The 109180-nt window shown below is 66.4% G+C and carries 119 protein-coding genes, 1 pseudogene and 1 riboswitch (2 of these 121 only partly in view); of the genes and pseudogenes, 43 read left to right on the top strand and 77 right to left on the bottom strand.

Features of this window, described 5'->3' with window-relative positions:
- Positions 1-140: the 3' end of an adenine phosphoribosyltransferase gene (locus AAFM92_00900; GenBank protein ID MEL7298916.1), read on the top strand. The gene continues 391 nt to the left of window position 1, outside the view; only the last 140 of its 531 coding nucleotides appear in the window; its start codon lies off the left edge, out of view; the stop codon is at positions 138-140.
- 146 nt (positions 141-286) lie between these two features.
- Here AAFM92_00900 and AAFM92_00895 read toward each other — a convergent pair whose 3' ends face one another.
- From AAFM92_00895 to coxB, 11 genes are all read right to left on the bottom strand, one after another.
- Positions 287-1696, bottom strand: coding sequence for an FAD-binding oxidoreductase (locus tag AAFM92_00895; GenBank protein MEL7298915.1), 1410 nt, complete (start codon positions 1694-1696; stop codon positions 287-289).
- 31 nt (positions 1697-1727) lie between these two features.
- Complete coding sequence (locus tag AAFM92_00890; protein MEL7298914.1) at positions 1728-2561, bottom strand: MBL fold metallo-hydrolase; 834 nt, start codon at positions 2559-2561, stop codon at positions 1728-1730.
- Between the two features lie 35 nt (positions 2562-2596).
- Entirely contained in the window at positions 2597-3184 is a 588-nt protein-coding gene (locus AAFM92_00885; GenBank protein MEL7298913.1) for a GNAT family protein, read from the bottom strand.
- Positions 3181-4443 (bottom strand): pitrilysin family protein, encoded by a 1263-nt coding sequence (locus AAFM92_00880; protein ID MEL7298912.1) that lies wholly within the window; start codon positions 4441-4443, stop codon positions 3181-3183. The genes AAFM92_00885 and AAFM92_00880 overlap by 4 nt, the downstream gene beginning before the upstream one ends.
- A complete protein-coding gene (gene thrC, locus AAFM92_00875) occupies positions 4440-5834 on the bottom strand; it encodes a threonine synthase (protein ID MEL7298911.1) in 1395 nt (464 codons plus the stop codon). The genes AAFM92_00880 and thrC overlap by 4 nt, the downstream gene beginning before the upstream one ends.
- A 12-nt stretch (positions 5835-5846) precedes the next feature.
- A complete protein-coding gene (locus AAFM92_00870) occupies positions 5847-6515 on the bottom strand; it encodes an SURF1 family protein (GenBank protein MEL7298910.1) in 669 nt (222 codons plus the stop codon).
- Between the two features lie 118 nt (positions 6516-6633).
- Positions 6634-7440, bottom strand: a complete 807-nt coding sequence (locus AAFM92_00865; GenBank protein MEL7298909.1) for a cytochrome c oxidase subunit 3 — start codon at positions 7438-7440, stop codon at positions 6634-6636.
- 26 nt (positions 7441-7466) lie between these two features.
- A complete protein-coding gene (locus tag AAFM92_00860) occupies positions 7467-8054 on the bottom strand; it encodes a cytochrome c oxidase assembly protein (GenBank protein MEL7298908.1) in 588 nt (195 codons plus the stop codon).
- The gene (locus tag AAFM92_00855) at positions 8051-8242 is read right to left on the bottom strand and encodes a hypothetical protein (protein ID MEL7298907.1); all 192 of its coding nucleotides are present in this window, start codon (positions 8240-8242) and stop codon (positions 8051-8053) included. The genes AAFM92_00860 and AAFM92_00855 overlap by 4 nt, the downstream gene beginning before the upstream one ends.
- Positions 8242-9201, bottom strand: coding sequence for a heme o synthase (locus tag AAFM92_00850; GenBank protein MEL7298906.1), 960 nt, complete (start codon positions 9199-9201; stop codon positions 8242-8244). The genes AAFM92_00855 and AAFM92_00850 overlap by 1 nt, the downstream gene beginning before the upstream one ends.
- Entirely contained in the window at positions 9198-10100 is a 903-nt protein-coding gene (coxB, locus tag AAFM92_00845; protein ID MEL7298905.1) for a cytochrome c oxidase subunit II, read from the bottom strand. The genes AAFM92_00850 and coxB overlap by 4 nt, the downstream gene beginning before the upstream one ends.
- A gap of 181 nt (positions 10101-10281) precedes the next feature.
- Here coxB and tldD point away from each other — a divergent pair, with 181 nt between their 5' ends.
- The 9 genes from tldD (at position 10282) to AAFM92_00800 (ending at position 19921) form a co-directional block, all read left to right on the top strand.
- A complete protein-coding gene (gene tldD, locus AAFM92_00840) occupies positions 10282-11703 on the top strand; it encodes a metalloprotease TldD (protein MEL7298904.1) in 1422 nt (473 codons plus the stop codon).
- Positions 11700-12605: a hypothetical protein gene (locus tag AAFM92_00835; GenBank protein MEL7298903.1), complete on the top strand. Its 906-nt coding sequence runs from the start codon at positions 11700-11702 to the stop codon at positions 12603-12605. The genes tldD and AAFM92_00835 overlap by 4 nt, the downstream gene beginning before the upstream one ends.
- Positions 12606-12649: 44 nt before the next feature.
- A complete protein-coding gene (gene dprA, locus AAFM92_00830; protein ID MEL7298902.1) occupies positions 12650-13783 on the top strand; it encodes a DNA-processing protein DprA in 1134 nt (377 codons plus the stop codon).
- A gap of 92 nt (positions 13784-13875) precedes the next feature.
- Positions 13876-16560 (top strand): type I DNA topoisomerase, encoded by a 2685-nt coding sequence (gene topA, locus AAFM92_00825; GenBank protein ID MEL7298901.1) that lies wholly within the window; start codon positions 13876-13878, stop codon positions 16558-16560.
- Positions 16557-16772, top strand: coding sequence for a hypothetical protein (locus tag AAFM92_00820; GenBank protein ID MEL7298900.1), 216 nt, complete (start codon positions 16557-16559; stop codon positions 16770-16772). The genes topA and AAFM92_00820 overlap by 4 nt, the downstream gene beginning before the upstream one ends.
- Before the next feature lie 52 nt (positions 16773-16824).
- Positions 16825-18180, top strand: a complete 1356-nt coding sequence (locus AAFM92_00815) for a potassium transporter TrkG (GenBank protein ID MEL7298899.1) — start codon at positions 16825-16827, stop codon at positions 18178-18180.
- A gap of 10 nt (positions 18181-18190) precedes the next feature.
- Positions 18191-18505 carry an antibiotic biosynthesis monooxygenase gene (locus tag AAFM92_00810; GenBank protein MEL7298898.1) on the top strand — a complete coding sequence of 105 codons (315 nt, stop codon included), beginning with the start codon at positions 18191-18193 and terminating at the stop codon, positions 18503-18505.
- A gap of 73 nt (positions 18506-18578) precedes the next feature.
- Entirely contained in the window at positions 18579-19298 is a 720-nt protein-coding gene (locus AAFM92_00805; protein ID MEL7298897.1) for a CoA transferase subunit A, read from the top strand.
- Complete coding sequence (locus AAFM92_00800) at positions 19298-19921, top strand: 3-oxoacid CoA-transferase subunit B (GenBank protein MEL7298896.1); 624 nt, start codon at positions 19298-19300, stop codon at positions 19919-19921. The genes AAFM92_00805 and AAFM92_00800 overlap by 1 nt, the downstream gene beginning before the upstream one ends.
- A 15-nt stretch (positions 19922-19936) precedes the next feature.
- On the opposite strand, the gene AAFM92_00795 is transcribed toward AAFM92_00800, so the two are convergent.
- Both AAFM92_00795 and AAFM92_00790 read right to left on the bottom strand, forming a co-directional pair.
- On the bottom strand, positions 19937-20113 hold the full coding sequence (locus AAFM92_00795) for a hypothetical protein (GenBank protein ID MEL7298895.1): 177 nt from the start codon (positions 20111-20113) through the stop codon (positions 19937-19939).
- Positions 20114-20135: 22 nt separating this feature from the next.
- Positions 20136-20327 (bottom strand): hypothetical protein, encoded by a 192-nt coding sequence (locus AAFM92_00790; GenBank protein ID MEL7298894.1) that lies wholly within the window; start codon positions 20325-20327, stop codon positions 20136-20138.
- A 101-nt stretch (positions 20328-20428) separates the two neighbouring features.
- On the opposite strand from AAFM92_00790, the gene AAFM92_00785 reads away from it, so the two are divergent.
- The 4 genes from AAFM92_00785 to AAFM92_00770 all read left to right on the top strand — a co-directional run bounded on the left by AAFM92_00785 (position 20429) and on the right by AAFM92_00770 (position 23898).
- On the top strand, positions 20429-20707 hold the full coding sequence (locus AAFM92_00785) for a GNAT family N-acetyltransferase (protein ID MEL7298893.1): 279 nt from the start codon (positions 20429-20431) through the stop codon (positions 20705-20707).
- Positions 20708-20943: 236 nt separating this feature from the next.
- A complete protein-coding gene (locus AAFM92_00780) occupies positions 20944-21879 on the top strand; it encodes a lysylphosphatidylglycerol synthase transmembrane domain-containing protein (protein MEL7298892.1) in 936 nt (311 codons plus the stop codon).
- Positions 21863-23161 (top strand): FAD-binding oxidoreductase, encoded by a 1299-nt coding sequence (locus tag AAFM92_00775; protein MEL7298891.1) that lies wholly within the window; start codon positions 21863-21865, stop codon positions 23159-23161. Before AAFM92_00780 ends, AAFM92_00775 begins: the two co-directional genes overlap by 17 nt.
- Complete coding sequence (locus AAFM92_00770; protein ID MEL7298890.1) at positions 23158-23898, top strand: SDR family NAD(P)-dependent oxidoreductase; 741 nt, start codon at positions 23158-23160, stop codon at positions 23896-23898. The genes AAFM92_00775 and AAFM92_00770 overlap by 4 nt, the downstream gene beginning before the upstream one ends.
- A 32-nt stretch (positions 23899-23930) precedes the next feature.
- Here AAFM92_00770 and AAFM92_00765 read toward each other — a convergent pair whose 3' ends face one another.
- Entirely contained in the window at positions 23931-25361 is a 1431-nt protein-coding gene (locus AAFM92_00765; GenBank protein MEL7298889.1) for a UbiA family prenyltransferase, read from the bottom strand.
- A gap of 1 nt (position 25362) precedes the next feature.
- Positions 25363-26232 carry a lytic transglycosylase domain-containing protein gene (locus AAFM92_00760; protein MEL7298888.1) on the bottom strand — a complete coding sequence of 290 codons (870 nt, stop codon included), beginning with the start codon at positions 26230-26232 and terminating at the stop codon, positions 25363-25365.
- A gap of 367 nt (positions 26233-26599) precedes the next feature.
- Between AAFM92_00760 and AAFM92_00755 the strand changes: the two genes are divergently transcribed.
- From AAFM92_00755 to AAFM92_00685, 15 genes are all read left to right on the top strand, one after another.
- The gene (locus AAFM92_00755) at positions 26600-26791 is read left to right on the top strand and encodes a hypothetical protein (GenBank protein MEL7298887.1); all 192 of its coding nucleotides are present in this window, start codon (positions 26600-26602) and stop codon (positions 26789-26791) included.
- Positions 26792-26817: 26 nt separating this feature from the next.
- Positions 26818-27009: a hypothetical protein gene (locus AAFM92_00750; protein MEL7298886.1), complete on the top strand. Its 192-nt coding sequence runs from the start codon at positions 26818-26820 to the stop codon at positions 27007-27009.
- 66 nt (positions 27010-27075) lie between these two features.
- Positions 27076-27219 carry a hypothetical protein gene (locus AAFM92_00745; protein MEL7298885.1) on the top strand — a complete coding sequence of 48 codons (144 nt, stop codon included), beginning with the start codon at positions 27076-27078 and terminating at the stop codon, positions 27217-27219.
- 81 nt (positions 27220-27300) lie between these two features.
- Positions 27301-27516, top strand: a complete 216-nt coding sequence (locus tag AAFM92_00740; protein ID MEL7298884.1) for a hypothetical protein — start codon at positions 27301-27303, stop codon at positions 27514-27516.
- Between the two features lie 199 nt (positions 27517-27715).
- Complete coding sequence (locus tag AAFM92_00735) at positions 27716-27910, top strand: hypothetical protein (protein ID MEL7298883.1); 195 nt, start codon at positions 27716-27718, stop codon at positions 27908-27910.
- Between the two features lie 131 nt (positions 27911-28041).
- Positions 28042-28887: a Flp pilus assembly protein CpaB gene (cpaB, locus tag AAFM92_00730; GenBank protein MEL7298882.1), complete on the top strand. Its 846-nt coding sequence runs from the start codon at positions 28042-28044 to the stop codon at positions 28885-28887.
- Between the two features lie 174 nt (positions 28888-29061).
- On the top strand, positions 29062-30468 hold the full coding sequence (locus tag AAFM92_00725; protein ID MEL7298881.1) for a type II and III secretion system protein family protein: 1407 nt from the start codon (positions 29062-29064) through the stop codon (positions 30466-30468).
- Positions 30469-30498: 30 nt separating this feature from the next.
- The gene (locus tag AAFM92_00720; GenBank protein MEL7298880.1) at positions 30499-31143 is read left to right on the top strand and encodes an OmpA family protein; all 645 of its coding nucleotides are present in this window, start codon (positions 30499-30501) and stop codon (positions 31141-31143) included.
- 266 nt (positions 31144-31409) lie between these two features.
- Positions 31410-32648: an AAA family ATPase gene (locus AAFM92_00715; GenBank protein ID MEL7298879.1), complete on the top strand. Its 1239-nt coding sequence runs from the start codon at positions 31410-31412 to the stop codon at positions 32646-32648.
- A gap of 19 nt (positions 32649-32667) precedes the next feature.
- Positions 32668-34131, top strand: a complete 1464-nt coding sequence (locus AAFM92_00710) for a CpaF family protein (GenBank protein MEL7298878.1) — start codon at positions 32668-32670, stop codon at positions 34129-34131.
- Between the two features lie 5 nt (positions 34132-34136).
- Positions 34137-35105: a type II secretion system F family protein gene (locus tag AAFM92_00705; GenBank protein MEL7298877.1), complete on the top strand. Its 969-nt coding sequence runs from the start codon at positions 34137-34139 to the stop codon at positions 35103-35105.
- A 15-nt stretch (positions 35106-35120) separates the two neighbouring features.
- Positions 35121-36104 carry a type II secretion system F family protein gene (locus AAFM92_00700; protein MEL7298876.1) on the top strand — a complete coding sequence of 328 codons (984 nt, stop codon included), beginning with the start codon at positions 35121-35123 and terminating at the stop codon, positions 36102-36104.
- Positions 36105-36114: 10 nt separating this feature from the next.
- Positions 36115-36672 carry a tetratricopeptide repeat protein gene (locus AAFM92_00695; protein MEL7298875.1) on the top strand — a complete coding sequence of 186 codons (558 nt, stop codon included), beginning with the start codon at positions 36115-36117 and terminating at the stop codon, positions 36670-36672.
- Between the two features lie 91 nt (positions 36673-36763).
- Positions 36764-37618: a tetratricopeptide repeat protein gene (locus AAFM92_00690; protein MEL7298874.1), complete on the top strand. Its 855-nt coding sequence runs from the start codon at positions 36764-36766 to the stop codon at positions 37616-37618.
- A gap of 2 nt (positions 37619-37620) precedes the next feature.
- Positions 37621-38145 (top strand): prepilin peptidase, encoded by a 525-nt coding sequence (locus AAFM92_00685; GenBank protein MEL7298873.1) that lies wholly within the window; start codon positions 37621-37623, stop codon positions 38143-38145.
- On the opposite strand, the gene AAFM92_00680 is transcribed toward AAFM92_00685, so the two are convergent.
- Positions 38142-39737 (bottom strand): hypothetical protein, encoded by a 1596-nt coding sequence (locus AAFM92_00680; GenBank protein MEL7298872.1) that lies wholly within the window; start codon positions 39735-39737, stop codon positions 38142-38144. The genes AAFM92_00685 and AAFM92_00680 overlap by 4 nt on opposite strands.
- A 119-nt stretch (positions 39738-39856) precedes the next feature.
- Between AAFM92_00680 and AAFM92_00675 the strand changes: the two genes are divergently transcribed.
- Positions 39857-41167, top strand: coding sequence for an ATPase (locus AAFM92_00675; protein MEL7298871.1), 1311 nt, complete (start codon positions 39857-39859; stop codon positions 41165-41167).
- Between the two features lie 137 nt (positions 41168-41304).
- Complete coding sequence (locus tag AAFM92_00670) at positions 41305-42045, top strand: LytTR family DNA-binding domain-containing protein (GenBank protein MEL7298870.1); 741 nt, start codon at positions 41305-41307, stop codon at positions 42043-42045.
- Positions 42046-42056: 11 nt separating this feature from the next.
- Here AAFM92_00670 and pdeM read toward each other — a convergent pair whose 3' ends face one another.
- The 20 genes and pseudogenes from pdeM to ruvC form a co-directional block, all read right to left on the bottom strand.
- Positions 42057-42719 carry a ligase-associated DNA damage response endonuclease PdeM gene (gene pdeM, locus AAFM92_00665; GenBank protein ID MEL7298869.1) on the bottom strand — a complete coding sequence of 221 codons (663 nt, stop codon included), beginning with the start codon at positions 42717-42719 and terminating at the stop codon, positions 42057-42059.
- A gap of 170 nt (positions 42720-42889) precedes the next feature.
- Positions 42890-45346, bottom strand: a complete 2457-nt coding sequence (locus AAFM92_00660; GenBank protein ID MEL7298868.1) for a ligase-associated DNA damage response DEXH box helicase — start codon at positions 45344-45346, stop codon at positions 42890-42892.
- A gap of 62 nt (positions 45347-45408) precedes the next feature.
- The gene (gene folD / locus AAFM92_00655; protein ID MEL7298867.1) at positions 45409-46302 is read right to left on the bottom strand and encodes a bifunctional methylenetetrahydrofolate dehydrogenase/methenyltetrahydrofolate cyclohydrolase FolD; all 894 of its coding nucleotides are present in this window, start codon (positions 46300-46302) and stop codon (positions 45409-45411) included.
- Complete coding sequence (locus tag AAFM92_00650; protein MEL7298866.1) at positions 46299-46775, bottom strand: OsmC family protein; 477 nt, start codon at positions 46773-46775, stop codon at positions 46299-46301. Before AAFM92_00650 ends, folD begins: the two co-directional genes overlap by 4 nt.
- A 90-nt stretch (positions 46776-46865) precedes the next feature.
- Positions 46866-48542 (bottom strand): formate--tetrahydrofolate ligase, encoded by a 1677-nt coding sequence (locus AAFM92_00645; GenBank protein MEL7298865.1) that lies wholly within the window; start codon positions 48540-48542, stop codon positions 46866-46868.
- A gap of 165 nt (positions 48543-48707) precedes the next feature.
- The gene (locus AAFM92_00640; protein MEL7298864.1) at positions 48708-49355 is read right to left on the bottom strand and encodes a hypothetical protein; all 648 of its coding nucleotides are present in this window, start codon (positions 49353-49355) and stop codon (positions 48708-48710) included.
- Between the two features lie 109 nt (positions 49356-49464).
- A pseudogene (locus AAFM92_00635) lies at positions 49465-50061 on the bottom strand (MOSC domain-containing protein).
- 166 nt (positions 50062-50227) lie between these two features.
- Positions 50228-52150, bottom strand: coding sequence for an ATP-dependent zinc metalloprotease FtsH (ftsH, locus tag AAFM92_00630; protein ID MEL7298863.1), 1923 nt, complete (start codon positions 52148-52150; stop codon positions 50228-50230).
- A 78-nt stretch (positions 52151-52228) separates the two neighbouring features.
- Positions 52229-53551 (bottom strand): tRNA lysidine(34) synthetase TilS, encoded by a 1323-nt coding sequence (tilS, locus tag AAFM92_00625; protein ID MEL7298862.1) that lies wholly within the window; start codon positions 53549-53551, stop codon positions 52229-52231.
- Positions 53541-54338: a tol-pal system protein YbgF gene (ybgF, locus tag AAFM92_00620; GenBank protein MEL7298861.1), complete on the bottom strand. Its 798-nt coding sequence runs from the start codon at positions 54336-54338 to the stop codon at positions 53541-53543. Before ybgF ends, tilS begins: the two co-directional genes overlap by 11 nt.
- On the bottom strand, positions 54338-54853 hold the full coding sequence (gene pal / locus AAFM92_00615) for a peptidoglycan-associated lipoprotein Pal (GenBank protein ID MEL7298860.1): 516 nt from the start codon (positions 54851-54853) through the stop codon (positions 54338-54340). Before pal ends, ybgF begins: the two co-directional genes overlap by 1 nt.
- 78 nt (positions 54854-54931) lie before the next feature.
- Entirely contained in the window at positions 54932-56245 is a 1314-nt protein-coding gene (tolB, locus tag AAFM92_00610; GenBank protein ID MEL7298859.1) for a Tol-Pal system beta propeller repeat protein TolB, read from the bottom strand.
- Complete coding sequence (locus AAFM92_00605; GenBank protein MEL7298858.1) at positions 56245-57372, bottom strand: energy transducer TonB; 1128 nt, start codon at positions 57370-57372, stop codon at positions 56245-56247. Before AAFM92_00605 ends, tolB begins: the two co-directional genes overlap by 1 nt.
- 6 nt (positions 57373-57378) lie before the next feature.
- Complete coding sequence (tolR, locus tag AAFM92_00600) at positions 57379-57864, bottom strand: protein TolR (GenBank protein MEL7298857.1); 486 nt, start codon at positions 57862-57864, stop codon at positions 57379-57381.
- A gap of 1 nt (position 57865) precedes the next feature.
- Positions 57866-58540 (bottom strand): protein TolQ, encoded by a 675-nt coding sequence (gene tolQ, locus AAFM92_00595; GenBank protein ID MEL7298856.1) that lies wholly within the window; start codon positions 58538-58540, stop codon positions 57866-57868.
- A gap of 107 nt (positions 58541-58647) precedes the next feature.
- Positions 58648-59025: a YbgC/FadM family acyl-CoA thioesterase gene (locus AAFM92_00590; GenBank protein MEL7298855.1), complete on the bottom strand. Its 378-nt coding sequence runs from the start codon at positions 59023-59025 to the stop codon at positions 58648-58650.
- Positions 59022-59648, bottom strand: a complete 627-nt coding sequence (locus AAFM92_00585) for a hypothetical protein (GenBank protein ID MEL7298854.1) — start codon at positions 59646-59648, stop codon at positions 59022-59024. Before AAFM92_00585 ends, AAFM92_00590 begins: the two co-directional genes overlap by 4 nt.
- Before the next feature lie 125 nt (positions 59649-59773).
- Complete coding sequence (ruvB, locus tag AAFM92_00580; GenBank protein ID MEL7298853.1) at positions 59774-60793, bottom strand: Holliday junction branch migration DNA helicase RuvB; 1020 nt, start codon at positions 60791-60793, stop codon at positions 59774-59776.
- The gene (gene ruvA / locus AAFM92_00575) at positions 60790-61434 is read right to left on the bottom strand and encodes a Holliday junction branch migration protein RuvA (protein ID MEL7298852.1); all 645 of its coding nucleotides are present in this window, start codon (positions 61432-61434) and stop codon (positions 60790-60792) included. The genes ruvB and ruvA overlap by 4 nt, the downstream gene beginning before the upstream one ends.
- Positions 61431-61937 (bottom strand): crossover junction endodeoxyribonuclease RuvC, encoded by a 507-nt coding sequence (ruvC, locus tag AAFM92_00570; GenBank protein ID MEL7298851.1) that lies wholly within the window; start codon positions 61935-61937, stop codon positions 61431-61433. Before ruvC ends, ruvA begins: the two co-directional genes overlap by 4 nt.
- 311 nt (positions 61938-62248) lie before the next feature.
- Here ruvC and AAFM92_00565 point away from each other — a divergent pair, with 311 nt between their 5' ends.
- A complete protein-coding gene (locus tag AAFM92_00565) occupies positions 62249-62461 on the top strand; it encodes a DUF1127 domain-containing protein (GenBank protein ID MEL7298850.1) in 213 nt (70 codons plus the stop codon).
- A 145-nt stretch (positions 62462-62606) separates the two neighbouring features.
- Here AAFM92_00565 and AAFM92_00560 read toward each other — a convergent pair whose 3' ends face one another.
- The 9 genes from AAFM92_00560 to AAFM92_00520 all read right to left on the bottom strand — a co-directional run bounded on the left by AAFM92_00560 (position 62607) and on the right by AAFM92_00520 (position 70633).
- Complete coding sequence (locus AAFM92_00560; protein ID MEL7298849.1) at positions 62607-63014, bottom strand: hypothetical protein; 408 nt, start codon at positions 63012-63014, stop codon at positions 62607-62609.
- A 106-nt stretch (positions 63015-63120) separates the two neighbouring features.
- Positions 63121-63990: a 50S ribosomal protein L11 methyltransferase gene (locus tag AAFM92_00555; protein MEL7298848.1), complete on the bottom strand. Its 870-nt coding sequence runs from the start codon at positions 63988-63990 to the stop codon at positions 63121-63123.
- A 95-nt stretch (positions 63991-64085) separates the two neighbouring features.
- Entirely contained in the window at positions 64086-64736 is a 651-nt protein-coding gene (gene msrA / locus AAFM92_00550; GenBank protein ID MEL7298847.1) for a peptide-methionine (S)-S-oxide reductase MsrA, read from the bottom strand.
- A gap of 90 nt (positions 64737-64826) precedes the next feature.
- A complete protein-coding gene (locus AAFM92_00545) occupies positions 64827-65210 on the bottom strand; it encodes a DUF2237 domain-containing protein (GenBank protein MEL7298846.1) in 384 nt (127 codons plus the stop codon).
- A 200-nt stretch (positions 65211-65410) separates the two neighbouring features.
- Entirely contained in the window at positions 65411-66484 is a 1074-nt protein-coding gene (locus AAFM92_00540; GenBank protein MEL7298845.1) for a DUF2332 family protein, read from the bottom strand.
- Positions 66481-67194 carry an aminoacyl-tRNA hydrolase gene (pth, locus tag AAFM92_00535; protein ID MEL7298844.1) on the bottom strand — a complete coding sequence of 238 codons (714 nt, stop codon included), beginning with the start codon at positions 67192-67194 and terminating at the stop codon, positions 66481-66483. The genes AAFM92_00540 and pth overlap by 4 nt, the downstream gene beginning before the upstream one ends.
- A gap of 59 nt (positions 67195-67253) precedes the next feature.
- The gene (locus tag AAFM92_00530; GenBank protein ID MEL7298843.1) at positions 67254-68513 is read right to left on the bottom strand and encodes a malonyl-CoA decarboxylase family protein; all 1260 of its coding nucleotides are present in this window, start codon (positions 68511-68513) and stop codon (positions 67254-67256) included.
- A gap of 157 nt (positions 68514-68670) precedes the next feature.
- A complete protein-coding gene (locus AAFM92_00525; protein ID MEL7298842.1) occupies positions 68671-69342 on the bottom strand; it encodes a 50S ribosomal protein L25/general stress protein Ctc in 672 nt (223 codons plus the stop codon).
- Positions 69343-69439: 97 nt separating this feature from the next.
- On the bottom strand, positions 69440-70633 hold the full coding sequence (locus AAFM92_00520) for an MFS transporter (GenBank protein ID MEL7298841.1): 1194 nt from the start codon (positions 70631-70633) through the stop codon (positions 69440-69442).
- 107 nt (positions 70634-70740) lie between these two features.
- Between AAFM92_00520 and AAFM92_00515 the strand changes: the two genes are divergently transcribed.
- Positions 70741-71886: an MFS transporter gene (locus AAFM92_00515; GenBank protein MEL7298840.1), complete on the top strand. Its 1146-nt coding sequence runs from the start codon at positions 70741-70743 to the stop codon at positions 71884-71886.
- Here AAFM92_00515 and AAFM92_00510 read toward each other — a convergent pair.
- Positions 71867-72481 carry a sulfotransferase family 2 domain-containing protein gene (locus AAFM92_00510; protein MEL7298839.1) on the bottom strand — a complete coding sequence of 205 codons (615 nt, stop codon included), beginning with the start codon at positions 72479-72481 and terminating at the stop codon, positions 71867-71869. The genes AAFM92_00515 and AAFM92_00510 overlap by 20 nt on opposite strands.
- Positions 72482-73651, bottom strand: coding sequence for an alpha-hydroxy acid oxidase (locus AAFM92_00505; protein ID MEL7298838.1), 1170 nt, complete (start codon positions 73649-73651; stop codon positions 72482-72484).
- A gap of 143 nt (positions 73652-73794) precedes the next feature.
- Here AAFM92_00505 and AAFM92_00500 point away from each other — a divergent pair, with 143 nt between their 5' ends.
- On the top strand, positions 73795-74931 hold the full coding sequence (locus AAFM92_00500; GenBank protein MEL7298837.1) for a twin-arginine translocation pathway signal protein: 1137 nt from the start codon (positions 73795-73797) through the stop codon (positions 74929-74931).
- Positions 74924-75370: a MarR family transcriptional regulator gene (locus AAFM92_00495; protein MEL7298836.1), complete on the top strand. Its 447-nt coding sequence runs from the start codon at positions 74924-74926 to the stop codon at positions 75368-75370. Before AAFM92_00500 ends, AAFM92_00495 begins: the two co-directional genes overlap by 8 nt.
- A gap of 5 nt (positions 75371-75375) precedes the next feature.
- Here the strand turns inward: AAFM92_00495 and AAFM92_00490 are convergent, their stop codons facing one another.
- Positions 75376-76098, bottom strand: a complete 723-nt coding sequence (locus AAFM92_00490; GenBank protein ID MEL7298835.1) for a hypothetical protein — start codon at positions 76096-76098, stop codon at positions 75376-75378.
- Positions 76099-76419: 321 nt separating this feature from the next.
- Here AAFM92_00490 and AAFM92_00485 point away from each other — a divergent pair, with 321 nt between their 5' ends.
- Positions 76420-77646 carry an MFS transporter gene (locus AAFM92_00485; GenBank protein MEL7298834.1) on the top strand — a complete coding sequence of 409 codons (1227 nt, stop codon included), beginning with the start codon at positions 76420-76422 and terminating at the stop codon, positions 77644-77646.
- 15 nt (positions 77647-77661) lie between these two features.
- Here AAFM92_00485 and AAFM92_00480 read toward each other — a convergent pair whose 3' ends face one another.
- The 13 genes from AAFM92_00480 to AAFM92_00420 form a co-directional block, all read right to left on the bottom strand.
- Positions 77662-77856: a PLD nuclease N-terminal domain-containing protein gene (locus tag AAFM92_00480; protein ID MEL7298833.1), complete on the bottom strand. Its 195-nt coding sequence runs from the start codon at positions 77854-77856 to the stop codon at positions 77662-77664.
- A 24-nt stretch (positions 77857-77880) separates the two neighbouring features.
- A complete protein-coding gene (locus AAFM92_00475; protein ID MEL7298832.1) occupies positions 77881-78144 on the bottom strand; it encodes a Rho termination factor N-terminal domain-containing protein in 264 nt (87 codons plus the stop codon).
- An 86-nt stretch (positions 78145-78230) separates the two neighbouring features.
- Entirely contained in the window at positions 78231-78731 is a 501-nt protein-coding gene (locus AAFM92_00470) for a helix-turn-helix transcriptional regulator (GenBank protein MEL7298831.1), read from the bottom strand.
- A gap of 73 nt (positions 78732-78804) precedes the next feature.
- Complete coding sequence (locus AAFM92_00465) at positions 78805-79311, bottom strand: PepSY domain-containing protein (GenBank protein ID MEL7298830.1); 507 nt, start codon at positions 79309-79311, stop codon at positions 78805-78807.
- Positions 79312-79389: 78 nt separating this feature from the next.
- Entirely contained in the window at positions 79390-79782 is a 393-nt protein-coding gene (locus tag AAFM92_00460; protein ID MEL7298829.1) for a hypothetical protein, read from the bottom strand.
- A gap of 181 nt (positions 79783-79963) precedes the next feature.
- On the bottom strand, positions 79964-81211 hold the full coding sequence (trpB, locus tag AAFM92_00455; protein ID MEL7298828.1) for a tryptophan synthase subunit beta: 1248 nt from the start codon (positions 81209-81211) through the stop codon (positions 79964-79966).
- A 320-nt stretch (positions 81212-81531) separates the two neighbouring features.
- Positions 81532-81762, bottom strand: a complete 231-nt coding sequence (locus tag AAFM92_00450) for an N-(5'-phosphoribosyl)anthranilate isomerase (protein ID MEL7298827.1) — start codon at positions 81760-81762, stop codon at positions 81532-81534.
- Positions 81763-81785: 23 nt separating this feature from the next.
- Positions 81786-82427 carry a phosphoribosylanthranilate isomerase gene (locus AAFM92_00445; GenBank protein ID MEL7298826.1) on the bottom strand — a complete coding sequence of 214 codons (642 nt, stop codon included), beginning with the start codon at positions 82425-82427 and terminating at the stop codon, positions 81786-81788.
- 10 nt (positions 82428-82437) lie between these two features.
- The gene (locus AAFM92_00440) at positions 82438-82797 is read right to left on the bottom strand and encodes a LapA family protein (protein MEL7298825.1); all 360 of its coding nucleotides are present in this window, start codon (positions 82795-82797) and stop codon (positions 82438-82440) included.
- Entirely contained in the window at positions 82798-83079 is a 282-nt protein-coding gene (gene ihfB / locus AAFM92_00435; protein MEL7298824.1) for an integration host factor subunit beta, read from the bottom strand.
- Positions 83080-83357: 278 nt separating this feature from the next.
- Positions 83358-85034, bottom strand: coding sequence for a 30S ribosomal protein S1 (gene rpsA, locus AAFM92_00430; GenBank protein MEL7298823.1), 1677 nt, complete (start codon positions 85032-85034; stop codon positions 83358-83360).
- A 395-nt stretch (positions 85035-85429) separates the two neighbouring features.
- A complete protein-coding gene (locus AAFM92_00425; protein ID MEL7298822.1) occupies positions 85430-86653 on the bottom strand; it encodes a DUF2130 domain-containing protein in 1224 nt (407 codons plus the stop codon).
- A gap of 120 nt (positions 86654-86773) precedes the next feature.
- A complete protein-coding gene (locus AAFM92_00420; GenBank protein MEL7298821.1) occupies positions 86774-87760 on the bottom strand; it encodes an aldo/keto reductase in 987 nt (328 codons plus the stop codon).
- Positions 87761-87852: 92 nt separating this feature from the next.
- On the opposite strand from AAFM92_00420, the gene AAFM92_00415 reads away from it, so the two are divergent.
- Positions 87853-89262, top strand: coding sequence for a hypothetical protein (locus AAFM92_00415; protein ID MEL7298820.1), 1410 nt, complete (start codon positions 87853-87855; stop codon positions 89260-89262).
- A gap of 79 nt (positions 89263-89341) precedes the next feature.
- Here AAFM92_00415 and AAFM92_00410 read toward each other — a convergent pair whose 3' ends face one another.
- The 12 genes from AAFM92_00410 to miaB form a co-directional block, all read right to left on the bottom strand.
- Positions 89342-89962 carry a (d)CMP kinase gene (locus AAFM92_00410; protein MEL7298819.1) on the bottom strand — a complete coding sequence of 207 codons (621 nt, stop codon included), beginning with the start codon at positions 89960-89962 and terminating at the stop codon, positions 89342-89344.
- On the bottom strand, positions 89959-91305 hold the full coding sequence (gene aroA, locus AAFM92_00405; GenBank protein MEL7298818.1) for a 3-phosphoshikimate 1-carboxyvinyltransferase: 1347 nt from the start codon (positions 91303-91305) through the stop codon (positions 89959-89961). The genes AAFM92_00410 and aroA overlap by 4 nt, the downstream gene beginning before the upstream one ends.
- A 191-nt stretch (positions 91306-91496) precedes the next feature.
- A complete protein-coding gene (locus tag AAFM92_00400) occupies positions 91497-92207 on the bottom strand; it encodes a tRNA (guanine(46)-N(7))-methyltransferase TrmB (GenBank protein MEL7298817.1) in 711 nt (236 codons plus the stop codon).
- A gap of 45 nt (positions 92208-92252) precedes the next feature.
- Positions 92253-93434 (bottom strand): methionine adenosyltransferase, encoded by a 1182-nt coding sequence (gene metK / locus AAFM92_00395; protein ID MEL7298816.1) that lies wholly within the window; start codon positions 93432-93434, stop codon positions 92253-92255.
- A gap of 6 nt (positions 93435-93440) precedes the next feature.
- Positions 93441-93490, bottom strand: a riboswitch (SAM-SAH riboswitch).
- 34 nt (positions 93491-93524) lie between these two features.
- The gene (gene lnt, locus AAFM92_00390; GenBank protein ID MEL7298815.1) at positions 93525-95069 is read right to left on the bottom strand and encodes an apolipoprotein N-acyltransferase; all 1545 of its coding nucleotides are present in this window, start codon (positions 95067-95069) and stop codon (positions 93525-93527) included.
- Positions 95044-96024, bottom strand: coding sequence for a hemolysin family protein (locus tag AAFM92_00385; GenBank protein ID MEL7298814.1), 981 nt, complete (start codon positions 96022-96024; stop codon positions 95044-95046). The genes lnt and AAFM92_00385 overlap by 26 nt, the downstream gene beginning before the upstream one ends.
- A 20-nt stretch (positions 96025-96044) precedes the next feature.
- Positions 96045-96524 carry an rRNA maturation RNase YbeY gene (gene ybeY, locus AAFM92_00380; GenBank protein MEL7298813.1) on the bottom strand — a complete coding sequence of 160 codons (480 nt, stop codon included), beginning with the start codon at positions 96522-96524 and terminating at the stop codon, positions 96045-96047.
- Positions 96525-96557: 33 nt separating this feature from the next.
- Positions 96558-97307: a TauD/TfdA family dioxygenase gene (locus AAFM92_00375; protein MEL7298812.1), complete on the bottom strand. Its 750-nt coding sequence runs from the start codon at positions 97305-97307 to the stop codon at positions 96558-96560.
- 186 nt (positions 97308-97493) lie between these two features.
- The gene (locus tag AAFM92_00370) at positions 97494-98510 is read right to left on the bottom strand and encodes a PhoH family protein (protein ID MEL7298811.1); all 1017 of its coding nucleotides are present in this window, start codon (positions 98508-98510) and stop codon (positions 97494-97496) included.
- Between the two features lie 160 nt (positions 98511-98670).
- Entirely contained in the window at positions 98671-99033 is a 363-nt protein-coding gene (locus AAFM92_00365; GenBank protein MEL7298810.1) for a hypothetical protein, read from the bottom strand.
- Between the two features lie 18 nt (positions 99034-99051).
- Positions 99052-99627 carry an OmpA family protein gene (locus AAFM92_00360; protein MEL7298809.1) on the bottom strand — a complete coding sequence of 192 codons (576 nt, stop codon included), beginning with the start codon at positions 99625-99627 and terminating at the stop codon, positions 99052-99054.
- Between the two features lie 202 nt (positions 99628-99829).
- Complete coding sequence (gene miaB, locus AAFM92_00355; protein MEL7298808.1) at positions 99830-101137, bottom strand: tRNA (N6-isopentenyl adenosine(37)-C2)-methylthiotransferase MiaB; 1308 nt, start codon at positions 101135-101137, stop codon at positions 99830-99832.
- A gap of 87 nt (positions 101138-101224) precedes the next feature.
- On the opposite strand from miaB, the gene AAFM92_00350 reads away from it, so the two are divergent.
- Positions 101225-102091, top strand: coding sequence for a hypothetical protein (locus AAFM92_00350; protein MEL7298807.1), 867 nt, complete (start codon positions 101225-101227; stop codon positions 102089-102091).
- A 164-nt stretch (positions 102092-102255) separates the two neighbouring features.
- Here the strand turns inward: AAFM92_00350 and irr are convergent, their stop codons facing one another.
- On the bottom strand, positions 102256-102681 hold the full coding sequence (gene irr / locus AAFM92_00345) for a Fur family transcriptional regulator Irr (protein ID MEL7298806.1): 426 nt from the start codon (positions 102679-102681) through the stop codon (positions 102256-102258).
- 167 nt (positions 102682-102848) lie between these two features.
- Between irr and fabA the strand changes: the two genes are divergently transcribed.
- Positions 102849-103358 carry a bifunctional 3-hydroxydecanoyl-ACP dehydratase/trans-2-decenoyl-ACP isomerase gene (fabA, locus tag AAFM92_00340; GenBank protein MEL7298805.1) on the top strand — a complete coding sequence of 170 codons (510 nt, stop codon included), beginning with the start codon at positions 102849-102851 and terminating at the stop codon, positions 103356-103358.
- Positions 103359-103433: 75 nt separating this feature from the next.
- Here fabA and AAFM92_00335 read toward each other — a convergent pair whose 3' ends face one another.
- Genes AAFM92_00335 through AAFM92_00325 form a run of 3 tightly spaced genes read right to left on the bottom strand, consistent with a single transcriptional unit; the run spans position 103434 to position 105667 of the window.
- Positions 103434-103598 carry a hypothetical protein gene (locus tag AAFM92_00335; GenBank protein MEL7298804.1) on the bottom strand — a complete coding sequence of 55 codons (165 nt, stop codon included), beginning with the start codon at positions 103596-103598 and terminating at the stop codon, positions 103434-103436.
- Complete coding sequence (locus tag AAFM92_00330) at positions 103595-104722, bottom strand: YeeE/YedE family protein (protein MEL7298803.1); 1128 nt, start codon at positions 104720-104722, stop codon at positions 103595-103597. Before AAFM92_00330 ends, AAFM92_00335 begins: the two co-directional genes overlap by 4 nt.
- Before the next feature lie 24 nt (positions 104723-104746).
- Positions 104747-105667: a rhodanese-like domain-containing protein gene (locus tag AAFM92_00325; GenBank protein ID MEL7298802.1), complete on the bottom strand. Its 921-nt coding sequence runs from the start codon at positions 105665-105667 to the stop codon at positions 104747-104749.
- Positions 105668-106018: 351 nt separating this feature from the next.
- On the opposite strand from AAFM92_00325, the gene fabB reads away from it, so the two are divergent.
- The 4 genes from fabB to AAFM92_00305 form a co-directional block, all read left to right on the top strand.
- On the top strand, positions 106019-107245 hold the full coding sequence (gene fabB / locus AAFM92_00320) for a beta-ketoacyl-ACP synthase I (protein ID MEL7298801.1): 1227 nt from the start codon (positions 106019-106021) through the stop codon (positions 107243-107245).
- A 5-nt stretch (positions 107246-107250) separates the two neighbouring features.
- On the top strand, positions 107251-108039 hold the full coding sequence (locus AAFM92_00315; protein MEL7298800.1) for an enoyl-ACP reductase: 789 nt from the start codon (positions 107251-107253) through the stop codon (positions 108037-108039).
- 5 nt (positions 108040-108044) lie between these two features.
- Entirely contained in the window at positions 108045-108488 is a 444-nt protein-coding gene (locus AAFM92_00310) for a hypothetical protein (GenBank protein ID MEL7298799.1), read from the top strand.
- 192 nt (positions 108489-108680) lie between these two features.
- Positions 108681-109180, top strand: partial view of a haloacid dehalogenase type II gene (locus AAFM92_00305; GenBank protein ID MEL7298798.1) — the 5' portion only. It continues 169 nt past the right edge of the window; the window shows 500 of its 669 coding nt (coding positions 1-500); its start codon is at positions 108681-108683; its stop codon lies off the right edge, out of view.

The raw sequence follows: 109180 nt of genomic DNA, 5'->3' as shown, positions 1-109180 counted from the left end.
GCATCAAGCTCCTTGAGCGGCTCGGCGCGCAGGTGATCGGCTGCGCCTTCGTGATCGACCTGCCGGAGCTCGGCGGTCGGAAAAAGCTCGAAGCGCTCGGGATGGATGTCCATGCGCTGACCGAGTTCGAAGGGGCCTAAGGGTCTTAGGGGTCTTCCGTCGAGAGAGACTAATAGGCGTCCGTGCGCGGATTAATCTCCTTGCTGCGTCTCACGTGCGCCTGATGTGTAATCACGGTATGTGCCTGTCCACTGGCAGGGACACATCCGGCGAGCCGCGCCGTTCGCTAACGCAGCATCACGCCCGGATTGAGGATGCCGTTGGGGTCGAGTGCGCCCTTCACGGCGCGCATCATGTCGAGCAGCGCGGGGTCGCCGTAGCGCTCGAGATCCTCCACCTTCAGCCGCCCCACACCGTGCTCGGCGGCCACCGACCCGCCATGGGCATGGACGAGATCATGCACCGTCCGCTTGATCTCGGCGCGCTGGTTTTCATGGTCCGCGCGGCTTTTTCCGTGCATGGGGAAGACGTTGTAATGCAGGTTTCCGTCGCCCACATGGCCGAAGCAGTTGATGCGGAATTGGCCGATCTTGCCGAGGGCATCCGTGGCCTCGGGGATGAAGGCGGGGATTTCCGACAGCGGCATGGAGATGTCGTGGGAAGAGACCGATCCGATGCGGCGGTTGGCCTCCGGGATGTGCTCGCGCACCGCCCAGATCTCCTGCCGCTGCTGCTCGGATTGCGCGATGACGGCGTCTTCCGTCAGCCCAGCCTCGATCGCGGAGGCGAAGAGGGTCTCAAAGGCTTGCGGGGCTGAAAGGCCCCTCGGCAGGCCAAGATCGATGAGCGCGCACCACTCCGGCGGCGTGTCGAACGGCTGGCGGATTTCAGGGAGCGTCTCAGACAGGAAATCGAAGCCCTGCCGGTGGATAAGCTCGAAGGCGGAGACCGCCTCTCCCACCTGCGCGCGCGTCATCGCCAGAAGCTTCAGCGCCGCCTCGGCCGACGGCAGTGTGAAGATCGCCGTGCCCTGCTCGGCCGCCACGGGGAAGAGCTTGAGCGAGGCCGCGGTGATGATGCCCAGTGTCCCCTCCGAGCCGATCATCAGATTGCGCAGGTCAAAGCCCGCATTGTCTTTCCTTAGGCGCGAGAGCCCGTGCCAGATCGTGCCGTCCGCGCGCACCACTTCCAGCCCGAGGCAGAGATCGCGCGCATTGCCATAGCGCAGCACGCCAGTGCCGCCCGCATTGGTCGCCAGAAGCCCCCCGATCCGCGCCGAGCCCTCGGAAGCGAGCGACAATGGAAAGAGCCGGCCCACGTCGCCTGCCGCGTCCTGAACGTCCTTCAGAATCGCCCCCGCCTCGGCGACGAGCACGTTTTCATCGGCATGGACGGCGCGGATCTTCGTCATGCGTTCGAGGGTCAGAACGACCGGCGCGGGAAGGCTCTCGGCCACCTGTCCGCCGACGAGCCCCGTGCCGCCGCCATATGGGATGACAGGCACGCGTGCGGCATTGGCCTCGCGCAGGATGGTCGAGACATCTTGGACACTCGCAGGCGCGAGTACGAGGCCAGCGGACCCCGCGTAGCGCCCGCGCGGCTCCTCGAAATAGCGCGCTGCCGCCTCACGGAACGTGGCCTCTGGAAGTGCGGCGCGCAGGCGGCTTTCGAATGCGGTGTTAGCTTCGTTCAGCATGGCGGGGGTAAAGCAGATCCGGCCCGACGCGTCACTGCGGCTCGCGCAGGAACTGCGGGCGCAGGACCCGGATCGTGGGCCGGCTCGGCAAGTCGCGGAGCGAGACCGTCACGCTCGTCTCCTCGCTCCGCTCGATGACGAAATCGCCCTCCATCTCCGCAAGAAAACGCTCGAGGTTCTGCGGGGAGAACCAGTGCATCGGCAGCACGAGCGAGGACCGCAGCCGCCCCAGCATCTCCTTCACCTCGCCTGTGCTGAGCGTGAAGCCCCCATCCACCGGGACCATGACCACGTCGAGCCGCCCAAGGGCTGCGTATTGCGCATCGTCAGGGGCGTGGTGGAGATGCCCCACATGGCCGATGCAAAGGCCCTCCACTTCGAAGACGAAGATCGAGTTTGCGTCCTCGTCGACCTCGTCGGACCCGAAGGCGAAGGCCCCGGGCCGGGTGTCGGTGGTGACATTGCGCACGAGCATTTCGCCCACTTCGAGCCGGTGCGCGGCAGGCCGCCCCTCCTGCCACCAGCCTTCGAGCACGTGGGGGATCGCGGGGTCCGGCAGCGCCGTCCAATGCGTGTTGTGAGCGTTGTTCATCGTGACCACGTCGGGCACGAAATCCACCACGCCGATGAAGCCATTGTAATCCGTCACCGCCGAGGGGCCGGAGGCCGATTGGATCAGGAACATCGAGTGATCGATGTAGGAAATCCTGACGCTGAAGGGATCGAGTGCGTCGCGGAAGCTGGCCTTTTGCACGTATTCGAGGCCCGGCGCGGCGTCAGCGATGGCGATGCAGTGGCTGGGCCGCTCGGACTGGGCAAAAGCAGGCGTTGCAAGGAGGGCGAGAAACGGGAGAACAAGGCGCATACCCGAAGAATAGCGCGCCCGGCGAAGTGTCTAGGCTAACCCGCTTCCGTCTTGCCCCGGCGGTCGTGGCGGAGATTGGCGTAGAGCACATGGGTGCGCCAGCGCCCGGCGATCTGCAGGTAGCTCTGGGCCACCCCCTCGTACTTGAAGCCACTCCGCTCCAGGAGCCCGCGCGAGGCCTTGTTTTCCGGCAGGCAAGCCGCCTCGATCCGGCTGAGATCGAGCTCGGTGAAGGCGAAATGCACGAGCGCCGCGATCGCCTCGGACATGTAGCCCTCCCGGGCAAAGGGCTTGCCCACCCAGTAGCCCGTCGTGCCCGCCTGGGCGGGCCCGCGCCGGATATGATCGAGCGTGATCGCCCCCACGAGCCGCAGGTCGCTCCGCCGGATCATGAAGACGGGCACCGCCGTGCCCCCGGAGATGGAGCGATTGGCCCAGTAGACGCGGTTCGTAAAGCTCTTGCGGGTGAGGTGATCGGGCGCCCAGTGCGGCTCCCACGGTGCGAGGAATTCCCGGCTTTCCTCGCGCAGAGCGGACCAGGCGCGGTAGTCGCCATGCATGGGCGGGCGCAGCGTGAGCCGCTCGGTCTCGATCCGGACCTTGCTCGCCCGGTTGAATTTCAAGCAGCGAGCCTTTCCTGCAAGGTCTCGAGCGACGGCACGTTCTTCAGCGGGCCGTAGACGGCCATCGCCATCCGCTTCTCCTCGGCCATCTTGGTGGCGAAGTCGCGGATGTCGCCTGTGGTGACGCTGTCGATGGATTGGATCATCTCGTCGAGCGCGGGCACCCGGCCCCAGATGGCCATCATCCGCGCAAGGCGCTCGGCCCGGGACGAAGGGCTCTCGAGACCCATGAGCATCCCGGCCTTCATCTGTGCGCGGGCGCGGGCCACCTCGGCGGCGGTCATGTCATCGGCCGCGCGCTTGAGCTCGTCCATGGTGATCTCGGCCAGCCCTCCCAGTTGCTCGGCGCTCGTGCCGGCATAAAGCGTGGTCAGGCCGGTATCGGCATAGGCGCCCGCCTGGGCGAAGATCGTATAGCAGAGCCCGCGCTTTTCCCGCACCTCCTGGAAGAGACGCGAGGACATGCCGCCGCCAAAGGCCGTGGAAAAGATCTGCGACGTGTAGATCGCCGGGTCTCGGTAGTCGGGCCCCTCGAAGGCCAGCGTGAAATGCACCTGCTCGAGGCCCTTGTCCACGAACCGGGCACCGCCGCCAAAGCTCGCCTTCTCGATCTCGAGGGGCGCGCGGGCCTCGAGGTGGCCGAAGATCTTTTCAGCCTCCCGCACGATGGCCTCATGATCCACCGCGCCCGCGGCGGCGAGGATCATCTGGCCCGGCGCGTAGTGCTCGCGCACGAAGGTGCTGAGATCGGACCGTTCGAACGCGCGCACACGTTCGGAGGGGCCGAGGATGGTGCGCCCGATGGGCTGGTTTGGATAGGCCTCCTCCTGGAGCCAGTCGAAGATCACATCGTCAGGCGTGTCGAGCGCCTGCCCGATCTCCTGCAGGATCACGCCGCGTTCCACCTCGATCTCGCGATTATCGAAGACCGGATTGAGCACGATGTCGGAGATCACGTCGAGCGCCAGCGGCACGTCGTTTTCCAGGACGCGGGCGTAATAGGCCGTCGTCTCCCGGCTCGTATAGGCGTTGATGTAGCCGCCCACATCCTCGATGGCCTCGGCGATCTGGAGCGCGGTGCGCCGTTCCGTGCCCTTGAAGGCCATGTGCTCGAGGAAATGAGCGATACCGTTCTGCTCGGCGCGCTCGTGGCGCCCGCCCGCATTCACCCAGACGCCGATGGACGCGCTCTTGAGGCCCTCCATGTGCTCGGTGACGATGCGAAAGCCGTTGGGCAGGGTGTGGGTCTCAAGGGTCAAGCGCGGCGGTCCCTGATGAGTGTTTCCAGTGCGGTGAGGTCATTCTCGGCCTCGGTCACCCGCTCGGGCCGGTCATACAGGTCGGCCATGCGCGGGGGCAAGGGGGGGCGAAAACCGGTGGCGGCCTCCACGGCGTCCGGGAATTTCGCCGGGTGGGCCGTGGCGAGCGTGACCATGGGTCCACCGTCAAAGTCGGCGCCCAGTTGCTCCTCGGCCACCTTCACGCCCACCGCGGAATGGGGGCAGAGCAGCTCGCCCATCGTGTCCCGCGCCAGCGTGATCGTGGCCGCCGTTTCGTGCTCGTCGGAGCGTCCTGACGAAAAATGATCCCGCAGCCCTTCGAGGGCACCTTGCGAGATGTGGAAGCCGCCGCCTTTCAGCTCGGCCATGAGCTGCGCCACGGCGGCACCGTCCCGGTCATATGCATCAAAGAGCGCCCGCTCGAAATTGGAAGACACCTGGATATCCATCGACGGCGTGATCGTCGGGTGCACCTCGCCTGTGACGTAATCGCCCGTCGAGAGCGCCCGGTGGAGGATATCGTTGCGATTGGTGGCCACCACGAGACGCTTGATCGGGAGCCCCATGCGCTTGGCGATGTAGCCTGCGAAGATATCCCCGAAATTGCCGGTGGGGACGGTAAAGCTCACCTCGCGGTCCGGCGCGCCGAGCGCGGTCGCGGCGGTGAAATAGTAGACGACCTGCGCCAACACCCGCGCCCAGTTGATCGAGTTGACGCCCGCCAGCCGCACCTCGTCGCGGAAGGCGAAGTCGTTGAACATGTCCTTCAGCTTGGCCTGGCAATCGTCGAACGTGCCGTGGAGCGCGAGCGCGTGGACATTGGCCTCCGTGGGCGTCGTCATCTGCCGGCGCTGCACCTCGCTCACGCGTCCATGGGGGTAGAGGATGAAGACATCGGCCGCGTCGAGCCCGCGGAAGGCCTCGATGGCGGCAGAGCCGGTATCCCCGCTGGTCGCGCCCACGATCGTCACCTTCTCTCCTCGCCGAGAGAGCGCGATCTGGAAGAGCTGCCCGATAAGCTGCATGGCGAAATCCTTGAACGCCAGCGTAGGCCCGTGGAAGAGCTCCAGGAGGTGGTGGTTGGGCCCGAGCTGCACCAGGGGCGCGCGGGCAGCATGCCCGAAGCCCGCATAGGCGCGGTCGATCGCGCCGCGGAATTCGTCGTCTGAAAAGCTCTCGCCCACGAAAGGCCGCATCACGCGGTAGGCCACCTCCTCGTAGGGGAGGCCCGCCAGCGCGGCGATGTCGGGCTTGGACATCTGCGGGATTTTGGCGGGCACGTAGAGCCCCCCGTCGCGGGCCAGCCCGGTGAGCATGGCCTCCTCGAAGGTGAGCTCCGGCGCGTTGCCGCGGGTAGAGATGTAGCGCATGGGTGTCGGGCCTCAGGCAGTCTTGCGGCGTCCGCGGTAGAGGAAAAGCCCGCTCATTCCAACCCATACGGCAGCCATGCCGAACCATGTGACAGCATAGCCCAGGTGGTCGTTGGGGATACCGCTCGTATCGACGGGAAAGGGCCGCACGCCCTCGAGTGGCGGGGTCACGGATTGCGCGATGATGAGCACGGGCTCGGTGCCGAGCGCCGCGGCCATCTCGCCCACGTCGCGAGCAAACCAGATCCCAGCCGCGCGGTCGCGCTCGGGCGTGAAGCCGTCCACCTCGTCCGGCCAGTGCAGGTTGCCGGCCACCATGCGTGCCCCGCCCGGGCGGTGCGTGTCCTTGGCTTCGGTCGCGATGATCCCGAGATCGACCATCACCCGCCGCTCGCCGGTCTCCAGCGCCCGGATCACGCGGTACCCTGCCCCGAAGCCCTTTGCAGAAACGAGCACGTGCAGCTCCTCCTCCCCGAGGACGCCGGAGGACGCCACGGCGCGGTAGCGGTCTGTCTCGGGCACGGGCGCGGCTGGCAAGGCCACCGGGTCAGCCGCGATGCTCGCCTCGATCTCCGCAAGCACGCCCTCTTTCCAGGCCAGGCGCTCGACCTGCCACAGGCCGAGCCAGAGCAGCACGGCCGTTCCGCCGAGCCCGATGACTGCCAAGAAGATACTGCGCATCGCACGCTCCCAAAGGAAAAGGGGTGAGCCGGACCCACCCCTTCTTTGTGCCCCGTACCTCCCCCGGAGGGCCGCCGGAGGCACGCATTCTCTCAAGACTTCGATGGACGGGCTGAGGTCACGAGCCCCAGATGTAGATCGCCGCGAAGAGGAAGAGCCACACGACGTCGACAAAGTGCCAGTACCAGGCCGCCGCCTCGAACCCCATGTGGTTCTCTGGTGAGAAATGCCCCGCCCGCACCCGCAGGTAGCACACGAAGAGGAAGATCGTCCCGATCACCACGTGGATGCCGTGAAACATCGTCGGCAGGATGAAGTTCGAGCAGTAGACCTCGCAGCCCTTGCCGAACCCGAAGGAGGCATGGGTGTACTCATAGACCTGGAAGACCGTGAAGAGGAGCCCGAGGCCCACGGCGATGAGGAGCCCGTCCTTGATGTCCTTGCGCACGTTGCCGTGCACGAGCGCATGGTGCGCCCAGGTGGCCGCGCAGCCCGAGCAGAGCAGGATCAGCGTGTTGATGAGCGGCAGGTGCCAGGGGTCGAAGGTCTCGATGCCCACGGGCGGCCAGACGCCATCGACGGCGGGCGACAGTGGGCCCATCGGGTAGAGCGCGTTCTTGAAGAAGCCCCAGAACCATGCCGCGAAGAACATGATCTCGGACATGATGAACATGATGAAGCCGTAACGCAGCCCGATGAGGACCACCGGCGTGTGATCACCCACGTGGTTTTCGGCCACGGTCTCTGCCCACCACGCGTACATGGTGTAGAGCACGGCCACGAGGCCCATGAGGAACATCCAGGGCCCGCTGCCATGCATCCACAGCACCGCGCCGAAGAGCATGACAAAGGCACCCACCCCGCCAACGAAGGGCCAGATGGAGGGCGGCAGGATGTGATAGTCGTGGTTTTTTGCGTGGGCCATGTTTCCGTCCCTGGCTGGATCAGCCGTTAGTTGAGCGACGTTGCGCCTTGGTCATTGATCTCGAGCGCCGCCTGCTCCGCGTCCTCGGGCAGGTCGATCTCGTAGAAAGTGTAGCTGAGAGTGATCGTGTGAATGTACTGACCTTCGCGGTCATCCACGATCTCCGGGTCGACGTAGTAGGTCACCGGCATCATCACGGTCTCGCCGGGCATGAGCACCTGCTCTTCGAAGCAGAAGCAGTCGATCTTCGAAAAGAAGCCACCCGCCTGATAGGGCGTCACGTTGTAGGAAGCGGTGCCGGCGATGGGCCGGTTCGTGGGGTTATGCGCCTCGTAAAAGGCCAGCCCCGTCTCGCCGATCCGGATCTTCGTCGTGCGCACTTCGGGCTCGAAGGACCATGGCATGCCGGCCTCGGTGGAGGCATCGAAGCGGATCGTGATCTCCTGGTCGAGGATCTCGTCGGAGGCCACTTCGCTCACGCCCGTGGCGCCGCCAAAGCCCGTCACACGGCAGAACCAGTCGTAGAAGGGTACGGATGCATAGGCGAGGCCCAGCATCATGGCCGCCACGCCCGCGAGCTTCAGCGCCGTCTTTGCGGGATGCGCGGTGTTCATGAGCCGTCCACCGGAAGGAGTTCGGGCCGCAGCACGTGGTCAAAGCCCTGGCTGGCCCCGTTTTCCTGGATCTTCACCGCGGTGAGCGCGAAGAGAAGAACGATGAAGCCCACGAGGCAGGCGGCCACGCCGATGTTGCGGCTGCGGCGCTTGACGTGGACGTCGCTGGTGACGTGTTCGAAAGACATCAGAAGAACCCTCCCCAGGCTCCTTGGGGCAGCACGGCTTCGACCCAGATCGCTCCGAAATGGAGGAAGAGGTAAAGAAGCGAGAATCGGAAGAACGCCTTTTCCACCCGGAAGTTGTCAGCCTCCGCATCCGCCTCGTCGCGGCGCCAGATGCGCACGGCATCCCGCAGGAAGATCGCGTTGGCGATGACGGCTACCGCGAGGTAGACCGGCCCGCCGATGCCCGTGAAGGCCGCGACAATTGCGAGGACAGCAAGGAGGATCGTGTAGGCCAGGATATGCTGGCGCGTGGCGCGCCGCCCATGGGTCACCGTGAGCATCGGGACGCCCGCATCGTCGTAGTCAGAGCGCATGAAGAGGGCCAGCGCCCAGAAATGCGGCGGTGTCCACATGAAGATGAGCGCAAACATCAGCACCGCTTCCACGGAGACAGAGCCCGTCACAGCCACCCATCCGATCATCGGGGGGAAAGCCCCGGCCGCGCCACCGATCACGATGTTCTGCGGCGTGGAGCGCTTGAGCCACATGGAATAGACCACGGCGTAAAAGAAGATGGTGAACGCCAGGAGCGCGCCGGCCAGCCAGTTCGTCGTCAGCCAGAGCATCATGACACTGAGGAGCGACAGGCCCAGCCCGAGATGGAGCGCATCGCGCGGCGTCACGCGGCCCGAGGGGATCGGGCGCTTGGCGGTGCGGGTCATGACCCCGTCGATGTCGGCGTCCCACCACATGTTGAGCGCGCCCGAGGCGCCTGCCCCGATGGCGATGAAGAGGAGCGCCGCGAAGGCTTCTACCGGATGAAGGCCCGCAGAGGGCGCCGCGAGGATGCCCACCAGCGCCGTGAAGACGACCAGCGACATGACGCGGGGCTTCAGCAGCGCGAAATAGTCGCCAAAGGTCGGCTCGTAGTCCGGCGCGCCCGGTTCGGTCGTCGCGATATGGAGCGATGTGTCGGTCATTCGGCGGCGGCAACTTTCACGCTGGGCAGGGTCGTGGGATCACCGGCATATTCGTCGATCGCGCCCGCGAGCCACGCATTGTAGGCCTCTTCGCTCACGACTTTCACGGTGATGGGCATGTAGGCGTGGGCGAAGCCGCAAAGCTCCGAACACTGCCCGAAATAGACTCCCTCCTGCTCGGCCTTGAACCAGAGCTCGGCCAGGCGCCCCGGGACCGCGTCCTGCTTCACGCCGAAGGCAGGGATCGTCCAGGAGTGGATGACGTCGGCACCGGTGACCTGCATGACCACGGTCTTGTCCACGGGGACAACGACCGCGGTATCGGTGGCCAGGAGGAACTCGTCCTCACTGTATCCCGCGGCGAGGAGCTCGGCGCGCACGTCGTCGGTCAGCTTATATTCGCCCGTACCGATCATGTAGCTGTCGAACTGGAAGTCGTGGTCGACGTATTCGTAGCCCCAGTACCACTGGTAGCCTGTGACCTTGATGGTCACGTCGGCCTCGGGGATGACCTGCTGCTTGAAGAGCACGGGCAGCGAGAAGGCCCCGATGAACACTAGGATGAAGACCGGCACCACCGTCCATGCCACCTCGAGCGTGGAGTGGTGGGTGAACGTGGCGGGCGTTTTGTTCTTGCGCTGATTGAACGCGTAAACGCAGTAGGCCAGCAGCCCCGTCACGAAGACCGAAATGAACGTGATGATTATAAGGATCATCGAGTCGAGCCAGACGATGTCGCGTGCAAGCTCGGTGGCCGACGGCTGGAAGCCCGTGCCGGCTTGAACGGGCTTGCCGATGGTCTCGAGCCCGTCGAGTGCACTTTGTGCCGTGGCTGCGGTCCCGGCCAGCAAGCTGGACAGGGCGAGCGCGGCGGCGACGATCTTTGATTTTGGTGCCATGGTGGTCCTCGTGGCGCACGTACCCCGGGTTGGGCTTTTTGTGCGCGATGGTATTCCGTTGCCAGTCGAGCGCTTCAAACCATATGTCGGGGTGACCTCGCAATGCGCGGTAGGACGCAGGACCCGCGTCAAAACCGCGCTTACACGCTTGCCTTGCCCCAGCGTCACACTAGGAGCCGCCATGTCCCATGCCCCATTTCGCCCGTTCGAGACCCATCTCTCCGAGGCGGGCGCACTGACCCAGCTGAAGGCCGCGACCGATGGCGCTGATGACGGCGAGCTTTTCCTAGAGCGCCGTCGCTCGGAGACGCTCGTCTTCGATGACGGGCGACTGCGGACGTCGAATTACAACGCTGCAGAGGGCTTCGGCCTGCGTGCCGTGCGCGGCGAGACGGCGGGCTATGCCCATGCCTCCGAGATCTCCGAGGCCGCCATCTCACGGGCTTCCGCCACCGCACGCCTCGCCGTGGGAGACGGCGGCGGCACGCTCGCGGAGGCGCCGCAGCACACCAATACCAAGCTTTACGCGGACACCGATCCCATGGCCGATGCCGAATTTCCGGTGAAAGTGGACACGCTCCGCGAGATCGATGCCTATGCCCGCGGGCTGGACGCCCGGGTGGTGCAGGTCTCGGCGTCGCTGTCGGCCTCCCTGCAGGAGGTCGAGATCCTCCGCCCCGATGGCGCGCGCTTCGCCGATATCCGCCCGATGGCGCGCCTCAACGTGTCGATTATCGTGGATGGGGACGGCCGGCGCGAGAGCGGGACCTCCGGCGCGGGCGGGCGGTTTGGGCTCACGGGGCTTCTGGAGCCCACGCATTGGAAAAGCGCGGTGGACGAGGCCCTCCGCATCGCCCTCGTCAATCTGCGCGCCGAGGCGGCCCCCGCCGGTGTGATGGACGTGGTCCTCGGCTCCGGCTGGCCCGGCATCCTCCTCCACGAGGCCGTCGGCCACGGGCTCGAAGGCGATTTCAACCGCAAGGGCACGTCGGCCTTCGCGGGCCTCATGGGCCAAGAGGTGGCGGCCAAGGGTGTCACCGTGCTCGATGACGGCACCATGCCCGACCGCCGCGGCTCTATCACCTTCGACGACGAAGGCACGCCCAGCGCAAAGAACGTGCTGATCGAGGACGGCGTGCTCGTGAGCTACATGCAGGACCGCCAGAACGCGCGCCTCATGGGCGTGGCACCCACGGGCAATGGCCGCCGCGAAAGCTATGCCCATATCCCCATGCCGCGCATGACCAACACCTACATGCTCGCCGGAGACGCGGACCCCGCCTCCATGGTCGCCGACCTGAAGGACGGCATATACGCCGTGGGCTTCGGCGGCGGACAGGTGGATATCACCAATGGCAAGTTCGTCTTCTCCTGCACCGAGGCCTACCGCGTAAAAAACGGCCAGGTGGGCGCGCCGGTGAAAGGCGCCACGCTCATCGGCGACGGGGCCACCGCTCTCAAGCATATCCGCGGCATCGGCAATGACTTCGCCCTCGATCCCGGTATCGGCAATTGCGGCAAGGCGGGCCAGTGGGTGCCGGTGGGCGTGGGCCAGCCCTCTCTCATGATCGGCGGGCTCACCGTCGGTGGCAGCCAGGTGTGAGGCTTCTCGCGCTCTGGGTGGCGACCGCCGGGGCGCTTCTCGGCTGGTCCGAGTACGTTTTCGTCAACGAGGGGCCAGCACAGGCCGCGCTCGCGCCCGGCTGGCCCGGGCAGGTTCTTGCCATGTGGGGCTTTTATCTCATCCCCGCCGCGGCCTTCCTCGCGCTCGCGCGGCTTCGGACGCTGACGCATTGGTGGCAGGCGGTGCTCGCCGGCGGCATCGTCGGCTGGGTCACCGAGGGTGTCGTGGTCCCTGCCGTCTACGAGGGCCCGCCGGTCTCCTTCGTCTGGACCTCGCTGGCCTGGCACGCGCCCGTGGATGTCATGCTGGGCCTCTGGCTCCTGCCGCGCCTCCTGCGGACGGACAGGCCCGGTTGGGCCCTTCCCGCGCTCCTTTTGCCCGCCGGGCTCGCAGCGGGGACATGGGCTCTTTGGACCACGGGGGACAGCGCCGAGGCGCTCAACATGACCCTCGGCGAGTTCGCGCGGCTTTGCCTCATCTACACGCCCCTCGTTGCCCTCGGCGCGCTTGCATGGGCGGCCTGGGAGCGCGACGTCGCGCGCCTTCCCGCCTGGGCGGCCTGGGGCGCCCTTGCGGCCTGCGCCGCGATTGGCGTCGTCCAGGGCCTGGCATTTCCTGTCTTTCTTGCGGCGCTTGCTGTTCTTGTCGCGCTGGTGTTGTGGCTCTTCCTGCGCCCGGCCGCAGGACCGCGCGACCATACCGCCGCGGCGCCCGTGCGGGCGCTCTGGTTCGGAGGATTCGGCATCTCGAGCATCGTGGCTTACGCTTTGTGGGGCGGAGCCGAGGCTGCCATGGATCAAGAAATACTCATACTTGCCGCGTTTTCTTCAGGCACTCTTATCTTTTTGGCCGCGTGCTGGCGTGGGTTTACTTTGCGTTAACCCAAATCCCGTAGCTCTGAAGATGCAAGTTGGCGGAGCCAGGGATGAAACCACAGGAATTTTCTTCCGCTCACCCCCCAATCCCACCCATCTCGGAAGAAGATGCTCTGATCTGTCTCCGCCTCTTGCGCTCCCACCGTGTGGGACCGGCGACCTTCCACAGATTGCTCAAGGAAAACGGGTCTCCCGCAGCGGCCTTTGCCGCGCTGCCTGAGGTCGCGCGCGCCGCCGGAATCGAGGACTACGAGCCCTGCCCCGAAGGTGTCGCGCGCGCGGAGATGGCGCGGGCCGCGAAGGCGGGCGCGCGTGCCCTCTGGCATGGTCAGGCGGGCTATCCGAGGCTTTTGGCGGAGGTCCCGGACGCGCCGCCGCTTCTCTGGGCCCGCGGGCCACTCTATCCTGATGCTGCGCAGCCGGTGGGCCTCGTCGGCGCGCGCAATGCCTCCTCGCTGGGTACACGGACCGCCCGCAGGCTCAGCGCGGATCTGGGCGCTGCGGGCCTCTGCATCGTCTCGGGCCTTGCGCGCGGCGTGGACGCGCAAGCACACAGCGCCGCCCTCGACACGGGCACCATCGCCGTCGTCGCTGGCGGGATCGACGTGCCCTACCCCGCCGAAAACACGCAGCTTTTGGGCGAGATCGCCGAGCGTGGCCTCGTTGTCTCGGAGATGCCCTTCGGCACGCAGCCGCAGGCAAGGCACTTCCCCCGGCGCAATCGCATCATCGCGGGCATTGCGCGCGCGCTCATCGTCGTGGAAGCCGCAGCCCGCTCCGGATCACTCATCACCGCAGAGATCGCGCTCGATTACGGGCGAGAAGTCATGGCCGTGCCCGGTCATCCCTTCGATGCCCGCGCCGGAGGTTGCCTGCGACTGCTGCGCGACGGGGCCACGCTCGTCCGCCATGCCGCCGACGTTCTCGACGCGCTCGAGGTCCCGTCTGTCGCCCCGCGCCTCCCGCTCGAGCCCCCGCCAGCGCCGAAACGCCCGCTGCGTGAGACGGCAGCCATCCACGCGCGGCTCCTCGCAGAACTCGGACCCTCCCCCCTCGCCGAGGATCAGCTCATCCGCACGGTCGCCGCCGCGCCCGCGGCGATCTCCTCCGCTCTGCTGGAGCTGGAAATGGAGGGCCAGATCGAGCGGCAAACGGGCGGGCTTCTCGCGCTGAAATCGAGCTGAGACGCGCCCCCGCAGCAGATGGTCGATTGACAATCCCCGCGCCCTAACCATGTTCCGCTCACCGTAGTTCGCAGTAGGAAAGCGCCTCCCGCATGGCCGTTGTCGTCGTTGAGTCCCCCGCTAAGGCCAAGACAATCAACAAGTATTTGGGAAAGGACTTCACCGTCCTTGCCTCCTACGGCCACGTGCGCGACCTGCCCCCGAAAGACGGGTCCGTGGATCCGGAGAACGGGTTTGAGATGCTTTGGGAGGTCGCGAGCGACTCGAAAAAGCACGTCAAAGCCATCGCCGATGCCCTTGCCGAGGACGGTGAGCTCATCCTCGCGACCGACCCCGATCGCGAAGGCGAGGCGATCTCCTGGCACCTCGAGGAGGCGCTGCGCAAACGCCGCGCGCTAAAGAAGGACACGCCCGTCAAACGCGTCGTCTTCAACGCCATCACCGAGCGGGCCGTGACCGAGGCCATGAAGCAGCCGCGCGAAGTCGACATGGAGCTCGTGGAGGCCTACCTCGCGCGCCGCGCGCTCGACTACCTCGTGGGCTTCAAGCTCTCGCCCGTCCTGTGGCGCCGCCTTCCCGGCGCGAAGTCAGCGGGCCGCGTGCAATCCGTCTGCCTGCGCCTCATCGTCGAGCGCGAGATGGAGATCGAGGCCTTCCGCCCCGTGGAGTACTGGGGCGTGCGCGCGCAGCTCGAGACGCCGCGCGGCCAGAGCTACGAGGCGCGCCTCGTCACCCTGGGCGGCAAGAAGCTCGAACGCTTCGACATCGAGAATCGCGCCGCCGCCGAGCTTGCCGTGCAGGCCGTCACCTCGCGCAAGCTCTCGGTGACGCAGGTCGAGGCGAAGCCCACCAGCCGCAACCCTGCCCCACCCTTCATGACCTCCACGCTCCAGCAAGAGGCCTCCCGCAAGTTCGGCTACGGCGCGCGGCAGACGATGAACCTCGCCCAGCGCCTCTACGAAGCGGGCTACATCACCTACATGCGGACCGACGGTATCGACATGGCGCCCGAGGCCGTGGCCGATGCCCGGAATGCCATCAAGGATCGCTACGGTGCGAGCTACGTCCCCGAGAAGGCGCGCACCTACAAGAACAAGGCCAAGAACGCGCAGGAGGCCCATGAATGCGTGCGCCCCACGGAGATGTCGCGCGCTCCAGATGAGCTCCGCGTCACCGACGAGGACCAGCGCAAGCTCTACGATCTCATCTGGAAGCGGACGCTGGCCTCCCAGATGGCGGGCGCGCGGATGGAACGGACCACCGTGACCGTGGGCAGCGCTGACGGCCAGGTGGAATTGCGCGCCACCGGCCAGGTCGTGATCTTCGACGGTTTCCTCAAGGTCTACGAAGAAGGCCGCGACGACGTCGAGGACGAGGACGACAAGCGCCTGCCACAGATCGCGGAGGGGGATGCCGCCCCGATCAAGGGCTCCTACCGCGAGGCATTCGAGAAGGCGGAGAAGGAGGATGACGGCGTTGTCGACGATGCCTCCGACGGCATGTTGCTGACGAAATCCGCTGTCATGAGCGCCGATGAGGGCGTTCTCGCCTCCCAGAGCTTCACACAGCCCCCGCCGCGCTACACCGAGGCCACGCTCGTCAAGCGCATGGAAGAGCTCGGCATCGGGCGCCCCTCCACCTACGCCTCCATCGTCACCACGATCCAGGACCGCGAATATGTCCGCAAGGACAAGGGCCGCCTCTTTCCCGAGGATAAAGGCCGCCTCGTCACGGCCTTCCTGACGAACTTCTTCCGCCGCTACGTGGATTACGATTTCACCGGCTCGCTCGAGGAAGAGCTCGACGACGTCTCCGCGGGCTCCCGCGAGTGGAAAGACGTGCTCGACCGCTTCTGGAAGGACTTTTCGCTCGCCATCGGCGAGGCCATGGATCAGTCGATCACTGAGGTGCTCGAGAAGATCAACGAAGAGCTCGCGCCGCACATCTTCCCGCCGCTGCCCGGTGGCGGCGACCCGCGGCTTTGCCCGAATTGCGGGGAAGGCCGGCTCTCCATGCGCACGGCGCGGTCAGGCGGTGCCTTCATCGGCTGTTCGAATTATCCCGAATGCCGCTACACGCGGCCCTTTGGCCCTCCGCAATCGGAGGAGGAGGCCGCCGCTTCCATCCCGCCGGAGGGCAAGCTTCTGGGCCACGATGCAGGCGATGAGATCCGCGTCTTCAAGGGCCGCTTCGGCCCCTACGTGCAGCGCGGCGAGCAAAACGGAGACGAGAAACCACCGCGGCAGGGGGTGCCGAAGGGCTGGTCGCCAGAGGGGCTCACGCTGGAGGAGGCGCTCAAGCTTCTCAGCCTCCCCCGCCTCATCGGCCCTCATCCCGAGGACGGCGTGCCGATCTGGGCCAATATCGGCCGCTACGGGCCCTATCTGAAATACGCCGAGTCCATCTCCGACCGCGGCGGCGTGAACGCCAACCTCGAGACGATCGACGATGTCTGGGAGATCGGCATGAACCGTGCTGTCGAGGTCATCGCCTCGAAGCCAAAGCGGGGCAAACGCGGGCAGGCCGCTACACCCGTGCGCGAGCTGGGCGAGCACCCGGAGGCGGGCGGGCCGATCAATGTCTTCAAGGGCAAGTACGGGCCTTACGTGAAGTGGGAAAAGATCAACGCCACCATCCCCGACACGGTGGAGATCGACGACCTGACCGTGGCACAGGCGGTGGACCTCATCGCCGAACGCGCCGCGAAATCGGGCAAGAAGGTCACCAAGAAGAAGGCCCCCGCGAAGAAGAAGCCCGCAGCGAAGAAGAAAGCATGATCGTAAAGTACGCGCGCCGTTTCGCCCTCATCGGATTCGTCCTCGGTCTCATCGTGGGCGCGATCCGGCTCTTCTCCCTCAGGCCGAACGCGCTCAACGACCTTGGCGGATCGGCTGGGGCCATTCTCGGCTCGGCGGTAGGATGGGCGTTGGTGGCCGCGGTGATCGGCATTGTCTATGGCGCGCTGGGGGCGCTCTTCCGCAAGGGCTAGGGGAACCGGACAGGGCGCACGGCGTTTACCGTGCGTCTCTTGAGGGCTTCCCATGGAAACCACAGACACGATGTGGAAACGCGCCATCGCGGGCGCGCGGATCGGGCTTCTTCGATCGCATCCGGCCAAGCTCCTGCTTTTTGGCTATGTCTCCTACATCCTGCTCGGTTGGGCCCTCCTCGCCCTGCCGCCCATGCAGGCGCAGGCAGTCTCCGCGCTCGACGCGCTTTTCATCGCGACATCCGCCGTCTCCACCACCGGGCTCGTGACCGTCGATCCTGGCACGAGCTTCACGCTGGCCGGCGAGATCGTCATCCTCCTCCTCATCCAGCTCGGCGGGCTGGGCTACATGACTATCGGCTCCTTTGCTGTCCTGGCCGTGCAGAACAGGCTTTCGGGCGTGCGGGAGAAGACGGCGCGCGCGGCCTTCAATCTGCCCGAGGATATTTCCGCCCGGCTTTTCTTGCGCTCGGTCATCCTCTTCACGCTCGTGGTGGAGGTGATCGGTGCGGCAGTCCTATTCCCGATGTTCGCCGCCCAAGGCGTGGAAGACCCGCTCTGGGCCGCGATCTTCCACGCGGTCTCGGCCTTCTGCACGGCGGGCTTTTCGCTCTTTGCCACCTCGCTCGAAGCGTTTCGCGACCATGCCGGCATAAGCCTCGTGATCTCGGCGCTCTCGCTTCTAGGGGCCATGGGCTTTCTCATCGTGGTTGATGGCTGGCGGATGCTCATCGGGCGGGCGAATCATCTGGGATTTTATTCCAAGGTGATCCTGCGGGTGACCTTCTGGTTCCTCGTGGCGGGCACGGCTTTCATCTTCGTGGCCGAGCCCACGCTGCGCGACCTGCCGCAGACGGAGAGGCTCCTTGCCGCGTTCTTCCAGACGATGACGGCGACGACGACGGTGGGTTTCAACACGCATCCCATCGGTCCGCTCTCGCTCGGCGTGATCCTCATCATCACCTTCCTGATGGTCTTCGGCGCCTCTCCCGCGGGCACGGGCGGCGGCCTCAAGAGCACCTGCTTTGCCGCGCTCGTGGGGCTCGTGAAGAGCACGCTCAAGGGCCGCGACTGCGTCCGCTTCGCCAAGCGCCGGGTCCCGAATGACAAGCTCCAGACCGCCACGGCCTCCTTCGCGTTCTATTTCGGGATGCTGACGGTCGCGCTCGTGGCGCTCTCGCTCACGGAGGTGGGGCAACCTCTTGAGCCGCTGCTCTTCGAGGCCGCCTCGGCCATGGGGACGGTGGGGCTCTCCATGGGCCTCACAGGCGAGCTGAGCGATCTCGGCAAGCTCATCATCATCGTCTTGATGACGGCGGGGCGGATCGGGATCCTCTCCTTCGGGATCGCCCTTGCCACCCATGATGAGAGCCGGGAAGAAGAGGACGATAACAATCTCGTGCTCTGAGGAGAGGCCCATGTATATCGCCATGAACAGATTTCGCGTGATCGAGGGCTCCGAGGCGGAGTTCGAGGAGGTCTGGCTCAACCGCGACAGCTTCCTCAGGAACGAGCCCGGCTTCGTGGAATTCCACATGCTGCGCGGGCCGTCGAAAGACGGGATCACGCTCTACGCCTCGCATACCGTCTGGGCAGATGAAGAGGCATTCCTGAACTGGACGCGCTCCGAAAGCTTCCGCGCGGCACACAAGGGCGCCGGAAGCCGCAAGGCGCTCTACGACGGCCCGCCCGCCTTCGAGGGCTTCACGGCGATCCAGGAGATCAAAGCCTGATTGTGCAGGCGCAGCGAATTGACTCTCCCCGGCCTCGCTTGCAGGCTGCCGCCACACCTCGAAGGGACTATTCATGAAGAAAATCTACGGGTCCGCGGCGGAGGCTCTGGACGGGCTTTTGTTTGACGGAATGTTCATCGCAGCGGGCGGTTTCGGCCTGTGTGGAATCCCGGAGCTCCTGCTCGGCGCCATCAAGGAGGCGGGCACGAAGGACCTCACCTTCGCCTCAAACAACGCGGGCGTGGACGATTTCGGCATCGGGATCCTCCTCCAGACGCGGCAGGTGAAGAAGATGATCTCCTCCTACGTGGGCGAGAATGCCACCTTCATGGAACAGTACCTCTCGGGCGAGCTCGAGCTCGAGTTCAACCCGCAGGGCACGCTGGCCGAGCGGATGCGCGCGGCCGGCTGCGGCATCCCGGGCTTCTACACCAAAACGGGTGTGGGCACTGTCATCGCTGAGGGCAAGGAGCACAAAGACTTCCCCAATCGCGACGGCGAGATGGAAACCCACATCATGGAAACCGGGCTCTTCGCGGACCTCTCCATCGTGAAGGCCTGGAAGGCTGACGAAACGGGCAATGCCGTCTTCCGCAAGACCGCGCGGAACTTCAATCCGCCCGCGGCCATGTGCGGCAAGGTCTGCATCATGGAGGTCGAGGAGATCGTGCCGACTGGATCGCTCGATCCCGATGCGATCCACCTGCCCGGCATCTACGTGAACCGCCTGATCCAGGGCACCCACGAGAAGCGCATCGAACAGCGCACCACGCGTGCGAAGGAGGCCGTCTAATGCCCTGGGATCGCAATCAGATGGCCGCACGGGCCGCCGAAGAGCTCGAAGACGGGATGTACGTCAATCTCGGGATCGGCATCCCGACGCTCGTGGCGAATTACGTGGGCGACAAGGACATCACGCTCCAATCCGAGAACGGGATGCTCGGGATGGGCCCCTTCCCCTTCGAGGGAGAGGAGGACCCGGACCTCATCAACGCAGGCAAGCAGACGATCACGGAGCTGCGCCGCACGGCTTATTTCGACAGCGCGACGTCCTTCGGCATGATCCGGGGCGGCAAGATCGCCGCCGCGATCCTCGGCGCCATGGAGGTGGCCGAGAACGGCGATCTGGCGAATTGGATGATCCCCGGCAAGCTCGTGAAAGGCATGGGCGGGGCCATGGACCTCGTTGCTGGCGTGGGCCGCGTCATCGTCGTCATGGATCACCAGAACAAGGCCGGTGTCTCCAAGGTGCTGAAGGAATGCACCCTGCCGCTCACGGGCGCGGGCGTGGTCGACCGCATCATCACCAATCTCGGCGTGCTCGATGTGGTGGAGGGTGGTCTAAAGATCGTGGAGCTGGCCGAGGGCGTCTCGGAAGACGAGCTGCGCACGGCCACGGAGGCGACGATCCTCTGATCGTCGCGACGACGCTCACTGCCTGAGCGTGATGGGATTGTTGGGGTCATCGGGCACATCGCCCGAGGCCTCAGCATAGTAATGGTAGGCCGTGAAAAGCGCGGCAGCGAAGACGGCCAACACCGCGATGCCCCCGAGCGCACCGAAATTGCGCGACGCAGTCTGATCGGTCTCGCTGTCAGCTGAGGCCATGGTCTTCTCCTTCTGGAGCGGATTAACGGTCGGCGCGCTGTTCGGTTCCCGGCGGGATGTGCGCGCCCGACGTGAGCTCCGGCTTGGCCAAGAGCGAGGTCGTCGAAAGCATGAGGATGCACGAAAAGAGAGTCACCACGACGAGGCCCGTCATGATGAGGAGCGGCCAGCGGTGCCGCGCGACATGCGCGGCGAAGGTCTCGTCTGCTTCCAAGGCTGGTCTCCTCGCTTGCGCGGACATGCGCCGAACCCTACGTGGGGTGCCAGAGGCTAGCGCCTTCTGGCGGCGCGACCACCCGAGCGGAGTAAAGCCCCATGATCACGGAAGAAATTGACGGCAAGAAAGGGCGCTACGTCCTGCGCACGGAGGAAGGCGAGGCGGAGATGACCTTCTCCATCGCCTCGGAAGCGCTGCGCATCGTCGATCATACGGGCGTCCCCGATACCATGCGCGGCACGGGCGCCGGGCGCGCGCTCGTGGAGCATCTCGTGGCCGACGCCCGGGACAAGGGCTTCAAGGTGGTGCCGCTCTGCCCCTTCGTGAATGCCGAGCGCCGCAAACACTCCGATTGGGCGGACGTGTTCCAGGTCTAGCCCGCGGCCCCGGCCAAGGCACGCGCCTTGCATGACCTCTCCCGAGGCGCGCAAAACCAGTTTCCTCTGGCATCGTCGCGGGCGGAAAGTGCTTCAGCGCGTCACGGCTTATTGTTTCGACTTTCGGCACAACTCCACAATCTTGCCCCAATTAAGGGCTACCGGCGGAGGCAATGACAATGAGCAGTACCGACATGGCAGGCCGTCGCCGCAAGGCGTGGATTGACAAAGCATTGATGGCCGCCCTCCTCGGGATGGTGGTGCTCGGGCTCGTCGGGCTGGCCTCGGCCACCGGATGGGATGCGACGCTCTCCCAGCTGGCAAAGCTCTCGCTGCAGGCCGTCCTCTTTCTCTTGCTCCTGAGCGTCGGCAACTACGCCATGCGCGCCGTGCGTTGGGATCTCTTCGCGCGAGAGCTGGGCGTGCCCACTTCCCTCGGCACAAACGTCCGGCACTATTTCGGCGGCTTTGCCATGACGGTCACGCCGGGCCGCGTGGGGGAGCTCATCCGCATGCGCTGGCTCAAGGCAGAGGCCGACTGGAGCTTTGAGCGCACCGCGCCCCTCGCGCTGGTGGACCGCGCCGCGGATCTCGCGGCGATGGGCGCCATGCTCGCCGTGGCGGTTGCGCTTTCGACCATGGGCACGGGTCTCGCGCTCTCCATCGCCCTCGCCTCCGTTTGCGCAGCCATCATCGCCACGCGGCCCTCGCTCCTCTCCGCGCTCGTGAGCGGTGCCTACCGTCTGACGGGCCGCTTCCCGCGGCTCATGGCCCGCGTGCGCAGCTCCGCGCGCTCCATCGCCGTCTTTTCGACGTCCCGCGTCATCCTTCTCGCCGGCATCCTTTCGGTGCTGGGATGGCTCGCGGAGGGCTGGGCCTTCCACCTGCTCCTTGTCTGGATGGGCGCGCCGCTCCCATTCTGGACGGCGGTCTCCATCTTCCTTTTCGCGACCCTTGCAGGCGGCCTCACCGGCGCGCCGGGCGGGATCGGCGGCGCCGAGGCCGCCATGGTCGCTCTCCTCACGCTCGAAGACGTGCCCCTCGATGTCGCCGTGGCCGCCACGGCCGTGATCCGGCTGACCACGCTCTGGTTTGCCATCGGCATCGGCGTGCTCGTCTTCCCCTTGGCCGAACGAAAGGCACAGAAAGCTCGCGATGGTCTGGCGCACTGACACTTATACAGGCTGGGGCCGCGCCCTCAGCGCCACGGGCGAACTCGCCCGTCCTGAGCGCCGCAGCGCGCTCCTTTCTCTCGAAGCTGCCCCCGCCATCGGAAACCGTCGTTCCTACGGCGATGCCTGCCTCAACGATGCGGGCCGCGTCATCGATCTCTCGCGCCTCGACCGCATCCTCGATTTCGACCCGCTCACCGGGCTCCTTCACGTCGAGGCCGGCGCGACCATGGCCGATCTCGTACGGACCTTCGCACCCCGCGGCTGGCTCCTGCCAGTCATGCCGGGCACGGGCTTTGCCACAGTGGGCGGCGCGATCGCGATGGACGTCCACGGCAAGAACCACCACCACGCGGGCAGCTTCGGCGCCCATGTGACGGAGATCGAGCTGCGGCAGGGCGAGACGGTCACGTCGATCACGCCAGGCAGCGCGGTCTTCAACGCCACCGTGGGTGGCCTCGGGCAAACCGGGGTCATTCTCTCCGCGCGCATTCAGCTCTCCGCCATCGATGGCGGTGTGATGCGCGTCAGCGAGCGCCGCATGAGCGGCTGGGACGAGTTCATCGCCGAGCTCGACGGCTCCTCCGCGTCCTATTGCGTGGGCTGGATCGATGCGACCGCGCGAGGAAGCGCGCTTGGCCGTGGTATTCTGGAGGAGGCGGAGGTCGCCGAAGGCAGCCCGCCCAAGGCCGGGAAACCACGGTCCGTCCCCATCAACGCGCCGGGCTTTGCCCTCTCATCCCCGGTCGTGCGCGCATTCAATGCCGCCTATTTCCGCCGGGTGCCGCCCACGGGGCGCACCGTGAGACGCCGCTTCGAGGATTTCTTCTTTCCGCTCGACCGCATTCACGACTGGAACAGGCTCTACGGCAAGGCGGGCTTTCACCAGTTTCAATGCGTTGTCCCGCTCGCCGAGGTCGGTGCCTTGCGCGGAATGCTCGAGACCGTGGCCCGCTCCGGCCGCGCCTCGCCTTTGGCCGTGCTCAAACGGCTGGGTCCGGGTGGAACGGGCCTCATGTCCTTTCCCACGGAAGGCTACACGCTGGCGGTCGATATTCCGGCCAAGGGCCGCGCGGGGGCACTTTTGACAGAGCTCGAGGCCGCGACGCTCGAGGCCGGTGGCCGCATATACCTCGCCAAGGACGCGGTCGCGGCACCTGCCAGCATCCATGCCATGTATCCCGGGCGGGAGACCTGGGCGCAGGAAGCCGCCACGGCAGATCCGGAGGGCGCCCTCCTCACCGACCTCGTGCGAAGGCTCGAATTGAGGAGCGCGCCATGACGCAAGACACCTGGCTCATCCTCGGGGCCACATCTTCCATGGCCCGCGCGCTCACCCGCGCCCTTGCCGACCAAGGGGCGGGCCTGATCCTCGCCGGTCGCGATATGGCCGATATGGAAGCCACGGCTGCAGACGCCGTGGCCCGCGGTGCCCGCATGGCAAAGCCGATGACCTTCGATGCGCGGAACCCGGCGACCTTTCCAGCCCTGATCGACGCCATGACCGCCGAGGAGGGCATGCTCAACGCCGCCGTCTTCGTAGGCTCCATGCCACCACAGAGCGCCATCGACGCCGACCCCGCGCTCATCGATGGCACGGTGATCGACAGCTTCAGCGGCCCCGCACGGCTCCTCCAGATGCTGGCCCCGGAGATCGAGGACAGGGGCGGCGGCACAGTCGTGGGCGTGGGCTCCGTGGCCGGAGACCGGGGCCGCGTGGGCAATTACGTCTACGGCGCGGCCAAGGCAGGCTTTCACACCTATCTGAGCGGCCTGCGCAACCGCCTCACCCGCGCGGGCGGGCACGTCGTGACGGTGAAGCCCGGCTTCGTCGATACCGCCATGACCTGGAACGTGGAGGGCATGTTTCTCGTGGCCCCGCCGGAGAAGGTCGCGACCGATATCCTGAAGGCCGTGGAGAAGAAGCGGAACGTGATCTATACGCCCGGGTTCTGGTTCATCATCATGACCATCATCCGCCTCGTCCCCGAGCCCATCTTCAAGAAGCTCTCCATCTAGGCGCTGCGGTGCCTTGCCTGGGTCGGCGCGGCTCAGAGGCCGAACCAGGTGCTCCAGAGGCCCGCGGCGTAGAACATCAGCGAGAGCGTGATGAGGAGGATCCCCACGCCCATCTTGTCCCGCAGGGCGAAGACGATGGGATCGTAATCCTGCTTGCCACCATAGCCCAGCACGACCATGCGCAGGAGCCAGGCGGCCATCGGCACCATGGCGATCCAGAGGATCCAGCGCGTGGGATAAAGCGCAAGCGCCTGATCGCTGAAGGTATAGAGGAAGAAGACGACAAGCGCGCCCACTGAACCGAGGGCCGAGACGTTGAGCAGGTCTCCACGATCAGGCCGGCCATAGCCGCGCCCGGGGAGACGCTCGTCCGAGGTCGCCAGGGTGAGCTCGGTGAGACGCTTCACGCAGCCCAGCGTGATGAAGATCGGAAAGATGAAGATCAGCATCATCGCCGAAGCCTCCACCTGCGTGGCCGCGGCCCCCGCCACGACGCGCAGCGTGTAGAGCGCCGCCAGCGTCGCGATATCGACCCATCGAAGGCGCTTGAGCGTGAGCGAATAGGCGAGCGACAGCGCCATGTAGAGCGCCACGACGCCAAAGAAGGCCGCGCCAAGATAGAGCCCGAGGCCGAGCGCGACGAGGATCAGGGCCGCCGAGGTGGCCATGCCGACGGAAATGGGGACCTTACCCGAGGCAAAGGGGCGCTTGCATTTCTTCACGTGGAGGCGGTCCGCCTCGAGATCGAGAAGATCGTTAACGATGTAGATCGCGCTGGCCGCCGCCGAGAAGGCCGCGATGCCCAGGAGCGCGAGGAGGAGCGTCGAGAGCCCGAATTCATGCGCGGCGATCATGGGCAGGAGGAGAAGGACGTTCTTCACCCACTGGTGGGGCCTCAGAGCGCGCAGGAGGTCCCGTGGAGACCAACCTCCCGCGATCGGGGTCAAAGGGTGACCCTGCCCCGCGAGGCGCTTACGCGCGCCTCCCGGGTCGCCTACGACGATGGCCGCCTGCGCGCGCTCCCAGACCGGACGGTCCGCGGTGCTGTCCCCGGCGTAGATGTAGCCTGAGCCGCCGCTCGCCTCCTCGAGCGCTGCCGCCTTGGCCACGCCCTTCAGGTTGCGCCCGGGCTCGGAGCCCAGCGCCGCGTCAAACCCGTGGATCTGCGCCAATTCCTGCACAAGCCGAGCATCAGATGCGGAGGCGAGCGCCACGTCGTGTCCCTCGGCGCGGGCATCGGCGGCGATCTCGGCGATCTCTTCGCGCACCGGCATGAGGTCGAGCCGGAGCGTGGCGATCTCCGCCAGTGCCGCCTTCAGCGCGGCCGGGTCCCGTCCATGGCTAAACACGGCGCCGAGGGTCGCGAGCGGCGCCTGCCCGAGCCCAGCCCAGAAGCTCTCGAAGAGCAGGTCGGTCTTCAGGAACGTCCCATCGACATCGAGAAAGAGCGGTGCCTTTGCCACGTCATCCCTCCCCGCGCGCGAAGACGCATCCGTCGGTGAGCAGCAGGGGCGGCGTCTGGCAGAGGCCGCGCGCCACGTCATAGGCCGCCAGTACGCGCGGAATGTAGTTGCGCGTCTCCGGATAGGGCGGCACGCCGCCATGGTCCCGCACCGCGCCTTCTCCTGCATTGTAGGCCGCGAGCACGAGAAGCGGGTCGTCGTCGTAGAGACCCATCAGATAGTCGAGAAGAGCCACGCCGCCCTTGATGTTGTCTGCGGCGTCAAACGCATCGGTGACGCCGAACCGATCCGCGGTGGCTGGCATGAGCTGCATGAGGCCCTGCGCACCGGCGCGGCTCACCGCGTCGACATCGCCGGCGCTCTCCACGGAGATGACGGCAAGCACGAGCGCCGGTGAAACGCGCGTTCCCACGGTGGAGCCCAGCATCGTGGCGCCATAGGCATCGGCGATGGTCTGAAGTGACTGGAGGCGCGGCGCTGGCGCGTTGCCTGCGCCCTGAATGGTCTCCAACGCCTCGAAGAGCCGCCCGGCTTCGGCCGCGCTCCGCTCCGTTGCATGCGCCTCCCAAAACCACGGATAGGCGTCATTTGCGCGTGAGGGCGCCGGCGCGGCCGCGGCACGGGTGGCGCCAGCCTCTGCCTCGCTCCCCGTATCTGACGGGGCCGCGGCCTTCGGCGCGATCTGCACCGTGATGAACTTCCGGGTTCCGGAGGCCGGGGGCTTCACGCGCTTGAAGGTGAAATCACGAAACGCGGGCGGGCTCGCCTCCTCCGACGCATCGGCGGCCTCCTGCGCCGCGCAGGCGCCCGCAAACGCGCACCAGAGGCCCAGCGCCCATGGGGCGAGGCTGCTGGAAAAACCATGCATCATCTCACGAGGTCCTGCTCCGCCTCTTCTTGTTGGGCAAAGTCTACAAAAGTTCGGAGTGCCGCGCCAGCATCGGCAATCGATCCGGATTAAATGCTCCGAATACACGGGCATTGGTGCTTTGTCAGTCGACAAAAATCGCGAAAATCTCGCGCTGGAAATAAAAATTAATACATGAAATCAGTGGCTTATTAGAAAAGCGTGGCGGTCGGCTAACTTCTGCAAAATTGCACGAATGCTGCCTAATTCGCGCCCCATTCAAAAGGCCATATGCCGCCATACCCCGACGGGCTTGGGCACAGAGAGGCCGCCCTGTTTTCCCGCCGAGGTGAGTGAAAGAGAGCGAACATCCTCGAGAGGGACTAAGACCATGATGAACTTCTTCAACAAATTCCGCCGTGACGAAGACGGCGCAGTGACCGTCGACTGGGTTGTGCTGACCGCCGCCATCGTCGGCCTCGGCATCGCCGTCCTCACGACCGTTTCCGACGGTGTGGGCGTCATCTCCAACGACATCGAAGCAGAACTGTCCACGATGTCCATCCGCCAGTACTCGTTCTAATCGAACGCAGAGCAAGGATCAGACCAATGATGAACTTCCTCAACAAATTCCGCCGCGACGAAGACGGCGCCGTGACCGTCGACTGGGTCGTGCTGACCGCAGCCATCGTCGGCCTGGGCATCGCAGTCCTCACCACCGTTTCCGACGGCGTGGGCGTGATCTCCAACGACATCGAAGCTGAACTGTCCACGATGTCCATCCGCCAGTACTCGTTCTAATCACTGCCGGGGTGTAGTGGGATGTTCCGAGTGTTCGGTAACTTCTGGAAAGATCAAAAAGGTGCAGTGACCGTCGAATGGGTCGTCCTGTTCACGCTCTGCACCTTCTTGGCCATGGAGATGTTTCTTCACATCCGCCAGGGTGTCCATGAGTTTGCCGACCACGTGCAGACCGATCTGCCGGACTACACCGTCACCCCCTACGAGTGATGCGAGACTGAAAGCCATGGCCGCGCCCGCCCAGGGCGCGACCCAAAGATCCTAGTAATTTGTGCACTACGAGGTGGCCCCGTGAGACTTACCCCCTTCATGCATCGGTTTCTTCGGGACGAAGACGGAGCCGTCACCATTGACTGGGTCGTTCTGACCGCCGCACTCATCGGCCTTTGCCTGTCAATCTTTGTATTCTTCGGAGACGGCGTCGGTGTCGTCGGTGGCGAGGCAAGCGCACATCTCGAAGACATCGGCAGCAAGATCGAGACGGGTACCATCCTCAATCCCTGGTAAACCCGCCGCGCAGATCCCACCGAGAGCCCTGGTCCTGACCGGGGCTTTTTTGATTTCGGCGTGACGACGCGCGCCCCGGCAAAGCCCGACGTTTTCCGAACCAAATCCCTCATTCTGACATTTTTGCGCACGAAACGGACGGCGCAGATCGAGTTACCACGGCCGGGGGGCTGGGTGCGGAGCTTCGAAGGAGATGAAGATGCCGATGTTTCGCCACCAGAAGCCGAAGGGAAGCGCCCTGAGCCTTTCCATGGACTGGATCGTGCTCGCGCTGGGGCTGATTGCACTCGGCGCGGGCGCGGCCGCGCTGATCTTTGATGGCGGCGCCGCCGCGCTGGCCCTGCCCGGCAGCGGCGAGGCCGCGACCGACATCGCGCTTCAGGCGGCCAACTAGCGCTCACCGCGGCCCGCGCGCGCAGAATTTCCGCCCCATGACCACGATTTCGCCTGAATCTCCTGCCATGTGGCAGTCGGAGTAGTCTTAAACGCCGTCAAATGGCGTGAACACGAATTGAGGGTAACGCCATGCGTATGGTTTTCGGACTTGTTCTAATCGTAGGGATCGCCCTCGCCGGGGGCGCTGTCTACATGGCCCAGGGATACATTTCTGAGCACCGCGCCGCGCTCGCCGCCGAGCGTGCATCGAACGTCCCCCTCACCGATCTCATCGTGGCCCGCGAGAGCGTGCAGTACGGCGACGAACTCACCGAAGAGCACATCGCAGTCATGCGCTGGCCCGTGCCGGCCGTGCCGGAGGGCGCGTTCATGACCCCCGACGAGTTCTTCTCCAAGGGCCCGAACGAATTGCGGGTTGCCCTGCGCTCCATCGAGCGCGGTGAGCCCATTCTCGGCGTCAAGGTGACCGAGCCCGGCGAGGGCGCTGGCCTGACGTCGCTTCTTCAACCGGGCATGCGCGCCTTCACCATCCGTGTGGATGCGCAGACCGGCGTGTCCGGCTTCCTACGCCCCGGCGACCGGGTCGACGTGTTCTGGTCTGGCCAGGCGCCCGGCACGGCCCAGCGCCGTGGCGAGGAAATCACGCGCCTTATCGAGCCCGGCATCGAGCTCATCGCCGTGGACCAGAGCTCCACGCCGAGCGAGGCAGAAGTGGCCGTGGCGCGCACCGTCACCGCCCAGGTCTCGCCGCAGCAGGTCGCGCGCCTCGCACAGGCCCAGAATTCCGGCCGCCTGTCGCTCGCCCTCGTGGGCGCGCGGGATGATACGGTCGCCTCCGCCGACGAGGTGAACCAGCGCCTGCTTCTGGGTGTCGAGGAAGAACAGGTCGTCGAAGTGCAGCGCGAAGAGACGTGCTCGATCCGAACCCGCCGCGGCGCGGAAGTGGTTGAAGTGCCGATCCCCTGCACCGACTGATCTTGGAAAAGACGTATGAAAGGCCCCCTCGGGGGCCTTTTTTGTTGCACATAACCAACACGAAGAAAGGCGCTCAAATCATTGATTCTTGCGTCAAAAGCGATTTGAGGGCATGGTTCGTAAAAGTGCGGGCGAAAGATCCGTGAGTTTGAGGCGTGATCGGAGGCAGGTCACATGACATTTAAGACCCTTCTTGCCACAGCAGCGCTGGGGCTTTCTCTTGCATTCTCGGCTCCTGCGAGCCCTGTCGAGGCGGAAACTCTGCGCGTGATGCGCGGGGCGCCGACGACGGCGCTCAACGTGCCCATCAGCCGATCGGTGGTCGTTGAAAGCGACGTGCCCTTCGCGGAGCTGACGATCGCGGATCCCAACATCGCGGACATCTCCACGCTGTCGGATCGCACGATCTATGTGCTGGGCCGCGCCCCGGGGCGGACGTCCCTGACGCTGCTCGGGCCCGATGGCCGGCTCATCACCAACGTGGAAATTCGCGTGGCGCCGGACATCTCCGAATTCAAGGAGCGTCTGCAGCAGATCCTGCCCAACGAGGGCATCGAAGTGCGCACCGCCAATGACGGCATCGTCCTTTCGGGCGCAGTGAGCTCCATCGCGCGGATGGATCGCGCCCTTGATCTCGCGCAGCGCTACGCACCGGGCCGGGTGTCCAACCTCATGGTCGTGGGCGGCAATCACCAGGTCATGTTGAAAGTGCGCTTTGCCGAAATGAGCCGCTCGGTGGCCAAATCCCTGGACGGCGGCCTCGTCGCCCAGGATGAAGGCTCCATCATCTCCGGTGGCGGCACCGGCGGCATCGCACAGAACGAAGACGGCCAGTTCGTGAGCATCTTCGCCCAGGCCGCGAACGCGGCGGGCGCGGCGATCTTCGGCTTCGACATCGATAGCCTGCGCATCGACATTCTGCTTGAGGCACTGGAGACCAAAGGCTTCGTGCGCACCCTCGCCGAGCCCAACCTCGTTGCGCTTTCGGGCCAGGAAGCCACCTTCCTCGCCGGCGGCGAATACCCGGTGCCAGTGGCCCAAGGCGAAGGCGAAATCTCCATTGAATACAAGCCCTTCGGCATCGAGCTCAACTTCACGCCCCGGGTCGTGGACGGCGACACGATCAATATCGCCATGCGCGCGGCCGTGAGTGCCATCGACAGCTCGAACGGGATCACGTCGGGCGCCTTCACCATCGACGCCTTCTCGCGCCGCGAGACCTCCACGACCGTGGAGATGCGCGACGGTGAGAGCTTCGCCATCGCGGGCCTGCTCGAAGACGACTTCACCGACATCACCAGCCAGGTGCCGTGGCTGGGCGATATCCCGATCCTTGGGTCACTCTTCCGCTCCGCCTCCTTCACGCGCGACCAATCCGAGCTCGTGATCATCGTGACGGCGCACCTCGTGAGCCCGGTGCAGGGCGATGTGCTCGCGCTGCCGACGGACCGCGTGGCGATCCCTTCGGAGCGTGACCTCTTCCTCTTCGGTCGGGTCACTGGGAGCACGCCCTCGGTCGGCGCCGCGGCGGAAGTTGCCAAACAGGACTTCAGCGGTTCCTATGGCTATGTTCTTGATTAACCACGCAATCGCAAAGAGCGGAGACGGCCCATGAAACACGTAGCAGCAGCCATCGCCAGCCTGGCATTGCTGACGGCCTGTGCCTCGCCGCAGCAGTTCGCCAACTTCAACGCCCGCGAGGCGGGCGCGCCCCTCGACGAAGGCGGTTTCGGGAACCCGACGGTCAACAACATGCTTGTCATGACCGGCCAGAGATCGGCAGCCGTGGACCTCGGCGCGCGCTTTGCCTCGCAGGTGCCCACGACGATCAACTTCGCGTTCAACTCCACGGCCCTCGACGCCACGGCGCGCGCAGTGCTCATGGAGCAGGCGAACTTCATCCGGCAATTCCCGGAAGTGCGCTTCCGCGTCTTTGGTCACACCGATGCCGTGGGCTCGAACGCCTACAACAAGCGCTTGGGGCTCGCCCGTGCCAACGCGGCGGTCCGCTTCCTGAGCCAGCAGGGCATCGAGCGCTCGCGCCTCGAGGCGGTGGTGAGCTTCGGTGAGACCCAGCCGATCGTGGCCACCGAGGATCGCGAGCGCCGCAACCGCCGCACCGTGACGGAAGTGTCGGGCTTCGTGCAGTCCCACCCCACCGTCATGCAGGGCAAATACGCCGAGGTCGTCTTCCGCGAATACGTGGAGAGCGCGACCGAGGACACCACCGTCGCGGACGTGGTCGCAGATCAGTAAAACAAGGCCTTTGAGCCTCGGCAGGCCGCGATCTCATCGCGGCCCGCTTTCGTTTAAGAGCGGCGTTTCATCGCGCGGTTTGCCGCAAATCTCCACGACATTACTGAATTCCAGCCCAATTCTCGCCCCCTTTCCCCGCCACCCCTAGATGCAGGGAAAAGTACGCATCCAACCGGATGCACACTTTGTGGGGCAGATCATGTGAAGGGCATTGGGCCCGGACCTCCGCCCCTTTGAAGGCCGAAAGGCGAAAAAGGCAGGTCGCGATGAGCAGCGTGATGTTACAACCCGAACCACAGCCCTTGGTGGCGTGCACGATCAGTCGTGATGTCCAGAATTTCGATCTTCTGATCGAGGACATGGAGACGGCCCTGGGCGAACGGTGGGGAGATCTCGGATTCACCGAGGCCCTCGCCTTCTTTGAACAACCCGACGCGGAAGCGCTCGAATTCGTGGCCATCGCGCTCGACGAGCAGGACCAGGAACAACTCCACGTCATCACCGATATCGTGATGTCGGCGGCCACGAAGGGGATCAAGACGATCCTCGTGGCAGAGGATCTCTCCACGGCGACGCTCCACCAGCTGCTCAGGAACGGCGCCAACGAGTTCATCCCCTACCCGCTTCCGGAAGGCGAGCTGGCCCATGCCATCGAACGCCTCAAGCAACCGGAGCCCGAGGCCCTGCCGCCCGAGGAAATGCGCAACACGCTCAAGGCCACCGGTGACCGGCAGGCGGCGATCTTCGCCGTGCACGGGATCGCCGGCGGCTCCGGCTCCTCGACCCTGGCCACGAACCTCGCCTGGGAGCTTGCCAACATCGACAAGAAGAACCCGCCGCGGGTCTGCCTGATCGATCTCGATCTGCAATTCGGCAGCGCGTCGACCTTCCTCGACCTGCCCCGCCGGGACGCGGTCCTCGAGATGCTGCAGGACACCGAGAGCATGGACAGCGAAAGCTTCATGGCCGCGCTTCTGACGTACCATGACCGGCTCCATGTCCTGACGGCGCCCTCCGACATGGTGCCGCTCGACCTGATCACGCCCGAGGACATCGAGCGCATCATGGACATGGCGGCGGCGAACTTCGACTACATCATCGTCGACATGCCGAGCTCCCTCGTGAGCTGGACCGAGACGGTGCTGACCTTTGCCCATGTCTACTTCTGCACGCTCGAGCTCGATATGCGCTCGGCTCAGAATGCGATGCGCCTCAAGAAGGCCCTCCAGGCGGAGGAATTGCCCTTCGAGAAGATCCGCTTCGCGCTCAACCATGCGCCGAAGATGATGGATCTCGCAGGCAAGGCACGGATCAAGCGCATGTGCGAGAGCCTGAGCATCTCCATCGACATCCAGCTCCCAGACGGCGGGGCCCAGGTCACCCAGGCGGGCGACCACGGGGTGCCGCTCGCGGAAGCGGCGGGCAAGAGCCCGCTCCGCAAGGAGATCCAGAAACTCGCCGCGTCGCTCCACGACATCAACCAATCCGACGCCGAGGCGGCGTAGGGCTCCAGGAGGCACTACCATGTTCTCGCGTTACAAGAAGGACGATAAGGGGGACGCTGTCCCCGCTGCCGTGGCCGCGAAAGCGCCGGCCGCCAAGGAGCCTGAGCCGCGCCCGACGACGAAATCCGTCGTCGACGCCCAGCGCAAGATCCGCAAGGAGCAGCCCAAGAAATCGGCCCAGGCCGCACCGCTCGACAAGGAAGCGCGCCGCAAGGAGCGTCTCTCCGAGATTAAGCTCGAGCTGCACAAGTCGCTCCTCGACAACCTCAATCTCGCCGCCATCGAGACGGCGACCGAGAACGACCTGCGCCAGGAAATCCAGGCCATCGTGAGCGAAAGCCTCACGGAGATGGAGGTCGTGCTGAACCGCGAAGAGCGGCAGACGCTGAACCAGGATCTCTATGACGAAGTGAAGGGCCTCGGCCCCATCGAGCCGCTCCTGAAGGACGAGGACGTCAACGATATCCTCATCAACGGCCCGAAGCAGATCTTCGTGGAACGCAAGGGCAAGCTCGCGCTCTCCGACATCACCTTCAAGGACGAGCGCCACCTGCTCCGCATCATCGACAAGATCGTGAGCGCCGTGGGCCGCCGGGTCGATGAATCGAACCCCTACGTGGACGCCCGTCTGCAGGACGGCTCCCGCTTCAACGCCATGGTGCCACCGGTGGCCGTGGACGGCTCGCTCGTCTCCATTCGTAAGTTCAAGAAGGACAAGCTGGCGATCAACGACCTCGTCACCTTCGGCGCCTTCACAGAGGAGATGGCCGCCTATCTCGAGGCAGCCGTCGCCACCCGGCTCAACGTGATCGTGTCGGGCGGTACCGGTTCTGGTAAGACGACCACGCTCAACGCACTGTCGTCCTTCATCGATGACAGTGAGCGGATCCTCACGATCGAGGACACCGCCGAACTGCAGCTCCAGCAGACTCATGTGGGCCGCATGGAAAGCCGCCCCGCCAACGTCGAAGGCAAAGGCGCGGTGACCCAGCGAGACTGTCTGAGAAACGCGCTGCGGATGCGGCCGGACCGGATCATCGTGGGTGAGACGCGGGGCGAGGAGGTCATCGACATGCTCCAAGCCATGAATACCGGCCACGATGGATCGATGACGACGATCCATGCCAACTCCGCCCGCGACGGCGTGAGCCGTCTGGAAAACATGGTCGCCATGGCTGGCATCGAGATGCCGATCAAGGCCGTGCGCTCCCAGATCGCCTCGGCCGTGAACCTCATCGTGCAGGCCTCGCGCCTCCAGGACGGTTCGCGCCGCATGGTCTCGATCACGGAAGTGACGGGCATGGAAGGCGACGTGATCTCCATGCAGGAGATCTTCCGCTACCAGCGCACGGGGCTCACGCCCGACAACAAGATCATCGGCCACTTCACGGCCACCGGTGTGCGCTCGCACTATTCCGAGCGCTTCAAGATGTGGGGCTACGACCTGCCGCCGTCTCTCTTTGAACCAGTTGTTGCAGGATAAAGCCCATGTCCATCGGTATCGAACCGTTCATCTATGGCCTGATCTTCGTGGGCGTGCTCGTCCTCGTGGAAGGGCTTTATCTCACCGCCTTCGGCAAATCGATCTCGCTCAACAACAAGATCAATCGCCGTCTCGACATGATGAAGAACGGCGCGGGCCGCGAGGACGTGATGGAGCAGCTCCGAAAGGAGATGAACCAACACCTCGCCGCCCGGAAGATGCCGCTCTACTCGCTCCTGGCCGACAAGGCTCAAAAGGGCGGGATCGCGTTCACCCCCTCGCAGCTCGTCATGGTGATGGGCCTTTTGTGCGTCGTGGCCTTCATCGGGCTCACCGTGGGCACGGCCACGGACCTGCCGATCCGCATCGGCGCAGCCCTCGTCATCGGCGTGGGCGGCGTGTTCCTGTGGGTGTCGAACAAGGCCAAGAAGCGCATGGCGCTCATCGAGGAGCAGCTTCCTGACGCGGTCGAGCTCATGGTGCGCAGCTTGCGCGTCGGTCACCCGTTCTCCTCGGCGCTCACGATCGTGGCCAAGGAGGTCCCCGATCCGCTCGCATCCGAATTCGGCGTCATCTCCGACGAAAGCGCCTATGGCCGCGACGTGGGCGAAGCGCTCAAGCACATGGCCGAGCGCCTCGACATGCAGGACCTGCGCTTTCTCGCGGTTGCCGTGACGATCCAGCAGACCTCCGGTGGTAACCTCGCCGAAGTGCTCGCGGGCCTCGCCAAGGTCATCCGCTCGCGCTTCAAGCTTTTCCGCCGCGTGAAGGCGATCACGGCCGAGGCGAAATGGTCGGGCAAGTTCCTCTCGGGCTTCCCGTTCCTGGCGCTCATCATGATCAACATCATTCAGCCCAACTACTACGATGAAGTCATGGAGAAGCCCGTCTTCATCCCTGCCTGCCTCGTGGTGGCCGGCTTCCTCGTCGCCAACCTGTTCGTGATGAAGAACCTCACGAACATCAAAGTGTAAGAAGGGCCAAGGCTTATGGCTGCCATCACGGGTATCATCGAGTCCCTGGGTCCCTTCGGCCCGATCATCCTCCTCGGCGTGGGCGGGGCGATCCTCGTCCTGGCCGCGATCATCATGATCATGCGCCAGCCCGAGGATCCCTATTCGAAGCTGTCGAAGTCTTCGAAGCCCCAGAAGGGCCCGAAGAAGGACGCGCTGCGCTATGGCGCGAGCAACGACAAGCTGCAGAAATACTCTCAGTTCCTCGAACCCCAGGACGCCGAGGAATTCTCGGCCGTAAAACTGCGCCTGACCCAGGCGGGCTACCGCGGCAAGAACGCGGTGCGCATCTACCACTTCGCGCAATTCGCGCTCGGAACGCTGCTTCTCGTGCTCGGTGCGATCTTCGTGATCGTGCAGAACGCCACGCAGGAAGAGGTGACCATCCAGCAGATGCTCATCACCGGCCTTCTGCCGGGGATCGTTGGCTACCTGATCCCGAAATACTGGGTCACCAAGCGTCTTCAGGCGCGACAGGAAGAGATCGAGAACGGCTTTCCTGACGCGCTCGACATGATGCTCGTCTGCGTGGAAGCCGGCCAGTCCCTCGACCAGTCCATCATCCGCGTGAGCCGCGAGATCGCCGCGGGCTTCCCCGCGCTGGCCGAGGAATTCGCCATCGTGGCCCACGAGATGAAGGCCGGTAAGGACAAGACCACCGTCCTCAAGGACATGTCCGAACGCGCGGGCGTGGGCGATGTGGGCTCGTTCGTGACCGTTCTCATCCAATCGCAGCAATTCGGTACATCCATCGCCGAAGCGCTCCGCGTCTACGCCGCGGAAATGCGTGACAAACGGGTGATGCGCGCCGAGGAAAAAGCGAATAAACTGCCGACCAAAATGACACTGGCAACGATGATGCTCACCGTGCCGCCATTGCTCATCATTCTGATCGGCCCCTCGGTCTACGAGATCTACGAGATGCTTCAGAATGGCGGCGCCGGGGTACGGCAGTACTGAGCAGGAGCAGATGAAACACATAGCCGCCCTTTGCGCGCTCCTTTTGACGGCCGCCTGTTCATCGGGCGGCCTCATCGCGCCTGAAGAAAGCCCCTTTGCCCCCTACCCCGCGGCAGACGGAGAACGCGCGATCTCGGAGATGGAACTGGGGCACCGCCTCATGGCCGCCGATGAGTACGAGCTTGCGCTGCGGGCGTTCACGCGGGCCGCGGGCGAGGAAGGGCTTACCCCCGACGTGCTCCTCGCGCTCGGCTCCGCCAATCTGGGCCTCGGCCGCCTCGGACAGGCAGAACGCCAGCTTCGTCAGGCACGATCGAAGGACGAGACCTCGCCCGACATCGCCAATAACCTCGGCGTCGTACTCATGGAGCGCGGCAAAACTGTTGAAGCCGCGCAACTCTTTCGCGCGGCCTTCGCGCTCGACAGCGGAAACAGCGTCGAGATTCGCGATAACCTGCGCAAAGCGCTCGCAAAAATGGACGACCCGCGTTATAACGAGAGCGAAGAAGAGGCCTTTCAATTGGTCCGTCGGGGCAGCGCAGATTACCTGATCACCGACAACCCGTAGAATGCGAGGCCCGCGCCCGCCAACGAGGCGCACGGATTGAGGTTCCTGACGGGGGCAGAGACGCCCGCGGGACAAGAGCAGGAGAATGCCGATGCGTCGGATTGCGATGGCCGTGGTGCCCTTTGCCCTCTTGGTTTCGGGCTGCGAAAGCCTGCAAGGCGGGACGGAAGTCGAACGGGCCATGAAGGCCGTCAACGTCATCGACGAAAACAATCTCAACGACGTCATGCTCACCGTCGCCGACCCCAATGAGGGCGTCGACTACTTCGCACGCGCGCTCCGCGAGGAGCCTGACCGGCTCGATCTCCAGCGCGGTCTCGCCACCTCGCTCACCCGCGCCAAGCGCGTCCGCGAGGCGCTCGACGCGTGGCAGGAGGTGGGGAAGCATCCCGATGCGACCTCGGAAGATCAGGTGGACCTCGCCGATGCCTACATCCGCAACGGCGAATGGCAGGAAGCGCAGGCGACGCTGAACGCGGTGCCGCCGACCTTCGAGACCTACAAGCGCTACCGCCTCGAGGCCATGGTCGCAGACAGCAACCAGGATTGGGACAGGGCCGACAGCTTCTACGAGACGGCCGCCGGGCTCACGACCAAGCCCTCGAGCGTGCTCAACAACTGGGGCTATTCCAAGCTCACGCGGGGCGATTTCGCAGACGCGGAAGTGCTCTTTACCGATGCGATCCGGCAGGACCCGTCGCTCTTCACGGCCAAGAACAACCTCGTCCTGGCCCGCGGGGCGCAGCGCAAATACGACCTGCCCGTCGTGCGCATGTCGCAGGTGGAGCGCGCGCAGCTCCTGCACACCATGGCACTTTCGGCCATCAAGCAGGGCGACGTCACGACCGGGCGCGGGCTTCTGCGCGAGGCCATCGACACCCATCCGCAGCACTTCGAGGCCGCCGTCCGCTCGCTTCGCGCGCTTGAAGCGAACGTCACGAACTAGGCATGGTCATCCCCCCATGGGAGCTCTTCGCGCTTCTTGATCCCGCCTACCCGCCGTTCGCCGCGCTGGTCTTTCTCGCCATGGCCGTGCCCGTCTGGCTCTACATGGCGTGGGATGACATGGCGAAGCTCAAGATCCGCAACGGTCTAGTACTCTTCGTTTTCGGGGTGTTCGTGGTGCTCGGGCCGCTTTTGCTGCCTCTGGATGTCTATTTCTGGCAGCTCGTACAGGCGGCCATCGTCTTCGTCGCGATCCTCGTGCTCTACGCCGCGGGCACAATGGGGGGCGGAGACGCGAAGTTTATCGCCGCATCGAGCCCCTATTTCATGCGCGAAGACACGACGCTGATCATCGTCCTCTTCACGGCCTGCGCCATCGCCGCCATTGTGACCCACCGCCTCGCGCGCCGCCTCGGCGCCCAAAGTGCGGTGCCCGACTGGGCCTCTTGGACGTCCGGCAAGCGCTTCCCGCTCGGCTTCGCCCTCGGCGGGGTCCTCTCGATCTACCTCGCGCTCGCCGCGTTCTAGCGGGCGTAAAGCACGTAGAGCGGACGATCGGCGACCTGCGTGAGCTCCGCTTCTTCTAGCGACCCGGCGATCTGGGCGAAGCTCTCGCTCCGCACCGGGCAGGTGGGCAACAGCACGAACTCCGCCGACCCAAAGCCGGGCAGCCCATCATAATGCCACGGAGCGCCGCCCTCGAGCGGAGGGTGCGCACCAAAGAGCCAAAGCGGATTGAGGATATCCATCATGAAGATCGGTGCGCCCTGCGCGAGGTCCTGCGCGGCGAGATCCTGCGCGATGCTGGCGAAATAGGCGGCGCTCCCGCTGGCGGCGCAGCGCTCCCACGTCCGGCCCTTGAAGTCGACCGTCTCGGCGATCTCTGCGCCCTCTTCGCCGGTGTCTTCCGCGGTGAGCACGGGCGCCGCGCCACGGCCGAGCGCCGTCTCGGCATTGAGGATGTTGGCGCGCTGACCGAGGAAGACGAGGTCCTGGTGGAGATCGCTGCCCATGAGTGCCGGCACGTAACGATCCCGGTCGATGAAGGCATGCCGGAACGGGCTCATGCCCAGATTGACGACACTCGAGGCAATCATGGCCGCCAGCGCCACCGCGCCCAGCGTCACGATCCGCTCGGGCCGTTCTTCCTGCAACTGCCCGGCCCAGACGCCGAGCAGAAGCGCGAGGAATGCGAGCCAGATCGGATCGTTGCCGAAATTCTGGTAGGTGATGTAAGTCCCTGCCACGAAGAACATGAGCGTGAAGAGCCCCTCGCTCTCGAAGCCCGCCCGGCGCAGCGTCATGAGCATGAAAAAGGCCACGACCGTCCCGGCGACGTAGCCCGCCCCGACGATGAGCTGCGTGAGCGGCAGCCCCGGCTGCGGGCGCACCTCGGAGCCCGCGACGGCCAAGAGGTCACCCAGATAGGCCAGCCAGTACTCGACCCCGAGCACGGCCGTGAGACCGGCCGCGACGGCGAGCCCGGTGGCAAGCCCGATCGCGAGCACCATACGCTGACCGGTCAGGATCGCCATGATGATCACGATGGGCGCGATGGCGGCGAAATAGGTGACCTTGATCATGAGGAGCGCGGCCATGCCGGCGCCCAGGATCACGCCTTCGAGCGCCGCGGGCCTGCCCTCGCTCGGGATCGCGACAATGGTGAGGACAAGAAACGTCACCCCCCAGGCCCATCGATTGTAGTGCATCGAGACCGAGACGGCGACGTCATCGGTCCCGTGCATGAGCGCCATGACGGTGACGATCGAGAGCGCGCCGAAGGCCAGCGCCCAGGGCCATGCCATGCGTGCCACGGCGACCCAGGTGGCCGCGAGCGCGAGGAGCGCCCCGAGCACGACCTGCGCAACGATGAAGGCCTGCCCCATGGACAGACCCGCCCCCACGAGAACCGAGATCGGCCAGAACGCGCCCGCCCCGATGGGCGTCATGAAATCGAGATGAGGGAGCTGCCCACGCGCCATTCGCTCCACGATATCAATGAGATGCATCGTGTCGCCTTCGTGCTGGCTCACCGCAAGCCCGCCTGGCCAGAGGAGGGCCAGCGCCCATACGAGCCACAGCACGGAGACCGCGCCCAGCGCTTTCAGAGTTCCGCTCATCATACCTCTCCCGCTTCGTATCGCGCGGTTCCGTGCCACGATATCAGAGCAGTCATGCCCAAGAAATGCCGAACTTGCTCTCTACCCGGGCAAGCAATCGATATTGAGGGTGGCTACCGATGAACATGCAGGTTTCCAACGTCATGGCACCCCCGGCCCCGAAGCGGCTGGAGGACATGCAGCTTTCGATGGTCATGATGCGGGACGTCCTGCTCAAGACCATCTTCCGGAAGAACCTCGATACCGTAACGGAGATCTCAGAGGCGATCTGCCTCCCCGTACCGGTCGTCCAGGAGCTTGTGGACCTCTGCCGGACCCAGAAGCTCCTCGAGGCCACCGGTACGCTTAATGCGAATTCGGGTAACGAGATGGGCTACCAGCTCACCGATGCCGGCCGCGGCCGCACGGCGGACGCGCTCGAGCAGTCGGAGTATTACGGCGCCATGCCCGTGCCGCTCGATGTCTATGCCGAGCAGGTCAAAAGGCAGTCGATCCGCAATATCCAGGTCACGAAGGACCAGCTCCTCGGCGCCATGGGCCACCTCATCCTGCCCGACGATCTCCTCGATCAGCTCGGGCCCGCCGTCTCCGCCGGGCGCTCCTGCCTCATGTACGGGCCCCCGGGCAACGGTAAGTCGTCGATCTCCAACGGGATCCGGGACGCCATGGGAGACAAGATCTACATCCCGCGCGCCATCGAATATGCAGGCCAGGTCATCACCGTCTACGACCCCATCGTCCACACGAAGGCCGAGGCGGAGGTCGATGACCCCAACAGCCTGCGCCGCACAGCGAACCGCTTTGACACGCGCTATGTCCGCTGCGACCGCCCCACCGTGATCACCGGCGGTGAGCTCAGCCTCGACATGCTCGATCTGGTCTACAACCCCACCGCGCGCACCTATCAGGCGCCGCTCCAGCTCAAGAGCTCCGGCGGCATCTTCATCGTGGACGACCTCGGCCGCCAGGAAGAACCGCCGCAGAAGCTCGTGAACCGCTGGATCGTTCCGCTGGAAGAAAGCCGCGACATCCTCGCGCTGCAATCGGGCGAGAAGTTCGAGGTGCCCTTCGACACGCTCGTGATCTTCTCGACGAACTTCCACCCCAACGAGATCTTCGACAAAGCCGCCCTTCGCCGGATCTTCTACAAGATCAAGATCGACGGCCCGAACCAGGAGAACTTCCTCAAGATCTTCGCGCTCGTGGCCAAGAAGAAGGGCATGCCTCTGGATGAGGAGGCGCTGATCTATCTTCTCGGCGAGAAGTACCCGCTGATCGACAACATCTACGCCAACTACCAGCCGGTCTTCCTCATCGACCAGATGATTTCCATCTGCGAGTTCGAGGGCATCCCCTACCAGATGCGCCCCGATCTCATCGACAGGGCATGGGCGAACATGTTCGTGCGCGAGGAGCATATCGAGCACTAGCGCATTTGGACGCTCCGTCGCAGGACGCCCAAATCACCAAGATGTTTGCCGCCCAAGCTTGAGGCAGCGCGAAAGATCGTTAGACGTCGTGGCATTTACTGACGCTTGGTCACTGAATGCCTGTGTTTTTACGGAATTTGCGCGCGAGACTCCTCGACCAGGGCCATCTGGCCGTGTGGGTGCTGTCCTCGGCCGTTGCCGCCTATATGGGCCCCTTCGGGACATTCCTGCTCCTTGATCTCGCGGACCGCGCGATCCTGTGGACCTGCATCGTCGGCTGGGGCCTGCTGATGATCGGCCTTGCCATGACGGTAGAAGAGACCTTCCTGCCGTGGCTGAGCTTCCGACAGCGGGAAATCGGGCGGCTCGTGATCTCCGCGCCCCTCATCCTGCTTTTCCTATGGCCCGGCGTCGGTCTCTATTTCGCGCCCGAGCCTGTCCCGATCACGCTCTTTCAGGCGGTCGTGTCCTGCTATCTCGTGGGCGCGATCATCACGCTGGCGCGGGTGGTGATACACGGGGCGCTCGGCTCCGAAGAGAGCGCGGAGGCGGAGCCGGAGAACCCGCGCCTCCTCCGCCGCCTCCCGGAAGGCACGCCGGGCCCGATCTTGCGCCTGTCCGGCAAGGGCCATTTCGTGGAGATCGTGACACCCGCAGGCTGCCATACCGTCCGGATGCGCCTCGCCGACGCGGTCGAGGAGATGGACGGTGTAGAAGGCTATTTCACGCACCGCTCCCACTGGGTCACGCGGGATGCCGTGACGGGCGCCAAGCGCGACGGGACCAAGCACTATCTCGTCAGCGCGGATGCCGAGCTCATCCCGGTGAGCAAAGGCAAGCTGCCGGAGCTGGAAGAGGCCGGGCTGCTCCGCCTCTAACGGCGACGCCCTCAGCGCGGCATGGGGATGGCGTGGGCCATGCGCCCGGTGAGCACAGCGCAGGCGTCTTCTCGCATGAGCCCGACCAGCGCCTCGTGATCGGTGCGTAGACCCCCGGTGTAGGTGCCGTAGGCTGGCAGGATGACCCTGTCACTGTCGTAGAGAAAGCAGGGCCGCGTGATCACCCGGCCACGGGCGTGGAGGCTTGCCTTCGGATGGTAGTGCCCACTGACCTCCCCGCTGGCACCGCCACGGGCGATATGGCGGAAAGTCAGCGGCGCCGCCGGGAGCTCGGAGAGATGCGTGCCGCCGAAATCGACGGGGCCCGGGTCATGGTTCCCCTCGATCCAAACCCAGCGCCGCCCGGCTTGCAGACGCGCAAGCCAGAGCCGCTCTTCCTCGTCGAGGCTCTCGGCGGCGGCGAGATCGTCGAAGCTGTCGCCAAGGCACACGACCGTTCTGGCCCGTGTCACGCGAAGGTCGGCCTCGAGGCGGCTGAGCGTGTCGCGCGTCTCGTAGGGCGGGAGCATCGCGCCGGAGCGGCGGGCAATGCGATCGGATTTCCCGAGATGGAGATCGGATACGACAAGCATGGACGCGTCACCCCAGTGAAGCGCGCCTGACGGCCGTGCTGAAAGCTCTGCTCCTGCCAAGGAGAACGTGTGCCCGTTCATGATGTGTTCTTCGCCCATGGACGCGGACGCGGCAACCCCTCCCTGACGTTCTGAACCCGTGCCTCACGCCCCGGATCTGATCCGGGACCTCCGCCCCCGCCCACTCGGACCGCGGCGCCGTTCATCCCCTGGTCACGAGATGACAGGTGTCTTCTTATTGCGGGCCGCGCTCAAAACGGCACCGCCCAGCGCTTCTCCTTGGGCTTCTTTTCCGCCTTGTCGATCTCGTCGAGGCCCGCCGTCTCCATGAGCCGCTCGGCCTCCTCAGCCATGAGCCGCTCGTCGGCCAGCCCCTTTACCGGCACCCGCCCGGCTTCGAGGAAGAGCGGCGCGGCCAGCGGTGTCACGCGCTTCAGGACGCGGTGGTCGATGCGGTCTCCGATCCGGTCGAGCATCTCCTCGATCCGCCCAAAATCGACTAGGCCCCGCGTCGCCTCCTCCCGCGTGATCTGCATGAGCACGTGGTCGGGATCGTATTTCAGGAGCGTGTCATAGAGGATGTCGGAGGAGAACGTCGCCTGCCGCCCGCTCTTGCGGCTCTGCGGCGTATTCCGCTCGATGAGCCCCGCGATATTGGCCGAGGCCTTGAACGTCCGCTTCATCACCGCATTCCCCGCGAGCCACGTCTCGAGCCCCTCCACGAGCCCCTCGCGATCAAAGAGCCGCGCAGGATCGGTGACGCTGTCGAGCGACCAGATCAGCGTCGCGTAATCCGTCGCCACGAAGCCCATGGGCCCGAGCCCCTGCTCCTCCATCCGCTGTGTCACCAGCAGCCCCAGTGTCTGCATCGCGTTGCGGCCCGCAAAGCCGTAGACCACCGTCTGCGCGCGCCCGTCATGGGGGAAGCTCTCCACCAGCAGGCGGTCGGCCTCCGGCAGCTTGGATACCTTCCGCTGCAGATGCAGCCAGTCCCGCGTGTGACTCGGCAGCTCCGGCCAGTCGTCCTGCTTGAAGCTCTCGAGGATGCGGTGCGTGAGCCGCGTGGAGGTGGCGAATTTCGTGCCGAGAAACGTGGCGATCTTGGGCTTGTCGGAGGCGCGGCGCGTCACCTCCACGGTCATCTCCTTCAGCCCTTCGTAGCGCACAATCTGCCCGCCGATGAGGAAGGTATCCCCCGGCGTGAGCGTGGCGGCAAAGCCCTCCTCCACCTCGCCCAAGGGCTTGCCGCCCGCGCGATTCTTCAGGCGCACCTTCAGCGTATCGGTGTCCTGGATCGTACCGATATTCATGCGAATGCGCTGCGCCGCGCGCGGGTCGCGCAGCTCCCAGAGCCCGTCGTCGCGCTTCCTCAGCCGCTGCCAGCGGTCATAGGTGCGGAGCGCGTAGCCGCCCGTGGCGCAGAAATCGAGGCAGGCCTCGAACTCCTCCCAGGCGAGCCCAGCGTAAGCCCCCGCCGTGCGCATCTGGTCGTAAAGCGCGACCTCGTCAAAAGGCCCCGCGCAGGCGGCGATAAGGATGTGCTGGCAGAGCACGTCCCGCGGCCCGGGCCCCGCCGGATCGCCGTCGAGATCGTGATCCTCCACTGCCTTAAGCGCCGCGATGCACTCCACCACCTCGAAGCGGTTCGCGGGCACGAGCAGCGCCTTCGAGGGCGCATTGTAGCGGTGGTTCGCCCTCCCGATCCGCTGGACGAGCCGCTTCACGTTCTTCGGCGCTCCCACCTGGATCACAAGGTCCACATCGCCCCAGTCGATCCCGAGATCGAGCGAGCCCGTGCAGACGATGGCGCGGAGCGAACCCTCCACCATCGCGCCCTCCACGCGCTGCCGCTGCTCCTTGGAGAGCGAGCCGTGGTGGATGCCGATGGGCAGCCCCTCCTCGTTGGCCAGCCACAGGTTGTGGAAGAAAAGCTCCGCCTGCGCGCGCGTGTTGTGAAAGATCAGCGTGATCTTGTGCTTCTTCACCTCCTCGAGGATCGCCGGGATCGCGTATTTTCCTCCGCCGCCCGACCAGGGCGGCAGCTCCTCGGTTTCGAGCATCGCGATATCGGGCGGCGGGCCGGGATCGGCCTCGAGGATCTCGCAGGGCTCAGGGTGCCGGGCGAGGAACGTGGCGATGGCGGTCGGGTCCTCCACCGTGGCCGAGAGCCCCACGCGACGGATGCCCGGCACCATGGCTTCGAGCGCCGCGAGCGCGAGCATGAGCTGGTCGCCGCGCTTTGATTCCGAGAGCGCGTGGATCTCGTCGATGACGATGCGCTCGAGGCCCGCGAACATGCGCGGCGCGTCTTCGTAGGAGGTGAGCAGCGCGAGCGACTCGGGCGTCGTGAGCAGGATCTGCGGCGGGTCCACGCGCTGCCGCTTCTTTTGCGTGGCGGTCGTGTCGCCCGTGCGATCCTCGATGCGGATATCGAGCCCGATCTCCTCCACGGGCGTGCGCAGGTTGCGCTTGATATCGGCGGCCAGCGCCTTGAGCGGCGAGACATAGAGCGTGTGCAGACCTGCATGGGGCGCACGGGCAAGATCGGCCAGGGTCGGCAGGAAGCCCGCCAGCGTCTTGCCCCCGCCCGTGGGCGCGATGAGCAGCGTCGACGCTGCCTCCCTCCGCTCGAGCATCGCACGCTGGTGGGGATGCGGTGCCCAGCCCCGGCGGCTGAACCACGCCTCGATCTTCGACGGTAACTCCATCTCTCGCATTTAGGCGCAAAAGCGTTTTGCCAAAACGCTTGGCAAATTTCTTCGAAAGAAATTTAGGCCGTAAGCCCTTCAGGTTCCGCGAGTCCATGGGCCCGGCAGCACGCCGTCACCGTATTCGCCAGGAGACAGGCAATGGTCATGGGTCCCACCCCGCCCGGCACCGGCGTGATCGCGCCTGCCAACGCTGCGCAGCTGTCGAAGTCGCAATCCCCCACGAGGCGGGTCTTGCCTTCGCCGGCCTCCACGCGATTGATCCCCACATCGATCACCGTGGCCCCCGGCTTGATCCAGTCCCCCGGCACCATCTCCGCGCGGCCCACGGCCGCCACGACGATATCCGCGCGTCTCACCACGTCCGGCAGATCCTTGGTCCGAGAATGCGCGATGGTGACGGTGCAACTCTCTCCGAGGAGGAGCTGCGCCATGGGTTTCCCCACGATGTTGGAGCGCCCGATCACCACGGCGTCCATCCCCGACAGGCTGCCATGGTGCTCGCGCAGCATCATCAGGCAGCCCAGCGGCGTGCAGGGCACCATGGCCTTCTGCCCGGTCCCCAACAGCCCGACATTGGAGATGTGGAACCCGTCCACGTCCTTCGCGGGATCGATCGCGCCGATGACGGCATCGGCATCGAGATGGGCAGGCAGGGGCAGCTGCACGAGGATGCCATGGACGCTCGGGTCGCCGTTGAGCTCGGCCACGAGCGCGAGCAGCGTCTCGGCGTCGGTGTCTGCGTCGAGCCGATGCTCGAAGGAGGCCATGCCGACCTCCACGGTCTGCCGCCCCTTCGAGCGCACGTAGACCTGGCTCGCGGGATCCTCGCCCACGAGGACCACGGCGAGGCCCGGTGTGATCCCGTGCTCCTCGCGCAGGCGCGCCACGTGCCCCGCCACCTTTTCCCGCACCCGCGCCGCGAAGGCCTTCCCGTCGATCACCTGCGCCGTCATTCCGCCACCGCCTCGGCGTACTGGCTCAAGCGCACGACGATCTCCGTCTTCACCGAGCGCGCGATAAAGCAGGAGGCATGGGCCTTGGCATGGAGCGCCGTCTCCTCCTCTTCCGAGGGCGCCGCGCCGGACCAGACGGTGTAGGGCGTCAGATCCACGCGCGCGACCCAGAGCCCACCATCCTCGGTCTGTTCCATGTGACCGACGGCATGGTCGGTGTAGCTCTCGGGCACGAAGCCCGCCCGCCGCGCGAAATCGAGGAACCAGAGCATATGGCAGGAGGCGAGCGCGGCCACGAAGCCCTCCTCGGGGTCCACGGCCTCGGGCTGCGAGAGCGGCACCGGCACGATGTCCGGCGAGGCCGACGCCGCCACCTCCGCGCCGCCGTCGAAGCCCCAGGTGTGGGCACGGCTATATTCACCCGCGGCCACATTGCCCTCGGCCTGCCAGTAGATCTCAGCCACGTGGGTCATTTTTTACCTCCTGTCGCCATGGGTCGGTGGGCGGGCGCCTTCCGAGCACGCCGCACGGCGCGCGCAGGAACAGTGCCGCCCGGCGACCCGCTAGAATAGTCCCTCGATCTGCCCGGCCGCGTTGAGGCGGATCGCCTCCGCCGACGGCACGCGCGGCAGCCCGGGCATGGTCATGATCTCTCCGCACACGGCCACGATGAAGCCCGCCCCGGCCGAAAGCCGCACCTCCCGCACCGGTACGGTGAAGCCCGTCGGCGCGCCGCGCTCATTGGGGTCGGTGGAGAACGAGTACTGCGTCTTGGCCATGCAGACCGGAAGGTCGCCGTAGCCTTGCTCTTCCCAGAGCTTGAGCTGACCCAGGATCTTCTGATCCATCACGGCACCTTCGGCGCGGTAGATTTTCCTCGCGATCGTCTCGATCTTTTCCGCAAGCGGCATGGCATCGGGATAGAGCGGGGCGAAGTCCGCGACACCCGCCTCGATGACCTCCACCACCTTCTCCGCCAGAGGCGCCGAGCCCTCGGAGCCGAGCTCCCAATGCCGCGAGAGAACGGCCTCGGCGCCCTGCGCGGCCACATAGGCCTTCACCGCCTCGATCTCCGCCTCGGTGTCGGTAACGAATTGGTTGATCGCCACCACGACCGGCACGCCAAAGCCTTTCAGGTTCTCGATGTGGCGGCCAAGATTGGGGCAGCCCGCTTCCACAGCCGCGACGTTCTCCGCGCCCAGATCGGCCTTGGCCACGCCGCCATTCATCTTCATCGCGCGCACGGTGGCCACGCAGACGACGACAGAGGGCGCGAGCCCGGCCTTTCGGCACTTGATGTTCATGAACTTCTCGGCGCCGAGGTCCGCGCCGAAGCCGGCTTCGGTCACCACGTAATCGGCCACCTTGAGCGCGGTCTTGGTGGCGATCACGGAATTGCAGCCATGGGCGATATTGGCGAAGGGCCCGCCATGGACGAAGGCCGGGTTGTTCTCCAGCGTCTGCACGAGGTTCGGCTGCATCGCGTCCTTGAGGAGCACCGTCATCGCGCCGTCGGCCTTCACGTCCCGGCAAAAGACCGGCGAGCGGTCACGCCGGTAGGCCACGATCATGTCGCCCAGTCGCTTCTGCAGATCCGCGAGGTCGGAAGCGAGGCACAGGCACGCCATGACCTCGGAGGCCACCGTGATGTCGAACCCGTCCTCCCGGGCAAAGCCATTGGCCACGCCCCCGAGCGAGGACGTGATCTGGCGCAGCGAGCGGTCGTTCATGTCCACCACGCGCCGCCAGGTGACCCGGCGGGTGTCGATGCCCTCCGCATTCCCCCAGTAAATGTGATTGTCGATCATCGCCGACAGGAGCGAATGGGCGCTCGTGATCGCGTGGAAATCACCGGTGAAGTGGAGGTTCATCTCCTCCATCGGCACGACTTGCGCCATGCCGCCCCCCGCGGCCCCGCCCTTCATGCCGAAATTCGGCCCGAGAGAGGCTTCGCGGATACAGATCATAGCGCGCTTGCCGATCCGGTTGAGACCGTCGCCCAGACCCACCGTCGTCGTCGTCTTTCCCTCGCCCGCGGGCGTCGGATTGATCGCTGTCACGAGGATCAAGTGCCCGTCCTCGCGGTCCTTCGTCGAGTTGATGAAATCCTGGCTGACCTTGGCCTTGTCGTGGCCGTAGGGCAGCAGATCGTTCGCCTCGATCCCGAGCTTCGCGCCGATCTCCTGGATCGGCTGCTTCTTGGCCTCTCGGGCGATTTCGATGTCGGTCTTAAAGCCCATCGGGCGGCCTCCCAGCGGTATACGATCGTGTTCATGAGCCGCCTAGCGCGAAATGGCCACGGCCCTGAGCGCCATTTCCGACATCTCGCGGGCTGCCCGCGTCCACGGTATGGGAAGTCTGGGGCGGATCGGAAACGACGGGAGCGAAGCGCGACGACAGCGGGGCTACGCGGGCGGGCGAGACGGCCAGACCGCCACCGCGAGAAGGAGGCAGGCAAAGAGCGCAAGCTCTCCGCATTCCTCGACGATCCCAGCGATGCGCGCCGCCCCCTGGCTCATCTCCGGGCCAAGGCGGGCGGGCAATCCGTCGAGCAGGATCGAGAGTACCACGAGAAAACCGCCGGCGATCACGAGCCGCGCCCATCCGTGCCCTGCGCGAAGCGCACGCAGAAAAGGGCGTAGCCCGCGGATCGCGACATCCGCGAGGACCGCGAGGATCGCCGGCATCGTGAGGCCGGAGACGAATTTCTGCCAGAGTGGCGCCGCGCTCTGGAAGATACCCGCATGGAGGAGGCCGGGCTCGAACCACCAATCGTGAAAATCGAGCTCGCGGAGTGCGAAGAGCGCCAGCAGCGCGGCCACGGAATAAAGGCCACGATCGTGTCGCTGCATCAACACGACTGCGAGGATAGCGGCGCAGGCGGTGGTGAGCACCGAGGCGATTTCCACGCCGCCGGTTTCCCGTCGCAGGGCGACATCGACGCCCTGCAGGAGGAGGCTCGCAGCGATCACGGCCGCCATAAGCGCGAGGAAGCTGTAAACGAGCCGGAGCGCTGCGTTCCGTCGCGATTGGTCTGCAATGGCGGTCAGCATGGGTGCTCCTTCTTGGCGGCAGGATTTAGCGCGGCGACGCTGCCGTGGGAAGCGCTACCCGAAAGGCGCCCGTCGCCGTCGGGGGGGGGGTCTTCCCGCGCCGCTGGCGTCAGGCGCGCGCGGCCTCGATGTGACGCCAGGGCCGCTGATCCGGGATGTGCAGCGTGAGCGTGTCTCCCGTCGCCAGCCGCCCTTCCCGCTCGACACTCACCGTCACACCGCGCCGTCCCCGCGCCGCTTCGCGAAAGAGCTTTCCGCGCCCGGGCTCCGTCTCGTCGATGACGCGCGCTGGCAGGTGGCAGGGCCGGTTTTCCATGTCGACGACAAACGTGACACCGGACGGTCCCTGCAGCCGCGATGAGGGCGGTACGTGGGTGAAATCGGGGAGGCCTTCCAGCATGAGCGAGGCACCGATCTGGTGCGGGTGAAGGGCCTCGATGCCCATCTCGGCCGCGATCTCGGCGAGGTCTTCCCGGCTGACGACGGACAGCTACCGGCAATTCCGGATCTCGGTGCCGCGCGGATGCTGCGCAGAGACACGGGAGCAGGACGGCCGCATCAGGCCGCCATGGGCCTCTCCCTCAATGCCGGCGAAGGTGATGTCGACGGCGTCCAACGAGGTGGAGGCGAGGCTCGCGTCCCTGTCGTCCACGCGACCGATCCAGAGAATCTTGGCTGCAAAAGCCGTTGGTTTGAGGGCAGGCATCCGATTTCTCCAGGGGGCAAGGCGTCCCGCAGTGCCTTAAGCGAATTACCATTCGCTTTTAAGCGGCTTCAACGCCGCTCCGGCGCTCGGTGCGAGATCGCGCGCCGTCCCATGCAACGCAGCCGCTGGAAAGAAAAAGCCCCGCGTTGAGGCGGGGCTTGATCACTCAGGTGGGTTCCGGTTCGAGGTCTCCGCCGGAGGGCGGGGTGTCTTTCTTGCGGCCCTTGGCTTTCGGGATCGAAGTGATCGACGGCGTGCCGGTCGTGTCACCGTCATCGTCGTCATCACCACGCGTGATCGCCTCGCCGTTCATGACCTTGCGGATCTCTGGGCCCGTAAGGGTCTCGTATTCGAGGAGGCCCTGGGCGAGGTTCTCCCACTCGTCTTGATGCTCGGTGAGGATACGCTTCGCGGTCTCGTAGCCCTCGTCGATCAGCTCCTTGACCTTCTGGTCGATGACCTGCTGCGTTGCCTGGCTGTGGTTGGTGCCGCCGCCGTAATTGCCGAGATAGCTCTGCTGTTCGTTCGCGTAGTCCACGTGGCCCAGCTCTTCAGCGAAGCCGAATTGCGTGACCATCGCGCGCGCGATCTTCGAGACCTGCTGGATGTCGGAGGTCGCGCCGGAGGTGACGTTCTCGGCGCCAAACTTGATCTCCTCGGCCACCTTGCCGCCCATCGCCATGGCGATCTTGGAGGTGTATTTCGTCTTGGAGACGGAGAGCTGATCGCGCTCCGGCAGGGACAGGACGAGGCCAAGGGCGCGGCCCCGCGGGATGATCGTCGCCTTGTGGATCGGATCGTGCTGCGGGACGTAGAGGCCCACGACGGCGTGACCGGCTTCGTGATAGGCGGTCAGCTTCTTTTCGTCCTCGGTCATGACCATGGAGCGGCGTTCGGCGCCCATCATGACCTTGTCCTTGGCGTTCTCGAAATCTTCCATCGTCACGAAGCGGCGGCCCACGCGGGCGGCCATGAGCGCGCTCTCGTTCACGAGGTTCGCGAGATCCGCACCAGAGAAGCCGGGCGTGCCGCGCGCGATGATGCGCAGGTCCACATCGGGGCCAAGCGGCACCTTGCGGGCATGGACGCCGAGGATCTTCTCGCGACCCTTGATGTCGGGGTTCGGCACCTGGACCTGGCGGTCGAAACGGCCTGGGCGGAGCAGCGCGGGGTCGAGCACGTCGGGGCGGTTGGTGGCCGCGACGATGATGATGCCTTCATTGGCCTCGAAACCGTCCATCTCCACAAGGAGCTGGTTCAGCGTTTGCTCGCGCTCATCGTTGCCGCCACCATAGCCCACGCCACGGGAGCGGCCCACGGCGTCGATCTCGTCGATGAAGACGATGCAGGGCGCGTTTTTCTTCGCCTGCTCGAACATGTCGCGGACGCGGGAGGCACCCACACCCACGAACATCTCGACGAAGTCCGAGCCCGAGATGGTGAAGAACGGCACGCCCGCCTCGCCCGCGATAGCTCGCGCGAGGAGCGTCTTACCGGTACCCGGAGGGCCCACGAGCAGCGCGCCCTTGGGAATTTTGCCGCCGAGGCGAGAGAATTTCTGCGGGTTGCGGAGAAATTCGACAATCTCTTCGAGCTCTTCCTTGGCCTCGTCGATGCCCGCCACGTCGTCAAACGTCACGCGGCCATGCTTCTCCGTCAGCAGCTTGGCGCGCGATTTGCCGAAGCCCATGGCTCCGCCGCGACCGCCGCCTTGCATCCGGTTCATGAAGTACACCCAGACCCCGATGAGCAGCAGGAACGGGAGAAGCGTCAGGAAGAGCGTCTGGAAGATCGAGTCTTCCTGCGGGCGCACCTGCGTATCGACGCCATTGTCGATGAGAAGCTGCGCCACGTCAGCGCCGTCAGGGCGCACGGTGGTCAGCGTGCGGTTGTCCGTCCGCTGGTAGGTGACGTTCTCTCCATCGATCTCGGCTGTCGTGACATTGCCGCTTTCGACGGCTGCCACGAAGTCGGAATAGCTCGAATTCGTGCTCGCGCTCTGGGCGCCGTCGCCGCCGAAAAGGCGGAACAGAGCGAGCAGGAGCAGGAAGAGCACGATCCAGAAGGCGAAGTTGCGTGCGTTGCCCAAGGGTGTCTCCTTTGAAGGAAATATTGCGCGCTCTAAGCGCAGGCTTTGATCTCAAAGATAGAGGTTATCGCGACATGTTCAACGCGAAGTGAGCAATGCCGTGTAGCCGCGGCCCCACGATTCCGGGTTCCAGTGCGGGTTATGGCCGATCCGGGGGCTCGCGAGGACGCGGTCGCCGTCCCAAAGTGCGGGCGCGGGCCAGAGGACACGGGCGGGAAGATCAGTCTCGTCCCTGAGCTGCGCGGCGCCGGCCACGCCTAGGGGGCGGATGTCCTTCTCGCCCACGAAAAAGCGCCCGCGCCAGTAGCCACCTTCCGGCCGCATATCCTTGATGCGCTCGTATTCCGGGCAAACGAAAAGGCGCGCCTTGTGGGGCAGGATGTAGGCGCCATGCAGCGTGGTAGCGCCGCCGGCCGAGGCACGGTCAAGCGCGGTCTCAAGGGCCGCGAGTCGGGGTCGTTGGGGCTGGTCGGCGACGTATTGCACGGCGGCGGCGAGGAGGCGGAGCTGCGTCTCCCGCTCGAGCGTCGCGAACGCATCCCGGTCATAGACCACGTCGGAGATCATGCGCCCTTCGGCCAGCCGGCAGGCAGCATCGGCCGCGCGGGCGCGGACCATAAGCGCCTCGCGTGCGCGCTCCATATGTGCCGCGGTGGCGGCGAGCCGCTCGGTCGTCAGGCCGAGCTCGGCCAAGGCGGGCAGTGCCCGGCGCACCTTCACACGGTCAAAGCGCGGATCGTCGTTGGTGGGATCGTCCACATGCTCGATCTTGAGCACTGTGAGGTAATGGCGCAGCGCCACGCGGCTGACCCCGAGAAGCGGGCGCAGGATGACCATGCCGCCCTCGAACGTCGGCGGCCAGGGCGGGCCGTCGGGATGCGCGTGGAGAGGGTCCATCCGCATCCCTTGCATCCGCTCCGCGCGCGGCGCCATGCCGCTCAGCCCGTCGACGCCCGAGCCCCGCGCCAGCCGCAAGAGGAAGGTCTCCGCCTGATCGTCCTCGGTGTGGGCCATGAGCACGTGCCGCACTGCGCCCTTCCAGCGCATGATCGCGTCGAGCCGTCCCTCGCGCGCGGCCTCCTGCAGATTCCCCTGCCTGTCCCAGCGCCAGTCCAGCGTCTGGTGAAAGAGCCCGAGCTCTGCGCAGGCGCGGGCCACGAGCGCAGCCTCCTCCGCCGCGTCCTCGCGCAGGCCGTGATCGACGGTGCAGACATAAAGCGTGATCCCCATGACCCGCGCCCAGGGGGCCGCGAGATAGAGCATCGCCATGCTGTCGCCCCCGCCCGAGACGGCGAGCACGAGGTGTTTTGGGAAGTCGGGGCCGGTGAGGCGGCCCATTTCCTCGGCGAAGTGCCGCGGCAGGTCAGCGGCGGGGCCGCCCGCCTGCCCTCTAGCAGCCAAGCGTGCCTTGGGCGGCCACGGCGCGGGCGGCGGCCTCGCCCCCGGGGAAGCGGTTCGTGACCTCGCCCAGCGTCACGCAGGCCTCCGATGTCTGACCGAGCGCGCCCAGCGACGTGCCGAGCTTGAAGAGCGCATCGGGCGCGCGCGGGCCCAGGGGATCGGCGGTGAAGGCGGCGAGATAGGCGCGCGCCGCGGCGCGCATTTCGCCCAGCCCTTCATGGGCCTCGCCCTGGAAATACTGCGCGTCGATCGTGAGCGGCCCGCCGGGATAGGTCGCCACGAAGGCAGCAAAGGCATCGGCGGCCGCGGCATACTCCTCGCTGGCAAGGGAGGTCTGCGCCGCCTGGAAATCCTCGTTTTCGTTGACGGTGAGGCCCGATGTGTCCGGCGCGGGCGCCGCGGGGGGCTCCGGTGCGGCATCCACCCCGCCTAGCGTCGGCGTTTGGCCCAGCGCCGCGATATCGCAGCCCTCTTCCAGCTCACAGATGCGAAACTCGAGATCGCCGATGCGGTTGGTGCCGTCGCGCACGATGCGGTCGATGCGGAACTCGAGCTCCTCGCTCTTGGAGGTGAGTCGTTGCAGCTCCTGCTCGATGGCGTTCACACGGTCGAGGACCGAGCCGCCGCCCGCGCCCGTGGGCGCTCCGGTCGTGTTGAGCTCCTGCTTGAGGCGCTGGATGTCGACGAAGAGCACCGAGAGCTCCTGCCGGATATCAGCCAGCGTCTCCTGGTCCTGCGCGAGCGCGGGTCCAGCAAGGAGGCAGAGCGCTAGGGCGAGCGCCCGCATCAGCTCAGCGCGGCCCCGGTGGAGATGATCGTCACCGCGCGGCGGTTCTGGGACCAGCAGCTTTCGTTGCCACAGAGGGAGGCCGGGCGCTCCTTGCCCAGCGGCAGCGTGCGCAGCCGATTGCTGGCGATACCGCGCTCCACGAGGAATTCGCGCACCGCGTTGGCGCGGCGGGCGGAGAGGGCGATGTTGTACTCGGTCGTGCCCTGCTCGTCGGCATGGCCCTCGATGATGGCCTGGTAATCGGTGTTGGTCAGCAACCACTGCGCCTGCGCCTCGAGCGTCGTCTGCGCCTCGGGTGAGAGGGTGGACTGGTCCACGAGGAAGAACACGCGGTCGCCCACGGTCTGCTGGAAGAAGGCCGGCGAGGTCGGGTCGGACGCGGAGCCGGGCACGACGCCCGCGTTGACACCCACGCCGCCGCCTGCGGCGCCTTCGCCGAACCGGTCAGGTGACGCGCAGGCCGCGGCCAGCAGCACGAAGGAAAGCGCGAGAAAGCGAATGAAATGGGTCATGGGTCTGCTCGTCCTCATTTTTGTTAATCATTACCACAGCTGCCGGCGCGGGGGAATGTGCTCCGCATCAGAGCTTCGTTACGGCTGAAGCGGGCCCCAGGCAGGATCGGAGGCCGCGCCGGACGTGTCCACGCGCTTCAGGTTACGTCCGGTAATGTCCACCGAATAGATCGAGGGCGCGCCCGTCTCGCCCAGCGTCTCGCGGGTGAACATGATCACGCGGCCATTGGGGCTCCAAGTGGGACCTTCATCGAGGGGCGAGGCGGAGAGCAGGCGCTCCTCGGAGCCGTCCACGCGCATCACCCCGATGGCGAAGCGCCCGCTGATCTGCTTGGTGAAGGCGATCAGATCGCCCCGGGGCGACCATACGGGGGTCGAATAGCGCCCGTCGCCGAAGGAGATGCGCCGCGCCTCGCCGCCACCGGCGGGCATGACGTAGAGCTGCTGGGTGCCGGAGCGGTCGCTCTCGAAGACGATCTGGCGGCCATCGGGGCTGAAGCTCGGCGCGGTTTCGATGGAGGGCGCGGAGGTGAGGCGCTGGCGGTTCCCGGAGCCGAGGTCGATCGTATAGAGGTCGGTGTTGCCGCCCTGCTCGAGGCTGTAGACCGCGCGCTGCCCCGACGGCGCGAAGCGCGGTGCAAAGCCCATGGAGCCGTCCCCCACGTCGAGCGAGCGGCGGCCCACGGTGGCCACGTCGAGCACGAAGATCTGCGGAAAGCCCGTCTCATAGGAGGTGTAGAGGATCCGGTCGCCCGTGGGCGAGAAGCGCGGGTTGAGCACGATGGCGCTCGAGTCCGTCAGGAACTGCACGTTCGCGCCATCGTAATCCATGATCCCGATGCGCTGGCGACGGTTCCCCTTGGGCCCGCTCTCGGACACGAAGACGACGCGGCTGTCGAAATAGGGCGACTCTCCCGTGATCCGCGCATAGACCTGATCGGCCACCTTGTGCGCCATGCGCCGCCAGCCGCCCTCGGTGCCGACGAGCTGCTGACCCGTGCCGAGCTCCTGACCTGAGAACACGTCGTAGATGCGGAACTTGACCGTGACGCGCCCGGCGCTGTCGACGTTGACGGCCCCGGTGACCATGGCCTGCGCGTTGATCGCCCGCCAATCCGGAAAGCGGACGGGCGCCGCAAAGGCCGCGCGTTGCGCGATGAAGGACGTCTGCGGGATCTCGCGGAAGAGCCCCGTGCCGGTGAGATCGGCGGCGATGACCCGGCTCACATCCTGCGCGAGACGCCCCGCCGCAGGGCTCTCGGCCTCAAACGTGGGGATCGCGAAGGTCAGAGGCTCGATCACGCCCTCGGTCAGCTCCAGCCGAAGCGGCCCCTGCTGCGCCTGTGCGAGGCTCGCCGCCCACAAAAGGACAATCGCCAACAAAAACCGCATCACCTGATCCTCATTTCTTCTGGGTTGAACGTGATCTCGATTTCGCGCCACTGCTCGTATTTCTCGGGTGGCAAGTCAAAGCCGTCAACGCCGCAGCGGATGATTGCGCGACGTCCCGCCTCGTAGGCCTGCTGCGCGGCGGCGTTGGAGCCGCCGGAGCTTGTCAGGAGCGTGATGGAGGCGTTCACGGGGGTGCCGTCGCGGTTCATGTCGAAGCCCACGACGACCGTGGTGCCTAGCGCCTCGGTGGAGAGCGAGCCCACGTTCCAGCAGCGCGAGAGCGCCACGCGGAAGGCATCGCGCTCCCCGCCGGTGAGCGGTGGGCCCGTCGGCGTATTCTCGGCGGCGGGCTGATCTTGCAAGGCCTCGGTGAGGGCCGCGGCGAGCGGGTCGACGGGCGCCTCGTCCTCTGCAGGTGCGGCTGCCGTCTCCGTCTCCGCTGCGGGCTCGGGCTCCGCCTGGGGCTGTGGCCGGTTCGGACGCGCCTGCGGGCGCAAGGATGCGGTGACGGCGCCGCTGGGCGGTGCCTCCTCGGCCTCGGTCACGATCTCGGTGGTGGCTTCCTCGGGCGAGGTCGCCTGCTCTTCTTCGGCCTCGGTCACCACCTCGGCCTCGGGCTCGGGGGCGGCAGCCTCCTGCACCTCCTCGGAGACCTGCGCATCGGGGGCGGGCGGTGCGATGGGCTGCGGTGCGACGCGGGGCGCGGGCCGTGCATTGGGCCGGTCGGAAACGATGGGCTCGTCGATGGCCTGAGGGGCCTCGGGCGCGGGCGGCACAATGATCTCCTCGGTGGCCTCGGCCTGGGGTGCCTCTTCGGGCGCGAGCGCCGGGGCCTCCTGTTCGGGCGGCGGCGCGGGCGCAGGGGCGTCGGCCGTCTCGGGCGGCGCGGCTTCGGGTGCGGGTGCGGGCGTAGCCTCCGCCGCCGGTGCGGGCTCGGCCAGAGCGACGGGCAGTTCGGGCGCCACAGGCTGGGGCGCGAAGAGCGCGTCGAACTGGGCCTCCGAGAGCACGCTCACCTCCTGAATGTCGTCCATCGGAAGGGGGTCGGCATCGAAGCCGGGCCCGAAGAGGACGAAGCCAATGAGCCCCACATGCCCGATGGTGGAAAGATATCCGCCGATGGACATCGCCCGCTAGCCATCCTCGACTTCGAAGCTCGGGCCGCCCAGGTCGGTCACGAGGCCGATATCGCTGAAACCACCATTGTTGAGCGCGCCCATGACCTGCACGACCCGTTCGTAGGGGATGGCCCCGTCCGCGCGGAGGAAGACCTTGTTGTCGGCCCGCTCCTGCGCGATGCCCCTGAGGCGCGTCAGGAACTCGGCCTCGGGCACTTCGGTCGTCTGGATGATGATGCGTCCATCAGCTGTGAGCGTGACGGTCAGGGGCTCCTCGCTTTCGGTGGGCAGCGCGCCAGCGGAGGTCTGCGGCAGCTCCACAGGCACGCCCACCGTCATGAGGGGGGCCGCCACCATGAAGATGATGAGCAGCACCATCATGACGTCCACGAAGGGCGTCACGTTAATCTCCGACATGGGCCGCGCGCGGGAGCGGCGCTTCCGCCGCCCCTGGCGCTCGCCGCCGCCTCCGCCTCCACCCGATGAAACACTCGCGCCCATGTCAGCTGTCCAACTGGCGCGACAGGATGGTGGCGAATTCGTCGGCGAAGGACTCGTAGCCCGCCACGATGCGATCCGCGTCGGCGGCATACTTATTGTAGAAGATCACCGCCGGGATGGCCGCGAGCAGGCCGAGCCCGGTGGCCAAGAGAGCCTCCGCAATGCCCGGCGCCACGACAGCGAGCGACGTGTTCTGCTGCTCGGCGATCTCGATGAAGGCGTTCATGATGCCCCAAACCGTGCCGAAGAGGCCCACGAAGGGCGCGACCGAGCCGACCGTCGCCAGGATCGGCAGCCCTTTCTGGAGCGTGTCAGCCTCCTTGGAGATCGCCACATCCATGGAGCGGTCGATCCGGGACTGCGCGCCGGGGATGAGCCCGCCATCCTCCTTGTGTGACCTGCGCCATTCCATCATGCCGGCAGCGAAGATCGTCTCCGAGGCGCCCTTCGGGGCCATGTTCATCTGGTCGAAGAGTTCGTCGAGCGGCTCGCCCGACCAGAACGCCCCATCGAAGATCGCCGCCTGCCGCCGCGCGCGGCGATACTGAAGTGACTTGTTGATGATGATGGCCCAGGCCCAGCCCGACGCCACGATGAGCATGATCATGACCACCTGCACGGTGATCGTGGCACGGGCAAAGAGCCCCCACATGGAGAAATCCGCTGCTGCTTCCATAACCGCCTCTTGTCCGGGGCATTTCGCCCTCATTTAGGGAAATGTACCCGATGCGACAGGGGAAAGCTACGCTTTGCAACGCACGGAAGCGTGTGAGGCGGGCCACGCTATCGGCGGAGCTCCGCCGGAAGCCGCACGGGGCGGCCCGCGGGCCCCATGGCGACGATGGTCACACGCGCCGCAAAGAGGCGCGTCTGCCCGCGCCAGACCTCCTGATCGAGGAGCCACCGCACTCCGGTGGCCTCGGCCACGCTGCTGCGCACGTCGAGCACGTCTCCCAGCCGGGCGGGCGCGAGGAAGTCGCTTTCGATCCGGCGCACGACAAAGACGGTGCCCGCAGCGGCCAGGGCCAGCTGATCAACCCCGAGCTCCGCCACCCATGTAGAGCGCGCCCGCTCGATGAACTTGAGGAAGTTCGCGTGATAGACGATCCCACCCATGTCCGTGTCTTCGTAATAGACCGTGAGGGGAAAGCTGTGGGTCACTGCTTTCCGGCCCCGAGGCGCGCGGCGATGCGGAGGCTGTGGCTGGGATCTTGCGCGGCCACCGGCATGACCGGGTCATAGGCCGCGCGAATGAGATCGGCGATGTCGGGCCGCAGGATCACGGTGCCATCCACCTGGGCGAGCGGGGAGAGCTCCATGAACGCCGTGTCGGACCAGAGGAGCATCGTCTGCACCGCCTGGCTGAGCGAGAGCGTGTCTGCGGAAACGCTGCTCATGTGCTCGTCCATCCGCACGAAAACGAAGGCCGCCTTGATCGCGCCGGCCTCGTCGAAGCGGAAGATGCGGTACTGGTTGGCATCCGCTCCCTTGAGCCGCTCGAGGAGCGGCGCGAGGTCGGGGATGAGCGATCCAAGATGCGGGACCTCGGCGAGTTCGTCCCAGCTCCGGGTGAAAAAGACCATGAGGTTCACGCCGAATTCCGGGTCCGTCTCGGCCATCTGGTGGCCCGCGAGCGCCACCACGGCCTCGATTGCCGCCTTCACAACCTCGAGCGTCTCGGGCTCGACCCCGAACACCACGGGCGCGATGGGCCGTCCCCAGCGCGCGAAGACATAGGAGCCGTCGCTCCGGGTGAAGTGCTGTTCGACCGCTACTGCATCCATGGCGGTGACCTACCTCGCCGCCTCACCGGGCTTCAAGGGCGGGAACGAGGGGCCAGCCCCTCGTGCTCCCCGAGGTACGGGGCACAAAGAAACGGGGACGAGGCAGCGCGTGCGCGAGTGCCGGTTCAGCGAAAGAGATCGGAGGCGCCGCCGGGCGCTTCGAGGCCCAGGTGAGACCACGCGCGGGGTGCCAACATGCGGCCACGCGGCGTGCGCTGGATAAGGCCCTGCTGCAAGAGATAGGGCTCGATCACCTCCTCGAGCGCGTCGCGGCTCTCAGAGAGCGCGGCGGAGAGCGTTTCGACCCCCACGGGCCCGCCCTGATAGCTTTCGGCAATGAGCGAGAGGTAGCGCCGGTCTGCGCCATCGAGACCCAGGGCATCCACGCCGAGCCGCGTGAGCGCGTGGTCGGCCACCGCGCGGGTGATGCGCCCGCCGCCTTCGACGACGGCGAAATCCACGACGCGGCGCAGAAGACGACCTGCGATGCGCGGCGTGCCGCGGGCCCGGGTGGCGATCTCCCGCGCGCCGTCCGGCTCGGCCTCGACGCCCAGGAGCGCTGCCCCGCGCGTCACGATCTTGTGCAGCTCTTCGGTGGAATAGAATTCGAGGCGCGTGGGGATCCCGAAGCGATCGCGAAGCGGTGTCGTCAGGAGGCCGAGGCGCGTGGTGGCGCCCACAAGCGTGAAGGGCTGGAGCTCTATGCGCACGGTGCGGGCCGCGGGCCCCTCGCCGATCACGAGGTCGAGCTCGAAATCCTCCATGGCGGGGTAAAGCACCTCTTCCACCACGGGGTTGAGGCGGTGGATCTCATCGATGAAGAGGACGTCGCGCGCCTCGAGATTGGTGAGGATCGCGGCCAGATCACCCGCTTTCGCCAGCACCGGGCCGCTCGTCATGCGGAAATTCACCCCGAGCTCGCGCGCCATGATCTGGGCGAGCGTCGTCTTGCCGAGGCCCGGAGGGCCGTGAAAGAGCGCGTGGTCCATGGCCTCGCCACGCTGCCGCGCGCTTTCGATGAAGACCTTGAGATTGGCCCGCGCCGCGCGCTGACCGATGAAGTCGTCCAGCACCTGCGGGCGCAGCGCGCGGTCCGCGTCGTCCGGGCGGCGCTCGCCGCGGAGGGTGGGATCGGGCTCGCTCATCCCTTCGGCGCCAGGAGCTTGAGCGCGGCGCGTATGAGGTCGGCCTCGGTCTCGGCGCCTTCACCGGCGGCCTGCGCCACGGCCTGCGCCGCTTCGCCGGGGCTGTAATCGAGGTTCTTCAGCGCGGAAAGCGCGGCCGCCTGGGCGCCGCTGTCGCGAGGCGTGGTGGCGGCAGCGGCGACCCGGGCAGGCGCTTCGGCGAGCACTTCGTTAGGCGCAGGCTCGCCCAGGGCCATGACCGAGGGCGCCTTGTCCTTGAGTTCGTTGACGACGCGCTGCGCCGTCTTCGGGCCCACGCCCTTGGCGGTGGCGATGGCGCTCCAATCGCCCAGCGCGATGGCGCGGCCCGCCCCGTCGCCGCCGAGCGCCCCGAGGATCGCCATGGAGGCCTTGGCCCCGATGCCCTGCACCGAGGTCAGGAGCCGATGCCATTCCTTTTCCGTCAGGCTCAGGAAGCCGAAGAGCTGCAGCACGTCCTCGCGCACGAGGAGATCGGTATAGAGCGCCACGGCCTCCCCCGCGGCAGGCAGCGCGGCGAGCGTCCGCTCCGAACAGGTGACGAGGTAGCCCACGCCGCGCACGTCGATGAGCACGTGGTCATCGCCGCGGTATTCGAGCCGCCCGGCGATGCGTCCGATCATGCGGAGGCCCGTGCCAACGCGGCGTCGTAGCGGCCCGCGGATTGCAGATGATGCGCGTGGCAGATCGCAAGCGCGAGCGCATCGGCCGCGTCAGGCCCGGCGAGGTGCACGCCTGGAAGCTGCATGCCGACCATGTGCGCCACCTGTCGCTTGTCGGCGTGGCCCACGCCCACGACGGCCTTCTTGACGGCATTGGGCGCGTACTCGCCCACCTCGAGCCCGGCCCGCGCGACGACGAGCATCGCCACGCCCCGTGCCTGCCCGAGCTTGAGCGTCCCCGCGCCGTCCTTGTTGACGAATGTCTGTTCGATGGCTGCGGCGTCCGGGAGATGGGCGGCGAGGACGCTCGAGAGCCCCTCGAAGAGCTGGAGCAGCCGCGCTGCGAGCGGGCCGTCCCCGCTGGTGCATTGCCCGTTGGCGACGTGCGTGAGTCGCGCGCCGCAAACCTCCACGATGCCCCAGCCGGCGGATCTCAGCCCCGGATCGATGCCCAAAACACGCATGCTCGCGCCTCTTTTTTATCGTTGCGCGGAGCCTAGCACGAAGCATGAACATCCGCCAAGGGGGCATCACCACGGGCGCCGCGACGGTCAAAGCGCTTTGAGGGTGAAAAAGCGCCAAATCAGCGCCTGAAAACGACACGCGCAGATACTAATTAAAGGTTTACTTACAGTCAGTTAGGGGGCGTTGAAGCCATGTCGTTGTTGCATGTCTCCCATGCAAAAACTCCAGCTTGTTGGGGCGCGATCCCCGGCATAACTGCGGCGCATGAGGCGCGGGAGAGGCCCGCGTCACCAGCTCTCCGGAGGATACCATGGCCGCATACGACACCGCCCGCCCGCTCGCCCACGCCACCCACGCCGCCGGATTGCTCAATCCTGTCTGGGCCGCGTTCGACGCCTTCGCCGCATGGCGCGAAGCCGCCCGCACCCGCCGGGTGCTCAAGGGCCTCAGCACCCATCAGCTCAACGATATCGGCGTGACCACGTCCGACGATATCGACCTCTTCCTCACGAAATACCGCTGAGACCGCGGGGGCCGCTCTCCCCGGCCCCGCGGATCCAAGCGACAAAGCCGCGCGCCCTCGTCCCAGGGCTGCGCGGCTTTTTTCTGTTGGATGGGTGTGAGGCCAGCGCCCGTCGGACGCCCGGCAGCAGGCGGTCGCGCCGGGCCTACTTGCCCCAGGTATTGCTGTCGTACTTGGCGCGCAGCGCCTCGAGTCCCCGGATGCCCGAGCGGATATGCGGCGCGGCCGTCACGATGATGAACTCGCTCACCGGATCGATGTGCAGGATCTTGGCGGCCACGGCCTCGGGCGGCGTACCGGCAGCCAGCTCGCTGACCTGAGCCTCGTACACGGCCTCCCCCTGGGAGACAAAGGCCACCGCCTTGAAGACGGTGAGACCCGCACCCGCCAGGAGAAGAAAGGCGATCAGGCGCGGCAGGCCATTCCGACGCGGGCGCATGACCATGAGCCCATCGGAGCGAAGCACGGTCACCGCGCCGCGCGAAAGACGGCGATGTTTGCGCTCCAGCCTGCCGATGCGGCGGCCAAACGAACGCGGATTTGAATAGGACATACCAGTCTCCGTGATCGCCCCCGACCACGTGTCTAAAATGGCGCTCAAATGTGGCGGAAATCGGGCAAAACGGGAGAATTCGCCCGAGAAACCCTTATAAACAAGGTCATCGGCGCAACGTAAGCGTGCACCATTCGACAATCTCCGCGCGATGCACGGGATTGAAGCCGTGCCGTGCATAAACTGACGCCACGTCATCGGCCTGATTCACGAGAATTCCCGAAAGAATCACGTGCCCGCGAGGGGCGACATGGGCTGCCATGGCCGGGGCGAGATCGATCAGCGGCCCCTTGAGGATGTTGGCGAAAACGAGGTCATAGGGCGCGGCCGCGTCGAGCGTGTCATGGTCAAAGCCCGCCGCCTCGATACAGGAGACACGGCCCGAGAGCCCGTTGGCGATGACGTTGGCCTCCGCCACCTCCACCGCCACGGCATCGATATCCGCGGCGAGGATCACGGCCTCCGGCAGAACGCGGGCGGCGGCCATGGCCAGCACGGCCGTGCCGCAGCCGATATCGGCCACGCGGGACAGTGCGGGTTCCGAGCTCAGAAGCCGGTCGAAGGCTTCAAGGCAGCCTTTCGTCGTCCCGTGATGGCCGGTCCCGAAGGCCATCGCCGCCTCGATGAGGAGCGGCTCGGCGGCCTCGGGGATCTTGTCGGCGTCGTGGGAGCCGTAGACGAAGAAGCGCCCGGCCGTAACGGGGGCGAGCTCCCGGCGGACATGGGCGACCCAGTCCACCTCCGGCAATTCGCTGACCGCGAAGGGCTTCGCGTCAAAGGCGGCCGCAAGCAGATCAAGGCCTGCTGCATCCGGTGTTTCCGTGAAGTATCCGCCGACCTCCCAGAGCCCGCTCTCGTCCTCCACCTCGAAGACGCCCACGCCCGTGGGCGCGGGATCGAGCCGCTCTAGCGCCGCGCCGAGCGCCTCCGCGCGGTCTTGGCCTGAAAGCGTGGTGAGCGCGGTGAAGGTGGGCATGGCGGGCACTCCGACTGGGGTGCCCGCCTGCTACAAGAGGCGCTGCCCGGGCGCCAGTGCCCAGAGCAGCGCGCTAGGCCGGATCCTCGCGCGCCCTAGGCGCCGGTGCCGATCGGGCAGCTCACGCCCGTGCCGCCGATGCCGCAATAGCCGTTGGGGTTCTTGGCGAGGTACTGCTGGTGATAATCCTCGGCGTAGTAAAACTCCGGCGCATCGAGGATCTCTGTCGTGATCGGGCCGTAGCCGGACGCCTCGAGCCGCGGCGCAAAGGCCGTGCGGGAGGCCTCTGCGGCCGCTTTTTGCGCGTCGCTCGTCACGTAGATGCCGGAGCGGTACTGCGTGCCCCGGTCATTGCCCTGCCGCATCCCCTGCGTGGGGTCGTGCCCTTCCCAGAAAACCTTGAGGAGCGCCTCGTAGGAGATGACCGCAGGATCATAGACCACGCGCACCACCTCGTTGTGTCCCGTGCGGCCACTGCAGACCTCCTCGTAGGTGGCGTTGGGCGTGAAACCCGCGGCGTAGCCCACGGCGGTGACATGGACCCCGTCGAGGCCCCAGAACATCCGCTCCACGCCCCAGAAGCAGCCCATGCCGAAGATGGCGACCTCCATGCCCTCAGGCACTTCGCCCTTGAGCGGCACACCGGTGACGAAGTGCTCGGCGGCCGTGGGGATGGGCTGCGCCCGGCCCGGCAGGGCGGCGTCCGCGCTCACCATCTCGGGGGTCTTGAACATCAATCCGAACATCGCGTACTCCAATCAGCGTTTCCCGCAATATAAGTACCCCCGGGCGGTATGCGAAGGGGCGCGTCCTCACGTCCCGGTCATGGGCAGGCCTCAGCCCAGGGTGCGGATCGCATGGGCCTCGAGCACCTCGAGCGGCACCACCTCGAGCGCGCGTTTGTGGGTGGCCTCGAGCTTGACCTGTGGCGCGCAGCCCTCTTCATGGGCCTGCATGAAGCGCCCGGCGCAGAGGCACCACTGATCCCCCGGCTTCAGCCCCGGAAAGCGGAACTCGGGCCGCGGGGTGCTGAGATCGTTGCCCACGTATTTCGAGTAGGCGAGGAACTCCGCCGTGAGCACCGCACAGACGGTATGGCTGCCCTGATCCTCCGCGCAGGTATTGCAGGCGCCGTCCCGGAAGAAGCCGGTGAGCGGGTCGAGCGAGCAGGGCGACAGGGGGCCGCCGAGCACGTTCTCGGATGGGTCTTTCTCGAGCATCTTTCCTCCGCGAAGGCCATGACTTCCAGCAAGACGCGCACGTGCCGCCTGCGTCGGATCGCAGGCTGCCCGCACGATCCTCGTCCTAGCCTCTCGCTTCACATAGAGGAGCCGCCCGCAAATGCCATGACCCAGATCGCACCAGCCGGGATCACTTGGCAGGGCGTGGCAGGGGACCCGGGAGGACGACGAGGACGCTCTCAGCGGGCAGCGGAGGGCGCAGGGTCCGGCGCGCGCCAATCGACCCAGCGCCCGTGGAAATCGGCACGGCCGAAATCGAGCGTCTCGTCCCCGGGCCAAAGGCGCATCGTGAGGCCCGCGCCGGGCTTCGGGCCATCGTTTTCCATCCTGAACCAGGCGAGAGGCGCATCGGGCGTGGCGTGCGCGCCAGCCTCCGCGATCATGGCCGCGCCGTCCGCCTGCGCAGCCTCCGGCAGATATTGCCACGCCACCGTCGAGTAGATCATGTGACAATGCCCCACCCGCCCGGCCAACCGCCCCGGCAGCCAGGCCAGCGCATCGCCTGCATCGAGGACCGCTTCGGTGTCAGGCGCCTTCATGAGCCCGATGGCCGCGCGCGTGAGCGCGAGACGCTCTGCCTGGTCTGGCCAGAGGTACGAGAGCAGGCGCAGCTCCGCCGCCGGCTCGGTGACGTCGATGGGGCGCAGGTCCACGCCCCTCGCCTCTGCTACGTAGGCCGGGCAAGGATGCGGCGGGATCCCACGCCAGTCCGGCGCGAGCTTTACGGGCGATCCCACCGGCCCGAGTCCCTGCCCCGCAGCCGTCAGCCGAAAGAAATCCCAGTTGAGATTGAGCCCCGCGGAGCAGCCGAGCTCCGAGAGGATGAGCGGACGGCCGAAGCGCGCGGTGAGCCAGTGCCCGGCCGCGATCAGGACGGAGGCGCGGCGCACCTCGTTGGTCTGGGGCGGGCTTTCAAGCCGCGCGAGAATGGCCGCCTCGGCCGTGGCGAAGGCGGCCGCAAGGCCATCGGACAGCGCCGCGGCGGAGGCTTCCGCGGGTGGATAGACCGCGCTCAGCGCCGGACAGGCCCTGGAGAGATGCACGTGATGCAGCGCGCCCGCGAGACGGAGCGGGACGGAGTCTGCCGAAGGCCCGAGCCGGGCAGGGTCGAACGCTTCGAGCCGCGCGGCGAGGGCGCTCCCCGCCGGGACCGCGCCAAGCGCGCGAGGCAGCATGCGCGCCATGAAGGGCGACCCCAGCGTGTCGCACGCCGCCGCCTGCTCGGCGAAGGCCGCCTCCAGCGCCGGGGTCACTTGAACCGGTCCACGAGCCTCTGGAGCGGCGAGCGCGGCGCGGCCTCCGCCGCGGGCGTGGGCTCGGGGGCGGCCTCTCCCTTCGGCTTTTGGTCAGGCTTCTGCGCCGGCTTCTGCCCTGCCTTGCCGCCGCCGGAGCGCGGGGGCGCCGTGCGCAGCGAGACCGCGTTCATGAAACGCCCGGCATCGCCCTGCGCGAGATCTGCCGCGCCACCAGAAATTCCCCGCATCAGGTCGTCGAGCCATGCCCCGTCGGCCTTCGGGAAATCGCGGAGCACGTATCCCGGCACCGCGTCCTTGTGGCCCGGATGCCCGATCCCCAGCCGCACGCGGGCATAGTCTTCGCCGATATGGGCATGGAGCGAACGGAGCCCGTTATGGCCCGCATGGCCCCCGCCCCGCTTCACCTTGAGCTTGCCGGGGGCGAGATCAAGCTCGTCGTGAAAGACGGTCACGTCCCCGGGCCCGAGCTTGTAGAAGCGGAGCGCCTCTCCCACGCTCTGGCCGGACTTGTTCATGAAGGTCTCCGGCTTCAGGAGCAGGATCTTCTGCTCTCCCAGCATGCCCTCGGACACCGCGCCCTGGAACTTGCCCCGCCAGGGACCAAAGCCGTGATCCTCGGCGATCCGGTCCACGGCCATCCAGCCGATATTGTGCCGGTTCTGCGCGTATTTGGCTCCCGGGTTGCCGAGACCGACGAAGAGCTGCATAGCCCGCTCCTTCTTGCTGCGCTTGAGCTATCGCAGCGCGGGGCGCGCAGCAACCGCGCCTAGACCCGCTCGGACGAGAGCCGCCGCCCCCGCTCTCGCGGGAGAAGCGCCCGCAGCTTTGGCCCGAGATCGATGCGACCGGCCATGGCGAAGGCCTCGGAGCGGCGGTTCACCTCGCTGGGCTCGTAGAGGTAATTGACCATGGCGCCAAAACTCTCGGCCTGTCCGCGCGCGCTCGTATTGGCATCCGCATGCACCGCGTGCAGCGCGGCCCCGTTGGCGAGGTGAAAGCGCGCGACGGGGTCCTGTGGGAGACCGTCCTCGCGCTTGACGGTGGCGAGGTAACGCGCGGCCAGCCGGTCCGGGCTCTCCTCTGCCCCGTCCTCCCCAGCCCAGGCGGCGAGCGACGGGATGGGCGAGAGCGTGACGAAGGTCTTGAGCTGCGGCAGCTCGCGCGAGAGTTCGCGCACCACCTTCTTGATGAGCACGTTGCCGAAGCTGATCCCCGCGAGGCCCGCGTGGCAGTTCGAGATCGAGTAGAACGTCGCCGTGGTCAGGCTTTCGACATCCGCGGGCCGACGGTCCTGCGCGAGCAGCGTGTCCACCGAATCCGGGACGGCCTGCGTCAGGGCCACTTCCACGAAGATGATCGGATCGTCGGGCATCCTCGGGTGAAAGAACGCGTAGCAGCGTCGGTCATGGGGCTGCACGCGGCGGCGCAGATCATCCCAGTCCTGGATGGTGTGAACAGCCTCGTAGTCGATGATCTTCTCGAGGACCTGCGCGGGGCTGTCCCACGTGACCGGGCGCAGCTCGAGGAAGCCACGGTTGAACCAATGACCGAGGAGCGCGTGGAGATCATGGTCGAGCTTGGCGAGGTCGGGCCGCGCCGTGCGGGAGCGGCGGATATCGTCACGGATCTTGACGAGGCACGCCGCCCCACCCTTCGCGCTGCCCAGCCGCCGAAAGAGCTCCTTGCGGCGCGGCTCCGCGGCCCCGAGGACCCGGCGGTAGGCGGCGGGCGTAGAGTCCTCCTCATAGGCGGCGGACGCCGCGTGGAGTGCAGCGGCGTCGAGGTCCATCTCGTCGAGCAGGTAATCGAAGAACGTCCGATGGATCGCGTCATCCCCATGGTGGTAGCGCAGTAGGATCGCGCGCGCGAAGCTCGTCTGCTGCGTCTCGCTCACGCAGCTCATCAGCCCTTCGATCAACTCCGGGAGGGAAAGCTTGGCCAGCCGCGCCTTCACGTCCTGCCGCCGCTCGAAAAGACCGGCGAGGATGTCGGACATCGTGAAGCCCGGGGGTGTGAAAAGAGCCATGGCGCGCCTCCTGCCCGATCAGCAGGGACGCCGAAGCCGCGCAAGTCAAATGAATTGCACGTGGCTGTGCCCAGAGGCCGATCGCTGCACAAAAAAGGCCCGCCGGGAGGTGATTGTTTCCCGGCGGGCCTGTCGATTTTGCATGGAAGGGGGGCGATTAGGCCTCGCCGCCCTCCTCGGATCCTTGTGCGGTGGCTTCCACCTCGTCGGCGGCCACCTCTTCGGCGCCCTCTTCATCCTCGTCCTTCTGGGAGGCGAGGCCCGAGGGCGGCTGCATGTTGGCGATCACGAAGTCCCGGTCGATCGTGGGCTTCGCGCCTGCGGGCAGCGTGATGTCGGAGATGGTCAGCGTGTCACCGATCTCCATGCCGGAAATGTCGGCGGAGATGCTCTCGGGGATGTCGCCGGCGGTCACGACGAGCTCCACCTCCGGGCGCACGACCGTCAGGACGCCGCCCTGCTTGGTGCCCGGTGCCACGTCTTCACCCTGGAATTCCACGGGGATGAAGAGCGCGATCTTGGTGGTGCGGCGCAGGCGCATGAAGTCCACATGCGTGGGCAGGTCCTTGACCACGTCGCGCTGCACGTCGCGGCAGATCACGCGCACGTCGTCATGGCCCTCGACCTTCATGTTGAAGAGCGTGGCCTTGAACCGGCCCTGGCGCAGCTTCGTCAGGAGCGTGTTGAAGGGGATGTTGATGGGGAGCGGATCGACGTCGCCGCCGAATACGATGCCAGGTACGTCGCCGTTGCGGCGTGCTTGACGGGCGGCCCCCTTGCCCGTCCCCGTCCGTACCGTGGCGTGAAGATCAGGGATCTCACCAGCCATGGAATTTTTCCTATCGATGTTGTGGCGAGCGTCCTCCAAGGGTGTACGCCCGCGATGAAGCCGTGCCTCTAGAAGGAATCCGGGCGCTTGAAAAGGCCTATTCGTCGAGCCGCGCGCGCCGCATCGTGAGCCCGAGGGCGAGGAGTGCGAGCAGCCCCGCGCCCACATAGAGCCCAAGCACGCTCTGGATCACCGAGAGCGGCAGGGTATCGGCATCGCCCGCAAGTGTGGAGGACAGCGCCAGCGTGCCCGCGAAAATCAGCCGCCCGGTGAGCGATTTCAGCGATACGAAGGTCGCGCGGATCGAGTCCGGGAGCTCTGACTGGATACGGGCGGTGATGTAGGGCCCCTGAAATGACGACGGGATCATCCGCGCAAGCAGCACGAGGATGATGAGCGTCGCGCCCGACACCGCCATCGCCGCCGAGATCGCGATCTGGAGCGCGAATGCCCCGAGAAGAAGCGGCCCGAGCCCGAACCGCGCGCGAAGCCGCGGCGCCGCCGCCGAGGCTAGAAGCGAGATCAGCATCATCGAGGTCACGATTGCCCCTGAGACGATGGGCGTTTCCACCTCGAGCCCCAGTGCGGCGAGCACCTCGCGGATGAAAGGCTGGCCGAAAACGAAAGGCAGATGGCTGTAGATATGCGCGAGCAGGAAGATCACAAAGAGCCATGCGAGAACGGGCCGGAACATCGCGCGCCCGAGATCCCTCAGATCCGCGCGGATCGAGGGCGCGCGCGCCGCGTGGGGCGGCTCCGTAAATTGCCAGGCGATGAATGTCGCGGCCGCGAAGGCCAGCGTCGTCGCGGCGTAGACGAAGATGAAATCGACCCGCGCGAGAAGCCCGCCCGTGAAAGCCGAAAGCGCCAGCGCGGCGAAGCTGAACCGCCAGGCCTTGAGCTCCTGCGCCTCGGTCTCGTCCTCGCGCCCCTCCGCCACGAGGCTTTCGTAGAGAAGCGCGCCATCGGTGCCAGAGGTGAAGGCCTGAAACCCGCCTAGAAGCACCTGCGCCACAGCGAAGACGGCGAAATACCCGCCTACCATCTGAAGCGAGGCCGCGCCCACACCGCAGGCCGCCGCGACTAGGAGCGTGATCCGCCGGCCCAGCCGGTCAGACGCATATCCAGAAGGCACCTCGAGGATCGTCGTGGCGAGCTCGTAGAGGGCATAGAGCAGGATCGCCTCGGGCGCCGAAAGCTCCGCCTGGAAGTAGAGAAACCAGACCGCCTGCCAGAAGAGCAGGTTCTGGGTGAACCGAAACCAAGGATAGAGCGCGACGTTACGGTCCATTCCGCGAGGTTAGGCTGCGCGCCGTGGCGGGCGCAATCCGTGGCATCCATAGGGCCTTGAACGCTGATTTCTGTTGCGTCGGCGCGGCTCCGGTGAGACGGCGGGCCATGCGTATCCTCTCCGCGCTCTGGCTGGCCCGCGTGCCGGCGACGGCCTTTGCCATCCTCGGCACGTTCTGGGGCGCGTTTGCGGCCTCGGTGCCCGATATCAAGGGCGCGCTGGGGGTGAACGACCTCGTCTTCGGCCTCCTCCTTCTCGGCAATCCCATCGGCCTCACGGCGGCGATGTGGCTGGCGCCCCGGGTGGACACGCATCTGCGCGACCGCGCGCTTCAATCGGTGACGGCGGGCTTTGCGGCCTGCTTCATCCTGCCCGGCCTTGCGAGCACGTTGGGCGGCGCGGTGCATTTCGCCCTGACGATCGTGCTCCTCGGCGTCTTCTCCGGGCTCACCGACGTGCTCATGAACGCGCGGGTGAGCGAGCTCGAAGCGCGCCACAAGCGCACGCTGATGAATGTCTCCCACGGGATGTTCTCGGTGGGCTACGCCGCCTCGGCCCTCATGACGGGCTTTCTGCGCGATGCCGCGCAGCCGCCATGGTTCGCGCTCGGGATCGCGGGGATCGTGGGGCTCTTCCTCGCGCTTTTCCTGCGCATGCCCATCGCCGAGCCGGAGGATGACGGGCGAGCACAGTCGGGCATGCCCTGGGGGATCGTGCTCCTCTGCGGAGCGATCGTGCTTGCCGCGTTCCTGACGGAGGGCACGGTGGAGACGTGGTCGGCGCTGCACATCGAGCGGACGCTTCAGGGCGATCCCTTCGCGGGGGCCTTCGGGCCCGTGATGCTCGGCGTGACCATGGCCATCGGTCGCATCGGCGGCCAAGGCCTCTCGGACAGGTTTCGCGACGAGACCGTTATCATCCTCGCCACCTGCCTGACGAGCGCGGGCGCGTTCATCGCCGCCCTCGCCCCCACGCCCACCGTCGCCTATTTCGGCTTCGGCATTCTCGGGCTGGGTGTCTCCGTCATCGGGCCGCTCGGCCTCGCGCTGGTGGGGCGGCTCGTGCCCGCGCGACACCGCACCGAGGCCATCGCCAAGGTGGCCGTCATCGGGTTTTCGGGGTTCTTCATCGCGCCCGTGCTCATGGGCGGGCTCTCCGAGCTTTACTCGCTGCGCGTGGCCTATGCTGCCATCGGGGCCGGCGTCCTCGGCACAATCGGCCTCGTCATGGCGCTCACCCGCGCGACACGGTGAGCCGGCCCGTGGCCGCGACACGCTCAAAGAGCGCGAACTCCGCCGCCCGCGCTGCCCGGAGCCGCGCCTCCCGCGCGGGGTCGAGGTCGAGAAGCTCGAGCGGCGCGGCATTGCGGTGCTTGAGGCGCACCGGGCCGAAGCGGGCCTCGAGATAGGCGAGCAGCACGTCGCGCCGCTCGAGGCAGAAGATCTCGTCCACGGCCAGCACCCCGTCCTCCCGGGTCAGGAAGCGGTGCTGGTTCCCGATGCTGGCGGCCTGCGGTGCCGTGCTCGTGAGCCCGAGCTCTATGAACTCGTCAAAGCTCAGGTTCTCCGTGGAGCTCGGCGTGCCGCTCACGGCCACGCGGCGCCGGTAGCGATACCACGAGGCCAGCCGGGAGAGCGGCTCGCGCATGACGGCCACGCGGGTATAGTCCGCCGCTTCCGGATGTGTCCGGGCGCACCAGCGCTCGAAGCGGCGCACATTCATGTGCTTGTCCTTTGGCGGCGTCTTCACCTCGAGATCGGCATGGCGCCGGAGCGCTTCATGGAGCGACGTCGACGCCGTGCGCGGGATCGAGAAGACGACGAGCCGTTGCCCGTGAAAGATGAGCATTCACGCCGCCTGGTAGTGATCCTCGAAGCCCTTGGGCAAAAGCAGCACGTCCCGGCCGAGATCCTTGACGTCGCGCTTGCCGCAGAGCGCCATGGTGGTGTCGAGCTCCTTGTGGATCACGTTGAGCGCGTCCGTCACCCCCTGCTCGCCCTTCGCGCCGAGGCCGTAGACGAAGGCGCGCCCGATCATGGTGCCGGTGGCGCCCAGCGCCAGCGCCTTGAGCACGTCCTGGCCCGATCGGATGCCGCTGTCGAGATGCACCTCGATCTTGTCGCCCACGGCGTCCATGATGCGGGGCAGCATGCGGATGGAGCTCATCGCCCCGTCGAGCTGCCGTCCGCCGTGGTTCGAGACGACGATGGCGTCCGCGCCTACATTGGCGGCCATCTTGGCGTCCTCCTCGTCGAGGATGCCCTTCAGGATCACCGGCCCGTCCCACCAGGAGCGCAGCTCCTTGATCCGCTCCCAGTCGAGCGAATGGTCAAAGGCCTCCGCCGTCCATGAGGAGAGCGAGGCGGGGTCGGTGACGCCCTTGGCGTGGCCCACGATATTGCCGAAGAAGCGCCGCTTCGTGCCCAGCATCTCTAGGCCCCACGGCACCTTCGTGGCCATGTTGGCAATGCTCGCGGGCGTGAGCTTCGGCGGGGCGGAGAGGCCGTTTTTGATGTCCTTGTGGCGCTGGCCCATGATCTGCAGGTCGACGGTGATCACGAGGGCCGAGCATTTCGCCTCGCCCGCCCGCGCGATGAGCCGCTTCATGAAGTCGTCGTCCTTGAGGGTGTACACCTGAAACCAGAAGGGCTGGTCGGTGTGCTCGGCCACGTCCTCGATGGAGCAGATCGACATGGTCGAGAGCGTGAAGGGCACGCCGAACTTGCCCGCCGCGCGCGCCGCCTTGATCTCCCCATCCGCGCTTTGCATGCCGCAAAGGCCCACAGGCGCGAGCGCCACGGGCATGGCGACGTCCTGTCCCACCATTTTCGACGCGGTCGTGCGGCCCGTCATGTCCACCGCGATGCGCTGGCGCAGCTTGATGTCGTCGAAGTCGCTCACGTTCTCGCGGAAGGTCTGCTCCGTCCAGGAGCCGCTCTCGCAATAGTCGTAGAACATCTTCGGCACCCGGCGGGCATAGATGCGCTTGAGGTCTTCGATGTTGGTGATGGCAGGCATCGGCGGTCTCATCCCTTTGTTCGCAGCTGGGCATAGCCGCGCGCGGGAGGTCGCGCAACGCGGCGCTCTGTCTTCGCGGGCTTTACTAGTTCAATATTGTACTATATCGACCTATATTGAACTATCTGCCCCAGGAGACAGCCATGCCCCTCACCCGCCGCAAAACCCTCGCCCTCTTAGGAGGCGGCGCAATCGTCGCCGCCGGTGGCGGCCTCGCCGCCGAGATCACGCGCAGTCCCCGCACCGCCGCCGCCCCCTGGGCGCAGGCCGGTCAATACGACGATCCTCGCATGCGCGCGCTGAGCTGGGCCATCCTCGCGCCCAACCCGCACAACCAGCAGCCCTGGCTCGTGGACCTCGCCACGCCGGGGGAGATCACGCTGCTCGTGAACCCCGACAAGCTCCTGCCCCACACGGACCCGTTCAGCCGCCAGATCACCATCGGCCTCGGCTGCTTCCTCGAGGTTCTGCGCATGGCCGCGCTGGAAGAGGGCCTCGCGGCGGACATTTCGCTCTTCCCCGAAGGCTCAGACGCCGCCACCCTCGATGCCCGCCCCGTGGCCGTGATCCGGCTCCGAGAAACAGACGCGGCCCCGGACCCGCATTTCGCCTATGTCCTCGCGCGCCGATCCTTGAAGGAGCCCTTCGACATCGACCGCGCGATCCCACCCGCGGCGCTCGAAGCCATCAAGGCCGCCGTGCCCGCCTGCGGCACCTCCGCCGCGCCGGAGTTCATCGCGGACTTACGCGCGCTCACGGAAGAGGCGCTCGACATCGAAATTATGACGCCCCGCACCTTCAAGGAGAGCGTCGATGTCTTCCGCGTGGGCGCCCGCGCCACCGATGCCCAGCCCGACGGGATCGACCTCACGGGCCCGATGATCGAATTCGCGCGGCTCGGCCGCCAGATGACGCCGCAGAAGCTGATGGATACCGCCTCCATGTCCTTCCAGGAGGGGCGCAACGCAGTGCTCGAGAACGCCCGCACGGCCATGGGCTATGCCTGGCTCGTCACGAAGACGAATACGCGCGAAGACCAGATCGCCACCGGCGCGGACTGGGTGCGCGTGAACCTCGCCGCCACGGCGCAAGGTCTGGGCTTCCAGCCGCTCAGCCAATGCTTGCAGGAATATCCCGAGATGGCCGCGCTTTACGGCGAGGTGCACCGGCGGCTGGCGCCCACGGGCGGAACCGTGCAAATGTTGGCGCGGCTGGGCTATGGCCCGGATGTCCCCCAGAGCCCGCGCTGGCCCCTCGACGCGAAAGTGGTGAATGCCTGACGAACGACCCGATCCCGTTTTCGACCTTTTCAACGAGATCGGGATCATCAACCAACTCTCCCGCGCCTTCTTCGAGGCGCGGTTGCCCAAGGGGATGCTGCTCCCGCATTTCAGCGTGCTCAATCACCTTACCCGCGTGGGCGACGGCCGCACCCCCATCGAGATCGCCCGCGCCTTCCAGGTGCCGAAGAATTCCATGACCCACACGCTGGGCGGGCTCGAAACCCGGGGCCTCATCGAGACACGCCCGCACCCGAAAGACGGCCGCTCCAAGACGGTCTGGCTCACCGAAGCGGGTCGAGAGTTCCGCGCCGAGGCCATGGCGCGCGTGACGCGGGACATGACGCCGATCCTGCCCGCCATGGAGGCCGACGCGATCGGCACCGCGCTGGAGCTTCTTCGCGAGCTCCGCGTCACGCTCGATAAGGCCCGCGACTGAACGCGTCAGGCCAGCCGCGAGGGCGGCGCGAAGGAGGCGTCCGGCCAGTGCTGCGGAAGCCCTGCGAGCTGCTGGTCGAGCGCGGTGACGATGAGATCCTCGTATTGCGACACGAAGTGATCGACCCCGAAGTTCTGCTGATTGGTATCCACGACCACCCGGTGCCCCAGGCAGCGCAGCCCGAGCTCGCGGTAGCCCCGGGTCACGAAATCCTGCCGCCAGGCCATGTTGAAGACGTGCCATTGCCGGTGCCCCCGGGCGCGGAGTGCAGCGGCTTCCAGATAGCGGCGCTTGACGACCTGCGGCGAGGCGAGGCCGATGGTGGGCACCTCAAAATGCGCGCCGAGGATCTGTGCGGAGGCCGCGCCGAGGGAATGGCCCACGATGATGTCGGGCCTGCGCCCCGCGAGAAACCGCTTCACTCGCGCGGCATGGAGTAGAAAGCCCTGGTGATAGGCCTTCTTAGGCAGGTCAGCGGTGGTGATCTCCTCGATCTCAGCCATGGCGGGCAAGGGCCGGAGCGGGCGCAGGTTGTAGAAGGCGTAATCCGTCCCGCCACGGGAGCCGGTGATGACGAGGACGTTGTCGCCCGTGAGCCCGGCGGCGACGTTGGCCCGGGCCGCCGTGACATCCACGAGCGGCGCGCGCCGGAGCCCGCCCTTGATCGAATTCCGCGTCTCCTGAAGAAGCTTGGCCGCGTCCAGTAGGCTGTATCTCGTGAGTGGCATGGTCTGGTCCTCGAAATAATCGTCATTGCAAAATCTGCCCGGCTGCCCGGGGCCCGCTGGGGAGGGCCCGCTGGGATGGGCCGGGCCTGCCGCGTCCGGGTCGGAGCGAAATTGCTCCCGCGCAGCATGTCAAAGACTACAGGACGGGCGCTGAAAAGTCAGGTCCGCATCATCCTATCGGCGAGCGTCTGTCCCGTCCTGCCCGCCATGGTTGCTCGACCTATCCGTCTGGCGGCGTGGCCACGCTGCTTCGAAGAAGCAATCACATCCCCCCGCAGCGCGCGCCTTTCCTTCGCCCCGAGATAAGCCTAAGCCGGGGGCATGCGTTTCCAACCGCTCTCCGAGGCCCGCGCGGGTCCGATCTGGCGCCGCCCGGAGGCGCTGCTCGTGCTCATGGCGATCGCCATGCCGCTCTCCTTCTCGGTCTGGTCCGCGCTTCTCAACAACTTCGTCATCGAGATGGCCGATTTCGACGGCGCCGATATCGGCTGGCTGCATACCGTGCGCGAGGTGCCGGGCCTTCTCGCGGTGCTCGTCATCGCGCTCATCGTCTTCATCCGGGAGCAGGTGCTGGCGCTCGTGATGCTCGTCGTCCTCGGCATCGCCACCGCGCTCACCGCGCAATTCCCCTCGCTCGGCGGGATCCTCACGATCACGCTCCTCAGCTCCATCGGCTTCCACTACTACGAGACGGCCAATCAATCCCTCCAGCTCCAGTGGCTGGAAAAGGAGCGCGCGCCGCAGGTGCTGGGCTGGCTTCTGGCAGCCGGATCAGCGGCGACCTTCGTGGCCTATGTCGCCATCGTGCTCACTTGGGAGGCGTTGGGGCTGTCGTACAACACGGTCTACGTGGCCGCGGGCGGCCTCACGATCGCCATCGCGGCCTATTGCTTCGTGGCCTTCCCACAGATCGAAGCCCCCACGCCGCAGCTCAAGCAGATGGTGCTGCGCCGCCGTTACTGGCTTTACTACGCGCTGGAATTCATGGCCGGAGCGCGGCGTCAGATCTTCGTCGTCTTCGCGGGCTTCATGATGGTGGAGAAATTCGGCTTCGAGGTGCACGAGGTGACGGCGCTCTACCTTATCAACCTCGTGGTTAATATCATCGTGGCCCCCCTGCTCGGGCGGGCCGTTGCCCGCTTCGGCGAACGCAACACGCTGGCGTTCGAATATACCGGTCTCGCGCTCGTCTTCCTCGCCTATGGCGGGCTCTACTATTTCAGCTGGGGCGTGGCGGTGGCGGCCTTCCTCTACGTGGTCGACCACATCTTCTTCGGGCTCGCGCTCGCCAAGAAGACCTACTTCCAGAAAATCGCAGGCGCGGGCGATATTGCGCCAACGGCGGCTGTCTCATTCACGATCAACCACATCGCGGCGGTCTTCCTGCCGGCGGCGTTGGGCTACCTCTGGCTGGCCTCGCCGCAAGCGGTGTTCCTGCTCGCGGCAGCGATGGCGCTCGTCTCGCTGATCCTGTCGCTCCTCATTCCCCGACATCCGGGGCCGGGGAACGAGACGATCCTCGGCGGCGGGCGGCTCCAGGCCGCCTGACACCGCCGGTGCAGCCTAGCCGAGCTGCTTGGCCGCCCGCGGCCCCACGAGAAGCCACGCGATGAAGCCGATGACCGGCAGGACAAGCACGAATAGGCACCATAGCACCTTCTTGCCAGTGCTTTCCGCCGATCCGATGATGGAGACGAGGGCCCAGAGATTAAGCCCTAGGAGAATGAGGCCACCGAGGCCTGCGATTTCGATACCCATTTGTCTGTCCTTTCCGTTTCGGGGTCAGGTGTCGCGGAGCGCGTCGATGAGCTCCGCCTTGGTCATGTCGGAGCGGCCTTCGATGTCGAGCTCTTGAGCGCGCGCGTAGAGCGCGTCGCGGGTCCAATCCTCGTAGGGGGATGCCTTGCCGCCCTTCTTGGAAGGAGCCATGTCGTCATTGGCCTGGGCATTGGCGATGCGCGCGGCACTTTCCTTGGAATAGCCGTCGCTTCGCAGGGCGTCGTAGGTGTCTTCGTCCTTGATGCTGGCGCGGGTGTCCTGAGCCATCGAATACCTCCGTCTATGTGAATTCAACGGCGGGACGGGCAGCTCGGTTCCTCCCACGGCCAGGTTGGAGCGCCGATGGGCGAAGGTCAGCCGCCGCCGCGCGCCCCTGTCAGGAGCCCGTCATCCATGAGATCCTCGAGGAAAAGCGAGACGAGCTGGGTGCGGTTCGCGGCGCCGCTCTTTCGGTAGATCGCAGCGGTCTGGGCCTTCACAGTGCCCGCGGACGTCCCGCGCAGAGATGCGATTTCTGCCGTGGGACACCCCTTGATCACGAAGAGCGCCACGTCCCTCTCCGCAGGCGTCAATTGCCATTCGTCAAAGCGCTCGTCGAGGAGCTCGTGGAACGCGCCCGAGGCCGCGCGCAGCGCATCCTCCGCCGCCTTTTGCCGCCGCTGCCCAAGCATGAAGAGCCGCCCCGTCACGGCGATGCCGACAAGGAGCCCGACAGCGGCGCCGATCTCCACCAGCTCATGGATGTGCCAGGGCAGTTGCGGGATACCCAGGAGGGCCGAGAAGATGTCGGACAGGAAAAAGCCCGCGCAGACCGTCTCGAAGACAAGAAGTAGGATCAGCCCGTTCCTGCTCATCTCGCGCCCTGTCGCATGGCTAGCCTGTCGCGGACGCTGCCATCAGGCGGTCGCGCGCGAGGGGACATCGTGATCAGTCACCGTCATCATCATCGCCGTCGTCGCCGTCGTCGTCATCATCATCGTCGTCGCCGTCGTCATCATCGTCGTCGTCGCCATCATCATCATCGCCCGCGTCGTCATTATCGTCGTCGCGGGCACCTTCCCCGCCGGTGCCGCTGCCTGATCCGGAGCCGCCGCCGGAGGTGCTGCCGCCCGGATCGCCTTCGTTATCGTCGTCGTCATCGTCGTCGCTTAACGGGACGCGCCGCGAGACCTGGCCCGCGGCATCCGTGAGACGGTCGAAGAGGATCGCGCCCGTCGTGGGATGGACCACGATCTCCCGGCGCCGTGTCGCGTCGCTGGCGACAAAACGCAGACGGCCGAGGAGCGTGCGGCTGACCTCGATGGTCTCATAGCCCGCTGCGCCCAGCTGCCGGACGACCTGATCCTGAATGCTTTCCTGCGCCGATGCGGGGCTGTGCCCTCCGAAGAGGGTGAGTGCCAGCGCCAGCGTGAGTGCGATCGAGAACCTCTGCATGGCCCCTTCTTTCCACGAAACGGCCCCGCCCGGAATGGGCGAGGCCTTGGCTGCCGTCACAGTAGGACGCGCCGCGGCTCAGTCGTCGTCATCGTCATCACCGTCATCATCGACATCATCATCATCATCATCATCGTCGTCATCGTCGTCGTCATCGTCGTCATCATCATCGTCGTCGTCGTCGTCGTCGTCGTCGTCGTCGTCGTCGTCGAGATCATCGAAATCGTCGTCGTCATCATCGTCATCGTCGCGCAGCTCGGCCAGCGTCAGTGTCTGGTCGCCGTCATCATCATCCTCGCCAAGGAGGATCGCGGCGCCTGCCTCGCCAAAGGCCGCCACGAGCTCTTCGATGCTGAGTGTGCTGTCGCCGTTCGCATCGACATCCTGGAAGCGGAGGCTTTGCGCGAAGGAAGGGGCAGTGGAGAGGGCGATGAGGGCGGTGCTGGCCGCGAGAATGGAACGGATCTTCATGGGGTGTCCTTTCGGTGTCTGTGCCGGACGGCGCCCGGCCTGTGCAGACAAGGCTGGCGGATCGAACCAAGGTGGGCCATCCGCCGGAAGATTAGACGGCGCAGCGTCCCCAAACGTAAACCGGGAGGCAGAGTAACCTCTGCCCCCCGGCTGATACGTATAAACCCGAGATATAGGGCGCTCAGTCGAAGCTGCGCCCTTCGGTGTCGGACATATCGAAACCGAGCGCCTTGGCGACGGTGAAGATGTCCTTGTCGCCCCGCCCGCACATGTTCATGCAGATGATGTGGTCGGCCGGGAGCTTGGGCGCGATCTTCTCCACGTGGGCGAGCGCGTGGGAGGGCTCGAGCGCGGGGATGATACCTTCCGTCTCGCAGCAAAGCTGGAAGGCCGCGAGCGCCTCGCGGTCGGTGATGGAGACGTATTGCGCGCGACCGATATCGTGAAGCCAGCTGTGCTCGGGCCCGATGCCCGGGTAATCGAGACCCGCCGAGATCGAGTAGCCCTCGAGGATCTGGCCGTCATCGTCCTGCAGAAGATAGGTGCGGTTCCCGTGGAGGACGCCGGGGCGTCCGCCGGTGAGCGAGGCGCAATGCTCCATGTCGTCGTTGACGCCCTTGCCGCCCGCTTCCACGCCGATGATCGACACGTCTTTCTCGTCGAGGAAGGGGTAGAAGAGGCCCATGGCGTTGGACCCGCCGCCAATGGCGGCGATGAGCGTGTCCGGCAGACGGCCCTCGGCGGCCATCATCTGCTCCCGGGTTTCCTTACCGATGATGGATTGGAAATCCCTCACCATGGCCGGATAGGGGTGCGGGCCGGCGACTGTGCCGATGCAGTAGAACGTGTCCCGGACATTGGTGACCCAGTCGCGCAGGGCGTCGTTCATCGCGTCCTTCAGCGTGCCGCGCCCTGACGTGACAGGCACGACCTCGGCCCCCAGGAGCCGCATGCGAAAGACATTGGGTGCCTGCCGCTCGACGTCATGGGCGCCCATGTAGACCACGCATTTCAGACCGAACTTCGCGCAGACCGTCGCCGTGGCCACGCCGTGCTGGCCCGCGCCGGTCTCCGCGATGATGCGGGACTTGCCCATCCGGCGCGCGAGAATGATCTGGCCCAGCACGTTGTTGATCTTGTGCGCGCCGGTGTGATTGAGCTCGTCGCGCTTCATGTAGATCTTGGCACCGCCCAGCCGCTCTGTCAGGCGTTCGGCGAAATAAAGCGGGCTCGGGCGGCCCACGTAATGCGTCCAGAGATCGTTCATCTCGTCCCAGAAGGACTGATCGGTCTTCGCCTTCTCGTACTCAGCCTCGAGATCGAGGATGAGCGGCATGAGCGTCTCGGAAACGAAGCGGCCGCCAAAGGCGCCGAAGCGGCCCTGCTCATCGGGGCCGGTCATGAACGAATTGATGAGATCTTCGGGCATGGGGAGTCCTCGGTTGCGGAGCCCCGGTGATACCGTCGCGCCAGGAGGAGGAAAAGGCTTTTGCCAAAAGCCTTGCCAAAATCCTTGCGAAGGATTTTGGGCTCGGGGCGGGACACCGTGCCTCCATGCAGGCACCGATACCCGTGTAAACATTTGCGCCTTGGTTCTCGTGTCGAGAGCCTCGCCCAAGCCTCTGTAAATGGAATTGGACGCCGGGCGGTCTCAGCTTTCACACAGTCACAACCGATACTGAGCCGGCCAGGGGGAATCACAAAACTCTTCCCAAGAGTTTTGCCAAATTCCTTCGCAAGGAATTTGCGCTAGACGAACCGCTGGATGCGCTGCCTATTGCAGAAGACGATGACCTGATCCCCATTTCGCACCGCCGAATAACCGCGCCGCGCGACTTCCCGTTTGAAGGTGTCGATGCCCACGTATTTGTCGATGTCCACGAGGCTGCGTCGGACAACACGCCCCTCTTGGGCGGCTTTGGAGGCAAAGATGTTGGCGAGCCACTTGTCCGGGGCCAGGGGCGAGGCAGGCTGAAACATACCTTACCCTCTCACGGCGATGGTTAATCCCTTCTTAAAGCCGCCGCGAACTCCTGCATCAGCCGCGCATCCTTCACGCCAGGCGCGGTCTCGACTCCGGAGGCCAGATCCACCACCGGCGCGCCCGTCAGGCGCACCGCGTCGGCCACGTTCTCCACCGTAAGCCCGCCCGCGAGCATCCACGGCACGGGCCAGCGCATCCCTGAGATCAGCGCCCAATCGAAGGGCACGCCGTTCCCGCCGGGCAGCGTCGCACCCGCGGGCGGTTTCGCGTCCACGAGCAGGCGATCCGCCACGGCGCCATAGGTCTCGATCTTTTCGAGGTCGCTCGCATCCGCCACGCTCACGGCCTTCATCACCGGCAGGCCGAAGCGCGTGCGGATCGCGCGGACCCGAGCGAGGCTTTCGCGACCGTGAAGTTGAAGCATGTCGGGCGCCGCCTCTCCGACGATCCGCGTGAGAGCCCCGTCATCGGCATCCACCACCAGCGCCACCGTGGACACGCCCGCGGGCACCGCCGCGCGCAGTGCCTCCGCCGCTCCTGGCGGCACGGAGCGCGGGGAAGGCGCGTAGAAATTCAGCCCGATATAGCGCGCACCGGCAGCCACTGCCGCGGACACGTCCTCAGGGCGGGTGAACCCGCAAAACTTGATCTCGGCTGTCACGGATGCGCCCTCAGGCGTCGTCGAGGAGCGCGAGGACGTCGTCCTTGCCCTCGTTCTTTTCGCCTTTGAGACGCTTCACCTCGCGTTTGAGCGTCACGTTCTCGCGGTGCTCGGTGCGCATCGCCACGCGATGCTTGTGCTCGCGCGCCCATTCCCAGACGTAGCCGATGATCACCCCCACCGCGATCGCCGCGAAGATCACGAGAAAGAGCGGCAGATCCACTGATAGCTCCAGGATGCCGAGCCCGGGCACTGCCGAGAGCCAGTCTGGCGCCGCGTTCAGCGTCACCGAACCGCGGTTGGCCAGAGCCACCACAACGAGCACGAGCGCGATGGCAACAAGGACGAGATAGCGAAGATAGCGAAACATTCAGGCCCCGTTCAGACGGTCACGCAACAGCTTGCCCGTCTTAAAGAACGGCACGTGCTTTTCTTCAACCGCAACCGACTCCCCCGTGCGCGGATTGCGGCCGGTGCGTGCGTCGCGCCGCTTGACCGAGAACGCGCCGAAGCCGCGCAGCTCCACCCGGTCGCCCCGGGCCATGGCATCGATGATCTCGTCGAATATCGTGGAGACGAGGCGTTCCACGTCGCGCTGGTAAAGGTGAGGGTTTTCATCCGCGATCTTCTGGATCAGTTCCGATCGGATCATGGTGTCCCCCTCTGGTGGTCTTAGGCAGCGGCCGTCTGTCGCGGCCCATTCCGGTCACTCTGGCACAAAGCGCGGCTTTCGAAAATACGCCGCTGGGCCGACAGGCGGATTTCACGCCGCGAAAAGACGCTTTTACAGGCGCTTAGACGGCCGTGTGCCAGTCTGCCGGGCGCGAGCCCCGATCAGCGCGGGCCGTGGGCCTGTCCGATTCGGGCCCGCGCGCATGCAAAAGCCCCGCGGTTTCCCGCGGGGCTCTCCACTGTTCAAAGGGTCGGAGATCAGTCGTCCTGCTTGAGCGCAGCACCGAGGATGTCGCCGAGGGACGCGCCGGAATCAGACGATCCGTACTGCTCCACGGCTTCCTTCTCTTCCGCGATCTCGCGAGCCTTGATCGAGAGACCGAGACGGCGGGTCTTGGCGTCGATATTGGTGACGCGCACATCCACCTTGTCGCCCACGCCGAAGCGCTCGGGGCGCTGCTCGGCACGGTCGCGGCTGAGGTCGGAGCGCCGGATGAAGGACTTCTGCCCCTCGTAGGTCACCTCGATCCCGCCATCCTCGATGGAGGTCACTTCCACCGTGATGATCGAGCCGCGCTTCACGCCACCCACGGCATCCTGGAACGGGTCACCGCCCAGCGCCTTGATGGAGAGCGAGATGCGCTCCTTCTCGGTGTCGACTTCCGACACGACCGCCTGCACGACGTCGCCCTTGCGGTAGTCGCCGATGACATCCTCGCCCCGGCCTTCCCAGGTAAGGTCGGAGAGGTGCACCATGCCGTCGATGTCGCCCTCAAGGCCCACGAAGAGGCCGAACTCGGTGATGTTCTTCACCTCGCCCTCGACCTGCGTGCCCACCGGGAACTGCTCTTCGAACACCTCCCACGGGTTGCGCTGGGTCTGTTTGAGCCCGAGCGAGACGCGGCGCTTCTGGCCGTCGATCTCGAGGACCATTACTTCGACCTCTTGCGACGTCGACACGATCTTGCCCGGATGGACGTTCTTTTTCGTCCAGGACATTTCGGAGACGTGCACGAGACCCTCGACGCCCGCCTCGAGCTCCACGAAGGCACCGTAGTCGGTGATGTTCGTGACGCGGCCCTTGTGGACCGAGGACAGCGGGTACTTCACGGCCACGAGATCCCACGGATCTTCCTGCAGCTGCTTCATGCCGAGCGAGATGCGGTGCGTCTCCTTGTTGATCTTGATGACCTGGACCTTCACGGTCTCGCCGATCGACAGGATCTCGGAGGGATGGTTCACACGGCGCCAGGCCATGTCAGTCACGTGCAAGAGACCGTCCACACCGCCGAGATCGACGAAGGCGCCGTATTCGGTGATGTTCTTGACGACACCCTCGACATTGTCGCCCTCGGCCAGCTTACCGATGACCTCTGCGCGCTGCTCGGCGCGGCTCTCTTCGAGGATCGCGCGGCGGGAGACGACGATGTTGCCGCGGCGGCGATCCATCTTGAGGATCTGGAAGGGCTGCTTGAGGCCCATGAGCGGGCCCGCGTCACGCACGGGGCGGACGTCGACCTGGGAGCCGGGCAGGAAGGCCACGGCACCGCCGAGATCGACAGTGAAGCCGCCCTTCACGCGTCCGAAGATCGCGCCTTCGACACGCTCCTCGGCGGCATAGGCCTTTTCGAGGCGGTCCCAGGCTTCCTCGCGGCGGGCCATCTCGCGGGAGATGACGGCTTCGCCACGGGCGTTCTCGGCGGCGCGGAGATAGACCTCCACCTCGTCGCCGACATCGACCTTGGGCGCTTCACCGGGTTCTGCGAATTCCTTGAGCTCGACGCGGCCTTCCATCTTGTAGCCCACGTCGATGATGGCCTGGCCCGCTTCGATGGCGATGACCTTGCCCTTGACCACCGAGCCTTCGGTCGGCGTGTCGATTTCGAGGCTTTCGTTCAGGAGGGCCTCGAACTCCTCCATGGATGCGTTTGCCATGCGGCGCGTGTGTCCTATTCGTTTGGTTTTCACTGGCCGAGCGGTTGGGTCCGCCGGTCTATGGTGGGTCTTGGCAGAACGACGGGACCAAATAAGAAAGGGTCGGAAGACCGACCCTGCTCTAGGTTATTGGTCCGCGGCTGTCCCGCCGCTTTTGACGGGAGCGCTATAGGCCGTGGATCAGCGGCTGGCAAGCCCTTGCGTGGGTTTGTGCGAGAGCCTGCGGCGCAGACCAAAATCCTTTCAAAGGATTTTGCGAAGACTTTTCGAAAAGTCTTGGGCGCAGGCGGCCAAGGGCGTCGCGCCAGGGCCGTCGTTCCGAAGGGGGCCACCGGCGAAAAATTCCTTCGAAGGAATTTGAAAGGCTTTTCGAAAAGCCTTCGCGCGCGTGGCCGTCAGTCCTCCCCCGGCCCGGGCAGCTCGAGCGCGTCGATCCCCGGGAGGGAGGCACCGGCGATGCCCTGGATATCTCCGTACATGCCCGCAGTGGCGTCCATCATCCGCATGATCTGCTGGTCGCGCGCCGCCCAGTGCTTCATCATCGCGCGCCGCTCCTGGTCGAGGGTACGCCGCATGGCGTCGTAGGTCTCGGCCAGCGCCTCCACCCGCTGCCGAAAGCCCGTGCCGGTCAGGTAGTCGTAGAGAAGCTCCGTCTTCTCCGCCTGCCCCTCCTTGCGGCGCTCCGCCTGGGCGGTGGCCACGAGCCCCTGCCGCAGGACCGAGGCGAGAGCCACGGCGTAGCGTGGCAGCGTCACCCAGACGCCCTCGTGCTCGCCGAACGTCTCCACGCCCTCGGGCAGCACCATGCTGACGAGCACAGCCGCTTCCGCGCCTTCCCGGCGTTGATCGTCCTTCAACTTCGCCGGCCAGTCCTTCGACCAGTTCTGTGCGCGCTTCGTCTCCCAGATGATCGCGCCCGCGCCGGGCACCGTCTGCAGACAATCCGCCCCGCGCATGCCTTTTCCCACGGGTGTGATCCGGTCCATCGGGAAGGCCTGGCCAAGCCGAGTTTCCAGCTCAACCTCGAGCGCCTCGCCCTGGAGTTGCTGTGAGCCTTTCTCTGATTTCTGCTTCAACACCTCGATCTGGCGCTTGAGCGTTTCCATCTGCTCGTCCTTCTGGCGCAGGACGAGCGCCGCTTCCTCGTCCCGTCCCGCCTGGGCTTCGGCAAGTTGCGCTGTGATCTGATGGCGGAGCCGCTCTTCCTGCGCCTTGCGCTCCGCGGCCACCTGCCGCTGCGCCTCGAGCTCGATTTCTGCGGCGCGCTCCTCAAGCGCGCGCTCCTTGGCAAGCGCGGCCTTCTCGGCCTCCCGTGCCGTAGCGAGCCGCGCATCGGCCACATCGGCGCGCGCCTTCTGCGCGGCGAGCGCCTCGGCGGCCTCTTGCAGCTTGGCCTCCTGCTCGGCCTGCATCCGCGCGAGCGCCTCGGCCTGCTCGGCGCGCGCTGCCTCCCGCGCACCGGCCTCGAGCGCCGCCTTCTGGCGGGCGAGATCGGCGGCATGGGCGCGCTTGAGATCCGCCAGAAGCGGCCCTGCGAGCGACTCGGTCAGCTCGATCTCATGGGCGCAGTTGGGGCAAGTGACAACGGGCTCGATGCGGGAGGGGGACGTGTCGGGCATGGCGCATATTGCCATGGCCGCGCCTGGCTGCAACCGGCGGCTGCCCAGGGTGCCGCGCGGCAGCGGCACTCCAAGGACGCGGTTACGTGCCCTCGCCGTTCTGGCTACAAGCGCGTCGGATCAGCAATAATTCTCAGGCCCGGCCCATTGCGCATCGGAATAGCGATCCCCGTGGGCCCAGCCCGGCGGCAAGAGCCGCGCCACCTCCTCCATCGCCGCCGCCGGGATGCGCTCGGCGGAGAGGTACTCTGCAAAACGAGCCGCGCTCCGCGTGCCAGGGATCGCCACGATGTGGCTGGCCTGGTCATAGACCCAGCGCAACGCCAGCGCCGCTGTGGGCACATCGAGACTTCGCGCAAGCTCCCTCAGGGGCTCGGTGGCCGCGAGATTGGCGCTGAGGTTGGGTTCCACGAAGCGCGGGTTTGCCGACATCCACGGCTGGTCCGCGTACTTCCCCGCATCCGGCGGCAAGTCCGTCAGCATCCCCCGCCCCACGGGCGAGAAGGCCACGAGCGTCGTCCCCAGCTCCTCGCAGGCCTGGAGGAGCCCGAGCTCCGGCTGCCGGGTCTGGAGCGAATATTCCGATTGGACCGCGGCCACGGGGGCCACCGCAGCGGCGCGCCGCAAGCTGGCGGGCGAGATCTCGGAGAACCCGAACGCGCGCGTCTTGCCCTTTTCCACGAGACGCGCCAGCGCGGAGGTCACCGCCTCGATGGGGATGCTCTGGTCGCGGCGATGGATGTAGAACAGGTCGACATGGTCGACCCCGAGCCGCTTCAGCGACCCGTCGAGCTCCGCCTCGAGATAGGCCGCGTCGTTGTTGAAGTTGCCCGCGGCGGCCCCGATGCCCCGCGCGATGCCGGCCTTCGTGGCGATGAAGAGCCCGTCACGCCCCCCGCGCGAGGCGAGCCAGGAGCCGATGGCGCTCTCGCTCTTGCCCGCGCCATAGACATTAGCGGTGTCGATATGGGTGACGCCCGCGTCGCGCGCCGCATCGAGGACGGCGTGGCTCTCGGCCTCGTCCGTCGCCCCGTAGAAGTCGCAGAACGACATGCCGCCCACGCCGAGGACGCTCACCTCGCGCCCGCCGATTGTCCGCATCTCCATGCCTGTCACTCCTCATGCCTTGTCACCGAACCGTCACATTGCGCGCCTAGGCACGGCTGCGGTCCGCACCCAGTCGAAGAGGAAGACACCACATGCACCGCATCCTGACAATGCATCTGACGGGCCGCCCGTCCGCGCATCTGCCACGCCATCTGTCCGCGAGCGTCTCGGCCCTGGCGCTGGCCGCCTCCGTCGCCTCCGCGGGTGGCCATGCCATGGACGCGGCCGACCTGCAGGCTGCGCTCGACGCGGGCGGCACCGTCATCGTCACGGGGCCCGTGGCAAGCGATACCACGCTCACCTATTCCGGCACCGACCCGCTCACCATCGTGGGCGGCGGGAACACGATCACCATGTCCGCCAATGCCGACATCCTCGCCATCACGGAGGGGGCGGACGTCACCATTACGGGTCTCGCACTCGTTGGCCCCGGCGGCTTCTCCATCGAGAACCGCGGCGACATGGACGGCCCCGCGGGCAAGGGCCTCTTCGTGCGCGTTCCCGAGGACGCCACGGGCACCGTCTCCGTCTCGCTCACGGATGTGAGCGTCGCGGGCGTCGCCAATCACGGCATCCACGTCTCTGATTGCAGCCTCGCGGATGCCTGCGGCGGGGGCGGCGGCGGCGCGGGCGAAGGCTCGGCGGCCTCGATCTCTTTGGCCATCGCGGGCGTCACCGTGGATGCCGCGGGCACCGGCGCCTTCGACGCCGACGGCCTGCGCGTGGACGAACGCGGCGCGGGCTCGATCCTCTTCACCGCGGCGAACTCCACATTCACCAATGTGGGCGCCGACGGCATCGAGCTCGACGAGGGCCAGGAGGGCGATGTCATCGTGACCGCCGTGGGCCTCAACGCTGTCACGAACGGCAATTACTGCGACCCGGCCATCCTCAACACCTTCCTCCCCGACCCGGCGGAAGGCGAATTCGAGGCGGGCGCCTTCGCCGAGGCCGATGTGCCCCCGGCGGTGACGGGCTCCCCCGACGACACCTGCATCGAGCGCGAAGTTGACCTCCACGACGACGGCTCCGTGGAGGAATTCGCCTTCGGCCTCGACCTCGATGACGGCTTCGACATCGACGAGGCGGGCCCGGGTTCGATCCACGCGGCCTTCATCCTAGGCGACATCACCGGCAACCTCGACGAGGGCCTAGACTTCGACGAGGAAGACGCGGGCGACATCCGGCTCTATGTCAACGCGCTCAGCGCCGACGGCAACACCGACGACGCCATCAAGTTCACCGAGGAAGGCCCGGGCGACGGCATCGTGGAGATCGTGGCCAGCCGCGTCACTGGCAATGGCGGGCCTGGTCTGGTCTTCGAGGAGGCCGATGAGGGCGATCTCATCGCCTCGGTCACGGATGTGGACGCGCAGGGCAACGACGACGGCGAAACCGGCGTGGAAGCCGTGCAGGAGGATGACGGCGCGGGCTTCCTCACCGTGCGGGGCACGGTCGCCGACGGCTTCGACCTCGAGGGCGTGGAGCTCATGGAGAACTGACCGGGCGCGCATGCACCGCGCCTCTGATCCGTAGGGTGCGCATCGCGCACCGATCGCACGAAAAACGGGGGGCCGGGCGTCAGCCCGGCACACCTCCCGCGGCGCGCACAGCGTCGATGGCCGCCGCCACGGCCTCTTCTCGGCTCATGAGGGAGGTATCGAGGAGGATCGCGCCCTCGGCCGCTACCATGGGTGCGTCCGCGCGGCCGCGGTCGCGGGCATCACGCTCGGCCACATCGGCGGCGACCTCCGAGAGATCCGCCTCGAAGCCGCGCTCGACGAGTTCTGCGTAGCGCCGCTCGGCCCGCGCCTCCACGGAGGCCGTCACGAAGAACTTCACCGCCGCATCCGGGCAGATGACGGTGCCGATGTCGCGCCCATCGAGGACGGCGCCGCCCGCTCGCGCGGCAAAAGCCCGCTGGAAGTCTAGGAGGGCCGCGCGCACTTCGGGGATCACGGCGACCTTGGAGGCGGCTTGGGCCACGTCCGCGTTCCGGAGCCTGCCCTCATCGGCCACGTCCTCCGCCGTGAGCGCCTGCGCAGCCGGGATGGGTGCCTCGCCCGCGAGCATGCGCGCGCCCACCGCGCGGTAAAGGAGCCCGGTATCGAGATGGGCCAGCCCGAATTCCGCGGCCACCGCCCGCGCGATCGTGCCTTTCCCGGCCGCCGCGGGCCCATCGATGGCCACGCAGAAGCTCATCCGGCGTCCCGCGTGATCTCGGCCCCGAGCGCGGCCATGAGCGGCTCGAAGATCGGGAAGGAGGTGGCGATGGGCTGTCCGTCATCGATGGAGACCGGCGCCTCCGAGGCCATCCCAAGGATAAGGAAGGACATGGCGATCCGGTGATCGAGATGGGTGGCGGCCTCCGCGCCGCCCGCCGCGCGGCCCGTGCCGAGGACGGTCATGGTGTCGGCGGTGTCTTCCACCTCCACCCCATTTGCGCGGAGGCCGGCGACCATGGCCGCAATTCGGTCGCTCTCCTTCACGCGAAGCTCGCCCACGCCCTCGAAATGGCTGCGCCCGTGGGCATAGGCCGCGACGACGGAGAGGATCGGAAATTCATCTATCATGGAGGCCGCGCGATGGGCGGGCACGGTGATGCCCTTCATGTCGGGCGAGTGCCGGGCGCGCAGGTCGGCCACGGGCTCGCCCCCCTCCTCGCGCAGGTTCTCGTAGGTGAGATCCGCGCCCATCTCCTTCAGCGTCGTGTAGAGCCCTGCGCGCGTCGGATTGAGCCCGATGCCGGGCACGAGCACATCCGAGCCCGGCACGATGAGCGCGGCGCAGACGGGAAAGGCCGCCGAAGACGGATCCCGTGGGACGACGATCTCCTGAGGCTGAAGCTCGGGCTGGCCCGTAAGGGTGATCACGCGGCCTTCGTTCGTTTCCTCCACGGTGATCTCCGCGCCGAACCCGGCGAGCATCCGCTCGGTATGATCCCGCGTGGCCTCCCGCTCCCGCACGACCGTCTGGCCCGGGGCGCCGAGCCCGGCGAGGAGGACGGCGGACTTCACCTGCGCCGAGGGCACCGGCACGGCGTAATCCACCGGCAGTGGCTCCGCCGCGCCCACTATGGTGAGCGGCAGCCGCCCGCCCGAGCGGCCATGGGACGCGGCCCCGAAGAGTGCGAGCGGGTCCGTCACCCGCCCCATGGGGCGCTTCGTGAGCGAGGCGTCACCGGTGAAGGTGGCGGTGATGGGAGACGTCGCCATGGCTCCCATGATAAGACGCACGCCGGTGCCGGAATTGCCGCAATCGATGACCCGGTCCGGCTCCGCAAAGCCATTAACGCCCACGCCGTGGACGGACCAGCGCCCGCCGCCGTGGTTCGTGACCTCAGCGCCGAAGGCCTCCATGGCGCGGGCGGTGTCGAGGACGTCATCGCCCTCGAGGAGCCCTTCGATCCGCGTCTCGCCCACCGCGAGCGCGCCCAGGATCAGCGCCCGGTGAGAGATCGACTTGTCGCCGGGGACCTGCGCCTCGCCCTTGAGCGGCCCCGCCGCGCGCGCTGTCATCGGTATCGCCTTGCCGTGCCCGGACATGCCTGCCTCCGTCTTGCCCGCGCCGCTCCTACCGCCGGTGCCCGGCGGCGTCCATCACAACCTTGGGGGCAGCCCCCAAACTCAAGGAGATGTTTGGGAGAGACACAGCGGGGACGCGGCCTCTACCTTCAAAGGAAGTGCAGCCCCCTTACCGGAAGCCTTCCTCGCGGCTGCGAAGGGAGGCACCCGCCCTACCCGGCCCGCGTGAAGCTCAGGTAATGGGGCACCCGGCCCTCGCGGATGGCCTTCGCCTCGTAGCGTGTACGGTGCCAATCGTCCCAGGGCGAGCGCCAGTCGGCAGCGCAGTCCGCGGTCCAGTCAAAGCCCGCGCGGGGCACCTCTTCGAGGGTCTGGCGCACGTAATCGGGGATGTCGGTGGCCACGCGGAACGCCGCGCCAGGCTTTAGGGCCTGTGCGAGCGGCTCGAGATGCTCGGCCGTCACAAAGCGCCGCCGATGATGGCGCGTTTTCGGCCAGGGATCCGGGTAGAGCAGGAAAGCCTTCGAAAGGCTCGCCTCCGGCAGCACATCGAAGAGATCACGGGCATCGCCGGGATGGACCCAGACGTTCTGAAGCCCCTCCCGCCGGATCTTGCCGAGGAGCATGGCCACCCCGTTGACGAAGGGCTCGCAGCCGATGAAGGCCACGTCCGGATGGACGGCCGCCTGCGCCGCGAGATGCTCACCGCCCCCGAAGCCCACTTCCAGCCAGAGCGCGCGCCCGTCGAAGCGCGCGAGATCAAGCGGCGCGCGCCCGGGATTGTCGGACCACGACACACCCGGCAGCGCGCAGCGCGGCAGGAGCTCGGCCAGGTCGCGTTCCTGTGCGGGCTTGAGCGTCTTGCCCTTGGTGCGCCCGTAGAAGTTGCGCCACGGGGCCTTCGGGTGCTTCCGGTCGGTCATGCGCGTCCCGTCCCGGACGTGATCCGGGACCTCCTGTCATGAGGCTCAGACGGCCTTCTGTAGCGCGTCCGCGAGATCCGTGCGCTCCCAGGAGAACCCGCCATCGTCCTCCGGCGCGCGCCCGAAATGCCCATAGGCTGCTGTGCGCTGGTAGATCGGCCTGTTGAGGCCAAGATGGGTTCGGATGCCGCGCGGGGTGAGGTCCATGACCTTCGCGACCGCGCGCTCGATGGCGACCTCGTCAGCCTCGCCCGTGTCGTGGGTGTTCACGTAGATCGAGAGCGGCTTCGAGACGCCGATCGCGTAGGAGAGCTGCAAGGTGCAGCGCTCGGCGAGGCCCGCGGCCACCACGTTCTTGGCGAGGTAGCGCGCCGCGTAGGCGGCGGAGCGGTCCACCTTGGTTGGGTCCTTGCCGGAAAACGCGCCGCCGCCATGGGGGGCCGCGCCGCCATAGGTATCGACGATGATCTTGCGGCCCGTAAGGCCCGCGTCGCCATCGGGGCCGCCGATGACGAAGGTGCCGGTGGGGTTCACCCACCATTCCGTCTTGTCCGAGAGCCAGTCAGAGGGGAGCACCTCGCGAATGTAGGGCTCCACGATGGCGCGGATGTCATCGGAGCTCTGACGCTCGTCTGCGTGCTGGGTGGAGAGGACGACGGAGGTCACTTCCACTGGCATGCCGTCCTCGTAACGCACCGAAAGCTGGCTTTTGGCGTCGGGCCGCAGGAGCGGCTCGGCACCGGATTTCCGCACCTCCGCCAGGCGCTTCAGTATCTGGTGGGCATAGTGGATCGGCGCGGGCATGAGCTCGGGCGTCTCCTTGCAGGCATAGCCGAACATGATCCCCTGGTCGCCCGCGCCCTCGTCCTTGTTGCCGGAGGCGTTCACGCCCTGCGCGATATGGGCCGATTGCTCGTGCAGGAAGTTCATCACGCGGCAGGTATTCCAGTGGAACTGGTCCTGCTCGTAGCCGATGTCGCGGATGCAATCGCGCGCGATCTCGGTGATCGAGCCCATGTATTTCTTGAGCTGCTCGGCATCCGAGAGCCCCACCTCGCCGCCGATGACGACCATACCCGTGGTGGCGAAGGTCTCGCACGCCACGCGCGCCTCGGGCTCCTCGGCCAAAAAGGCGTCGAGCACGGCGTCGGAGATCCGGTCGCAGACCTTGTCGGGGTGACCCTCCGATACGGATTCGGAGGTGAAGATATAGTCTTGGCGGGCCATGGGGGGTGCTCCATTGAAAGTGTCGCCGTCACGCCAGGAAGCCGTTGTGACGGTCGTGAAGCGCACCGCTACGCGCGCCCGGTGGGGGCGTCAATCCTGAAAGCGGCCCGAGCGCAGGTGACGTGCGAGCATGTGGCTGAGCAGCGCAAGGACCGCGAGGGCCGCGAAGGGCACCTCGCCCAGCCGGGCATAAAGCGTGGGCGGCAGCGCGGCGGGCAGCGCCGCGTCCGCGTGCCCCGAGCGCCCGAGCGGGAGGTAGGCCACCAGCCTTCCACGCGCATCGATAATGGCCGAAATCCCGGTATTGGCCGACCGCGCCACCGGCAAACCCTGCTCGATGGCCCGCGCCTGGGATTGCATGAGATGCTGCGCCGGCCCCCCGAGCTGGCCGAACCAGGCATCGTTGGTGACGACGGCGATGAGGCGCGGCCGGTCCACGCCGCGGCCCACCTCGTGCGCAAAGATGCTTTCGTAGCAGATGAGCGGCTGCACCGGCCCGATGCCGGTGACGTCGAGCACCTTGGGCCCTGCGCCCGCCGCAAAGCCAAAGCCCTCGTTGGCGGCGAGCCCGTAGATCCCCACGCGCGAAAAGAGCCAGCCCAGGGGCATGTACTCGCCGAAGGGGACGAGGTGATGCTTTTCGTAGACGCCGCGCAGGTTGCCTCCGGCCCCGACATGGGCGAGCGCATTCCAAGCCTGGCCGTCGCGCCAGCTCTGGGCGCCGATGAAGATCTCTGCGCCCCGCCCGCGCTGGGCGGCCTCGGTGAAGGTGATCCCGCCCTCCTGCAGCCAAGTCGTCAGCGCCACCTCGGGCCAGATCACGAGATCGGCATGGGGCCGCGCGGCCGTGGCGCGCATCTTGCGCTCGAGAAAGAGCGGCCGCATGTCCTCGCGCCATTTCAGCTGTTGCGCGGCATTGGGTTGGACGGTGCGGATAAGCGGCGCATCGCCCGCGGCGGCAGGCGCCTCGAGCGGCGGCAGGAAGACGGCGAGACCGAGGCCGAGCGCGAGCGCCAGCCCCATGAGCCGCCGTGCCGCAACGCGGGGCAGCGCGGCGCGCGCCCCGGCTGCCCGCACCCCCTCCACGAGCCCGAGTAGCGCCAGTGCCACGGCGAGCGTGAGACCATGGGGCCCGAGCCAGGCCGCCCCCTGGTAGAGCACGACATCGACGAATGCGGTGACATGCATGCCCCAGGGAAAGCCCCCGAAGAGGTGAGCGCGCGCGAGCTCTGCTCCTGCAAAGGCCAAAACGAAGACGAGCCCGCTCCGCCGCCACGCAGCCAGCGCCGCCGCCGCGCCCCAGAAAAGCGCCAGACCACCGGCCATCAGAAACAGCGCAAAGGGCGCCATCCAGCCGTGGCGTGCCACGTCCACGAGGAAGGGCTCCACGATCCAGTGGAGCGTCAGCGCGAAATAGCCCGCCCCGTAGCCCCAGCCCGCGATGGCCGCGCGGCGCAGAGAAAGCTCCCAGGGCCTGAGCCAGAGAAACGCGCCGAGCGAGATGAGGGTGAGCGGGAGCATCCCCGCCGGCGGATGCCCCAGGGCTCCGATCGCGCCCACGGCGGCGAAAAAGACCGCCAGCACCGTGGGCCGAAGACTGGCGAGCGTGTCACTCCGCAGCCGCGCGACGTCCATCGGGTGCCGTGTGGGTGTGGGGATCGGAGGAGGCGGCCGTCATTTGCGCACCGAAGCGCACGCGCAGCCGCTTTATGCGGCGCGGATCAGCATCGACCACCTCGAATTCGGGGCCCGACGGGTGCGGCACGACCTCGCCCCGCGCAGGAATCCGGCCCGAGAGCATGAAGACGAGGCCACCGAGCGTGTCGATCTCCTCCTCGTCGATGTCGTCATGCTCGGTGAGCGCGAGGCCGTGGGCCTCCTCGAAATCACTGAGCGGCGTCTTGGCATCCGCGAGCACGACGCCGGGCTTCTCCTCGGTCCAGAAGTTGCCCTCCTCGATGTCGTGCTCGTCCTCGATTTCGCCAATCACCTGTTCGATGAGATCCTCGATCGTCACGAGCCCGTCGACACCGCCATATTCGTCGATGACCAGCGCCATGTGGATGCGCTCGGTCTGCATCTTGGTGAGCAACACGCCGATGGGCATGGACGGGGGCACGAAAAGAAGCTCGCGAACCATGCAGCGCAGGTCGAACGCGTCGCCCGTGCCGTTGAAGCCGTGCAGCAACGCGAAATCCTTAAGATGGGCAAAGCCCAGCGGCGTGTCGAGCGTCCCCTCGTAGACCGGGAGCCGCGTCATCCCGCTCTCGCGGAAGACATCGACGAGCTCTTCCATGGTCACGCTGTCGGGTACCGCCACGATATCGGCCTTGGGAATGAGCACGTCTTCCACGCGCAAGCGGCGCAAGTTGACCATGCCCGGCGCGCCGACGACGGCCACTGCCGGGGCCTCGTTCCCCTCGCTCGGGCTCAGGGCCTGCACGAGGCGGCCGAAAAACCCGGGCTCCGCCTGCGCTTCGCTGTCCTTGCTGTCGTCATCCGGAGCGGTCCGTGCCGCCCCGTTCTCTCCTTCGCCCGTGGCGTGCGCGCGACGCGCCGCGTCAGACGATCCTTCCGATGTTTCGGCCATGGCCTCCAGCCTGGTTCAAATCACTGCGTCAAATATGGGTCAGGGTATCCGAGATTGCCAAGAATTTCCACTTCGAGCCCCTCCATCAGCGCGGCATCTGCCTCCGTTTCGTGGTCATAGCCCAAAAGATGGAGCATTCCGTGCACGATGAGATGGGTGACATGCGCCGCGAAGGGCTTGCCCTGTGCCTCGGCCTCGCGTGCGCAGGTCTCGTAGGCGAGCGCGATATCGCCAAGCTCGCGGGTCTCTGGCACGCGCGGCGTGCCGCCCGGCTGCGCCGCGCCCCGCTCCTCGGTGGGCCAGCTCAGCACGTTCGTCGGTGCGTGCTTGCCGCGGAACTGGGCGTTCAGCTCCGCCACCCGCGCATCATCTGCTGCGAGCAGCGCCACATCGCCCACGAGGCCGACGCCGTTGAACACCGCCTCCACGGCGCGCTGGGCCAGCGGCTCCAGATCGCCCCAGCGCGCGTCTTCGACGATGATATCGATCTCGCAATCCATGGCCCCGCGCCCTGCCGGGGCGCAGCGCGCGCGTCAAGCGGCTTCGGGCACCTCGCCCTCCACCATCCCGCGATGGAGGGTGCGCGTGCCGTCCACTGCGCGGTGATCGCCCTTGTGGAGCGTGATCCGGTTGTCCCAGAAAAGAAGATCGCCCGCCTGCCAATGATGCGTGGCAACCGGCAGCGAGAGCGCCTCCTCGTAGAGATCATGGACGAGCGTGGTGACGTCACGGCCCGCCGCATCTTCGGCCTCCACCATCCGCTCCGGCACGGTGAGAAAGAAGCCCGCGCGCCCGGTCTCGGGCTGGCGGCGCACCAGCGGGTGCCACGCCTCGGTCTCCGCGCCGTCTGGCACATCGAGGCCCGAAACACGGTGCAGCACGCGGACACCGCGCAGCGCATCCTTGTCTGCATCCGGGAGCCCGTCCCAGAGCGTGCGCGTATCCACGATGACCGTCCCGCCCCCCGCGCGTGGCACCTCCACCACGCGGAGCGCGGTGAAGAGCGGCGGGCGCCGGAAATAGGTGCTGTCGGAATGAAAGCGCGAGCGCGGCGGCGTCGCGCGCCCGGCATTCGTGACGATGTTGAGCGCCGCGTGGCCCGGCACCGCCGTCTCGCCATCGGTGAACATGAGCGGGCCGAAGCGCTCGAGAAGCGCGACGAAGGCCGCGTCGTCGAGCCCGGCACCGCGCACGCAGCAAGCGCCGGATTCCGCCGCCGCGCGGCGGATATCGACCGGGTCGAGTGTCGTCTCGGGAAGCGTCCAGGCGGTGGCATCGAACATCGGCGGTACTCCTCAATTACGCTGGGTCACCAAGCTAGGTGGGCGACCCCCGGCGGCCAGACCGCGCGGCACGATGCACGCGTAAGGACCGCCAGGCCGCGCGCCATGCGCGGATCGCGCGCGACCGCTGCCGCCGGGATATGCGGCGCTTTCCGTGTTCGGATTAAGAGGGTGAGAGCAGCGCGCTCAGCCCGTGGGGTCATCAGCGTCGTAGGCCTCGATGATTGCCGCCACGAGCGGATGGCGCACCACGTCCTTCGAGCTGAAATAGTTGAAGCTGATCTTCGGGATGCCCTTCAGGAGCCTCTCGGCATCGCGCAGGCCACTCATGACACCGCGGGGCAGGTCCACCTGGCTCCGGTCCCCGGTGATGACCATCCGCGAGCCCTCGCCCAAGCGCGTGAGAAACATCTTCATCTGCATGGAGGTGGCGTTCTGCGCCTCGTCGAGGACCACGAAGGCGCGCGCCAGCGTGCGCCCGCGCATGAAGGCCAAGGGCGCGATTTCAATGGTCTTTTCGGCCTTGAGCTTCTCGATCTGCTTGCCGGGCAGGAAGTCATGTAGCGCGTCGTAGAGCGGCTGCATGTAGGGGTCGACCTTCTCGTCCTGCGTGCCGGGCAGGAAGCCCAGCTTCTCGCCCGCCTCCACGGCGGGGCGCGAGAGGATGATCTTGTCCACGTGGCCCTGGATGAACATGTTCACGCCCACGGCCACGGCGAGGTAGGTCTTGCCCGTGCCCGCCGGGCCGATCCCGAAGGCAAGCTCGTGGTTGAACAGGCTTTTGACATAGGCCTTCTGCGCCTCGGTGCGGGGCTCGACGAGCTTCTTGCGGGTCTTGATCTCCACCCGCGCGCCCGGGAGCAGGTCCATCTGGTCCCCGTCCCGCGTGCCCGTCCCCTCCGCCGACGTCCCCATGCGCAGCTCGCGGTCGATATCGGCGGGCTCCACCTCGCGGCCCTGCTCGAGGCGGGCATAGAGCGCTTCAAGCACCTCGGCCGCGGCAGTCCGCGTGGCCTCGTCGCCCAGAAGGACGAGCTGGTTTCCGCGCCGCACGATCTGCAACCCGAGCTTGGCTTCGAGCTCCGTGAGGTTGCGGTCATACTCGCCGCAGAGATCGATCAGAAGGAAATTGTCCGGGAACTCGAGGCGGGTCTCCCCGATCGCATCGGGGTCGATCACCGGGGTGTCGGGGCTAAAGGCCAATCAGATCTCCGCTCATGAATCGGTCATTTCTCGAAAGGTATCTAGCGCAGCGTGCCAACCGAGCGAGCCCGGCGCAAGGCGCGCGGGGCCCGGAACGAAAAACGCCGCACGGTCACCCGCGCGGCGCTCGGCATTCGGGCAGATGCCCAAGTCAGCCAAATCAGTTGGCGTTCGCCAGGTCAGGCACGTTGGTCCCCGCTTTGAAGGGGCCTGTGGCGATGGTCTCGGCACCGTGACCGCCGCAGACGGGCTTGCCATAGGGATCGACGCGCTGGGAGAGATAGCCCTCCACACCGTCGTCGATGATCCAGTGCTCACAACCGTTCGGGTCGATCCAGATGCCCGCCACGAGCTGTGTGAGGTCCTTGGCGTCGCGCCCGCGATCAACCGTCTTATCGGCCGTGCGCGCGTCGGCGAAGTTGCCGAGGCCGCCAGCGGCGATGAAACCATCACCCCCACCCTCGGCACAGGCGGCCAGGAGACCCATGGCGCCCAGCGCCGCGATTGCTCTCATGCTTTTCATATCCCCAGGTCCTTCTCGTTAGCGCAGGCAGATGACTTCGACGCGGCTGTTCTCATGGGAGGACTTGTGCACCTTGGGGTGCCGCCCGCCATGGCCATCCACGCCCACGATGCGCTGCCCGGCCGACTGGCCGATCGACGCCACCATCTGGGCACGACCGGTCGACAATCTGACGTTTCGTCTGTCGTTGCCGGTGATGTTGGTATGACCGATGATCTTGTAGGCGGCGGAGTCGTCCTTGGCGAAGAAGTCCATGACTTGCTGCTTGGCTGAGCGCGACATCCAGACACCGTGCGGCTCGAACGCGTTGCCGGGGATCGTGGCGCAGATGGACGACTTCCGGCAGGTGGGCCTGCCCTGGCGGTCCACCTTCAGGGACATGAAGCCTTCCCAGCCGTCATCCATGACCCAGTGCTCGCATCCATCCGGGTCAATCCAGATGGTGGGGATGTACCGTTCCCCGGTGACCACGCGTTTCTGATCGTTGTGCACGTGGTCGAAGGGCTCCCCGGTCGTCTGATGCGCGCTCGCGCCACTCGCCCCGAGGGCCACCGCCAACGCGGCGGCGCCCACTGCCTGTATTACTGCCTTCACCCTGGCCTCCATGATCTGCTCGATGACCCAAGGTCTTGGCGCTGTGTTTTTGTGTCTATCGCCAAGACCGCCACATAATATGGCTTAGACTAACAAATCTGCGATATATTGGAAGCTTTATTCGCTACATCTGGTGCATTCGCCCTTGCGGACGGCACCAAGATCGGCAAGCGGCCCCGCGATTCGCGTGGGGCGTCGTGGCTCAGACCACCTCGTGGAGCATCGCGCCCGCGAGCGAATTGCTACCGCTCTCGAGAATACGGACGCGAGCGATCTGTCCGATCCGTGCCGCCGGATCAGATACGTGCACGGCATGAAGATAGTCAGACTTGCCCACCATCTGACCTGCCATTCTCCCTGTCTTTTCAAAGAGAACGCTGACCTCGCGGCCCACCATAGCGTCCTGCGCGGCGCGCTGCTGCGATGTAAGGAGCGCCTGCAGGCGGTGGAGCCGCTCGGTGGCCACTTCCTGGTCCACTCCGGTCTTTTCTGCCGCGGGCGTGCCCGGGCGCGCGGAATACTTGAAGGAAAACGCCGAGCCGTATTCGACCGCGCGGACGAGCGCCAAGGTATCCTCGAAATCTGCGTCCGTTTCACCTGGAAAGCCCACGATGAAATCGCCGGAGAGCATCAGATCGGGCCGCGCGGCGCGCAAACGCTCGATCAGCCGCAGGTAGCTTTCGGCGGTGTGCTTGCGGTTCATCGCTTTCAGGATCTTGTCAGAGCCCGACTGCACCGGGAGATGCAGATAGGGCATCAGCTTCTCGCAGGAGCCGTGCGCTTCGATGAGCGCGTCATCCATGTCATTGGGGTGCGAGGTCGTGAAGCGGATGCGCTCGAGCCCGTCGATCTCCGCCAGCGCCCAGATGAGGCCCGCCAGGCCACGCTCGTGTCCGTGATAGGCATTCACGTTCTGCCCGAGAAGCGTGATCTCCCGCACGCCGCGCTCCACGAGATCGCGCGCCTCGCCCAGCACGCGTTCCGCAGGGCGCGAGACCTCCGCGCCGCGGGTATAAGGCACCACGCAAAACGCGCAGAATTTATCGCAGCCCTCCTGAACGGTGAGGAAAGCCGCTGGGGTGCGCTTGGCCTTCGGCCGACCCTTGAGATGGGCGAACTTGTCTTCCTCTGGAAAATCGGTGTCGAGCGCCTTGACCCCGTTATGGGTCCGCGCGACGAGATCGGGCAGCCGGTGATAGGCCTGCGGCCCCACGACGAGATCGACGAGCGGCTGCCGCTTCATGATCTCCTCGCCCTCGGCCTGCGCAACGCAGCCCGCCACGCCGATTTTCAGGTCGGGCTTCTCGGCCTTGAGACCACGGTACCGGCCCAGCTCCGAATAGACCTTCTCTGCGGCTTTCTCGCGGATATGGCACGTATTGAGCAGGATCATATCCGCTTCTTCCGGGCTCGAGACTTCCTCGTACTCCTCGAGCGCCTCGGACATCCGCTCGCTGTCATAGACGTTCATCTGACAACCATAGGTCTTGATGAAGAGCTTCTTGGTCATGGCCTGCTTCACGTGCTGAGAGAGTGATCTTAGTATGGGTAAGACGGGCGCCTTGCAATGCAAGGAAAAGCCGGGAAAGACAGGGGCATGAACTACGCAAGCGTCGATGACTTCCTGCGCAAGGGCAAAGCGCATCTGGCCAAGGGGCCGGTGGCGCTGATCTTCGCCGAGGACGCGGTCGCGGTGGAGGAAACGCTCGCCCATCACCTCGCGGCGGGCTTTCGCGAAGTCATCGCCTTCATCGCCGCGGATGTGGAAATCGGGCCCGCGACCCGGAGCGCATCGGTCTGCGTCGCGTGGGATCTCGTGGCCGGCCCCGCGGCGCACGAGATCGTCAACCGATGCATCAAGGCAGCGCCGTCTTCGGTCTGGTTCTACTATTGCTTCAACGCGGAGTTCCTCTTCTTCCCGTTCTCGGAGACGCGGAACGTGGCGGAAATGATCACGTTCACGACGGAAGAGCGGCGGGACTCCATCCTCACCTTCGTCGTCGATCTCTACGCCGATGATCTGGAGCGTCACCCCTCCGGCGTCTCACTCGAAGACGCGATGTTCGATCGGACGGGATATTATGCGCTGGCGCGCACGGATCGCTGGGGCAACCCGATCGACCGGCAGATGGATTTCTTCGGCGGGCTGCGCTGGCGCCTCGAGGAGCACGTGCCCAAGACGCGGCGGAGGATCGACCGCGTTGCGCTCTTCAAGGCGCGCTCCGGCCTCAAGGTCTCGGAAGATCACACGTTCAACGATCCCGAATACAACACCTATGCCTGCCCGTGGCACCATTCCATGACGGCCGCGATCTGCTCGTTTCGCACCGCCAAGGCGCTCAAGCGCAATCCCGGATCGACCTTCGAGATCAACAGCTTCCGCTGGCACAACTCGGTCAAGTTCGACTGGAAGGCGCGCCAGCTCATGGACCTCGGCCTCATGGAGCCGGGGCAATGGTTCTGAGGCCGCTCGGGCTCCTTTGGTGAGGCACGTGGGTGCGCCATTTAACACGTGGTGAGAGGCAAAGACACTCCGGGAGGCTCGCGCCTCAGAGATCACGGCTCGCAGCGTAAACGCGCGCTCACGCGCACGTCATGTCTTTCGAATGATCTAATAGGGACTGACGCCTAGGTGCGGCGCAGGCGTATCACCACGTCTACCTTGGCGATCTCGGCGCCCGCTGGCGCTTCCGGCAGCCGCTTGATCTCCAGCTCTTCCGCAGGCGCGTCCGAGAGGGAATTGGTGTCTTCCCAGAAGAAATGCGGGTGGTCGGACATGTTGGTGTCGAAGTAGCTTTTCGAGCCGTCCACAGTGATCTCGCGCATAAGACCGGCCTCGCAGAACGCGCGAAGCGTGTTGTAGACCGTCGCCAGCGAAACCTTCTCACCGGCCTTGCGCGACGCATCATAAAGGCTCTCCGCCGTCACGTGCCGGTCGCGTCCGTCGCCCACGAGCAAAGCCGCCAGCGTGACGCGCTGCTTGGTCGGGCGGAGCCCGCCTTCGGTCAGCCACGCGGTCCCGCGTTCGGATGTTGTCTGGCTCGTGATCGTCATCGCTCGCTCGCTTTCCTGGCTATATATGCGATTTTGCGAACCATTTTCAAACGGTTTCAAATGTCGCGGCGCGCCGCGGCGGCACGGCAATCGCAGCGGGTCTGCGCCTTGCATGGCCCGCGCGCCCGATGCTAGGGGGCGCAAAATCATCGAGGCAAGGGTGCAGCATGGCCGATTTCCCAACGACGTTCGACCGCGACGATCTTCTTAAATGCGCGCGCGGCGAGCTTTTCGGGCCGGGCAATGCGCAATTGCCAGAGCCGCCTATGCTGATGATGGACCGCATCACCGACATTTCCTCCGATGGCGGCGCCCATGGCAAAGGCCACATCATCGCGGAATTCGATATCACGCCCGACCTCTGGTTCTTCGAGTGTCACTTCCCGGGCAACCCGATCATGCCGGGCTGCCTGGGCCTCGACGGGCTCTGGCAACTCACCGGCTTCAATCTCGGCTGGCGCGGCTGGCAGGGGCGCGGCTACGCGCTCGGCGTGGGCGAGGTGAAGCTCACCGGCATGGTCCGCCCGGACCGCAAAATGCTCACCTACAAGATCGAGTTCACCAAGGCGATCCAGACCCGCCGCCTCACCATGGGCGTGGCGGACGGGATCGTGGAGGCCGACGGCGAGCAGATCTATGCCGTCAAGGACATGAAGGTGGCGCTCAGCGAGAGCTGAGCGAGCCTACACAAGTCGCACAATCCGCCGAGTGTGTACGCTCCGCCCGCTCTCGCCGGCGTTAACGTTGGCACCCTACTCTAGAAGCGCCGCGCAGTGGGCGCCACCCGCCGCCGCCCCGGATCCCAAGGCGAGCACCGGCGGCGCCTGATAGGGGTTGAGCTCCGCCGTCGCGAGATCGAAGGCCAGCAGGCCCGCGATGAGCGCCAGCGTGGCGGTCGCCGTCGTCACCCGGGTCATGGCGCGCTTCCTTCGAAGAGACGGGCACGCAGCCGCACGCCCCAGACCGACCCGGCAAAAGCCGCCACGAACCAGACCCAGCCATGCAGGCTTCCCGTGGAAATCCCGGAGAAAAACGCCCCCACGTTGCACCCGAAGGCGAGCCGGGACGAGTAGCCCAGCAGGAACCCCGCCACGATCGTGGCGACCCACGCACGGGCGGGCAGCGAAGGCAGCCGGGCGGACAGCCCGCCCGCGCGCCAAGCCGCGATGAGGAACGCGCCCCCGATGATCCCGATATTAGTGAGCGAGGTCACATCGGTGAGCACGCTCTCGCCCAAACGCTCCACGTTGGAGCCCGCCGACCAGAAGCCCGAACCCGACAGGTCCGCCCCGAGCGCCACCGCGCCCTTCGCGGCCCAAAGTCCGAGGCCATAGACCACGCCCCAGGGCTGGCCAGACACGACGAGGTTCAGGATGGCGAGGCCTGCCACAAGCGCCGAGGCCCAAAGGAGGCGCGTCGGGATAGAGCGCTTACCCTTCGCGCCCAGCGCCCAAAGGAGTGCGGCGGATACGGCCAGCCCCGTGAGCGTCAGCGCGAGGCCTGACGACCCGGAGAAGACCACCGTCTCGAAGGTCCCGAGCCCCGTCCACCAGAAGAGATGATAGGCGCCTGCGAAGCTGCCGAGGGCAAAGAATGGCAGCGCGAGGAGGCCGACGGGATTGCCCGATCCGGCATTCACGAGGGTGCCGGAGCCGCAGCCGAGCACCACCTGCATGGCCGCGCCAAAGACGAAGGCGCCCCCAACCATGGCCCAGCCCACGGGCGCATGGGCCCCGAGGAGCTCCTCCCCCGCGGTCTCGAGTAAGGGGATGGCCGCGATGGCCACGAGCCCGATCGCGAGGAGTTGCGCGAGCATCCCGCCTGGCTCCCGCCGCAGGATCATCGCCCGCCAGGGGCCCGCGAAGCCAAAGCGCAGCCCCTCGAGCACCATGCCAAAGCCCAGCCCGAGGGCCAGCAGAAGCCCGTAACGCGCCCCCGCCAGCACGGCGACGGCGAACACGATGGCAAACGCCGCCCCGAGAAGGGCGGCGCGTCGGGACAGGTTGGGGAGCGCGCGGGGTTCTACCGTCACATCGCTCATGCGTGGTTCCTTTCCCGGCTGGCGTCAGCCGCCGGAGATCTGGTTGATCAGGTTCTGCAGAAGGCCCGGCGTGTTGGCCATCTCGTGACCCGCGTTGGAGTAGCCCACGAGAGACTCGGGGTAGAGCTTGACGTTCTCAACGCCCGCGAGTTCCGACAGGGCAAACCAGTTGGTCGCGGCCCAGTGGCCCGTGTTGCAGAACGAGACAATCTGGGACTGACCATCGAAATTCCGCTCGGCCGCGAGGGCTTGGGCCGCGGCGGGATCGATGATCGCGGGGCCGCCGTCGAACCAGCTGGCATGCTCGAAGTACTCGGATTGCGGCAGCGTCCCGGCACGGGCAGCGGCGGGGTGCGCCTGCTCACCTGACCAGAAGCTTTCGGGCCGTGCATCGAGGAGAAGCGCCTCGTCGCCACCATTCACGATCTCGAGGACGGCGTCCGTCGTGGCGAGCCACTCGTCGGAAAAGGAGATGTCGACCACGGTGGGCGTGGGTGCGACCGCGTCGGTCGACAGGTCATATCCCGCCTCTTGCCAGGCATTCACGCCGCCATTGAGAATGGAGAGACTGCTCACGCCGGAGGATTTCAACGTCCAGTAGACGCGTGCGGCCGCGCCGAAATCGGTGATCGAGTCGCCCTGGTGAACGACAACGACCGGACGGTCGAGCTCGAGGCCCACGGCGCCGAGCACGTCTTCGAGATGATCCTCGGCCACGAGCTGGCCCGGGTTCTCGGCGGGGCCGCGGAAGAGACCGTAGGAGGCTTGCACCGCGCCGGGGATGTGGCCCTCGGCAAAGGCATCGCCACGAATGTCGAGGATGAGCGGCGCACCGAGCTCAGCGTTGAGCTCGGCCGGGCTCACGAGCGGGCCGAAGCCTTCCTGCGCGGCGGCGGGAGCGGCAAATCCGATCGAGGCAAGTACGAGGCTGCGAACGAGTGTCATAGGGATCTCCTTCATTGCTAGTCGGAGGCCCACCTACCGCGACTGACGGGAAGAACAACCCGCGAGACGGGCCAGTTCAGCCGCCATGAAAGAACATCAATCCACCATGACGGAGCGCCCGAAACGCGCGTTCCACACTGACGCTCAGTGAAAACACCGGTTCGCCGGGCTTGCACCATGGGCAACAGCGCTCCTTTTTTCCGCCCCGTCCACGCACCCGGCCGGGAGAGCAATGCAGCGACAGGCAACCGGCTACCGCTATCCTCTCCGGTGAGACCGTTGCGCCCGGCTGCCCTTGCCCCAATGTCCACCCTCCCCTAAAAGCCCGCGAAACCGCAGGTGGGAGGCTATATGCGCCGGGTCGTTATCACTGGAATGGGGATCGTATCCCCCATCGGGAATTCCGTGGCAGAGGTGGAGGCTTCGCTGCGCGCGGGCCGGTCGGGCATCCGCGCCGAGCCGACATACAAGGAAAACGGCTTCCGGTCCCAGGTCGCCGGCATCCCGCAGATCGACGTCTCCGAGCACATCGACAAACGCCAGCTGCGCTTCATGGGCCCCGGTGCCGCCTACAGCTACATCGCCATGGAACAGGCCATCGCCGATGCCGGGCTCGAGGAAAGCGATGTCTCCAACGAGCGCACCGGTCTCATCGCGGGCTCGGGCGGGCCGTCGACCTCGAACTTCTTCACCGCCTTCGACACCGTCATCAACAAGGGCGCGCCGAAGCGGATGGGGCCCTTCATGGTCACGCGGTGCATGTCGTCCACCGTGTCCGCCTGCCTCGCCACGCCCTTCAAGATCAAAGGGCAGAACTACTCCATCACCTCGGCCTGCTCCACGACGCTCCACTGCATGGGCGTGGGCACCGAGCAGATCCAGATGGGCAAGCAGGACATCGTCTTCGCGGGCGGCGGTGAAGAGGTCGACTGGACGCTTTCCTGCCTTTTCGACGCCATGGGCGCGATGAGCTCGAAGTACAACGAAACCCCCGAGACCGCCTCGCGCCCCTTTGATGCCACGCGCGACGGCTTTGTCATCGGCGGGGGCGGCGGCATGGTGGTCCTCGAGGAGCTCGAGCACGCCAAGGCCCGCGGCGCGAAGATCTACGGCGAGGTGACGGGCTATGGCGCGACCTCCGACGGCCACGACATGGTCGCGCCCTCGGGCGAGGGCGGTGAGCGGTCCATGAAGCTCGCGCTCGCGACGCTGCCGGAGGGCCGCAAGATCGACTACATCAACGCGCACGGCACCTCGACGCCGGTGGGCGACGTCACCGAGATGATGGCCGTGCGCCGCGTCTTCGGCGAAGAGCACCCGGTCGTGACTTCCACGAAGAGCCAGACGGGCCACGCCCTCGGCGGTGCTGGCGTGCACGAGACGATCTACTCGCTCATCATGATGGACAAGGGCTTCATCGCCCCCTCGATCAACGTCACCGAGCTCGCCCCAGAGCTCCGCCCTGACGAAATTGCCACAGAGCTCCGCGAAAACGTCGAACTCGACAGCGTGCTCTCCAACAGCTTCGGCTTCGGTGGCACCAACGCCACCATGATCATGAGCAAGCACGACGGGTAATCACCATGGCAGAGCTTCTCGCAGGCAAACGCGGCCTCATCACCGGCATCGCCAACAACCGCTCCATCGCATACGGCATCGCCGCCGCGATGAAGGCCGAAGGTGCAGAGCTCGCCTTCGCCTGCCAGATGGATATCTTCGGCGCCAAGGTGACCCCGCTCGCCGAGGAAATGGGCGTCAAGCACGTGCTGGATTACTCGGCCACCGATGACGCTGTCTCAAAAGCCGCCTTCGATACGCTCGCAGCCGACTGGGGAAGCCTCGACTTCTGCGTTCACGCCATCGCGTATTCCGACAAGACCGAGCTCACCGGGTCTTTTACGAACACGACGCGCGCGAATTTCAAGAACTCGCTCGATATCTCGGCCTATTCGCTCATCGACATGGCGCGCAACGCCGCGCCGCTGATGACCGAGGGCGGCTCCATCATGGCGCTGACCTACCAGGGCTCCAAGAAAGCGACGCCCTGGTACAACGTCATGGGCGTGGCAAAGGCCGCGCTCGAGACGACCGTCCTCTATCTCGCCAATGATCTCGGGCCCCAGGGGATCCGCGTGAACCTCATCTCGCCCGGCCCCATGAAGACGCTCTCCGGCGCGGCCATCGGCGGCGCGCGGAAGACGTTCCGCTTCACGCAGGCCAACGCCCCACTGCGCAAGAACGCCACCCTCGAAGCCATCGGCGGGACGGCAGTCTATCTGGCATCCGATTACGCCGATTGCACGACGGGCGAGTGCATCATGGTCGACGGCGGCTACCACATTCTCGGCATGCCTCAGCCCGACAATCTCTGACCGCGATGATCGCGGCGCGCATCAAGGCGGCGACCATCGAGGGCGGTCTGTCGGCGGCGGTGGCCTGCCCGATCTACTTCCTGAGCGATCAAGCGGGCCTCGGGACGGGCCTCACGCTGGCACTCTGGCTCGCAGGCGCCTTCGGCCTCGCGCCCCTGACCCTTGCGCTTCGCATGCTGACCCAGAAGCACCCCGCGCCGGAGCATCGCCGCGCCGGGCTCGTGCTCGCGGGCGATGGCTGCCACCTGTGCCGCTGGCTGCGTTTCTGGTGGCCCCTCTCCCTCTCGCCTGGCGGTCTGGCGGCCTACTTCCACATCGGGAGCTGGGGGCTCGCGGCGCTCGGCCTCGCGGCCACGGCGCTCCACCTCGCCACCGGTCTCTCCGACCTGGCCGAAGAGCGAGAGCCGCATTGGTCCCGCGCCACGGGCTTCTCTTTCACGCGTGGATAGGCCGGGAGCGAGGGGCCAGCCCCTCGCGCTCCCCGAGGTACGACGCACAAATAAGCAGCGCGCGCGTGGTAAAACCGGCGCCACAGATCGAGATGTCCAAGTGGCGTCCCATCCCCGGTTTCTTTGTGCCCTGTACCTCCGCCGGAGGCATCCCGGCTTTTCAACCCGTGCGGCCTGTGCCAGCGTCGCGCCATGATCACCACCTGCATCTTCGACGCCTACGGCACCCTCTTCGACGTATCCGCAGCTGCCCGCGCCGCCGCGGAGGAACGTCCCGAACTCGCGGAGGTCTGGCCCCAACTCGCCGCCGATTGGCGCACGAAACAGCTCGAATACACGTGGCTGCGCGCGGTCGCCGGAACGCATACGGATTTCTGGCAGGTTACGCAGGACGGGCTCGACTGGGCCATGGAGGCGACGGGGCTGGCGGGCGAAGACCTGCGGACGCGTCTCCTCGATCTCTACTGGGAGCTCGGGGCCTACCCGGAGGTCTCTTCCATGCTCGCGGCGCTGAAGGCGCGCGGTCTCGCGACGGGGATCCTCTCGAATGGCTCACCGGCGATGCTCGAGGCCGCAGCGCGCTCGGCGGGGCTGGGCGATCTCCTCGATGCGCAGCTCAGCGTGGAAGACGTGGGCATCTTCAAGCCCTCTTCCAAGGTCTATGACATGGTGGGGGAGATGTTCGGCACCGC

Source organism: Pseudomonadota bacterium (assembly GCA_038533575.1).
GTDB lineage: Bacteria > Pseudomonadota > Alphaproteobacteria > Rhodobacterales > Rhodobacteraceae > Shimia_B.
Note: the sequence above shows the minus strand (reverse complement) of the source record. Positions and strands in the feature narration are given on the sequence as shown.

What these genes read in the sequence shown, in the direction of transcription:
- topA (MEL7298901.1), top strand. Translation starts at nt 13,876, where the DNA reads ATGGCCGTTGTCGTCGTTGAGTCCCCCGCTAAGGCCAAGACAATCAAC.
- irr (MEL7298806.1), bottom strand. Translation starts at nt 102,681, where the DNA reads ATGACGATCACGAGCCAGACAACATCCGAACGCGGGACCGCGTGGCTG.
- dprA (MEL7298902.1), top strand. Translation starts at nt 12,650, where the DNA reads ATGAAACCACAGGAATTTTCTTCCGCTCACCCCCCAATCCCACCCATC.
- AAFM92_00855 (MEL7298907.1), bottom strand. Translation starts at nt 8,242, where the DNA reads ATGTCTTTCGAACACGTCACCAGCGACGTCCACGTCAAGCGCCGCAGC.
- pth (MEL7298844.1), bottom strand. Translation starts at nt 67,194, where the DNA reads ATGCAGCTCTTCGTCGGTCTCGGCAACCCGGGAGCCAAATACGCGCAG.
- coxB (MEL7298905.1), bottom strand. Translation starts at nt 10,100, where the DNA reads ATGGCACCAAAATCAAAGATCGTCGCCGCCGCGCTCGCCCTGTCCAGC.
- tolR (MEL7298857.1), bottom strand. Translation starts at nt 57,864, where the DNA reads ATGGGCGCGAGTGTTTCATCGGGTGGAGGCGGAGGCGGCGGCGAGCGC.
- AAFM92_00660 (MEL7298868.1), bottom strand. Translation starts at nt 45,346, where the DNA reads ATGGAGTTACCGTCGAAGATCGAGGCGTGGTTCAGCCGCCGGGGCTGG.
- pdeM (MEL7298869.1), bottom strand. Translation starts at nt 42,719, where the DNA reads ATGAACGGGCACACGTTCTCCTTGGCAGGAGCAGAGCTTTCAGCACGG.
- AAFM92_00325 (MEL7298802.1), bottom strand. Translation starts at nt 105,667, where the DNA reads ATGACACTCGTTCGCAGCCTCGTACTTGCCTCGATCGGATTTGCCGCT.
- fabB (MEL7298801.1), top strand. Translation starts at nt 106,019, where the DNA reads ATGCGCCGGGTCGTTATCACTGGAATGGGGATCGTATCCCCCATCGGG.
- AAFM92_00685 (MEL7298873.1), top strand. Translation starts at nt 37,621, where the DNA reads ATGGTCATCCCCCCATGGGAGCTCTTCGCGCTTCTTGATCCCGCCTAC.
- thrC (MEL7298911.1), bottom strand. Translation starts at nt 5,834, where the DNA reads ATGCGCTACATCTCTACCCGCGGCAACGCGCCGGAGCTCACCTTCGAG.
- AAFM92_00505 (MEL7298838.1), bottom strand. Translation starts at nt 73,651, where the DNA reads ATGCCTGCCATCACCAACATCGAAGACCTCAAGCGCATCTATGCCCGC.
- AAFM92_00465 (MEL7298830.1), bottom strand. Translation starts at nt 79,311, where the DNA reads ATGCAGAGGTTCTCGATCGCACTCACGCTGGCGCTGGCACTCACCCTC.
- AAFM92_00680 (MEL7298872.1), bottom strand. Translation starts at nt 39,737, where the DNA reads ATGAGCGGAACTCTGAAAGCGCTGGGCGCGGTCTCCGTGCTGTGGCTC.
- AAFM92_00705 (MEL7298877.1), top strand. Translation starts at nt 34,137, where the DNA reads ATGTCCATCGGTATCGAACCGTTCATCTATGGCCTGATCTTCGTGGGC.
- AAFM92_00795 (MEL7298895.1), bottom strand. Translation starts at nt 20,113, where the DNA reads ATGGCCTCAGCTGACAGCGAGACCGATCAGACTGCGTCGCGCAATTTC.
- miaB (MEL7298808.1), bottom strand. Translation starts at nt 101,137, where the DNA reads ATGACCAAGAAGCTCTTCATCAAGACCTATGGTTGTCAGATGAACGTC.
- AAFM92_00865 (MEL7298909.1), bottom strand. Translation starts at nt 7,440, where the DNA reads ATGGCCCACGCAAAAAACCACGACTATCACATCCTGCCGCCCTCCATC.
- AAFM92_00675 (MEL7298871.1), top strand. Translation starts at nt 39,857, where the DNA reads ATGAACATGCAGGTTTCCAACGTCATGGCACCCCCGGCCCCGAAGCGG.
- ruvC (MEL7298851.1), bottom strand. Translation starts at nt 61,937, where the DNA reads ATGCGTGTTTTGGGCATCGATCCGGGGCTGAGATCCGCCGGCTGGGGC.
- ruvA (MEL7298852.1), bottom strand. Translation starts at nt 61,434, where the DNA reads ATGATCGGACGCATCGCCGGGCGGCTCGAATACCGCGGCGATGACCAC.
- AAFM92_00555 (MEL7298848.1), bottom strand. Translation starts at nt 63,990, where the DNA reads ATGCCCACCTTCACCGCGCTCACCACGCTTTCAGGCCAAGACCGCGCG.
- AAFM92_00545 (MEL7298846.1), bottom strand. Translation starts at nt 65,210, where the DNA reads ATGCTCGAGAAAGACCCATCCGAGAACGTGCTCGGCGGCCCCCTGTCG.
- rpsA (MEL7298823.1), bottom strand. Translation starts at nt 85,034, where the DNA reads ATGGCAAACGCATCCATGGAGGAGTTCGAGGCCCTCCTGAACGAAAGC.
- AAFM92_00565 (MEL7298850.1), top strand. Translation starts at nt 62,249, where the DNA reads ATGGCCGCATACGACACCGCCCGCCCGCTCGCCCACGCCACCCACGCC.
- metK (MEL7298816.1), bottom strand. Translation starts at nt 93,434, where the DNA reads ATGGCCCGCCAAGACTATATCTTCACCTCCGAATCCGTATCGGAGGGT.
- AAFM92_00490 (MEL7298835.1), bottom strand. Translation starts at nt 76,098, where the DNA reads ATGCCACTCACGAGATACAGCCTACTGGACGCGGCCAAGCTTCTTCAG.
- AAFM92_00690 (MEL7298874.1), top strand. Translation starts at nt 36,764, where the DNA reads ATGCGTCGGATTGCGATGGCCGTGGTGCCCTTTGCCCTCTTGGTTTCG.
- AAFM92_00810 (MEL7298898.1), top strand. Translation starts at nt 18,191, where the DNA reads ATGTATATCGCCATGAACAGATTTCGCGTGATCGAGGGCTCCGAGGCG.
- cpaB (MEL7298882.1), top strand. Translation starts at nt 28,042, where the DNA reads ATGCGTATGGTTTTCGGACTTGTTCTAATCGTAGGGATCGCCCTCGCC.
- AAFM92_00780 (MEL7298892.1), top strand. Translation starts at nt 20,944, where the DNA reads ATGGCCGCCCTCCTCGGGATGGTGGTGCTCGGGCTCGTCGGGCTGGCC.
- ybeY (MEL7298813.1), bottom strand. Translation starts at nt 96,524, where the DNA reads ATGGATTGCGAGATCGATATCATCGTCGAAGACGCGCGCTGGGGCGAT.
- AAFM92_00700 (MEL7298876.1), top strand. Translation starts at nt 35,121, where the DNA reads ATGGCTGCCATCACGGGTATCATCGAGTCCCTGGGTCCCTTCGGCCCG.
- AAFM92_00720 (MEL7298880.1), top strand. Translation starts at nt 30,499, where the DNA reads ATGAAACACGTAGCAGCAGCCATCGCCAGCCTGGCATTGCTGACGGCC.
- AAFM92_00755 (MEL7298887.1), top strand. Translation starts at nt 26,600, where the DNA reads ATGATGAACTTCTTCAACAAATTCCGCCGTGACGAAGACGGCGCAGTG.
- AAFM92_00785 (MEL7298893.1), top strand. Translation starts at nt 20,429, where the DNA reads ATGATCACGGAAGAAATTGACGGCAAGAAAGGGCGCTACGTCCTGCGC.
- AAFM92_00385 (MEL7298814.1), bottom strand. Translation starts at nt 96,024, where the DNA reads ATGGCCGAAACATCGGAAGGATCGTCTGACGCGGCGCGTCGCGCGCAC.
- pal (MEL7298860.1), bottom strand. Translation starts at nt 54,853, where the DNA reads ATGACCCATTTCATTCGCTTTCTCGCGCTTTCCTTCGTGCTGCTGGCC.
- AAFM92_00560 (MEL7298849.1), bottom strand. Translation starts at nt 63,014, where the DNA reads ATGTCCTATTCAAATCCGCGTTCGTTTGGCCGCCGCATCGGCAGGCTG.
- ybgF (MEL7298861.1), bottom strand. Translation starts at nt 54,338, where the DNA reads ATGCGGGCGCTCGCCCTAGCGCTCTGCCTCCTTGCTGGACCCGCGCTC.
- AAFM92_00815 (MEL7298899.1), top strand. Translation starts at nt 16,825, where the DNA reads ATGGAAACCACAGACACGATGTGGAAACGCGCCATCGCGGGCGCGCGG.
- AAFM92_00760 (MEL7298888.1), bottom strand. Translation starts at nt 26,232, where the DNA reads ATGATGCATGGTTTTTCCAGCAGCCTCGCCCCATGGGCGCTGGGCCTC.
- AAFM92_00375 (MEL7298812.1), bottom strand. Translation starts at nt 97,307, where the DNA reads ATGTTCGATGCCACCGCCTGGACGCTTCCCGAGACGACACTCGACCCG.
- AAFM92_00470 (MEL7298831.1), bottom strand. Translation starts at nt 78,731, where the DNA reads ATGAGCAGGAACGGGCTGATCCTACTTCTTGTCTTCGAGACGGTCTGC.
- AAFM92_00410 (MEL7298819.1), bottom strand. Translation starts at nt 89,962, where the DNA reads ATGAGCTTCTGCGTGGCCATCGATGGGCCCGCGGCGGCCGGGAAAGGC.
- fabA (MEL7298805.1), top strand. Translation starts at nt 102,849, where the DNA reads ATGGCCGATTTCCCAACGACGTTCGACCGCGACGATCTTCTTAAATGC.
- AAFM92_00645 (MEL7298865.1), bottom strand. Translation starts at nt 48,542, where the DNA reads ATGGGCTTTAAGACCGACATCGAAATCGCCCGAGAGGCCAAGAAGCAG.
- trpB (MEL7298828.1), bottom strand. Translation starts at nt 81,211, where the DNA reads ATGCCCGAAGATCTCATCAATTCGTTCATGACCGGCCCCGATGAGCAG.
- AAFM92_00365 (MEL7298810.1), bottom strand. Translation starts at nt 99,033, where the DNA reads ATGAAAAGCATGAGAGCAATCGCGGCGCTGGGCGCCATGGGTCTCCTG.
- AAFM92_00420 (MEL7298821.1), bottom strand. Translation starts at nt 87,760, where the DNA reads ATGGAGATGCGGACAATCGGCGGGCGCGAGGTGAGCGTCCTCGGCGTG.
- AAFM92_00335 (MEL7298804.1), bottom strand. Translation starts at nt 103,598, where the DNA reads ATGACCCGGGTGACGACGGCGACCGCCACGCTGGCGCTCATCGCGGGC.
- ruvB (MEL7298853.1), bottom strand. Translation starts at nt 60,793, where the DNA reads ATGAGCGAGCCCGATCCCACCCTCCGCGGCGAGCGCCGCCCGGACGAC.
- AAFM92_00820 (MEL7298900.1), top strand. Translation starts at nt 16,557, where the DNA reads ATGATCGTAAAGTACGCGCGCCGTTTCGCCCTCATCGGATTCGTCCTC.
- AAFM92_00450 (MEL7298827.1), bottom strand. Translation starts at nt 81,762, where the DNA reads ATGTTTCAGCCTGCCTCGCCCCTGGCCCCGGACAAGTGGCTCGCCAAC.
- AAFM92_00500 (MEL7298837.1), top strand. Translation starts at nt 73,795, where the DNA reads ATGCCCCTCACCCGCCGCAAAACCCTCGCCCTCTTAGGAGGCGGCGCA.
- AAFM92_00715 (MEL7298879.1), top strand. Translation starts at nt 31,410, where the DNA reads ATGAGCAGCGTGATGTTACAACCCGAACCACAGCCCTTGGTGGCGTGC.
- aroA (MEL7298818.1), bottom strand. Translation starts at nt 91,305, where the DNA reads ATGTCCGGGCACGGCAAGGCGATACCGATGACAGCGCGCGCGGCGGGG.
- tldD (MEL7298904.1), top strand. Translation starts at nt 10,282, where the DNA reads ATGTCCCATGCCCCATTTCGCCCGTTCGAGACCCATCTCTCCGAGGCG.
- AAFM92_00495 (MEL7298836.1), top strand. Translation starts at nt 74,924, where the DNA reads ATGCCTGACGAACGACCCGATCCCGTTTTCGACCTTTTCAACGAGATC.
- AAFM92_00530 (MEL7298843.1), bottom strand. Translation starts at nt 68,513, where the DNA reads ATGGCTCTTTTCACACCCCCGGGCTTCACGATGTCCGACATCCTCGCC.
- AAFM92_00710 (MEL7298878.1), top strand. Translation starts at nt 32,668, where the DNA reads ATGTTCTCGCGTTACAAGAAGGACGATAAGGGGGACGCTGTCCCCGCT.
- lnt (MEL7298815.1), bottom strand. Translation starts at nt 95,069, where the DNA reads ATGGACGTCGCGCGGCTGCGGAGTGACACGCTCGCCAGTCTTCGGCCC.
- ihfB (MEL7298824.1), bottom strand. Translation starts at nt 83,079, where the DNA reads ATGATCCGATCGGAACTGATCCAGAAGATCGCGGATGAAAACCCTCAC.
- tolQ (MEL7298856.1), bottom strand. Translation starts at nt 58,540, where the DNA reads ATGGAAGCAGCAGCGGATTTCTCCATGTGGGGGCTCTTTGCCCGTGCC.
- AAFM92_00525 (MEL7298842.1), bottom strand. Translation starts at nt 69,342, where the DNA reads ATGGCTGGTGAGATCCCTGATCTTCACGCCACGGTACGGACGGGGACG.
- AAFM92_00860 (MEL7298908.1), bottom strand. Translation starts at nt 8,054, where the DNA reads ATGAACACCGCGCATCCCGCAAAGACGGCGCTGAAGCTCGCGGGCGTG.
- AAFM92_00640 (MEL7298864.1), bottom strand. Translation starts at nt 49,355, where the DNA reads ATGCTGACCGCCATTGCAGACCAATCGCGACGGAACGCAGCGCTCCGG.
- AAFM92_00350 (MEL7298807.1), top strand. Translation starts at nt 101,225, where the DNA reads ATGAACTACGCAAGCGTCGATGACTTCCTGCGCAAGGGCAAAGCGCAT.
- AAFM92_00480 (MEL7298833.1), bottom strand. Translation starts at nt 77,856, where the DNA reads ATGGGTATCGAAATCGCAGGCCTCGGTGGCCTCATTCTCCTAGGGCTT.
- AAFM92_00440 (MEL7298825.1), bottom strand. Translation starts at nt 82,797, where the DNA reads ATGTTTCGCTATCTTCGCTATCTCGTCCTTGTTGCCATCGCGCTCGTG.
- AAFM92_00510 (MEL7298839.1), bottom strand. Translation starts at nt 72,481, where the DNA reads ATGCTCATCTTTCACGGGCAACGGCTCGTCGTCTTCTCGATCCCGCGC.
- AAFM92_00805 (MEL7298897.1), top strand. Translation starts at nt 18,579, where the DNA reads ATGAAGAAAATCTACGGGTCCGCGGCGGAGGCTCTGGACGGGCTTTTG.
- AAFM92_00650 (MEL7298866.1), bottom strand. Translation starts at nt 46,775, where the DNA reads ATGACCCACGTGGCTGAGATCTACTGGCAGGCCGAGGGCAATGTGGCC.
- AAFM92_00585 (MEL7298854.1), bottom strand. Translation starts at nt 59,648, where the DNA reads ATGGATGCAGTAGCGGTCGAACAGCACTTCACCCGGAGCGACGGCTCC.
- AAFM92_00870 (MEL7298910.1), bottom strand. Translation starts at nt 6,515, where the DNA reads ATGCGCAGTATCTTCTTGGCAGTCATCGGGCTCGGCGGAACGGCCGTG.
- AAFM92_00695 (MEL7298875.1), top strand. Translation starts at nt 36,115, where the DNA reads ATGAAACACATAGCCGCCCTTTGCGCGCTCCTTTTGACGGCCGCCTGT.
- AAFM92_00475 (MEL7298832.1), bottom strand. Translation starts at nt 78,144, where the DNA reads ATGGCTCAGGACACCCGCGCCAGCATCAAGGACGAAGACACCTACGAC.
- folD (MEL7298867.1), bottom strand. Translation starts at nt 46,302, where the DNA reads ATGACGGCGCAGGTGATCGACGGGAAGGCCTTCGCGGCGCGGGTGCGG.
- AAFM92_00520 (MEL7298841.1), bottom strand. Translation starts at nt 70,633, where the DNA reads ATGGACCGTAACGTCGCGCTCTATCCTTGGTTTCGGTTCACCCAGAAC.
- AAFM92_00460 (MEL7298829.1), bottom strand. Translation starts at nt 79,782, where the DNA reads ATGAAGATCCGTTCCATTCTCGCGGCCAGCACCGCCCTCATCGCCCTC.
- tolB (MEL7298859.1), bottom strand. Translation starts at nt 56,245, where the DNA reads ATGCGGTTTTTGTTGGCGATTGTCCTTTTGTGGGCGGCGAGCCTCGCA.
- AAFM92_00485 (MEL7298834.1), top strand. Translation starts at nt 76,420, where the DNA reads ATGCGTTTCCAACCGCTCTCCGAGGCCCGCGCGGGTCCGATCTGGCGC.
- AAFM92_00770 (MEL7298890.1), top strand. Translation starts at nt 23,158, where the DNA reads ATGACGCAAGACACCTGGCTCATCCTCGGGGCCACATCTTCCATGGCC.
- AAFM92_00425 (MEL7298822.1), bottom strand. Translation starts at nt 86,653, where the DNA reads ATGCCCGACACGTCCCCCTCCCGCATCGAGCCCGTTGTCACTTGCCCC.
- AAFM92_00310 (MEL7298799.1), top strand. Translation starts at nt 108,045, where the DNA reads ATGATCGCGGCGCGCATCAAGGCGGCGACCATCGAGGGCGGTCTGTCG.
- AAFM92_00330 (MEL7298803.1), bottom strand. Translation starts at nt 104,722, where the DNA reads ATGAGCGATGTGACGGTAGAACCCCGCGCGCTCCCCAACCTGTCCCGA.
- AAFM92_00315 (MEL7298800.1), top strand. Translation starts at nt 107,251, where the DNA reads ATGGCAGAGCTTCTCGCAGGCAAACGCGGCCTCATCACCGGCATCGCC.
- AAFM92_00890 (MEL7298914.1), bottom strand. Translation starts at nt 2,561, where the DNA reads ATGCGCCTTGTTCTCCCGTTTCTCGCCCTCCTTGCAACGCCTGCTTTT.
- AAFM92_00605 (MEL7298858.1), bottom strand. Translation starts at nt 57,372, where the DNA reads ATGTCCATCGGCGGATATCTTTCCACCATCGGGCATGTGGGGCTCATT.
- AAFM92_00415 (MEL7298820.1), top strand. Translation starts at nt 87,853, where the DNA reads ATGCACCGCATCCTGACAATGCATCTGACGGGCCGCCCGTCCGCGCAT.
- AAFM92_00775 (MEL7298891.1), top strand. Translation starts at nt 21,863, where the DNA reads ATGGTCTGGCGCACTGACACTTATACAGGCTGGGGCCGCGCCCTCAGC.
- AAFM92_00735 (MEL7298883.1), top strand. Translation starts at nt 27,716, where the DNA reads ATGCCGATGTTTCGCCACCAGAAGCCGAAGGGAAGCGCCCTGAGCCTT.
- AAFM92_00895 (MEL7298915.1), bottom strand. Translation starts at nt 1,696, where the DNA reads ATGCTGAACGAAGCTAACACCGCATTCGAAAGCCGCCTGCGCGCCGCA.
- AAFM92_00750 (MEL7298886.1), top strand. Translation starts at nt 26,818, where the DNA reads ATGATGAACTTCCTCAACAAATTCCGCCGCGACGAAGACGGCGCCGTG.
- AAFM92_00515 (MEL7298840.1), top strand. Translation starts at nt 70,741, where the DNA reads ATGCGTATCCTCTCCGCGCTCTGGCTGGCCCGCGTGCCGGCGACGGCC.
- AAFM92_00400 (MEL7298817.1), bottom strand. Translation starts at nt 92,207, where the DNA reads ATGACCGACCGGAAGCACCCGAAGGCCCCGTGGCGCAACTTCTACGGG.
- AAFM92_00850 (MEL7298906.1), bottom strand. Translation starts at nt 9,201, where the DNA reads ATGACCGACACATCGCTCCATATCGCGACGACCGAACCGGGCGCGCCG.
- msrA (MEL7298847.1), bottom strand. Translation starts at nt 64,736, where the DNA reads ATGTTCGGATTGATGTTCAAGACCCCCGAGATGGTGAGCGCGGACGCC.
- AAFM92_00800 (MEL7298896.1), top strand. Translation starts at nt 19,298, where the DNA reads ATGCCCTGGGATCGCAATCAGATGGCCGCACGGGCCGCCGAAGAGCTC.
- AAFM92_00725 (MEL7298881.1), top strand. Translation starts at nt 29,062, where the DNA reads ATGACATTTAAGACCCTTCTTGCCACAGCAGCGCTGGGGCTTTCTCTT.